114 protein-coding genes, 2 tRNA genes, 1 pseudogene and 1 other annotated feature (1 of these 118 only partly in view) are annotated in these 110142 nt (G+C 64.5%); of the genes and pseudogenes, 67 read left to right on the top strand and 50 right to left on the bottom strand.

Going from position 1 to position 110142, the window contains the following annotated elements:
* Positions 1-469, top strand: partial view of a TetR/AcrR family transcriptional regulator gene (locus BLQ71_RS19670; RefSeq protein ID WP_043145878.1) — the 3' portion only. The gene continues 128 nt to the left of window position 1, outside the view; only the last 469 of its 597 coding nucleotides appear in the window; its start codon lies beyond the left edge, outside the window; its stop codon occupies positions 467-469.
* On the top strand, positions 462-1550 hold the full coding sequence (locus BLQ71_RS19665) for an alcohol dehydrogenase family protein (RefSeq protein WP_308421261.1): 1089 nt from the start codon (positions 462-464) through the stop codon (positions 1548-1550). The genes BLQ71_RS19670 and BLQ71_RS19665 overlap by 8 nt, the downstream gene beginning before the upstream one ends.
* A 36-nt stretch (positions 1551-1586) precedes the next feature.
* Here the strand turns inward: BLQ71_RS19665 and BLQ71_RS19660 are convergent, their stop codons facing one another.
* The 12 genes from BLQ71_RS19660 to BLQ71_RS19605 form a co-directional block, all read right to left on the bottom strand.
* A complete protein-coding gene (locus BLQ71_RS19660) occupies positions 1587-2411 on the bottom strand; it encodes a 3-methyl-2-oxobutanoate hydroxymethyltransferase (RefSeq protein WP_074622942.1) in 825 nt (274 codons plus the stop codon).
* A 17-nt stretch (positions 2412-2428) separates the two neighbouring features.
* Positions 2429-3202: a TIM barrel protein gene (locus tag BLQ71_RS19655; protein ID WP_074622941.1), complete on the bottom strand. Its 774-nt coding sequence runs from the start codon at positions 3200-3202 to the stop codon at positions 2429-2431.
* Positions 3203-3295: 93 nt separating this feature from the next.
* Entirely contained in the window at positions 3296-3607 is a 312-nt protein-coding gene (locus BLQ71_RS19650) for a MocE family 2Fe-2S type ferredoxin (protein WP_043145873.1), read from the bottom strand.
* Positions 3608-3625: 18 nt separating this feature from the next.
* Positions 3626-4687 carry a fatty acid desaturase gene (locus BLQ71_RS19645; protein WP_074622940.1) on the bottom strand — a complete coding sequence of 354 codons (1062 nt, stop codon included), beginning with the start codon at positions 4685-4687 and terminating at the stop codon, positions 3626-3628.
* A 4-nt stretch (positions 4688-4691) separates the two neighbouring features.
* Positions 4692-5651 carry a sugar phosphate isomerase/epimerase family protein gene (locus BLQ71_RS19640; protein WP_069210264.1) on the bottom strand — a complete coding sequence of 320 codons (960 nt, stop codon included), beginning with the start codon at positions 5649-5651 and terminating at the stop codon, positions 4692-4694.
* The gene (locus BLQ71_RS19635) at positions 5648-6652 is read right to left on the bottom strand and encodes a Gfo/Idh/MocA family oxidoreductase (protein WP_074622968.1); all 1005 of its coding nucleotides are present in this window, start codon (positions 6650-6652) and stop codon (positions 5648-5650) included. Before BLQ71_RS19635 ends, BLQ71_RS19640 begins: the two co-directional genes overlap by 4 nt.
* 93 nt (positions 6653-6745) lie before the next feature.
* Complete coding sequence (locus tag BLQ71_RS19630) at positions 6746-7570, bottom strand: ATP-binding cassette domain-containing protein (RefSeq protein WP_043145866.1); 825 nt, start codon at positions 7568-7570, stop codon at positions 6746-6748.
* 17 nt (positions 7571-7587) lie between these two features.
* The gene (locus BLQ71_RS19625) at positions 7588-8586 is read right to left on the bottom strand and encodes an ABC transporter permease (protein ID WP_074622939.1); all 999 of its coding nucleotides are present in this window, start codon (positions 8584-8586) and stop codon (positions 7588-7590) included.
* Positions 8587-8596: 10 nt separating this feature from the next.
* On the bottom strand, positions 8597-9616 hold the full coding sequence (locus BLQ71_RS19620; RefSeq protein WP_074622938.1) for an ABC transporter permease: 1020 nt from the start codon (positions 9614-9616) through the stop codon (positions 8597-8599).
* Between the two features lie 97 nt (positions 9617-9713).
* Positions 9714-10682 carry a substrate-binding domain-containing protein gene (locus BLQ71_RS19615; protein WP_074622937.1) on the bottom strand — a complete coding sequence of 323 codons (969 nt, stop codon included), beginning with the start codon at positions 10680-10682 and terminating at the stop codon, positions 9714-9716.
* A 109-nt stretch (positions 10683-10791) separates the two neighbouring features.
* A complete protein-coding gene (locus tag BLQ71_RS19610; protein ID WP_043145862.1) occupies positions 10792-11817 on the bottom strand; it encodes a sterol desaturase family protein in 1026 nt (341 codons plus the stop codon).
* Between the two features lie 28 nt (positions 11818-11845).
* Entirely contained in the window at positions 11846-12874 is a 1029-nt protein-coding gene (locus tag BLQ71_RS19605; protein ID WP_074622936.1) for a sterol desaturase family protein, read from the bottom strand.
* Between the two features lie 174 nt (positions 12875-13048).
* Here BLQ71_RS19605 and BLQ71_RS19600 point away from each other — a divergent pair, with 174 nt between their 5' ends.
* From BLQ71_RS19600 to BLQ71_RS19590, 3 genes are all read left to right on the top strand, one after another.
* Positions 13049-14080 carry a LacI family DNA-binding transcriptional regulator gene (locus BLQ71_RS19600; protein WP_074622935.1) on the top strand — a complete coding sequence of 344 codons (1032 nt, stop codon included), beginning with the start codon at positions 13049-13051 and terminating at the stop codon, positions 14078-14080.
* Between the two features lie 89 nt (positions 14081-14169).
* The gene (locus BLQ71_RS19595) at positions 14170-14943 is read left to right on the top strand and encodes a FadR/GntR family transcriptional regulator (protein ID WP_052244812.1); all 774 of its coding nucleotides are present in this window, start codon (positions 14170-14172) and stop codon (positions 14941-14943) included.
* Positions 14944-14945: 2 nt separating this feature from the next.
* On the top strand, positions 14946-15863 hold the full coding sequence (locus tag BLQ71_RS19590; protein WP_074622967.1) for a glutaminase: 918 nt from the start codon (positions 14946-14948) through the stop codon (positions 15861-15863).
* Here the strand turns inward: BLQ71_RS19590 and BLQ71_RS19585 are convergent.
* Positions 15833-16522: a DUF1028 domain-containing protein gene (locus BLQ71_RS19585; protein ID WP_069210257.1), complete on the bottom strand. Its 690-nt coding sequence runs from the start codon at positions 16520-16522 to the stop codon at positions 15833-15835. The genes BLQ71_RS19590 and BLQ71_RS19585 overlap by 31 nt on opposite strands.
* Positions 16523-16639: 117 nt before the next feature.
* Here BLQ71_RS19585 and BLQ71_RS19580 point away from each other — a divergent pair, with 117 nt between their 5' ends.
* The 4 genes from BLQ71_RS19580 (at position 16640) to BLQ71_RS19565 (ending at position 22145) form a co-directional block, all read left to right on the top strand.
* Complete coding sequence (locus tag BLQ71_RS19580) at positions 16640-18217, top strand: ABC transporter substrate-binding protein (protein ID WP_074622934.1); 1578 nt, start codon at positions 16640-16642, stop codon at positions 18215-18217.
* A 147-nt stretch (positions 18218-18364) separates the two neighbouring features.
* Complete coding sequence (locus tag BLQ71_RS19575; RefSeq protein ID WP_069210292.1) at positions 18365-19312, top strand: ABC transporter permease; 948 nt, start codon at positions 18365-18367, stop codon at positions 19310-19312.
* Positions 19312-21192 (top strand): dipeptide/oligopeptide/nickel ABC transporter permease/ATP-binding protein, encoded by a 1881-nt coding sequence (locus BLQ71_RS19570; RefSeq protein WP_074622966.1) that lies wholly within the window; start codon positions 19312-19314, stop codon positions 21190-21192. The genes BLQ71_RS19575 and BLQ71_RS19570 overlap by 1 nt, the downstream gene beginning before the upstream one ends.
* Positions 21189-22145 (top strand): ABC transporter ATP-binding protein, encoded by a 957-nt coding sequence (locus BLQ71_RS19565; protein ID WP_074622933.1) that lies wholly within the window; start codon positions 21189-21191, stop codon positions 22143-22145. The genes BLQ71_RS19570 and BLQ71_RS19565 overlap by 4 nt, the downstream gene beginning before the upstream one ends.
* 9 nt (positions 22146-22154) lie before the next feature.
* Here BLQ71_RS19565 and BLQ71_RS19560 read toward each other — a convergent pair whose 3' ends face one another.
* Complete coding sequence (locus tag BLQ71_RS19560) at positions 22155-22622, bottom strand: Lrp/AsnC family transcriptional regulator (RefSeq protein ID WP_074622932.1); 468 nt, start codon at positions 22620-22622, stop codon at positions 22155-22157.
* Between the two features lie 126 nt (positions 22623-22748).
* On the opposite strand from BLQ71_RS19560, the gene BLQ71_RS27095 reads away from it, so the two are divergent.
* Both BLQ71_RS27095 and BLQ71_RS19555 read left to right on the top strand, forming a co-directional pair.
* Positions 22749-22943 (top strand): pyruvate dehydrogenase E1 component-related protein, encoded by a 195-nt coding sequence (locus BLQ71_RS27095; RefSeq protein WP_346223464.1) that lies wholly within the window; start codon positions 22749-22751, stop codon positions 22941-22943.
* A gap of 433 nt (positions 22944-23376) precedes the next feature.
* Complete coding sequence (locus BLQ71_RS19555; protein ID WP_346223463.1) at positions 23377-24576, top strand: transketolase-like TK C-terminal-containing protein; 1200 nt, start codon at positions 23377-23379, stop codon at positions 24574-24576.
* Here BLQ71_RS19555 and BLQ71_RS19550 read toward each other — a convergent pair.
* The 4 genes from BLQ71_RS19550 to BLQ71_RS19540 all read right to left on the bottom strand — a co-directional run bounded on the left by BLQ71_RS19550 (position 24573) and on the right by BLQ71_RS19540 (position 28590).
* On the bottom strand, positions 24573-25415 hold the full coding sequence (locus BLQ71_RS19550) for a GNAT family N-acetyltransferase (protein ID WP_133066181.1): 843 nt from the start codon (positions 25413-25415) through the stop codon (positions 24573-24575). The two genes, BLQ71_RS19555 and BLQ71_RS19550, sit on opposite strands and share 4 nt — an antisense overlap.
* Positions 25416-25446: 31 nt before the next feature.
* Entirely contained in the window at positions 25447-27447 is a 2001-nt protein-coding gene (locus tag BLQ71_RS19545; RefSeq protein WP_074622930.1) for a sigma-54-dependent Fis family transcriptional regulator, read from the bottom strand.
* A 55-nt stretch (positions 27448-27502) separates the two neighbouring features.
* Complete coding sequence (locus BLQ71_RS27000; protein ID WP_261394907.1) at positions 27503-27625, bottom strand: hypothetical protein; 123 nt, start codon at positions 27623-27625, stop codon at positions 27503-27505.
* Positions 27626-28317: 692 nt separating this feature from the next.
* Complete coding sequence (locus BLQ71_RS19540; RefSeq protein WP_043145843.1) at positions 28318-28590, bottom strand: hypothetical protein; 273 nt, start codon at positions 28588-28590, stop codon at positions 28318-28320.
* 50 nt (positions 28591-28640) lie between these two features.
* Between BLQ71_RS19540 and BLQ71_RS19535 the strand changes: the two genes are divergently transcribed.
* From BLQ71_RS19535 to BLQ71_RS19525, 3 genes are read left to right on the top strand one after another with little or no spacing between them, the layout of a single operon-like run.
* A complete protein-coding gene (locus BLQ71_RS19535; RefSeq protein ID WP_133065726.1) occupies positions 28641-28925 on the top strand; it encodes a hypothetical protein in 285 nt (94 codons plus the stop codon).
* Complete coding sequence (locus tag BLQ71_RS19530; RefSeq protein ID WP_074622929.1) at positions 28922-30052, top strand: WD40 repeat domain-containing protein; 1131 nt, start codon at positions 28922-28924, stop codon at positions 30050-30052. Before BLQ71_RS19535 ends, BLQ71_RS19530 begins: the two co-directional genes overlap by 4 nt.
* 29 nt (positions 30053-30081) lie before the next feature.
* Positions 30082-30261: a hypothetical protein gene (locus tag BLQ71_RS19525; protein WP_043145837.1), complete on the top strand. Its 180-nt coding sequence runs from the start codon at positions 30082-30084 to the stop codon at positions 30259-30261.
* Between the two features lie 106 nt (positions 30262-30367).
* Here the strand turns inward: BLQ71_RS19525 and BLQ71_RS19520 are convergent, their stop codons facing one another.
* Positions 30368-31324 carry a hypothetical protein gene (locus BLQ71_RS19520; protein ID WP_074622928.1) on the bottom strand — a complete coding sequence of 319 codons (957 nt, stop codon included), beginning with the start codon at positions 31322-31324 and terminating at the stop codon, positions 30368-30370.
* A 98-nt stretch (positions 31325-31422) separates the two neighbouring features.
* Here BLQ71_RS19520 and BLQ71_RS19515 point away from each other — a divergent pair, with 98 nt between their 5' ends.
* The 14 genes from BLQ71_RS19515 (at position 31423) to BLQ71_RS19450 (ending at position 47742) form a co-directional block, all read left to right on the top strand.
* On the top strand, positions 31423-32679 hold the full coding sequence (locus BLQ71_RS19515) for an RNA polymerase factor sigma-54 (protein WP_074622927.1): 1257 nt from the start codon (positions 31423-31425) through the stop codon (positions 32677-32679).
* 512 nt (positions 32680-33191) lie between these two features.
* On the top strand, positions 33192-34856 hold the full coding sequence (locus BLQ71_RS19510; protein ID WP_069210252.1) for an aromatic/alkene/methane monooxygenase hydroxylase/oxygenase subunit alpha: 1665 nt from the start codon (positions 33192-33194) through the stop codon (positions 34854-34856).
* An 88-nt stretch (positions 34857-34944) separates the two neighbouring features.
* Entirely contained in the window at positions 34945-36003 is a 1059-nt protein-coding gene (locus tag BLQ71_RS19505) for an NADH:ubiquinone reductase (Na(+)-transporting) subunit F (protein ID WP_043145827.1), read from the top strand.
* 53 nt (positions 36004-36056) lie between these two features.
* Positions 36057-37121, top strand: a complete 1065-nt coding sequence (locus BLQ71_RS19500; RefSeq protein ID WP_043145825.1) for an aromatic/alkene monooxygenase hydroxylase subunit beta — start codon at positions 36057-36059, stop codon at positions 37119-37121.
* Between the two features lie 25 nt (positions 37122-37146).
* Entirely contained in the window at positions 37147-37521 is a 375-nt protein-coding gene (locus BLQ71_RS19495) for an MmoB/DmpM family protein (protein WP_043145824.1), read from the top strand.
* A gap of 81 nt (positions 37522-37602) precedes the next feature.
* The gene (locus BLQ71_RS19490; RefSeq protein WP_043145821.1) at positions 37603-38625 is read left to right on the top strand and encodes an amidohydrolase family protein; all 1023 of its coding nucleotides are present in this window, start codon (positions 37603-37605) and stop codon (positions 38623-38625) included.
* A gap of 4 nt (positions 38626-38629) precedes the next feature.
* Complete coding sequence (locus BLQ71_RS19485) at positions 38630-39433, top strand: iron-sulfur cluster assembly protein (RefSeq protein ID WP_052244809.1); 804 nt, start codon at positions 38630-38632, stop codon at positions 39431-39433.
* 66 nt (positions 39434-39499) lie between these two features.
* Positions 39500-41131 carry a molecular chaperone GroEL gene (locus BLQ71_RS19480; protein WP_043145820.1) on the top strand — a complete coding sequence of 544 codons (1632 nt, stop codon included), beginning with the start codon at positions 39500-39502 and terminating at the stop codon, positions 41129-41131.
* Between the two features lie 68 nt (positions 41132-41199).
* On the top strand, positions 41200-42243 hold the full coding sequence (locus BLQ71_RS19475; protein ID WP_074622926.1) for an NAD(P)-dependent alcohol dehydrogenase: 1044 nt from the start codon (positions 41200-41202) through the stop codon (positions 42241-42243).
* Between the two features lie 120 nt (positions 42244-42363).
* Positions 42364-42759 (top strand): VOC family protein, encoded by a 396-nt coding sequence (locus BLQ71_RS19470; protein ID WP_074622925.1) that lies wholly within the window; start codon positions 42364-42366, stop codon positions 42757-42759.
* Between the two features lie 26 nt (positions 42760-42785).
* Complete coding sequence (locus BLQ71_RS19465; protein WP_074622924.1) at positions 42786-43310, top strand: twin-arginine translocation signal domain-containing protein; 525 nt, start codon at positions 42786-42788, stop codon at positions 43308-43310.
* A 13-nt stretch (positions 43311-43323) separates the two neighbouring features.
* A complete protein-coding gene (locus BLQ71_RS19460; protein ID WP_074622923.1) occupies positions 43324-44895 on the top strand; it encodes a GMC family oxidoreductase in 1572 nt (523 codons plus the stop codon).
* 96 nt (positions 44896-44991) lie between these two features.
* A complete protein-coding gene (gene katG, locus BLQ71_RS19455) occupies positions 44992-47193 on the top strand; it encodes a catalase/peroxidase HPI (protein WP_074622965.1) in 2202 nt (733 codons plus the stop codon).
* 60 nt (positions 47194-47253) lie between these two features.
* Positions 47254-47742 carry a hypothetical protein gene (locus BLQ71_RS19450; RefSeq protein WP_074622922.1) on the top strand — a complete coding sequence of 163 codons (489 nt, stop codon included), beginning with the start codon at positions 47254-47256 and terminating at the stop codon, positions 47740-47742.
* Between the two features lie 7 nt (positions 47743-47749).
* Here BLQ71_RS19450 and BLQ71_RS19445 read toward each other — a convergent pair whose 3' ends face one another.
* Together BLQ71_RS19445 and BLQ71_RS19440 are read right to left on the bottom strand one after the other, a co-directional pair.
* Positions 47750-48721, bottom strand: coding sequence for a formylglycine-generating enzyme family protein (locus BLQ71_RS19445; protein ID WP_083342310.1), 972 nt, complete (start codon positions 48719-48721; stop codon positions 47750-47752).
* A gap of 199 nt (positions 48722-48920) precedes the next feature.
* Positions 48921-48994, bottom strand: a tRNA-Cys gene (locus BLQ71_RS19440).
* 172 nt (positions 48995-49166) lie between these two features.
* Here BLQ71_RS19440 and BLQ71_RS19435 point away from each other — a divergent pair.
* The 3 genes from BLQ71_RS19435 to BLQ71_RS19425 all read left to right on the top strand — a co-directional run bounded on the left by BLQ71_RS19435 (position 49167) and on the right by BLQ71_RS19425 (position 52600).
* The gene (locus BLQ71_RS19435) at positions 49167-49820 is read left to right on the top strand and encodes a protein-L-isoaspartate O-methyltransferase family protein (protein WP_043146272.1); all 654 of its coding nucleotides are present in this window, start codon (positions 49167-49169) and stop codon (positions 49818-49820) included.
* 112 nt (positions 49821-49932) lie between these two features.
* Entirely contained in the window at positions 49933-51294 is a 1362-nt protein-coding gene (locus BLQ71_RS19430) for a TolC family outer membrane protein (RefSeq protein WP_223306312.1), read from the top strand.
* A 73-nt stretch (positions 51295-51367) separates the two neighbouring features.
* On the top strand, positions 51368-52600 hold the full coding sequence (locus tag BLQ71_RS19425) for a hypothetical protein (protein WP_074622921.1): 1233 nt from the start codon (positions 51368-51370) through the stop codon (positions 52598-52600).
* A gap of 117 nt (positions 52601-52717) precedes the next feature.
* On the opposite strand, the gene BLQ71_RS19420 is transcribed toward BLQ71_RS19425, so the two are convergent.
* Complete coding sequence (locus BLQ71_RS19420; RefSeq protein ID WP_043146277.1) at positions 52718-53038, bottom strand: DUF6280 family protein; 321 nt, start codon at positions 53036-53038, stop codon at positions 52718-52720.
* A 215-nt stretch (positions 53039-53253) separates the two neighbouring features.
* Between BLQ71_RS19420 and efp the strand changes: the two genes are divergently transcribed.
* Both efp and BLQ71_RS19410 read left to right on the top strand, forming a co-directional pair.
* Positions 53254-53817 carry an elongation factor P gene (efp, locus tag BLQ71_RS19415; protein ID WP_043146278.1) on the top strand — a complete coding sequence of 188 codons (564 nt, stop codon included), beginning with the start codon at positions 53254-53256 and terminating at the stop codon, positions 53815-53817.
* Positions 53818-53910: 93 nt separating this feature from the next.
* Complete coding sequence (locus tag BLQ71_RS19410) at positions 53911-54387, top strand: GNAT family N-acetyltransferase (protein ID WP_074622920.1); 477 nt, start codon at positions 53911-53913, stop codon at positions 54385-54387.
* Here the strand turns inward: BLQ71_RS19410 and BLQ71_RS19405 are convergent.
* Both BLQ71_RS19405 and ygfZ read right to left on the bottom strand, forming a co-directional pair.
* Positions 54372-55172 carry a fructosamine kinase family protein gene (locus BLQ71_RS19405; RefSeq protein ID WP_074622919.1) on the bottom strand — a complete coding sequence of 267 codons (801 nt, stop codon included), beginning with the start codon at positions 55170-55172 and terminating at the stop codon, positions 54372-54374. The two genes, BLQ71_RS19410 and BLQ71_RS19405, sit on opposite strands and share 16 nt — an antisense overlap.
* Positions 55169-55906 carry a CAF17-like 4Fe-4S cluster assembly/insertion protein YgfZ gene (gene ygfZ / locus BLQ71_RS19400; RefSeq protein WP_074622918.1) on the bottom strand — a complete coding sequence of 246 codons (738 nt, stop codon included), beginning with the start codon at positions 55904-55906 and terminating at the stop codon, positions 55169-55171. Before ygfZ ends, BLQ71_RS19405 begins: the two co-directional genes overlap by 4 nt.
* A 60-nt stretch (positions 55907-55966) precedes the next feature.
* Here ygfZ and BLQ71_RS19395 point away from each other — a divergent pair, with 60 nt between their 5' ends.
* A complete protein-coding gene (locus BLQ71_RS19395; RefSeq protein ID WP_074622917.1) occupies positions 55967-56644 on the top strand; it encodes a TIGR04283 family arsenosugar biosynthesis glycosyltransferase in 678 nt (225 codons plus the stop codon).
* Positions 56645-56675: 31 nt separating this feature from the next.
* Here BLQ71_RS19395 and BLQ71_RS19390 read toward each other — a convergent pair whose 3' ends face one another.
* Together BLQ71_RS19390 and BLQ71_RS19385 are read right to left on the bottom strand one after the other, a co-directional pair.
* The gene (locus tag BLQ71_RS19390) at positions 56676-58346 is read right to left on the bottom strand and encodes an ABC transporter ATP-binding protein (protein ID WP_083342311.1); all 1671 of its coding nucleotides are present in this window, start codon (positions 58344-58346) and stop codon (positions 56676-56678) included.
* Between the two features lie 76 nt (positions 58347-58422).
* A complete protein-coding gene (locus BLQ71_RS19385) occupies positions 58423-59136 on the bottom strand; it encodes a phosphatase domain-containing protein (RefSeq protein ID WP_074622915.1) in 714 nt (237 codons plus the stop codon).
* A 128-nt stretch (positions 59137-59264) separates the two neighbouring features.
* On the opposite strand from BLQ71_RS19385, the gene BLQ71_RS19380 reads away from it, so the two are divergent.
* Positions 59265-60458, top strand: a complete 1194-nt coding sequence (locus tag BLQ71_RS19380; RefSeq protein ID WP_074622914.1) for a pyridoxal-phosphate-dependent aminotransferase family protein — start codon at positions 59265-59267, stop codon at positions 60456-60458.
* 39 nt (positions 60459-60497) lie between these two features.
* On the opposite strand, the gene BLQ71_RS19375 is transcribed toward BLQ71_RS19380, so the two are convergent.
* Both BLQ71_RS19375 and BLQ71_RS19370 read right to left on the bottom strand, forming a co-directional pair.
* A complete protein-coding gene (locus BLQ71_RS19375) occupies positions 60498-61181 on the bottom strand; it encodes an ABC transporter ATP-binding protein (RefSeq protein ID WP_074622913.1) in 684 nt (227 codons plus the stop codon).
* A complete protein-coding gene (locus tag BLQ71_RS19370) occupies positions 61174-62460 on the bottom strand; it encodes a lipoprotein-releasing ABC transporter permease subunit (RefSeq protein WP_074622912.1) in 1287 nt (428 codons plus the stop codon). The genes BLQ71_RS19375 and BLQ71_RS19370 overlap by 8 nt, the downstream gene beginning before the upstream one ends.
* 129 nt (positions 62461-62589) lie before the next feature.
* Between BLQ71_RS19370 and BLQ71_RS19365 the strand changes: the two genes are divergently transcribed.
* The 4 genes from BLQ71_RS19365 to BLQ71_RS19350 all read left to right on the top strand — a co-directional run bounded on the left by BLQ71_RS19365 (position 62590) and on the right by BLQ71_RS19350 (position 65429).
* On the top strand, positions 62590-62919 hold the full coding sequence (locus BLQ71_RS19365; RefSeq protein ID WP_043146295.1) for a DnaJ family domain-containing protein: 330 nt from the start codon (positions 62590-62592) through the stop codon (positions 62917-62919).
* A gap of 30 nt (positions 62920-62949) precedes the next feature.
* Positions 62950-64068, top strand: coding sequence for a pyridoxal phosphate-dependent aminotransferase (locus BLQ71_RS19360; protein ID WP_074622911.1), 1119 nt, complete (start codon positions 62950-62952; stop codon positions 64066-64068).
* Between the two features lie 114 nt (positions 64069-64182).
* On the top strand, positions 64183-64389 hold the full coding sequence (locus tag BLQ71_RS19355) for a histidinol phosphate aminotransferase (protein WP_074622910.1): 207 nt from the start codon (positions 64183-64185) through the stop codon (positions 64387-64389).
* A 62-nt stretch (positions 64390-64451) separates the two neighbouring features.
* Entirely contained in the window at positions 64452-65429 is a 978-nt protein-coding gene (locus tag BLQ71_RS19350) for an Ldh family oxidoreductase (protein ID WP_074622909.1), read from the top strand.
* A 9-nt stretch (positions 65430-65438) separates the two neighbouring features.
* Here BLQ71_RS19350 and BLQ71_RS19345 read toward each other — a convergent pair whose 3' ends face one another.
* Together BLQ71_RS19345 and BLQ71_RS19340 are read right to left on the bottom strand one after the other, a co-directional pair.
* Entirely contained in the window at positions 65439-65873 is a 435-nt protein-coding gene (locus BLQ71_RS19345; protein ID WP_074622908.1) for a DMT family transporter, read from the bottom strand.
* An 11-nt stretch (positions 65874-65884) separates the two neighbouring features.
* The gene (locus BLQ71_RS19340) at positions 65885-66295 is read right to left on the bottom strand and encodes a PaaI family thioesterase (protein WP_043146309.1); all 411 of its coding nucleotides are present in this window, start codon (positions 66293-66295) and stop codon (positions 65885-65887) included.
* Positions 66296-66426: 131 nt separating this feature from the next.
* Here BLQ71_RS19340 and BLQ71_RS19335 point away from each other — a divergent pair, with 131 nt between their 5' ends.
* Together BLQ71_RS19335 and BLQ71_RS19330 are read left to right on the top strand one after the other, a co-directional pair.
* Complete coding sequence (locus BLQ71_RS19335; protein ID WP_157923330.1) at positions 66427-66879, top strand: c-type cytochrome; 453 nt, start codon at positions 66427-66429, stop codon at positions 66877-66879.
* Positions 66880-66944: 65 nt separating this feature from the next.
* Complete coding sequence (locus BLQ71_RS19330; protein WP_043146311.1) at positions 66945-67358, top strand: c-type cytochrome; 414 nt, start codon at positions 66945-66947, stop codon at positions 67356-67358.
* Between the two features lie 154 nt (positions 67359-67512).
* Here BLQ71_RS19330 and BLQ71_RS19325 read toward each other — a convergent pair whose 3' ends face one another.
* The gene (locus tag BLQ71_RS19325) at positions 67513-68100 is read right to left on the bottom strand and encodes a TetR/AcrR family transcriptional regulator (protein ID WP_074622963.1); all 588 of its coding nucleotides are present in this window, start codon (positions 68098-68100) and stop codon (positions 67513-67515) included.
* A gap of 40 nt (positions 68101-68140) precedes the next feature.
* On the opposite strand from BLQ71_RS19325, the gene BLQ71_RS19320 reads away from it, so the two are divergent.
* The 6 genes from BLQ71_RS19320 (at position 68141) to BLQ71_RS19295 (ending at position 75145) form a co-directional block, all read left to right on the top strand.
* Complete coding sequence (locus BLQ71_RS19320) at positions 68141-68500, top strand: hypothetical protein (RefSeq protein WP_223306313.1); 360 nt, start codon at positions 68141-68143, stop codon at positions 68498-68500.
* A 142-nt stretch (positions 68501-68642) separates the two neighbouring features.
* Positions 68643-69929: a homoserine dehydrogenase gene (locus BLQ71_RS19315; protein ID WP_074622907.1), complete on the top strand. Its 1287-nt coding sequence runs from the start codon at positions 68643-68645 to the stop codon at positions 69927-69929.
* A 185-nt stretch (positions 69930-70114) separates the two neighbouring features.
* A complete protein-coding gene (locus BLQ71_RS19310; protein ID WP_074622906.1) occupies positions 70115-71989 on the top strand; it encodes a VCBS domain-containing protein in 1875 nt (624 codons plus the stop codon).
* A 119-nt stretch (positions 71990-72108) separates the two neighbouring features.
* Entirely contained in the window at positions 72109-73083 is a 975-nt protein-coding gene (glpX, locus tag BLQ71_RS19305) for a class II fructose-bisphosphatase (protein WP_074622905.1), read from the top strand.
* Between the two features lie 95 nt (positions 73084-73178).
* Positions 73179-74933, top strand: a complete 1755-nt coding sequence (gene recJ, locus BLQ71_RS19300) for a single-stranded-DNA-specific exonuclease RecJ (RefSeq protein WP_074622904.1) — start codon at positions 73179-73181, stop codon at positions 74931-74933.
* 137 nt (positions 74934-75070) lie between these two features.
* Positions 75071-75145, top strand: a tRNA-Glu gene (locus BLQ71_RS19295).
* Between the two features lie 12 nt (positions 75146-75157).
* Here BLQ71_RS19295 and BLQ71_RS19290 read toward each other — a convergent pair.
* From BLQ71_RS19290 to BLQ71_RS19250, 9 genes are all read right to left on the bottom strand, one after another.
* Positions 75158-76207: a tyrosine-type recombinase/integrase gene (locus BLQ71_RS19290; protein WP_254780726.1), complete on the bottom strand. Its 1050-nt coding sequence runs from the start codon at positions 76205-76207 to the stop codon at positions 75158-75160.
* A 38-nt stretch (positions 76208-76245) separates the two neighbouring features.
* Complete coding sequence (locus BLQ71_RS19285) at positions 76246-76425, bottom strand: hypothetical protein (RefSeq protein WP_074622903.1); 180 nt, start codon at positions 76423-76425, stop codon at positions 76246-76248.
* Positions 76426-76434: 9 nt separating this feature from the next.
* Positions 76435-76875 carry a DUF2190 family protein gene (locus tag BLQ71_RS19280; protein ID WP_074622902.1) on the bottom strand — a complete coding sequence of 147 codons (441 nt, stop codon included), beginning with the start codon at positions 76873-76875 and terminating at the stop codon, positions 76435-76437.
* A 1-nt stretch (position 76876) separates the two neighbouring features.
* Positions 76877-77092 (bottom strand): phage head-tail joining protein, encoded by a 216-nt coding sequence (locus BLQ71_RS19275; RefSeq protein ID WP_074622901.1) that lies wholly within the window; start codon positions 77090-77092, stop codon positions 76877-76879.
* Positions 77092-78855, bottom strand: a complete 1764-nt coding sequence (locus BLQ71_RS19270; protein ID WP_074622900.1) for a prohead protease/major capsid protein fusion protein — start codon at positions 78853-78855, stop codon at positions 77092-77094. Before BLQ71_RS19270 ends, BLQ71_RS19275 begins: the two co-directional genes overlap by 1 nt.
* Positions 78852-80177: a phage portal protein gene (locus tag BLQ71_RS19265; RefSeq protein ID WP_229754921.1), complete on the bottom strand. Its 1326-nt coding sequence runs from the start codon at positions 80175-80177 to the stop codon at positions 78852-78854. The genes BLQ71_RS19270 and BLQ71_RS19265 overlap by 4 nt, the downstream gene beginning before the upstream one ends.
* A complete protein-coding gene (locus BLQ71_RS19260) occupies positions 80174-80737 on the bottom strand; it encodes a hypothetical protein (RefSeq protein ID WP_133066182.1) in 564 nt (187 codons plus the stop codon). Before BLQ71_RS19260 ends, BLQ71_RS19265 begins: the two co-directional genes overlap by 4 nt.
* Positions 80738-80815: 78 nt before the next feature.
* Entirely contained in the window at positions 80816-81025 is a 210-nt protein-coding gene (locus BLQ71_RS19255; RefSeq protein WP_074622898.1) for a hypothetical protein, read from the bottom strand.
* Complete coding sequence (locus BLQ71_RS19250; protein WP_074622897.1) at positions 81022-81270, bottom strand: hypothetical protein; 249 nt, start codon at positions 81268-81270, stop codon at positions 81022-81024. Before BLQ71_RS19250 ends, BLQ71_RS19255 begins: the two co-directional genes overlap by 4 nt.
* A gap of 57 nt (positions 81271-81327) precedes the next feature.
* Here BLQ71_RS19250 and BLQ71_RS19245 point away from each other — a divergent pair, with 57 nt between their 5' ends.
* The 3 genes from BLQ71_RS19245 to BLQ71_RS26495 are packed head-to-tail and all read left to right on the top strand — an operon-like array spanning position 81328 to position 82287.
* Positions 81328-81579, top strand: a complete 252-nt coding sequence (locus tag BLQ71_RS19245; RefSeq protein WP_074622896.1) for a helix-turn-helix domain-containing protein — start codon at positions 81328-81330, stop codon at positions 81577-81579.
* Between the two features lie 2 nt (positions 81580-81581).
* Positions 81582-82088 (top strand): hypothetical protein, encoded by a 507-nt coding sequence (locus BLQ71_RS19240; RefSeq protein ID WP_074622895.1) that lies wholly within the window; start codon positions 81582-81584, stop codon positions 82086-82088.
* Positions 82089-82143: 55 nt separating this feature from the next.
* On the top strand, positions 82144-82287 hold the full coding sequence (locus BLQ71_RS26495; RefSeq protein ID WP_157923331.1) for a hypothetical protein: 144 nt from the start codon (positions 82144-82146) through the stop codon (positions 82285-82287).
* Between the two features lie 155 nt (positions 82288-82442).
* Here the strand turns inward: BLQ71_RS26495 and BLQ71_RS19230 are convergent, their stop codons facing one another.
* From BLQ71_RS19230 to BLQ71_RS27090, 6 genes are all read right to left on the bottom strand, one after another.
* Positions 82443-84218, bottom strand: coding sequence for a phage terminase large subunit family protein (locus BLQ71_RS19230; RefSeq protein ID WP_074622893.1), 1776 nt, complete (start codon positions 84216-84218; stop codon positions 82443-82445).
* A complete protein-coding gene (locus BLQ71_RS19225; RefSeq protein ID WP_074622892.1) occupies positions 84208-84528 on the bottom strand; it encodes a head-tail joining protein in 321 nt (106 codons plus the stop codon). The genes BLQ71_RS19230 and BLQ71_RS19225 overlap by 11 nt, the downstream gene beginning before the upstream one ends.
* Positions 84518-85015, bottom strand: a complete 498-nt coding sequence (locus BLQ71_RS19220; protein ID WP_074622891.1) for a terminase small subunit — start codon at positions 85013-85015, stop codon at positions 84518-84520. Before BLQ71_RS19220 ends, BLQ71_RS19225 begins: the two co-directional genes overlap by 11 nt.
* Before the next feature lie 83 nt (positions 85016-85098).
* Positions 85099-85713 carry a DUF6441 family protein gene (locus BLQ71_RS19215; protein WP_074622890.1) on the bottom strand — a complete coding sequence of 205 codons (615 nt, stop codon included), beginning with the start codon at positions 85711-85713 and terminating at the stop codon, positions 85099-85101.
* Positions 85710-85895 (bottom strand): hypothetical protein, encoded by a 186-nt coding sequence (locus BLQ71_RS26105; protein WP_133066183.1) that lies wholly within the window; start codon positions 85893-85895, stop codon positions 85710-85712. Before BLQ71_RS26105 ends, BLQ71_RS19215 begins: the two co-directional genes overlap by 4 nt.
* A complete protein-coding gene (locus BLQ71_RS27090; RefSeq protein ID WP_074622889.1) occupies positions 85882-86643 on the bottom strand; it encodes a helix-turn-helix domain-containing protein in 762 nt (253 codons plus the stop codon). Before BLQ71_RS27090 ends, BLQ71_RS26105 begins: the two co-directional genes overlap by 14 nt.
* A 432-nt stretch (positions 86644-87075) precedes the next feature.
* Between BLQ71_RS27090 and BLQ71_RS26100 the strand changes: the two genes are divergently transcribed.
* Positions 87076-87213: a DUF6538 domain-containing protein gene (locus BLQ71_RS26100; RefSeq protein ID WP_107992237.1), complete on the top strand. Its 138-nt coding sequence runs from the start codon at positions 87076-87078 to the stop codon at positions 87211-87213.
* Positions 87214-87363: 150 nt separating this feature from the next.
* On the opposite strand, the pseudogene BLQ71_RS19205 reads toward BLQ71_RS26100, so the two are convergent.
* From BLQ71_RS19205 to cehH, 3 genes and pseudogenes are all read right to left on the bottom strand, one after another.
* Positions 87364-88597 (bottom strand): annotated as a pseudogene (locus BLQ71_RS19205) (IS3 family transposase).
* Positions 88194-88310: a sequence feature (AL1L pseudoknot), on the bottom strand. It overlaps the preceding pseudogene by 117 nt.
* Before the next feature lie 47 nt (positions 88598-88644).
* The gene (locus BLQ71_RS19195) at positions 88645-90270 is read right to left on the bottom strand and encodes a benzoate-CoA ligase family protein (protein ID WP_074622887.1); all 1626 of its coding nucleotides are present in this window, start codon (positions 90268-90270) and stop codon (positions 88645-88647) included.
* 113 nt (positions 90271-90383) lie between these two features.
* Entirely contained in the window at positions 90384-91526 is a 1143-nt protein-coding gene (gene cehH / locus BLQ71_RS19190) for a salicylyl-CoA hydroxylase (protein WP_074622886.1), read from the bottom strand.
* An 84-nt stretch (positions 91527-91610) separates the two neighbouring features.
* On the opposite strand from cehH, the gene BLQ71_RS19185 reads away from it, so the two are divergent.
* Positions 91611-92024, top strand: a complete 414-nt coding sequence (locus BLQ71_RS19185; protein ID WP_074622885.1) for an acyl-CoA thioesterase — start codon at positions 91611-91613, stop codon at positions 92022-92024.
* Positions 92014-92817: an IclR family transcriptional regulator gene (locus BLQ71_RS19180; protein ID WP_074622884.1), complete on the top strand. Its 804-nt coding sequence runs from the start codon at positions 92014-92016 to the stop codon at positions 92815-92817. Before BLQ71_RS19185 ends, BLQ71_RS19180 begins: the two co-directional genes overlap by 11 nt.
* Positions 92818-92906: 89 nt before the next feature.
* Here the strand turns inward: BLQ71_RS19180 and BLQ71_RS19175 are convergent, their stop codons facing one another.
* Positions 92907-93782, bottom strand: coding sequence for a LysR family transcriptional regulator (locus BLQ71_RS19175; RefSeq protein WP_043147169.1), 876 nt, complete (start codon positions 93780-93782; stop codon positions 92907-92909).
* A gap of 108 nt (positions 93783-93890) precedes the next feature.
* On the opposite strand from BLQ71_RS19175, the gene BLQ71_RS19170 reads away from it, so the two are divergent.
* From BLQ71_RS19170 to BLQ71_RS19105, 14 genes are all read left to right on the top strand, one after another.
* On the top strand, positions 93891-94865 hold the full coding sequence (locus BLQ71_RS19170; RefSeq protein WP_133065750.1) for a Bug family tripartite tricarboxylate transporter substrate binding protein: 975 nt from the start codon (positions 93891-93893) through the stop codon (positions 94863-94865).
* A gap of 6 nt (positions 94866-94871) precedes the next feature.
* Positions 94872-96461: a sulfatase family protein gene (locus BLQ71_RS19165; protein ID WP_043147167.1), complete on the top strand. Its 1590-nt coding sequence runs from the start codon at positions 94872-94874 to the stop codon at positions 96459-96461.
* 22 nt (positions 96462-96483) lie between these two features.
* Positions 96484-96951, top strand: coding sequence for a tripartite tricarboxylate transporter TctB family protein (locus BLQ71_RS19160; protein ID WP_074622883.1), 468 nt, complete (start codon positions 96484-96486; stop codon positions 96949-96951).
* Positions 96952-96963: 12 nt separating this feature from the next.
* The gene (locus BLQ71_RS19155) at positions 96964-98466 is read left to right on the top strand and encodes a tripartite tricarboxylate transporter permease (RefSeq protein WP_043147164.1); all 1503 of its coding nucleotides are present in this window, start codon (positions 96964-96966) and stop codon (positions 98464-98466) included.
* Positions 98467-98754: 288 nt separating this feature from the next.
* Positions 98755-99708, top strand: a complete 954-nt coding sequence (gene pcaQ, locus BLQ71_RS19150; protein ID WP_074622882.1) for a pca operon transcription factor PcaQ — start codon at positions 98755-98757, stop codon at positions 99706-99708.
* 53 nt (positions 99709-99761) lie between these two features.
* Positions 99762-100700 carry a TAXI family TRAP transporter solute-binding subunit gene (locus tag BLQ71_RS19145; protein ID WP_074622881.1) on the top strand — a complete coding sequence of 313 codons (939 nt, stop codon included), beginning with the start codon at positions 99762-99764 and terminating at the stop codon, positions 100698-100700.
* A 74-nt stretch (positions 100701-100774) separates the two neighbouring features.
* Positions 100775-102676: a TRAP transporter permease gene (locus BLQ71_RS19140; protein ID WP_157923334.1), complete on the top strand. Its 1902-nt coding sequence runs from the start codon at positions 100775-100777 to the stop codon at positions 102674-102676.
* Complete coding sequence (locus tag BLQ71_RS19135) at positions 102669-104231, top strand: sulfatase family protein (RefSeq protein WP_043147161.1); 1563 nt, start codon at positions 102669-102671, stop codon at positions 104229-104231. The genes BLQ71_RS19140 and BLQ71_RS19135 overlap by 8 nt, the downstream gene beginning before the upstream one ends.
* Positions 104232-104241: 10 nt before the next feature.
* On the top strand, positions 104242-105069 hold the full coding sequence (locus BLQ71_RS26865) for a universal stress protein (RefSeq protein ID WP_074622878.1): 828 nt from the start codon (positions 104242-104244) through the stop codon (positions 105067-105069).
* 27 nt (positions 105070-105096) lie between these two features.
* Positions 105097-106935, top strand: coding sequence for a SulP family inorganic anion transporter (locus BLQ71_RS19125; RefSeq protein ID WP_074622877.1), 1839 nt, complete (start codon positions 105097-105099; stop codon positions 106933-106935).
* 125 nt (positions 106936-107060) lie between these two features.
* Positions 107061-107756, top strand: coding sequence for a fumarylacetoacetate hydrolase family protein (locus tag BLQ71_RS19120; protein WP_043147157.1), 696 nt, complete (start codon positions 107061-107063; stop codon positions 107754-107756).
* Entirely contained in the window at positions 107753-108397 is a 645-nt protein-coding gene (gene maiA, locus BLQ71_RS19115) for a maleylacetoacetate isomerase (protein ID WP_074622735.1), read from the top strand. Before BLQ71_RS19120 ends, maiA begins: the two co-directional genes overlap by 4 nt.
* A gap of 25 nt (positions 108398-108422) precedes the next feature.
* Positions 108423-109496: a cupin domain-containing protein gene (locus BLQ71_RS19110; protein WP_074622734.1), complete on the top strand. Its 1074-nt coding sequence runs from the start codon at positions 108423-108425 to the stop codon at positions 109494-109496.
* Positions 109493-110077 (top strand): maleylpyruvate isomerase N-terminal domain-containing protein, encoded by a 585-nt coding sequence (locus BLQ71_RS19105; RefSeq protein ID WP_074622733.1) that lies wholly within the window; start codon positions 109493-109495, stop codon positions 110075-110077. Before BLQ71_RS19110 ends, BLQ71_RS19105 begins: the two co-directional genes overlap by 4 nt.
* Positions 110078-110142: the final 65 nt, after the last annotated feature.

The raw sequence follows: 110142 nt of genomic DNA, 5'->3' as shown, positions 1-110142 counted from the left end.
CTCGAAGGCCAATATCTACCACTACTACGCGGGCAAGGACGCGCTGCTGTTCGACCTGCTGGACAGCTACCTGTCGGCCCTGCACGCCCGTGTCTGCGTTGATCCCGCGCCGGGTGCCACCCCGCAGGATCGTCTGCTGGACACCGTGCGCGCGGTGCTGCGGGCCTACCAGGGCGCCGACGACCACCACAAGGTGCAGATTTCCGCGCTGGAGGCCCTGCCCGAGGACAAGCAGAAGGTGCTGCGCGCCTACCAGCGCGACATGGTCAACCATCTCTCGGCCATCCTGGCCGAGATCGCGCCAGATCCGCTGGCGGCGGATGCGCGCAAGCTGCGCTCTGTCACCATGTCCGTCTTTGGCATGTTGAACTGGTACTACATGTGGAACGGTGGTGCCGGCAGCGATGCCCGCGAGGAATACGCCCAGCTTGTCACCAACTTGACGCTGAAGGGGATTGAAGGTGTCTGAGACACCTTTGCCCGCGACCATGAAAGCGGTCGTCACCACGGGCAACGGTGGATACGACCGGCTGGAATATCGCGACGTCCCGGTGCCCGTCCCCGGCCCCGGCGAGGTACTGTTGAAAGTTCTGGCCGCTGGTGTGAACAACACCGAGATCAACACGCGCCTGGGCTGGTATTCCTCCGGGGTCACGACGGACACGGCGGCCACCTCCGATGGACCGCCCGAGGAGCGCGCCGATGGGGGCTGGAACGCGGCCACGCCCTTTCCGCTGATCCAGGGCACCGATTGCTGCGGACGGGTCGTGCAGGCGGCGCCGGATGCGGACCAGAAACTGATCGGTCGGCGGGTCCTGGTGCGGCCCTGCATGCGGACGCGCGGTTTCGATCATATGGACACGGTGTGGATGGCGTCGGATTTCGACGGTGCCTTTGCCCAATACGTCAAGGTGCCCGCGACCGAGGTCTTTTCCGTCGACTGCGACTGGAGCGATGCGGAGCTGGCCTCTGTGCCCTGCGCCTACGGCACGGCCGAGAACATGCTGCAGCGCGCGGGACTGCGCGCCGGAGAGCGTGTGCTGGTCAGCGGCGCCTCGGGCGGGGTGGGCTCGGCCACGGTGCAACTGGCCGCGCGGCGCGGTGCCGAGGTCATTGCCCAGACCAGCCCCGGCAAGATGGAGCTGCTGTACGAGCTGGGGGCATCCCGGTGCATCGCACGGGCGGATGACCCGGAAAAGGTTCTGGGCGCCGGCAGCATCGACCTGGTGGTCGACAATGCCGCCGGGGACGGGTTTCCGGGCAGGCTCGCGGTGCTGCGGCGGGGCGGGCGGCTGGTGAGCTCCGGGGCCATCGCCGGGCCGGTGGTGCCGCTGGACATGCGCGAGCTGTACCTGCACGACCGGCAGGTGATCGGCACCACGGCCTGGGATGAGACGGTCTTTCCCGACCTCATCGGCTATGTCGAACGGGGCGAGATCCGCCCGCTGGTGGCCCGGACCTATCCGCTGCACCAGATCGTGACGGCGCAGAGGGATTTCCTGGCCAAGACCCATGTCGGCAAGTTCGTCCTGATCCCGCCCGGGGTCTGATCCCCCGGGCCGGGTGTTTGGCGATCGAAGTGCGGGTCAGGCGCGGGCCGCGGCCATGAAGGCGTCGAACTCGGCGTCCTGGATCGTGACGCTGTGCTGATCCGCCGGATACCCGCCACTGTCCACGTCGGCCTTGTATTCCCTGAAGGCGGCGATGCGTTCGGCCTGCAGTCTTTCCAGCTCGGGCGCGAAGTTGCGGTAGGTCTTGCCGTGGCGCGGCTTGTGGGTCTTGCCATAGCCACAGACATCCTCGGTAAAGAGATACTGCGCATCGGCGTATTTACCCGCCCCCATGCCCAGCATGACCAGCGAGGAGTTTTCGGTCAGGTACCTGGCCACGCGGTCCGGCACGACTTCCAGCTCGGCGCCGAAGACGCCGATACGTTCCAGCATCTGCGTATGGTGCCACAGGGCCAGCGCCTCGTCGGCAGTCTTGCCCACCGCGCGCCAACCGGTCCAGGTGATGTAGGACGGGATCAGGCCGATGTGGCCCACCACCGCGATGTGATTGTCGCACAGCAGTTTCTGGATGTCGTAGGAGGCCGCGCAATAGACCGCGTCGCCGCCAAGCGCCGCGTAGTGGAAGGCGGCGCGCAAGTAGTCCTCTCCGGTGGCCAGCGGGCGGCCTTGGAAACTGCCCCAGCCGCCGTAGGGCAGGCCGACCTGGACGAAACAGTCGCCCGCCGCCTCGCGCATTTCAGCGTCGAAGAACCGGCCCTCGATCGACAGCATGTGGATGCCGGCTTCGGCGGCCGCGGCGGCCTCGTCTGGGGTGGTGACGAAAAGCATCGAGATCTTTTCGCCGCGTTTCTTCATGGCGCGGATGTCCGAGACAAGCGGACGGTTGTGGTAGATGCTCATGGGATCGTTCCTTGACGTCAGACCGTGAAGGCCGCGCGGAAGGCCTCCAGCGCGGTTTCGGGATCGGTCTTGGCATAGCCCTCGAAGGCGACCGGGCCATCATAGCCCATGTCGGCCAGCGCGCGGGCGATGACGGGATAGTTCATCTCTCCGGTCCCCGGCTCGAACCGGCCCGGGTTGTCGGCGACCTGGTATTCTCCGATCCAGGGCAGGCAGGCCTCGGCCCAGCGGATCACGTCACCCTCGCCGATCTGGGTGTGGTACAGATCGAGGTTGATGCGCAGCTGCGGCCGGTCCACCGCCGAGACCAGCGACAGCACGTCGGCGCTCGTGTTGAAGGGACAGCCCGGATGTTCGCGCAGGTTGAGGTTCTCCAGGGTGAAGGTCACGCCCTCTTCCTCGGCCATGTCGCAGATCCGGTGCAGCGTATCGCGCGCGCGCAGCCACATGCCGGGGGCATAGGCCGTGTGCTGCGGGATCGGCAGGCCGCCGTCGCCCAGGCCGGTGCCGTGCAGGTTCAGCCGCGCGACGCCCAGCCGCTTGCCGACCTGCGCGGTTTCACGGGCGGAGTTCACCAGCAGGTCGGCGCCTTCGGCATCCGACAGGCGGCCGCGCAGATAGCCGTTCATGATGGTGAAACTGGCGCCGGTTTTTTCCAGTGCATCCAGGTCCCATTCGGGCCAGTTCCAGAGACCGACGCCAAAGCCCATCTCGTGCAGGCGCGCGGCGCGCCAGGCGATGGGCTTGTCCAGCCAGAGCATTTCCGCGCAGGCGGCGAGTTGGAAGGTCATGCGCTTTCCTTTCGTGTGGGGGGCCGACGGATCGGACTGTCAGATTGGCCCGCGGCCCCAGGTCGGGTCCGGGGCCGGGGCCGGGTCGCCGCCTCACAGTTCGACGAAGACGCGGCCGTTCTCGACCTTGGTGGGATAGGTGTGCAGGTTCTCGCAGGCGGGCGGCGTTTCCACCTCTCCGGTGGAACAGTCGAAGATCGACGAATGCTTGGGGCATTCGATGGTCGCCTCGACCACCAGCCCGTCTTCAAGGTGCACGTCCTCGTGGGTGCACAGCCCGTCGGTGCAATAGTAGTTGTCCTGGTGGTCGCGCACGATCACGAAAGTCCGGCTGCCGTGATCGAAACGGATCACGTCCTCTTCGTCGATGTCGCTTGCGGCACAGGCGTCAATCCAGTCTGCCATTGGGGTCTCCTTGGTCTGTCAGCCGGCGCTGGCGCGCGGGCCGTCGTGGTAGGGGTGGGCGCTGTCGGGCAGGGGACGGCGCAGGTGGAAATCGGGGTCGTGCCGCTGGCGCCAGAGCACTGGCAGCATCTCGGCAAAGGCCTGCGGGATCGATCTGTTCGGCGCCGGGAAATCAAAGGCGCAGACCCGGTGCAGCTCCGGCAGGCGGTAATAGGGCACCAGCGGGAACATGTGGTGTTCGACGTGGTAGTTCATGTTCCAGTAGATGAAGCGGCTGACCGGGTTCATGTAGACCGTGCGGCTGTTGAGCCGGTGATCCAGCGCGTTGTCGTCCAGCCCGCCGTGTTGCAGCCAGCCGGTCAGGACCATGTGCCAGCAGCCGTACAGGCGCGGCAGGCCGATCAGCAGCAACGGGACCCAGGACAGGAACAGGACGGCGGTCAGGACGGTCAGCGCGTAGATCGCCAGCCAGATCCGCGCGGTGCGGAAGGTTTTCGGGTAAAAGACCGCTTCGACATAGGTCTCCTCGTCCGGCAGCATCCGGCCAGAGGCATGGACGACCATGCGGCGCAGCCCGTCGGGCACATCGACCAGCCCCAGAAGGTTCGAGGCGACCTTGAGCGCCACGACCGGCCGCATGATGGCGATTTCCGGATCGCGGCCCACGATGATCGTGTCGGAATGGTGCCGGGCGTGGCTGTATTTCCAGCACCACGGGTCGCGCATCATGCAGAAACAGGCGACCTGGTAGACAAGCTGGTTCATCCAGCGCGTCTTGAAGGCGGTGCCGTGCCCGCATTCGTGCCAGCGCGAGTCCATCGCCGACCCATAAAGCACGCCATAGGCAAGCCAGAAGGGCACGGACCACCATGAGGGCATCAGCGCGATGGCGATCCCTGCAAGGACCACCATCAGCCCGAACAGAAGGATCGTGTCGCGGATGGCGGGCTGATCGGCACGTTTCATCAGCGCCTTCATCTGCTTGCGGTCGATGGGCGTTCTGTACCAGTCCTCGGTCACCAGCCCCGCATCGACGGCGCGGCGGGCATCCGGCCCGGTCAGGCTGTAGTCGCGGGGCATTGGCTCAGATCTCCTGCGGTTTGAAATCGGCCGGGGCCGAGGGCATCACGTTCTGCAGGAGCGCCACGGATTTCTCCAACCCTTCGAGCGCGTTCAGCAGGACGTCCTCGTGTTCGATCGACAGCCAGCCGTCGTAACCCGCCATCCGCAGCCGGTAGCAGAACTGCCGCCACCATTCCTCGCCGTGGCCAAAACCCAGCGTGATGTAGGACCAGCTGCGCGCCGGGATATCCATGAGAGAGCCGTTTTCCAGCAGCGATGTCGTCGCCTGCACCGGCGCGTTCAGAAGCGTGTCCTTGGCGTGGACGTGGTAGATGGCCTCTCCCAGCGCCTCGGCGGCGACCAGCGGGTCGGCGCCCATCCACATCAGGTGGCTGGGGTCCAGGTTGGCGCCGATCACCGGGCCGATGGCCTCGCGCAGCTTGAACAGCGAGGGCACGTTGTAGACGCATTGGTTGCCGTGCAGCTCCAGCGCGATCCGTTTCACGCCGCTTTCGCGGGCGACGGCGGCGACGCCCTCCCAGAACGGCAAAAGCACATCGTCCCATTGAAAGCGCAGGATCTCCTGCGTCTCCGGCGGCCAGGAGGAGACCACCCAGTTCGGCATGGTGTCGCCGGGTGCGCCCGCGGGCAGGCCGGACATGGTGCAGACCGTCTCGATCCCCATTTCGCCGGCGGTGCGTATCGTGTCCAACAGGGCATCCCCCTGGGTCCGGTCGGTGGGATGCAGCGGGTTGCCGTTGGCATTCAGGCTGATGATCTCCAGCCCGTGATCCGCGAATTTCTGTCGATAGGCCTTTTGCGCGGCGCTATTGCCCAGCATCTTGGCCAGGTCGAAATGCGGTGCGGTGGTCCAGCCGCAGGTGTTCACCTCGATGCCGGATACACCCATGCGCCGGGCATGGGCCAGCATGTCGTCCAGCGACATGGCGCCGAGACTGTCGGAGACAAAGCCAAGTTTCATGCGTAGAACTCCGGTTTGGCGATCATCTGGACCGCGCATTTCCGACCTGTTTCCAGCGCGGTGACGCCGGTCTGCGCGACCTGCGCGGCGCAGTAGCCGTCCCAGCAATCCGCAGCCGTCGCCGGGAAGGCGCCGGTTTCGACAAAGCGCAGGAAGTCGCGGTTCTGGCGGACGTAGGCCTCGTGGTAGCGCCCGCGCCAGTCGGCCTCGTAGCGGGTGGCGGCGGCCAGTTTCATGTCGGTGCGGGTGTAGGCGACGTTGTTCGTGGCGATGCTGCCCTGCTCGCCCACCAGTTCCGCGCGCACGTCGTATCCGTAGGCGGCGTTGTTGTTGACCTCGATGGTCACAAGCTGGCCGTCATCGGTTTCCAGCACCATGACGACCGGGGCCACCACGGAGTCCGATCGCCGGGGCTGGTAGGCAGAGATCGCGGTGTAGTCGCAGTTCAGGACGTGGCGGACCACGTCGAACTCATGCGGCGCGGAATTGGTGATCGCCATCGCGCCGGTGAAATCGGCCGCCGGGGTTTCCACGTTGCGGTGAAAGTTGTGCATCATCAGCGCGCGGCCCAGCTGGCCGCCTGTCAGCGCCTCTTTCATCTCGACGTAGGACTGGTCGTAGCGGCGCATGAAGCCCAGCATGACGTGTTTGGCCCCCGCGGCCTCTTCGGCCTGCATGACCTCGATGCATTCTTGCGGCGATTGCGACAGGGGTTTCTCGCAGAGCACCCGCTTGCCCGCGCGGATAGAGGCCGTGCTGAGCGGCGCATGGGTGAAATCGGGGCTGGCAATGATGACCGCGTCGACATCGTCGCGGGCGATGGCGGCCTCTGGATCGGTCGAGACATCGGTGGCGCCCAGCCTGTCAGCCACCGCGCGCGCGCGGGCGGCGTCCATGTCGCAGACCAACTGAAGGGTGGCCCCGGGCAGGTCCTCTGCCACGATTGCGGCGTGATCGGCCCCCATCAGTCCCGCGCCGATCACGGCGATGCGAATGCTCATCTTGTGCTCCGTCATGATATTGGGTTCGCGAAGGATGCCCGCGAACGCGTTGCCGTCAAACGCCACGAGGGCGTTTGCATGATGTGAAAGACCTCAGTGCACCGGCGGCGGCACATGGCCGTCATGGCTTTCCATGTAGCCTTCGATGCTGGATTCCAGGTCGGCCATGCTTTCGCCACCGGCCATCAGGTCGGCGATTTCCTCGCGGGTCTTCTCGCCCTTGCGGAAGTCGGCGGCGATGGCGCCACGGATCAGGACGGCGAAATGATCGCCCACGGCCATCGCGTGCATGACCTGGTGGGTGATGAAGATCACCGCCAGCCCGCGCCGCTTGGCCTCGTTCACGATGCGCAGGACATGGGCGGCCTGTTTCACCCCCAGCGCGGCGGTCGGCTCGTCGAGGATCAGCACGCGGGCGCCGAAATGCACCGCGCGGGCGATGGCCAGCGACTGCCGTTCCCCGCCCGACAGGCCGCCGACCAGGCGGTCGCCGTCGTCGATGCGGGTGATGCCGAAGTTCTGCACCGCCTCGACGGCGATCCGGTTGGCGGTCTTGCGGTCGTAGACCTTGAACGGCCCCCAGCCCCGGGTCGGTTCGACTCCGGCGAAAAAGCTGCGCCCGATGGACATCAGGGGAAAGGTGCCGCCGAACTGGTGCACCGTGGCAATGCCCATTTCCTGTGCCTGCTTGGGCCGGGAAAAGCGCACCGGCTGGCCGTCCAGCAGGATCTCTCCGCGGGTGGGTTGATGCACGCCGGCCAGTGTCTTGATCAGCGTCGACTTGCCAGCGCCATTGTCGCCCAGCAGGCAGAGCACCTCGCCCTCGTTCACCTTGAGCGAGATTTCATGCAGCACGTCGATGGGGCCGAAACTCTTGTCGACATTGCGAAGTTCGATCACGGGGGTCTTGTCAGCCATTGGTCCGGGCCTCCCTCTCAAGCGGGTTTCTTCTTGCGGACGGCGGTCATCGCCAGGGTCCGGAAGTTTTCGTTCATGGCGACGGCCACCAGCAGCATCACCCCGATGATCAGGTTCGACCAGTTGCGGTCGATCTGGGTAAAGTAGATGCCCTGGTTGACCACCGCGAAGGTGAGCGTGCCAAAGAAGATCCCGGCCACAGAGCCAAAGCCGCCGGTCAGCAGGGTGCCGCCGACGACGACGCTGACGATCACGTTGAAGATGATGTTCATGCCGCCCGAGACCTGGGCCGAATTGAACAGGATCGCCTGGCACATGCCGGTAAAACTGGCGGCCGTGGCCGACAGGATGAAGAGCGCGACGGTCATCTGGCGGACGGGAATGCCGGCGTTGCGGGCGCTGTCCTTGTCGCCGCCCATCGCGAAGATCCAGTTGCCGTAGCGCGTGGCATGCATCACGAACCACAGGACCAGCGCCAGCGCGATCCACCACAGGATGATGACCTGGTGGCTGCCGCCGATCAGCTGGCCAAAGGTGAATTTGGCCCAGTCCGGGGCGGTCAGCGCGACGCTGGCCTTGCCGGTCAGGATCTTGGCGGCGGCCAGGACGACACCCTGCATGGCGACCAGCGTGCCCAGCGTGATGATCAGCGAGGGGACCGTGGTGCGGTTGGCCAGCACGCCGTTGATCGTGCCCACGATCACGCCCAGACCCAGCGCGCAGATCATGCCGACGGCGATGGGCAGTTCGTAATGGCCCGAGACGATGGCGGTGGTCATCGACCCCGCCGGGATCATCGCCCCGATCGAGATGTCCAGCTCGCCCGCGATCATCAGCATGCCCACCGGAATGGCCACGATCCCGAGGTTGGCTGCAAAGTTCACCCAGCTGGCGGCGCCCGCCAGTTTGCCCAGGTCCACGCCGCCGAAGATCACGAAGAAGGCGATCACGCCGACCAGGCTGAGGATGGCGCCCGCGGCGGGCTTGCGCAGGAAGGTTCCGAAGAGGTCTGTCATGGTCCCGGCCTCACTTCTTGGTCGCGTAGCTCAGGGCGAGCTTGCGGAAGGTGTCGTTGGACATCACCGCGATCAGCAGGAGCGCCCCGATGATGATGCTGCCGTAGTTCGGATCGAGTCCGCTGAAGAAGATGCCCTGGTTGACGATGGAAAAGGTCAGTGTGCCCAGCACGATGCCCACCACCGACCCGGCACCGCCGGTCAGCAGCACGCCGCCGATGACCACGCACATGATCGAGTTGAAGATGAAGGCCTGTCCCGCCGCGACCTGCGCGCTGCCGAAGGTCAGCACCTGGCTGACGCCGACAAAGGCCGCTGCAAAACCGCTGAGCATGTAGAGGCCGATGGTCACGCGGCGGATCGGGATGCCGGCATTGCGCGCGCTGTCGCGGTCGCCGCCCAGGGCAAAGACCCAGTTCCCCCAGGGCGCGACGTGCAGCAGGTAGTAGATCACCAGGGCAAAGCCCAGCCACCAGAAGATGGTGACGCGAAACATGAAGTTGATGGACTCGCCCAGCATCAGCTTGGCCACCGGGTCGGGCGTCATGAAGACCCCGGTCGATCCCGCGATCAGCACCGTCAGTCCCAGGGTCAGGCCCATCGTGCCGAACATCGTGCCGATGGTGATGATGAGCGAGGGGATCGCGGTGCGCGACACCAGGTAGCCGTTGATGAAACCGATCATCAGCCCGACCGCGAGCCCGGCAAGGACGCCGTACCAGGTGGGCAGATCGTAGTGGCCGGACACCAACGCGCAGGTCAGCGCGGCGGCGGGTACGACGGCGCCCACGGAAATGTCCAGCTCTCCGGCGATCATCAACAGGCCGACGGGGAGGGCGATGATGCCGACCTCGGCCGCCATCGTCAGGAAGGCGGACCAGCCGGGCGCGCCGAGAAACACCTTGCCGCCGAGGCTGGCGAAGAAGGCGTAGACGACGATCGTCCCGATCAGGGTTCCGAATTCGGGCCGGCGGATCAGGTTGCCGATGCTCGCGGCTGGGCCGCTGGTTCTTGGCGCGTCAGGTGACATGTCTCTCCCGTTCCGGTCGCGTCAAAGGCGCCCGGCCTCCCGTTTGTCGTGAAGGATGGGCCGCGCGCGGCGGCGCGGCCCGGTGCCCGTGGGGCGCTCAGCGCGTGCCCTTGCCCGCACCCAGCATGGTGGCGTCGATGTTCGACGCATCGACGACGCCGGGGCCGGTCAGGATCTCGCGAGTCGGGATCGACAGGCCGTAGTTGATGTGTCCGTTCAGGATCGACACGGCGTAGAAGCCCTGCTGATACCCTTGCTGGTCGATGGCGCAGGCCTGCTGACCGCTCTTGATGTTGGTCAGGATCGCCTCGTCGAAGTTGATGCCGCAGATCTGCACCTGGCCGGCCTTGCCCGCCTGCTGGATTCCCTGGACGATGCCGACGGCATCGAGGTTCGCGGTGGCGAAGACGGCGTTGATGTCCGGGTTCTGCAGCAGGTGCGCGCGCACGGCCTGGGCCACGGCGGTCACGTTGCCCTGGGCGGTCGCGGGCAGGGGCAGGGTGGTCGCGGTGTGGCCGGTGTTCTCCATGCCCTCGGCGAACCCGTTGCAGTAATCCTCGATATTGGCCGCGCCGGGCAGCGAGTTGACGCAGAGCCCGACGGTCCCGCCGTTGTTGCCCAGCCATTCGCCGCCGGCGACACCGGCCAGGTAATCGACCGCGCCGACGTAGTTCAGCGCGCCCAGCCGGTCGGCGGCCTCGAGGCCGCCGGCGTTGTAGATGACCAGCGGGATGCCCGCGTCCACGACCGCCTGAAAGGCCGGGTCCATCGCCTCGGGGACCCAGTTCGGGCCGATGACGCCATCGGCGCCCTGGTCGATGGCCTGGCGGATCAGTTCCGCCGCGTCCACGCCGAGGTTGTCGTAGTTCTGCGGGCCCAGCCAGGTGACGGAGCCGCCCTGTGCCTCGACCACGAGGGCCGCGTCTTCGGCGCCGCGCTTGACGATCGACCAGAACGGATCGTCGGGCTTGCCGCCGATGACGAAGATGTCCGCGCCTTCGGCGTAGACGGCCGATGCGCCGATGGCGAGGGCGGCGGTGGTCGCAAGGAACGTGCTCAGTTTCATTTAGGGTCTCCTCCCCTGTTTGCCGTCGTCGGTCGGACGGCATTGGTCAGTCGTGATGGGTTTTGCGGATCGCCCGGGTGCCTCCTCGCACGCCTGGGCGGGTCGCTCCTTATTCGGCGGGCATGCCGCCTTTCCGGGCGTTTGCGCGGGCCTTCTTGTCCCGGAAACGCGCCTTCATCTTTTCGTCGGCCTGCTTGGTGCCGTCGTGCCAGGTGCCGAACAGCGCATCGAAGGGCACGATGCCGTCGCCGTAGTTCACCTCGAAATACTTGTGGTGCAGGTAATGGGCGTAGGCGTGCATATCGATCGCCCGGTCGCCACCCAGTTCCATCTTGTCAAAGCCGACGTGCCCCGGGATCGCCCCGAATGCCGCGCGGTGCATCTGGAACAACATGATGAAGGGGTTGGACGGCAGGATCAGGTGCCACAGGCCGACACCGAAGTAGAGCAGGTGTTCCACCGGGTGCATGGCCAGCGACGACCAGGGCGAAGGGTTGACCGAGTTGTGGTGCACCGAATGCACGTGCTTGTAGAGAAAGGGCACATGGATCAGCCGGTGGATGCAGTAGAAATGCGCCTCCTGGATGAAAGGCACCAGGAAGACCATCAGTGCCAGCCAGACCGGGTGATCGGCCCAGGCCAGCCAGGGCGCATAGCCGTTGGCATAGGCCCAGAGCGCGCCGACCTCTAGCGCGGTCCAGATCGGCACGCCGTGCAGAAAGGTGCGCAGGGCGCCGTCGATCTGCTGGTCATTGAACCAGAACACGCCGGATTTCTGGTCGGCGGGGAACTTGGCGTTGTACTTGAACCGGGTGTGCTGTGCCCGCTGCATGTAGAGGCGCAGCTCGAAGGCGCCGTAGAACAGGGCGATGCCGAGCGCGTTGAGCGCAAGGAGTTTCAGCACCCAGCCCCAGGCCAGGGTCTGCATGACCGCCACCGGCGGGATCACCCAGGCCCAGTAGACCAGTGCCGAGATGAAAAAGAGCAGGTTCCAGGGAAAGAGGTAGCCCTTGAGCCAGGCCAGCAGCTCCATCGGTTTCGGCGGCAGGGCGTAGAAGGGGGCCACCCCGGCGACGGGGTCCCTGGGGGCCCAGTTGCCACGCTTGTCGCGGGTGCCGTGTTTCAGATCGTCCATCGCTTGGTCCTCCCTGGCGTCGGCTTGCTCACTCGGCGGCGGTGGCGCCGGTCTTCCGGGGCTTCATGCGCTCTTTCTTCTTGCGGAACCGCTCTTTCATGCGTTCGTCCGCTTCCTTGGTGCCGTCGTGCCAGTAGCCCAGCCACTTATCGAGCGGGACCAGCCCGTCGGCGCCATAGTTCACCTCGAAATACTTGTGGTGCAGGTAATGAGCGTAGGCGTGGCTATCGAGCGCGGTCTCGTCGGTGATCTCCAGCTTGTCAAAGCCGATGTGCCCGTTGATGGCGCCGTAGCCGACGGCATGACTGTTGAACATCATCACGATCGGGTTCGACGGGATCAGCAGGTGCCAGACGATCTCGCCGAAATAGAGCGTGTGTTCGATCCAGTGCATCGACAGCGACGACCAGGGCGACGGGTTGATCGAGTTGTGATGCACCGAATGGATGTGCTTGTAGAGAAACGGCGTGTGAATCAGGCGGTGGATGCAGAAGAAGTGGATCTCGTGGATGGCGGGCACCAGCAGCGTCAGCGCCACCAGCCACAGGCAGTTGTCCTGCCAGTCGACCCAGCCGAAGGCGTGGATGCCATTGCCGTAGCACCAGAGCATCAGCACCTCGACCGCGGTCCAGATCGGGATGCCGATGAGGAAACTGCGCAGGAAGTTGTCCAGGTTCTGGCTCTTGAACCAGAACACGTCAGAGGGCGTCTCGGCGGGGAACTTGGCGTTGTACTTGAACCGCGTGCCCTGCCTGCGCCGAACGTAGTAGAACAGCTCGATGGCGCCATACATCGCGAAGATGCCCGCCATGTTCACCACCAACAGGTAGAGCGGCCAGCCCCAGCTGAGCGTCGCCAGCGTCTGGGTGTCGGGGATCACGAAGACCCAGTAGAGCAGGGCCGTCGCCATGTGAAAGGCGTTCCAGGGCCAGAGGTAGTCGACCAGGAAAGCACCCATCTTGTTGAACTTGCCCAGCCAGAAGGGGGCGATTTCCAAAGGCGCGTTCGGGGCCCAGTTGCCGCGTTTGTCACGGGTGCCGTACTGCAGATCATCCATGAGTGCGCCCTCCCCAGCGTCTCATCGGCGCTGGCAGAAAACTGCGCCGACCGATGCATGTTTTCTTGACGAATTGACCTGCATCAAATCAAGCTTGCTGATGTGATGAGAGTGATTTCATATCATTTCAGTTCACGCGCCAACCAAGATGAAACGAAATGAAGTGACCCCGACATGGTGAAACGACCGACAATTCCTGACCTGGCAGAGGCTGCGGGCGTCTCGGTTTCGACGGTCAACAGGGTGATCAACAAGGCCGACAGCGTGCGCCAGCCGACCCGGGAAAGGGTGCTGCGGGCGGCGCAGGAGATCGGGTTCTATGGCCTTGGGGCAATTGAATATTCCGTCCACGCCGGCCGGGAGGTGCATCGCCCGGGCGTGTTGCTCTTGCAAGAGCGGCGCCCGTTCTACCGCGACCTTGGCGCGGCCTTTCGGCAGGCTGCCGAAGAGCACACCGATGGCCGGATCGAACTGACCCTGGAGTTTCTGGACGACCTTTCGCCCGAGGTCGTGGCAGACCGGCTGAGACAGCTTGGCGCGAATTGCGATTCGGTGGCACTGGTGGCCGCGGAACATCCTCTCATCACCGATGCGATCGATTCCCTGCTGCTGCGGGGCACCCCGGTCATGGGGCTGATCACCCCCCTGACCGCACGGGGGAATGTCGGCTACGTGGGGCTGGACAGTTTCAAGGTAGGGCGCACCGCCGCCTGGGCCTTTGACAAGATCTGCCACCAGAGGGGCGAAATCGGCATCCTTGTCGGCAACACGCGCTACCGCAACCAGGACCTGAACGAGAGCGGCTTTCGCTCTTATTTCCGCGAGAACGCCTCCGGTTTCACCCTGTTGGAGCCGCGCGCGACCTTTGAATCGGCAGATGTGGCGCGCGAGATGACCGAAGACCTGTTTGCCCAGCACCCCGAGATGTGCGGGATTTTCATCTCTGGCGGGGGGATCACCGGGTCATTGGCCGCCCTGCGCGAGGCGCCCCGGCGTCCCGGTTTTGTCGCGGTGGGCTATGAACTGATGGATGTCACGCGCAGGGCGCTTTTCGACGGTACGCTGACGATGGCGATATCGCACCCGATGGAGGCCCTGGCCCGCCAGACCCTGGCCGCGCTGGTCAAGTCCAAACGCGCCGGGCCGGACGCCGGGGCGCAGAACGTCATGCTGGATTTCGACATTCATACATCCGAAAATCTGTGACCCGTCCCGATGTGGCCCGAACTTATGCCTCTTGAATCTATCATGATGAATTGCTTGTCTCTGGCAATGTCGTCACGGACCCGTCCCAAATGACCGGCCTGCAAGGCCCCGGCCCCCTGACACGCGATGGCACGCGCCGGTCGCGCCCGGTGCGCGTGGCCGAGGCCATCAAGGACTGGGTGGTCGAACGCGGGCTGCAACCCGGCGACCGTCTGCCCGGCGAGGCAGAGCTGATCGCCGAATTCGGCATGTCCAAGGGCACGATCCGCGAGGCGATGCGCCTGTTGCAGGCGCAGGGCCTTGTGGTGACCAAGACCGGCCCGGGCGGTGGCAGTTTCGTGGGCGAGGTCGGCAAGGACCGGGCCCATGCGCTGCTGGGCAATTATTTCTATTTCCGCAATATCTCGATCGACGACATCTACCAGGTGCGCATCGCGCTGGAACCGGAGCTGGCGGCCTCTTTGGCCGGGCGGCTGACGCCGGAACAACTGGCAGAGCTGGGGCGGATCATGACCACCTATGCCGAACCCGCCGAAGATGCCGAGGGCGAACGCGCCCAGCATGTCGCCTCGCTGGTGTTCCACGCGCGCCTGGCTGAGTTTGCGGACAACGCCTTGCTGGGGTTCTTCATCGGCTTCATGGCGCAGATCCTGGCCGACCTGACCGTCTACAAACGCCTCTATTCCAAGCCGAACCACGAACTCTGGCGGCAGGGACGCGACCACCAGGCGGGACTGGTCGAGGCGCTGCGCAACGGCGATGCCGAGGCCGCCCGGGCCATCATGCGCGAACACATGGAAATGGCACGCCGCCTGATGGAGGACCAGGAGGCGGTGGTCATGAAACGATTCATGGCGGAATGAGCATGGACGGACTGGCGAAAGAGCTGGAACGCCTCGTGGCCGAGGCGCGGGGCGCGGGCGACTGGGGCCGTCCCGCAGATTACATCCCCGAACTGGCCAAGGTCGATCCGGCGCAGGTAGGGGTTGCCCTCTGTCTGGCCGACGGGACGGAGCTCGGGGCAGGGGAGGCGGACAGGCCCTTTTCGATCCAGAGCATCTCGAAGGTGTTTTCGCTGGCGGCCGTTCTGGGGCGGCTGGGGGATGACCTTTGGCGCAGGGTCGGGCGCGAACCCTCTGGCACCGCCTTCGACAGCATCTTTCTGCTGGAGCATGAGAACGGCCGCCCACGCAATCCTTTCATCAACGCGGGGGCCCTGGTGACGACGGACGCGCTCTTGGGCGGGCGTGAACCCCGGCAGGCGCTGTCCGAAATCATGCACCTTGTCCGCGCCGCGGCCGAGGATGACGACATCCACATCGACAAGGCGGTGGCGGAGTCGGAAAAGGCCACGGCCAGCCGCAATATGGCGCTGCTGTACTACCTGCAATCGCATGACAACCTGCTGAACCCGCCCGAGATGGTCATGGGCACCTATGCCCATCAATGCGCCATCGAGATGACCTGTCGCCAACTGGCGCGGGCGGGGCGGATGCTGGCGATGCTGCCCGGCGTGCCGGCGATGATCTCACCGCTCCGGGCGCGGCGGATCAATGCGCTGATGATGACCTGCGGGCAGTATGACGGCTCGGGCAATTTCGCCTTTCGCGTCGGCCTGCCGGGCAAGAGCGGGGTGGGCGGGGGGATTCTGCTGGTGGCGCCGGGCGTCGCCTCGATCGCGGTCTGGTCGCCGGGGCTGGACGGCTATGGCAACTCGCAGGTGGGCACCTGGCTGGCCGAACGGATCGCCGGTTACACCGGCTGGTCGGTCTTCGCACCGTAGGGGGTGGCGCGCTCGGGGTCGTCGAGCGTTGGCACCATGACGGCCCAGTCGGCATAGTCGCCGCTGGTGGCGCGCTGGTGCAGCGCCCGCAGATCGGCCAGAGGTGTCGCCGAATGATCCACGCGCAGGGTCAGCGGCGCCATGTCCCGCCCGACGATCAACAGCGCGGCAGAGAGCAGCCCCCGGCTGTCGCCCCCGGCGGCCGCGGCCGCATCCAGCGCGGCCAGCAGGCGCAGGTCGAATGCGCCCTCGGCGGCGAGGAACCCGTCCAGCATCGCTTGCAGCACCTCCTCGGAAGAGAGCAGGTTGCCGGTGACGATCACCTTGTCCGCACTGCGCGCGCCCGCCGCCTGGATGCTGTCGGCGCCGGTAAAGCTGGCGGTGCCGCCTGTCGGGTCCAGCGTCGCCAGCTGCCGCTGGCCGCGGCCGCTGTCGGCGCCGGTCACACGCTCCACGGCGTCCCGTGCGGAAAGCCCGGATTTCATCAGGGCGAGCGTCTCTGTCCCCCACATGGTCGAGGGCAGGGACCCCTGTGAGGCCGACATCCCCGATTCGGCATCCCCGCGCAGAACCCAGCCGCCGACACAGAGACTGCCCGTGGTGGCGGCACCTCCGTAGCGGCCTGTTTTTTCATCGTATGCAAGGATCGAAATCGTCATGCGGGAGCCTCCTCATCATGAGACTTGAATTTATCATGAAAATTTGGCCTCATGCAATTTATCATGAAAAATAAAAAATGAAGAACAAGACCCAAGGACAACAGCGGAGGTAACGCAATGTCGCTCTTCTCTTTCACCCGCCGAGGGCTGCTTGCCGCCGGGACGGCGCTTGCGCTGACAGTCGGCACACTGACCGGGGCCCAGGCGCAGACGCCTCCGGGCGTCCTGATCGTCGGCCAGATCGCCGAGCCCAAGGCGCTGGACCCGGCGGCGGTCACGGCGGTCAACGACTTCCGCATCCTGATGAACGTCTACGACGGGCTGGTGCGCTACAAGGATGGCACGCTGGAGGTCGAGCCGGCGCTGGCGACCGACTGGACCATCTCGGAGGACGGCACCGAATACACCTTTGACCTGCGCGAGGGTGTGAGCTTTCACGACGGCAGCCCGTTCAACGCCGATGCGGTGAAGTTCAACTTCGAGCGGATGCTGAACGAGGACCACCCCTATCACGACACGGGTCCCTTCCCGCTGGCCTTCTTCTTCTCGGCGGTGGAAACCATCGAGGTGGTGGATGACCTGACGGTGAAATTCACCCTGAACGCGCCCTATGCGCCGTTCCTGTCGAACCTTGCCTATCCCACGGGCCTGATCGTTTCGCCCGCCGCGGTCGAACAGCACGGATCGGATTTCGGGCGCAATCCCTCGGGCACCGGCCCGTTCACCTTTGCCGAATGGCGGTCGAACGAAGCGGTGGTGATCGAGGGCAACCCTGACTACTGGGGCGGGGCGCCGGATCTTCAGGCGGTGGTGTTCCGCCCGATCACCGATGCTAATACCCGCACGGCGGAAATGCTGGCCGGGGGGATCGACCTGATGGTCGAGGTGCCGCCCGTGGCCCTGTCCGAATTCCAGGGCGCGGAATACACGGTGCACGAGCAGGCCGGCCCGCATGTCTGGTTCCTGATCCTGAACGCCAAGGAAGGCCCCTTTGCCGACAAGTTGGTGCGCCAGGCGGCGAACTACGCGGTCAACAAGACCGCGCTGGTGGACGACGTGCTGGAAGGGACCGCTGCCGTGGCTGCGGGCCCAACGCCGCCGGCCTTCGCCTGGGCCTACAACGAGGACCTCGAGCCCTATCCCTATGACCCCGACAAGGCCCGCGCGCTGCTGGCCGAGGCCGGTGCCGAGGGGGCGGAACTGACATTCTTCGTGACCGAGGGCGGGTCCGGCATGCTGGACCCGATCGCGATGGGCACGGCGATCCAGGCGGACCTGGAAGCCGTCGGCTTTGACGTCACGATCGAGACCTACGAGTGGAACACCTTCCTGGGCGAGGTGAACCCGGGTCTGGCGGGCAAGGCGGACATGGCCGAGATGGCCTGGATGACCAACGACCCCGACACGCTGCCCTTCCTCGCGCTGCGCACCGATGCCTGGCCCGAGGCGGGCGGGTTCAACTCTGGCTATTATTCGAACCCGAAGGTGGATGAACTGCTGGAGGCGGCCCGCGTCGCCACCGACCAGGACGAGCGCGCGCGTCTTTACAAGGAGATGCAGACCATCGTGCAGGAAGATGCGCCCTGGGTCTTTGTCGCCAACTGGAAGCAGAACGCGGTGACGAGCGACCGGGTCGAGGGCTTTTCCTTGCAACCGTCCTTCTTCCTGCTGCTGGATGACGTGGTGAAGAACTGATTGCGAGTCGGGCGGGGCCGGGCATCGAGCCCGGCCCCGCCCGCCGGGGGCTCTGCCCCCGAAGTGCGCCTGCGGCGCACACCCCCGGAGGTATTTCTTGCCCAAAGAAGCCAGGGGTCGTTTTCCCGCCAGACAAAGGGGGTGCGCATGGGGCGTTATATCCTCGGACGATTGATTTCCGCCATTCCGGTGCTGCTGGGCATTACCGTGATCGTCTTCCTGATCATGGCGCTGATCCCGGGCGATCCGGCGACGGCGATCCTGGGCAGCTACGCGACGCCGGAGAACGTGGAAAAACTGAACCGCGACCTTGGCTTGGACAAGCCCCTGGTGGCGCAGTATTTCATCTGGCTCGGCAACATGCTGCAGGGCGATTTCGGCACCAGTTTCTCGCTCAACCGGCCTGTGATCGACGAGGTTCTGGAGCGGTTCAACGGGACGCTGATCCTGGCCGGGACGTCCTTTGTCATCTGTTCGGTGCTGGGCATCATGGCGGGCGTGATCTCGGCCGCCAACCAGTATGGCTGGGCGGACAAGGGCATCACCTTTGTCGTGCTGCTGGGGATCTCGATCCCGAGTTTCTTTCTCGGCATGATGATGATCCTGTTCTTCTCGGTGAACCTGAGGATATTCCCGGTTTCCGGCATGTGGCCGATCTATGGCACGCGGGATATCTGGGCGCTGCTCAATCACCTGGTCCTGCCGGCCAGTGCGCTGGCGGTGGTCGCCACCGGCGTGATCGCGCGCCTGTCGCGTTCTGCCATGCTGGAGGTGCTGCGACAGGATTTCATCCGCACCGCGCGGGCCAAGGGCGTGAATGAGCGCGGCGTGATCTGGCGTCATGCGTTGAAGGCGGCGATGGTCTCGATCATCCCTGTCCTTGGCATCCAGGCCGGGTTCGTCCTGTCGGGCGCGGTCTATATCGAGATCGTCTTTCAGTGGCCCGGCGTGGGCCGGATGCTGGTCGACGCGATCCTGAAGCGGGACATCCTGCTGGTGCAGGGGGGCGTGGTCTTTGTCGCCGCCTGTTACGTCCTGTTCAACATCGTGGTGGACGTGGCGCAGAGCCTGCTGGACCCGAGGATCAAGACATGATGGCCTTTCTCAAACTCCTCGCCCGCAACCGGCTGGCGCTGGCCGGGGGCATTGTCCTGAGCTTCGTCGTGCTGCTGGCGCTGATCACGCCGCTCCTGCCCTTGGCGGAACCGAACGTGACCAATACCGCCGCGCGGTTCCAGAAGCTCTTTACCGAGGGCGCGCTCCTGGGCACCGATCACCTAGGACGGGACCTGCTGTCGCGGCTGATGTGGGGCACGCGGTTGTCGCTGGCCGTGGGGTTCGCCGCAGCCGTGGTCGCCGCCACGCTGGGCGCGGCCATCGGCATCGTCGCAGGGTTCTACGGCGGGCGGACGGACAACCTGATCATGCGCGGCGTCGACATGTTGATGGCCTTTCCCTACATCCTGCTGGCGCTGGCCATCGTGGCCGCCCTTGGGCCGGGCCTGTTCAACGCGCTGATCGCCGTGGCCGCCGTGAACGTGCCCTTCTTTGCACGGAACATCCGGGGCATCACGGTGGGCATCGCGCACAAGGAATTCGTCGATGCGGCGCGCCTGGCGGGCCTGTCGAACACCCGCATCATCCTGACGGAAATCCTGCCCAACGTGATCCCGGTGATCGTGATCGCCATGTCCACCACCATCGGCTGGATGATCCTGGAAACCGCCGGCCTGTCCTTCCTCGGGCTGGGCTCGCAGCCGCCGCAGGCGGACCTGGGCTCGATGCTGGGCGAAGCGCGCTCGGCGCTGATCACCAACCCGCATACCTCGGTCGTCCCCGGCATCATGATCCTGATCATCGTCATGTCGATCAACCTCTTGGGCGACGGGGTGCGGGACGCGCTGGACCCGAGGCTGAAATCCGGCGCGCTGTCGCGCCCGATGGCCTCCACGATGGTCCGCCGCAAGGACCCGGTGCCCCAAGCCGAGGGCAAGGGCCTGCTGGAAGTGCAGGAGTTGCAGACCCAGTTCCACGTCAAGGATCGCGTCTATCGGGCGGTGGGCGGCGTGTCCCTGCATGTCAAGCCGGGGGAGTGCCTGGGCGTGATCGGTGAAAGCGGGTCGGGCAAATCCGTCACCGCGCTGTCGGTCATGGGGCTGGTGGCCTCGCCGCCCGGGGTCATCACCGGGGGCGCGGTGCGCTATGATGGCGAGGACCTGATCGGCGCGCCGTATCGCAAGCTGCGCGAGATGCGGGGCCGCAATGTCGCCTATATCTTCCAGGATCCGCTGGCCACGCTGCACCCGCTCTACAAGGTGGGTGACCAGTTGATCGAGGCAATCCGCGCGCATCGGCCCATCAGCAAGAGCGAGGGGCAGGCGCGGGCCATCGAACTGCTGAAGGCGGTGCGCATTCCCAACGCCGAAAAGCGGATCACCGATTATCCGCACGAGATGTCGGGCGGGATGCGCCAGCGCGTCGGCATCGCGATGGCGCTGGCCAACGATCCCGACATCATCATCGCGGATGAGCCGACAACCGCGCTGGACGTGACCGTTCAGGCGCAGATCCTGTCGCTGCTGGATGACCTGCGCCGCTCGCGCGGGCTGGCCATCGTCTTCATCACGCATGATTTCGGCGTGGTGGGGCAGCTGTGCGACCGGGTGGCCGTGATGTACGCGGGCCGCATCGTCGAGGAAGGCCCGACGCAATCGGTGCTGGAAACGCCGACGCATCCCTATACCGCCCGGCTGATGGCCTGTGTTCCGGAACTGGGCGAGGGCAAACGGCGGCTGGAGGCGATCCCGGGCCTGCCACCGGTGGTGGACAAGCTGCCCGCAGGCTGTGCCTTTGCCGACCGTTGCGACCGGGTGCAGGCGGACTGCAGACAGGGCGAAATCGACCTCGAGCGTGAAGGCGCGCGCGCGGTGCGCTGTATCCATCCCGTGACCCCGCTGAAGGAGGCCGCAGAATGACAGAGGCGCTGAAACTGACGGAGCTGTCCAAGAGTTTCCCGGTGGGAGGTGGCTTCCTTGCGGCGTCCAGGGGGACGGTCAAGGCGGTGCATCCGATTTCCCTGACGGTCCAGCAGGGAGAGACCCTGGGCATCGTGGGGGAATCCGGCTGTGGCAAGTCCACGCTGGCCCGGATGCTGGTGGGCCTGCTGGAACCGACGACCGGCACCATCGAGATCGACGGCGCGGCGCTGGACAACGCCGACCCGGCGGTTTTTGGCAAGCGCATCCAGTATGTCTTTCAGGACCCGATTTCCTCGCTCAACCCGCGTAAGACGATCCGGCAGATCATGGAGGCGCCGCTGAAACGCCTCTACGGCATGGACCGTTCGCAGCGCGATCTGCGGATTTCCGAGATATTCGCCAGCGTGAACCTGCGCGAGGAGTTCCTGGAGCGCTATCCGCATGAATTTTCGGGCGGGCAGGCGCAGCGGATCGGGATCGCCCGGGCGCTGGCCGCCAATGCGCGCATCCTGATCCTGGATGAGCCGGTGTCGGCGCTGGATGTCTCTGTGCAGGCGCAGGTGCTGAACCTGCTGGCGGATCTGAAAAAGGAATTCAGCCTCACCTACCTGTTCATCAGCCATGACCTTGCGGTGGTCGAGGCGGTCAGCGACCGGATCGCGGTGCTTTACTTTGGGTCCGTGGTCGAACTTGGCCCGGCCGAAGAGATTTTCCGTGCCCCGCGTCACCCCTACACCAAGCTGCTGGCCGACAGTGCGCCGGTGGTCGGGCGGCCGCTGACGGCGCCGGAATCGAAGGAGACCGAGCTGCCAGACCCGCTGAACCCGCCGCCCGGCTGCGCCTTTGCCGCGCGCTGCCCGCGCGCCAGCGACCGCTGCCGCAAGGAGGTGCCCCGGCTGGAAGGCGACCGCGTACAGGCGGCCTGTTTTCATCCGCTGGACGGCGACTGACGGTGCCGGTCAATCCAGCCGTGAAAACCCCTTCTTGACGCGCCGGATGGGGATCGAGGACTCGATGGAGGCCACGCCCGGCACCTTGGTCAGCCGGCGGGTCAGGAAGCCTTCGAACTCGACCAGGTCGGCGACCGCGACACGCAGCAGGTAATCCCGGGTGCCGGTCATCAGCCAGCAGTCGATCACCTCGGGATAGGCGTTGACTGCCTGTTCGAAGGCTTGCAGCCGGTCGTCGACCTGGTGAGCCAGCTTGACCGAGACAAAGACGCTGAAGGGATAGCCCAGTTTGGCCTCGTCCAGATGCGCGTGATAGCCGCTGATGTATCTACGCTCTTCAAGGATGCGAACCCGCCGGGCGCAGGGCGAGGGCGACAGGTTCACCCGCCCGCTCAACTCTTGCAGGGTCAGGCGGGCATCACGCTGGACCTCGCGCAGGATGGCGTGGTCGATGGAATCGAGGCTGTCGGCGCTCATGGTGAATCTTGCAAGGTTTTGCGAAATTATTGACGGATTCCTCCAAAGATCAACCTAACCAGTGATGGGTTTGACGCCAATTGCCCCGCGCGCCTGTCTGGGTCTGGCCTAAGGCAGGAGTGAATGATGACCCGGCACCAGACCCGTTTTGACCGTATCCCCCAGGATCCGGACACCGCAGAAACCGCTGAGTGGATCGAGGCGCTGGAAAGTCTCACCCACCATGATGGCCCTGAACGGGCGCATTTCGTGATGATCGCGGTGCTGGACCCGGCGCGCCGGCTGGGGGTGACGACCCGTGGCTTGCCCTATTCGGCCTAACGCAACACGATCCCGTTGGCCCGGCAGCCCGCCTATCCCGGTGACCTTGCGCTGGAAGAGCGCATCACCTCGATCATCCGCTGGAACGCTCTGGCGATGGTCGTGCGGGCGAACCGGGCCTATGGCGAACTGGGCGGACACATCGCCTCTTACGCCTCGGCAGCCGAGATCTTCGAGGTGGGTTTCAACCATTTCTTCCGGGTGCGGGACGGCGATTTCGGCGGCGACCTCGTCTATTTTCAGCCGCATTCGGCGCCGGGTGTCTACGCCCGGGCCTTCCTGGAGGGGCGGCTGACCGAGCAGGAGATCGCCAACTACCGGCAAGAGGTGCCGGGCAAGGGCCTGTGTTCCTACCCGCATCCCTGGTTGATGCCGGATTTCTGGCAGGTGCCGACGGGGTCGATGGGGATCGGGCCGCTCAGCGCGGTGGTTCATGCGCTATCTGCAGGCGCGTGGCCTGGCCCGGACCGAGGATCGCCATGTCTGGGGCGACTTTGGCGACGGCGAGATGGAAGAGCCGGAATCCATCGCCGGGCTGACACTGGCCGCGCGGGAACGGCTGGACAACCTGTTCCGCCAGATCGGCATCTACGCCCCCGACGGGCAGTTGTACGATCCCGAGGACAAGGGCGCGATGATGTTCTACAAGGAGGCGGCGAACGGCCAGTTGCTGGAAGAAGGCATCACCGAGGCCGGCGCGATCAGTTCCTGGACCGCTGCCGGGACGGCCTATTCCGTGCATGATACCGACCTGTTGCCGGTCTACATCTACTATTCGATGTTCGGTTTTCAGCGCGTGGGGGACCTGATATGGGCGGCGGCCGATCAGCGCACGCGGGGTTTCCTGCTGGGGGCGACGGCGGGGCGGACAACGCTGTCGGGTGAGGGGTTGCAGCACCAGGATGGCTCCAGCCACATGGCGGCGGCGGCGATCCCGAATTGCCGCGTCTGGGATCCCTGCTTTGCCTATGAACTGGCGGTTATCATGGATCACGGCATGGCGCGGATGCTGGACGAACAGCGTGACGAGTTCTTCTACATCACCGTGATGAACGAGATCTACGACCAGCCCTCGATGCCCGAGGGGGCGGAGACGGCCATCCTGAAGGGCCTCTACAAGCTGCGCTGCGTCGGGGAAACCGGCCCCCGCGTGCGGCTGGTGGGATCGGGGACGATTCTGGTCGAGGTTCTTGCCGCAGCGGAACTGTTGCAGGACTTCGGCGTCGTGGCAGAGGTTTTCTCGGCCACCTCTTATACCGAACTTGCCCGCGAGGCGATGGAGGTCGCGCGGCGCAACCGCTTCAAGGCGCCCGATCTGCGAGAGACCAGTCACGTCGAAACCCTGCTGGGAGGAGAGGTGCCCGTCGTGGCGGCCAGCGACTACGTCCGGGCCTTTCCGGGCCAGATCGCGCCCTATCTGCGTGCCCCGATGACCCTGCTGGGAACCGACGGCTTTGGACGTTCGGCCAATCGCCAGGCGTTGCGCCGGTTCTTCGAGGTCGACCGGCAGAATATCGCGCTTGCGGCGATCGAGGCGCTGGTGCGTGACGGCGACCTGCCGCCAGAGACCCTGCGCGCGGCGATCAAGGCATGGGACATCGACCCCGAAACACGGGCCCCGTGGAGCTGTTAGCGGGCGGGGGCGGGCAGCCCCTTGGCAAGCGCCAGCTCGACCATGTCGGCGTGGGCGTTGGCCTCATCGCTGGACAGGAAGGCCAGCGCGGGTGGATCGCCCGCGACCATCAGCGCCATGCCGATGCTCCGATCAAGCTTGTCTTCGATCACGAACAGGCCCGAAGCGGCGCCGCGAAAGCGGTGCCGTTCGACAAAGCCGGGCAGGGCCTCCGCCGTTGGCCAGGGCGGCGTGGCGCCTGGCAGCATCAGCGCAAGCGTCGGCACGTCCTTCTGGCGTGCCGGGCGCAGGCTCAGTCCGTCCAGGTCATAGCGGGGCGGGTTGAGCAGGTGCCATTGTTCCGGCGCCATCAGGAAGTCGTGGCAGGGATGAGACCGACCGCTGGCCTGAAAGAACATGCGCCGCGATCCCGGGCAGCGGGCAAAGCCAAGGCGCGCCAGCAGCGACAATGAGGCCGCATTGTCCGTGCGGCAGGTGGCCAGCAGGGGCGGCGCCGGACGAGAGAACCACTCGGCAAGGGTCAGGCGCAATGCCGCGCTCATGACCCCGCGTCCCTGAAAGGCAGGGTCCAGCCAGTACCACAGGCCCGCGCCAAGGCAGATACAGCCTGCGGCAGCCCCCTCGATCTCGATGATGCGCAGGTGCTCGCCGGGGTGCTGACCGTGTTCCAGCAGCGCCTGTGCCTCGGTGGGGCCGAATGGCTGGGCGACGGCTGCAAGCCAGGGCGCGACACGCTCGTCCGATAGCTGCCGAACAACCTCGGGGAGGTCGCCCTCGGACATCGGTCTGAGGCAGAACTCCTCTGCCACCAGTCGCGCCGGGAAGTCATGAACCGTCACCGCCCGTCACCCCTGGCCGCAGGCCGCCCGATCAGTCGCGCGGAATGCCATATTGCTTGATCTTGCGGTAAAGCGTCGGTCGAGAGATGCCTAGTTGCTCGGCCACGCGGGTCAGGTTGCCCTTTTCCGCCTGGATGGCGCGCCGGATGGTCATCGCCTCCATGTTTTCGAGGTTTATGGGGGCCTCTTCGACGTCGACGTAATGGCTGAACCCCAGCCCGTCCGCCGGTTCGATGATCTCTGGCGGCAGATCGTTCAGGCCGACCTCGGGGCCGGATTTCAGCAGGTAGAGCCGTTCCACGAGGTTGCGCAACTCGCGCACGTTGCCGGGCCAGCGGTATTCTTTCAGCCGGTCCATCACCGCCGGGGCAAAGACCAGCCGGGGGCGAGAGAACCGGTCTGAAAAGACGCCGTTGAAATGGTCGATCAGCAGGGCAACGTCACCGCTGCGCTGGCGCAGGGGCGGCACGTCGATCGCGACGATGCCGATCCGGTAGAAGAGGTCGCGGCGGAACCGCCCCTGTTCGACGTCGCTGCGCAGGTTGCGGTTGGTCATTGCCACAAGCTGGACATTGACCGGGCGGCGCTGGTCGTCGCCGATCCGGTAGACCGCGCGCTGTTCCAGTGCCCGCAGCAGGTAGGGCTGCAATTCCACCGGCATGTCGCCGATCTCGTCCAGGCAAAGCACTCCGCCGTCCGCCTGTTCGAACTTGCCCGGCTTGCCGCCGCGCAGGGCGCCGGTAAAGGCCCCTTCGACATGGCCGAACAGCTCTGCCCCGATCAGTTCCTTGGAGATCGCGGCGCAGTTGACCGTGACATAGGGCGCGTTCCTGCGGTCGATCCGGTTGTGGACCAGCCGCGCAAAGAGTTCCTTGCCGACGCCGGTTTCACCCTGGATCAGCACCGTCACCCCGGCAGAGGCGGCGCGTTCGGCCAGTTCGATGGCTTCCAGCATCTTGGGCGCGTTGCCTACGATCACGATCTCGTCCTCGTCGACATTTGCGCGCGGCTTTATGCGCACGGCGACCGTGTCCTGCGGCCGGATGGCGGTAGAGCGTTTCAGCGACAGGGCCGCACCGCGCAGGCTGCCGTCGAATTCCAGCCGGGTGATGCCGTCTGTTTCGATGTCTCGGGGCAGGGCGGCGCGGATGTCGCCCTCTGTCATGTTGGCGCTCAGCGGCAGCAACTGGTGGCCGACCGCGAAATCCGGGCGCGGCAGGTGGAGCCTGTCGTCCAGCCCGCGGCGGAACATGATGCGGCCGACCTTGTCCAGCAACAGGACGCTGGTGTCCGGGCGGCTGGCATCGGAGTTCAGGAAGGTTTCCAGCAGGCGGGTCCGTTCCTCGCGCTGCTGTTCGGCCAGGGCGATCTCGATTTCGCGGGCGGCGGCGACCACCAGCGCGATGTTGTGGCGGCGAAAGATGTCGGGCGGGCCGGACAGGTCCACCACCCCGATCACCGAACGGTCGAACGGGTCAAAGATCGGGACACCGGCGCAGGTCCAGGCCTGCACGCCCTGGCAGAAATGTTCGGCCGCGTGGACATATGTCGGCTTGCCGGTCTTCAGCGCGGTGCCGATGCCGTTGGTGCCGATCACGTCCTCATTCCAGACGCCGCCGATTTCCAGGTGGATGTTCTGCCCGGCGTCCAGCACATCGTGATCGCCAATGGCGTCGATGATCACGCCGTTGTTGTCGGTCAGGATCAGGATCACCTGCGCCCCGGCCAGGTGCGGTTCAAGCCGGGCAAAGGCGGCGCGGGCGGCCTGTCGCAGGCTGGCGTTGCGGCGGCGCAGCTTTCGCAGTTCCTCGTCGCGTTCGATCTTGCGCGACTGCAACCGCGTCGCATCGACGCCCAGGTTCATGCTGCGTTGCCAGGACTGGACGATCTCGCTGCGCACCTCGCCAGTCTCGGGCTGGCCGGTGACATAGTTTTCCCAGGCGCGCCGGGTTTCTCCTTCCGAGTACTCGGGGAAGAGGCCGGCATCGTCGTTGCCACCTTGCGTGGCCTTGAAATATCTAGGTCGCCCCATCGGTCACTCTGTCAGGGCCGCGCGCGGGTCTGCGGCGGCGGTGAAGGTTTGTCGGTCAGGCAAGCGGCGCCCCTGCGGGCCGGGCGCGAACCGGGCTGGCGATGGCATCGTCGAACATGGCTCCTTTGGCGTCATGTTGATAAGGGCGCCGACTGGCGCCCGTCGTAAAGATGTCCATTTCCACGTCTCCCCGCCCAAAAGATTATCATGTCATAAACATTTTGCATAGCGCCGCCCGGAGGCCCCGGAATGGCGCCCGGCTCGTGGGGGTCAAGTGACACCGAATTGCTGCCGTTGCGTCAAGTCCCCGGATGGTAGGTATCTTCTGTATCGGGGTGTGGGGCGGGCCGGGCGTGCCCTCTTGCAAGTGGTTCATGTCAAAGGCCTTGCCCATCGCGCGCGAGGGCCGTTCGCGCCGTGCCGGTCAGAGAGGGAACGGGTCATGGATAGCCATTGCCGGTCCGGCGTTGAGGCTGTCCGGCATGGGATTGCCGACAGGTCGGGAAACGCCGCCGGGCGACTGTGGGAAACCGGCGCAGATGCGGCCATCTCAGGTGCAACGATTCGCCGCATCGCGGCAGATTCGCCCCTGGGCGCGGATCGGTCGGAGCGGAGTCGAAACAGATTTTTACGATGCGTCCCGGACAGTGTAACGAAGCTTTACGACTTTTTGTCCACTCGTCCACTTGTGGCCTAATAACTTGAATTTTCAAAGGTTTTCGTTGCGTCGGAAGTCGCGAAAGGTAGCATGTCGCGACCATGACACGTCTCGCCCAACACCGCCCGACACTGACCGGCACGCCGCATTTGCCCGGCACCGGAACCTGCTTGACCCGCTCCGAGAGACCTCGTCGACGCGGGTGTCCCAGGTCAATTCATGCGCCCGCCCGAGGGGGCGCCGGGCATCTGGTCCCAGATCGCCGAAAGGTCCGTGGCCAGGCGCCTGTGCGTCTCTGCCATCAGCCTGTCACGCTTGTCCGCGGGCAGGTCGTCCAGCGCCTGACGGGCCGCGCGCAGGTCGTCCGGGGCGCCGGTCCGGGCGGCCTTGCGGGCGATCTCGATGGTGCTGTCCTGCGGGTCCAGCACCTGGGCCGCGACCTCTGCGAGGGTGGCGAAGAAACGTGTGTCGAAGGGGCTGAGCATTTGGAGGCGACCTCTCTGTTCCGGCTGGGCGGGCACTATAGGGGGCAGGCATGAGCGATCAACGGCGAACCGTCCAGGACATCCTGATGGAGCGTCTGGAGACGATCCAGGGGATCTCCGAGATCACGGCAGAGCACCTTCGGCTGACCCAGAAACAGAGCGGGATGCAGGTTCTGGACATGGCCGAAGACGACGAGAACCCGGGCGTTGCCCGCGAGATGGGGCGCACCGAGGGCGCGCTGGAAACCTGTGAGGAAAAGATCGACGCGCTCGAGCGGCGTCTGGCCGAGCTGGACGAAGAACTCGAGGCCAAGGTCGAAGGAGGAGAGACATGATCGAGACGAAACCACCCCAGGCGCTCAGCCTGTTCGACCTGATTGGCCGGGAATGGATGCTGTCCGCCCCGGTGCGGCAGGTCGGGTTCAACGCCAGCGGCTCTGCCGTGGCCTGCCGTATGGAAGGCGGCGGGCTGGCGCTCTTGCCGATGGCCGATGCGGAACATCCCGAAAAGCGGATCCGGATGGAATTCGACACCGGGCGGACAACCATCCGCCCGCGTGAAAATCCGGTGGCTCCGCCCGTCGGGGCCGAGGTGTCGCTGTCAGAGGCGCCGGGGTTTTGCGCGCTGGGCGAACAGGGGTTTGCCGTCGTCGATCAGGCCGGCGCTCTGACGCGGGTGACGGCGCGGGGACAGGTGGTCAAGCTGGCACAGGCTGGCGCCGGGCCGGTCACGGCCCTGTGCGCGGTCCCGAGGCAAGAGGCGATCTGCGTGGCCCGGGGTGGCGCGCTGACGCTCTTGCGGGCAGAGGATCTTGCGCCTTTGGCGGACTGCGACCTGGGCGAGCCGGTCACGCAACTGGCCGCCTCCGGCGACGGTGTCCTGATCGCTGCGCGATGCGGCGAGCGGATTGTCGTGCTCAAGGCCGAAACGCTGGAGACGCGGGCCGACATCCCCGCGAAAGGCACGCTGGACTGCCTCGCCTGGTCGCCGGACCGCAAGTGGATCGTCGCCGGGTGCCGGGAAACATCGCTGGTGGTCGTCAATGTCCTGCGCGGCGAGGCGGATGTGATCGAGGGGTTCCCGGCGCCGGTCGGCTCTGCCGCTTTCAGCGACAAGGCCAACGTGCTGGTGGCCTCCGGCGCCTTCCGCGTGGTCGGCTGGCGCTGTCCAGACTTGCCCTTCGGCAAGTACGAAGGCGACCCGATCCACACCGGAAAGCCGGGTCTGACCCTGGTGGACCGTGTCGCCCCCAACCCGACGCGGGACAGCTGTGCCGTGGGGTATGCCAACGGGTTGGTGACGCTTTGCCCGCTAGGCCAGCCGGATGAGCTGATGCTGGTCGAGGGCAAGGGCGCCTCGGTCACGGCGATGGAGTGGTCCGCCGACGGCCAGCACCTTGCGCTGGGCTTTGCCGATGGCCGCGCGGCCATCCTGACCTTTCCCAAGGTCATGTTCAAGTAACTGACACAAAACGAAAACGGGAGGAAATCATGAAACTCGAACTGTCCAAGGAAGAGCAGAGCAAGGACCGTTATTTCTCGGAGATCGCCAAGATGGCCGAGGAAATGATGGACGAGCATGGCAAGGATTTTGCGATGGGCGCCTTTGTCCTGGCGGCCCGCTGGATTGCCGAGGGCAAGCTCGGCAAGTCCGAGGAAAGCATGCACTGACGCATGCGGCCCCGATCGGGGCTTGGCCTCGCGCCCGAGGGGGGCGGGGCCGTGGCTGCCGCACCCGCCGTCATGGCGGCAGACCAGGCAGCCGCGCGGACCCGCCCTAGTGGCGGGTCGCGCCACCGGCCGAAGGGGCGGGGGCGGGTTGTGACAGGCTTTGTATCTGGTTGACGACGATCGCGCTCAGCGGCGCGGCGAGGCCGGCCTGCGGGTCGCTCTCGGGCGGCTCTGTCGCGGCGCGTGTCAGAGCGTCGACCAGGTCCGGCTTGATCAATTGGGCATAGGCACAGAGTTCATGGATCCGGAAGGTCGCGAAATGCAGGCTGTTGTCATTTCCCAGATGGACGCCGGGCTGGCGGTCCGTTCCGGGCATGGCCAGCGCATTGCTGTGAACGGCAGCCCCGAGATTGGCCAGAACGTCCTTGCGCCAGCGCCCGTAATCCGTGTCGGGCGAGTAATCCAGCCCGATTTCATAAAGTTTCTCGGTCAGCGCGCGAAAGGCCCGGCCACCCGCGATGTGGCGGCGCCAGAAGCTGCTGGCCTCCTCGACGGTGCGACAGGCGATGAAACGCGCCGCCAGTTTGCGCCGCACCAGCAGCACCAGCAACATGTCCACGTCTTCCGAGACAGAGCGCGCGATCTGCATCGCGGGCAGCGGCAGATCGGTCAGCGCCAGCATCCTGAGCGCGGTCATCTGTTCGGTCAGCCGCGCGGACAAGGCCGCCAGCCCGTGCCATTGCGCGGGATCGAGGCCCGGCACCCCATGGTCGTACCCACGGCGGGCGGCGGCATGGATCGCTTTCACCCAGATCAGCCCTTGATCGAACAGAAAGACCAGGTCGACTTGCGCGCTGGTCGCGGTGTCGTCGATGCGGGGCAGGGCGCGGAACCCGGGCATCTGCCGGATCGCACGGCGCCAGGCGTCATCGAAATCCAGCCCGCGCACAGACCACAGCTGGCGTGTGCGCGCCAGCAACTGCGGAGAGAGGCCGGGATAGGACATCTCGGGCGGGGCCGTGCCCAGGGTGGCGATGTCGCCGAAGGGGAATTTCTGGCTCATGTCCGGTGTTTCGCCATTGCGGTTTGGACCAGTCTAGGCGCGGGCAGGGCTTTGCGGCCAGAAAAAACCACGGATGCCATGCAAAAGACGGGGCGGGCGTGACCCCGGCGCTGGGACATGTCACGCGGCAGGCGCAGACATTTGTCCTGCATCAGTCGATGGCGCTCTTGCGTTTGACGGCGGCGGAAGTGACTGAGCTTCTGACCCAGGCGGCCGAGGTCAATCCGCACCTGCTGGTGCGCCGGCCAAGGCGGCGCTTTCTTGTCGGTATTGGCGCCAGTGAGGCGCTGGAGGCAACACTGGCAGACGGCGCGTGCAGCCTGATTGCTCATGTACAAACAGAGCTGTCCGACCTCATATCGCGCGGCGGGTTGATGGAGCGGATCATCACCCGGCTGATGGAAGACCTCGAACCCAGCGGATGGATCAATACGGACCTCGGACGGATCGCGCGGGACCTGGGCATTCGTGAAACACTGGTCGAGGCGACGCTGAGGCTGGTGCAGGAACGGGTTTCGCCCACCGGGCTGTTCGCGCGGGATCTGCGCGAGTGCCTGCACCTGCAGCTGGCGGAACGGGGCGAGGTTTCCCCCGAGATGGAGGCGGTCCTTTCGCATCTGGACCTGTTGCAGACCGGCGGTGCGGATGTGCTGGCGGACAAGGCGGGGCTGTCTCCCGGGACCGTGGCCGCCTGCCTGGCCCGGATCCGCACCTTGGACCCGAAACCTGGCGCCCGGTTCGATTCGGACCCGGCCCTGACACGCGAACCCGACGCGCGCGTGACGCGCGAGGGCGGGGCCTGGAAGGTCCGGTTCAACCGCGACACCGAACCCTCCGTCGAGATCGCCGCCATCCCGCGCGCCGGAGACAACCCCGATCTGGCCGAGGCGCTGAAACAGGCGCGCAGTCTGAAATTCGCGCTGCACCTGCGCCAGTCCGCGACGCGGCAGGTGATCGAGGCGTTGATCGCCCGCCAGACTGGCTTTCTGGACAGGGGCGACGCGGCTCTGCGCCCCCTGACACAGGCCGACCTGGCCGAGGCGACCGGTTTTCACACCAGCACGGTCAGCCGGGTGATGAACGGCTACCTGATCGAGACACCGCAGGGGGTGATCCCCGCGCGGACCCTTTGCCCCGGATCGGTTTCCCGGATCGGCGGGGCACATTGCAAGGCACAGGTCCAGGCCCGCATCCGGGCGCTTGTCCAGGCCGAAGACCCGGCCAACCCCCTGTCCGACGGGGATCTTGCCCAGCACCTGCGCCAAGAGGGCATCGCCGTCTCGCGCCGTGTGGCCGCGAAATACCGCCAGGAATGCGGTATCGCCCGTGCTGCGCTGCGGCGTAAATCGGCCTGAAAACACCCATCTTCCCAAGAGCTTGCGCGTCACTCGCCGGAGCGAGTGTAACGCCCCAGTACGGTCGTCCGTAATGTCCAGCGTCCACTGTAACGTCCGGGTGTAACACGACGTGACACTGCGGCGGGCTGACGCAGTTTCCCAGGAAACAGACCTGCGGTGCCGAAGAAAAAATCAAAAAATAAAAAGCAGGAAAAGCAGCACCTTGGAGTGAAATTTTGTCTTCTTTGGGCCTGCTGGATCCCGTCTGGAACGCGGCTTGCCTATTGGATTGGCACAACATGACGCCTCGCTCCGTTGGCAGGCGCACAAGAACGAAGGAGTGGAAGCCGCACCGCAGCATTTCCTCGCAGCCGGATACAGGCCGGAGGCGCTGACGGAGACCCGGACTTTCCAACCTTTGCCGTGATCCGTGCCGGGCGCTGTGTCGTCCGGCCAATGAACCGGCGACGCCTGTCGCCTGAAACAGCGGTCGGTCTACCGGCCGCAGAGCTTGAAAGGAGGCTCATGGCATGACTTTGACGTTGAACAAAATCACGTCTCAGCGTGGCATTTCGGTCGGGGAGGCCACCAAGAAGATCTCGGATCTCGGGTGGAACCCCACGTATGTCCAGGAGGCCAACACCTTCCCCACGGACTACAAGATCACCAAGGCCCCGCGTGACCCGATGAAACAGGTCCTGCGCTCCTACTTCCCGATGGAAGAGGAAAAGGACAACCGGGTTTACGGCGCGCTCGACGCCGCCCTGCGCGGCGACATGTTCCGCAACGTGGAACCGCGCTGGATCGAGTGGATGAAGCTCTTCCTGGCCATCATCCCCTTCCCGGAAATTTCGGCCGCGCGTTCGATGGCGATGGTTGCACGGCTGTCGCCGGGCGAAGACCTGCGCACCGGCTTTACCATGCAGATGGTCGATGAATTCCGTCACTCCACGATTCAGATGAACCTGAAGAAGTGGTACATGGAGAACTACATCGACCCGGCGGGCTTCGACATCACAGAAGAAGCCTTTGGCAAGTGCTACGCCACCACCATCGGTCGCCAGTTCGGCGAAGGGTTCATCACCGGCGACACCATGACCGCCGCCTGCATGTACCTGACCGTGGTTGCCGAAACCGCCTTCACCAACACGCTCTTCGTGGCCATGCCGTCGGAAGCCGCCCGCAACGGCGACTACGCGCTGCCCACGGTGTTCCTGTCGGTGCAGTCGGACGAAAGCCGCCACATCGGCAACGGCCACTCGCTGCTGATGGCCGCGCTGAAGGAGCCGGAAAACCACCTGCTGCTTGAGCGCGACCTGCGTTACGCCTTCTGGCAGAACCACGCCATCGTGGACGCCGCCATCGGTACCTTCATCGAATACGGCACCACCAACCGCGACAAGGAAAAGGAATCCTACGCGGAGATGTGGCACCGGTGGATCTTTGAAGACTACTACCGGACCTACATGCTGCCGCTCGAGAAGTACGGCGTGAAGGTGCACCACGACGACGTCCAGGAAGCCTGGAAGCGGATCACCGAAAAGAACTACGTCCACAAGGTCGCCCAGTTCTTTGCCGTCGGCTGGCCCGTCAACTTCTGGCGGATCGAAGCCCAGACCGAGAAGGACTTCGAGTGGTTCGAGCACAAGTACCCGGGCTGGTACGCCGAGTTCGGCGAATTCTGGAAGTGGTACGACAAGCTCAGCAAGCCGGGCGAGAAGATTGTCACCTTCAACGAGGACGTGGGCTACGTCTATCCGCACCGCTGCTGGTCGTGCCTGGTGCCTTGCCTGATCCGCGAGGACATGGTCGTCGACGAGATCGACGGGCAGCTGCACACCTTCGCCCACGAACTGGACCGCTGGACCGCCGTCGAGGCCTTCTCGGACGAGTACCAGGGCCGGCCGACCCCGGCGATGGGCAAGTTCTCGGGCAAGCGCGAGTGGGAGTCGATGTACGACGGCTGGGACCTGGCCGACGCCATCAAGGACCTCAACTTCGTCCGCGAAGACGGCGAGACGCTGGTGCCGCAGCCGCACCTGCGGTTCGACGACAAGGACATGTGGAAGCTGGAGCACGTCCGCGGCCACACCCTTGCCTCGCCGCTCAACGCCCTGCGCGGCATGAGCCCGGCAGAGCGTGAGGCCCACATCGCGGAATACCGCGCGGGCTTCACCATCAATCCCTGCAACTGACGCAGAAAAACCGGGAAGGCCGTGCGCGGCCTTCCCCACCAGACCCGGCGCCCGCACGGGGCGTGAGAAGGATCAGGGAGAAGAAAAGATGACGGACGTCCACACAGTCCGACTGGAACCGGTTGGCGTGGAATTCGAGGTCGAGGAGAACGAGACTATCCTCGACGCCGCCTTCCGCCAGGGCATTGCCCTGCCGCACGGTTGCAAGGAAGGACAATGTTCGGCCTGCAAATGCGTCCAGCTGGACGGCGAGACCGAGATGCTGAAATACTCGACCTTCGCGCTCAACGACATGGAAAAGGACAGCGGCCACGTCCTGATGTGCCGCACCCTGGCCTGGAGCGACGTCGAGATCGAACTGCTCAACTACGACGAGGAGGTGCTTTCGAAGTCCATCCCGGTCAAGACGTTCACCGGCAAGATCACCGACTTTGAAAAGCTGACCCACGACATCCGTGGCGTCCAGATCGAACTGGATGCGCCTTTGAAATTCTGGGCGGGCCAATATGTCGACATCACGGTCAGGACCGAAGCGGGGGAGGAGATTACACGTTCGTTCTCCATGGCAAATCCGCCGAGCGAAACCCAAAAACTCTCCTTCATCATCAAGAAATACCCCGACGGACGGTTCTCCAACGAACTCGACGACGGAGGAATCAAGGCCGGGGCCGAAGTCTCCGTCGAGGGACCCTACGGGATGTGCTTCCGACGCGAAGAACGGGAAGGACCGGTAGTGCTGGTGGGCGCGGGGTCCGGTATGTCGCCGGTCTGGTCGATCCTGAACGATCACCTGACCAGCGGCGAGGACCGCCCGGTCTACTTCTTCTACGGTGCGCGGTCGCAATCCGACCTGTTCAAACTGGACGAGATCGGCGCCCTGACCGACGCGCATCCCAGTGTCGAATTCATCCCCGTGCTCAGCCACGAGGAAGAGGGCAATGGCTGGGCCGGTGAGCGCGGCTTTGTCCATGAATGCGTCGACCGCCGGCTCAAGGAGCTGGGGATCGACGGCGAGGGCGACGTCTACGCCTGTGGTCCGCCGCCGATGATCGACGCGCTGACGCCGGTCCTGTTCATGCACGACTTCGATACGGACCGCATCTTCTACGACAAGTTCACGCCCACTTCCGGTTCTTCGGGCCACTGATACCGGCCCGAACGCAAGTGACGCGAACGTAAAACCAGACAAGGGAGGCTACTATGGTAGCAACATCAAGCTCGGTGGGATCCGGGGCAGCAGGCGCGGCCGTCTTCGTCGGCTCGAAAAGCCGCAAGTACAACTACTTTGAACCGCGCGGCAAACGGGCGACCCACTACGAGGACGTCACCGTCGACGTCCAGCCCGATCCCGAACGCTACCTGATCCAGAACTGGATCATCGAATTCGAAGGCGGCAAGGGCGGTGGCGCCTACCGCAAGGACAACACCGCGGCGCTGTCGTCGAACTGGCACGCCTTCCGCGCGCCCGACCAGGAATGGGAACGCACCCACTACCAGCGTCAGGCCAAGATCGAGACGATGGTGCAGAGCGTCATCTCGAACGCCCGCAAGGCCGGCGCGCCCGCGGCCTTCGACAAGGTCTGGACCAAGATCCTGCAAAAGCACCTCGGCGCATGGAAGCACGCCGAATTCGGCCTTGGCACCTCGCTCATGCAGGCGCAGCGCTACGGCTACACCCAGATGATCAACAACGCCACGTTGACCAACTCGTCCTACAAGATGCGCCTGACCCAGGACATCACCCTGTACCTGGCCGAGATCGGCATGGACATAGAGGGCTGGGACGACACGCTGGGCAAGCAGGCCTGGCTGGAAGATCCGATCTGGCAGCCCTGCCGCGAGGCGATCGAGACGATCATGGGCTGCGAGGACTACCTCGAGCAGTATTTCGCCATCAACATCGTCTTTGAACCGCTGGTGGGTGAGCTGTTCCGCTCGGGCTTCCTGATGCAGGCGGCGGCGGCGAACAACGACTTCATCACGCCCCCGGTGATTTCGGCGGCAGAGGCCGACTACGAGCGCAACCTCGCGAACACGATCGACCTGATCTACCTGCTGGTCAACGACGAACAGCACGCCGCCCACAACAAGGCGCTGTTCCAGTCCTGGCTGAAAAAGCACGGCGACCTGGCCGACAAGGCTGCCGCCGCACTGCAGCCGATCTGGTCGCAGCCGCATTCCAAACCCGTCTCCTTCGAGGATGTGAAGGCCGTCTCGCAGGAGCGCATTGGCCAGATCCTCGGGGAACTCGGCCTCAGCCGCTAATCGCAACACAAGAAGGAAAAGACTTATGTCAAACGTAGCGCGTGACGCGACAAAACAGAACATCTTCAAGTCGATGAAGGACATCGACCTGAGCTCGCGCGAGGTCTCGCACCAGTGCGGCGTCACCATGAACGACAGCGTCGAGGCCCGCGCCATCGCCGAGTTCATGGAAGAGCACGATCCCAATGTCACGATCACCTACAACCCGGCGACCATCCGGATCGACGGCGAAGGCAAGCTGGTCTTCAAGATGAGCGAGATCACCGAGTTCCTGGGCCGCGAGATGACCGCCGAGACTTTCGAGGTCAACACCTCGACCCACTACGGCCGCATGGTCCGGGTCGATGACGACACCGTCATCCTCTTCGGCGACATGAACGAGGTCATGGAATACATCTAAGGGCTTTGCCCTGATCGGGGGCCGGGCGCGGTCCGGCCCCCTGACACCCAGCCAATCCGACAGAATTCCAGGGAGGATCTCATGTACAAGACACCGGACGGCAAGGAAATCTTCGTTCTCGATGGCCACACCCATTTCTGGGACGGCAGCCCCGAGAACCAGGCCAACGTGCATGGCAAGCAGTTCATCGAGTGTTTCTACGCCTATCACACCAACCTCAGCCCGCAGGAAGAGCTGTGGGAAAAGTCGCGGTTCGAGAAGTACTCCGAGGACGACATCTATCGCGACCTCTTTGTCGACGGGCCGAACGATATGGCGGTCATCCAGACCACCGTGCTGAAGGACTTCTACAAGAACGGTTTCGGCTGCCTCGAACGCTCGACCGAGATGGCCAAGCGTCACCCCGAACGGTTCATCGTCAACGGCAGCTTCGACCCGCGCGATGGCGAGAAGGCGCTGGAATACATCCACTGGATGAAGGAAAACTTCGATATCCAGGGCGTGAAGATGTACACGGCGGAATGGAACGGCGACAGCAAGGGCTGGGCGCTGAATGATCCGTCCGCCTACAAGTGCTTCGAGCTGTGCGAGAAACTGGGCATCAAGAACATCCACGTCCACAAGGGCCCGACCATCATCCCGCTGTCCAAGGACGCGTTCAACGTCGACGACGTCGATTATGCGGCCACCGACTTCCAGAACCTGAACTGGATCGTCGAACACTGCGGTTTGCCGCGCCTGGACGATTTCTGCTGGATCGCCGTGCAGGAAACCAACGTCTACGCCGGCCTTGCCGTTGCGCTGCCCTTCATCCATGCCCGCCCGCGCTATTTCGCCGAGGTCATGGCGGAACTGCTGTTCTGGGTCGGCGAGGACAAGATCCTGTTCGGTTCGGACTACGCGATCTGGACGCCGAAATGGCTGGTCGAGAAGTTCTGGAACTTCCAGATCCCCGACGACATCGCCGAGGAACGCGGCGTGCAGCTGACCGACGAGATCAAGGAAAAGATCCTGGGCCTGAACGCGGCGCGGCTTTACGGCATCGACGTCGAGGCCAAGAAGCGGCAGCTGGCCGGCGCCCCGGTGCAGATCGCGGCGGAGTGAGACCATGCTGACGGACATCATCAAGGCCGACCTCGAGTGCGAGCTCTGGGAAAGCCTTGAGGCGGTGACCGATCCGGAGCTCGACGAACCCATCACCGACATGGGTTTCGTCGAGCGTGCCGAGGTCATCGGCTCCAAGCGCGTCGAGGTCGAGTTTCGCCTGCCGACCTACTGGTGCTCGCCCAACTTTGCCTTCCTCATGGCCTTCGGCATCCGCGCAGAGGTCTGCGCGCTGCCCTGGGTTCAGGAGGTGCAGGTCACGCTGAACGACCATTGTTTTGGCGACGAGGTCAACGAAGGCGTGAACAGCGGCAAGCCGTTCGAAGAGGTCTTTGCGCAGTACTGCGACGGGGCCAACCTGGCCGAGGTGGTCGACACTTTCCGCGCCAAGGCCTTTGACCGGCGGCAGGAAGTCATGCTGCTGGCGCTGCAGGCCCAGGGGATGACCGAGGCGGAGATCGTCTCGCTGACGCTGGCTGGCTTCGACCGGATCACCATGCACGGTGAAGAGGAAGAGCGGCAGAAGCCGCGTTATCGTGACCTGCTGCTTGACCAGGGATTGGCGGAAAACCCGGAGGATCTGGCTTTTCCGACCTGGGAAGGGCAGGCCATCGAGGCGCAGGAACTGGCGACGCATCTGGTGCGGCTGAAAGGCACGCGGATCAACATGGAATTCAACGGCGCGTTGTGCCGTGGACTGGCATCGACCCGGTACAAGGAGGTCGAGATCGGCCCCGAGGGACCGACGCTGGTGGATTTCATCGCGGGCCGCGTACCGCCGCGAGAGGATCACGCCACCCGGCGCTGACCAACTGAAGAACCAAGAGAAATCAGGGAGACGCCCACGGACCCCCGTGCGGCGAAGGAGGAAGACATGGCCAAATTGCTTGTACACGGAAAATTCGCCCGCAAGGCGCTGGCACGCGGTGTCGCACGGTTGGCGGCGGCGGTGGAACCGACATTGGGACCCAAGGGCCTGAACGCGATGGTGGATCGCCCCGTGGGCACCCCGCTGATCACCCGTGACGGCGTGTCGATCGCGTCCGAGATCGAGCTGACCGACCGTTTCGAGAACATGGGCGCGCAGGTGGTGCGCGAGGTCTCGATGCAGACAAACGAGGTTGCCGGTGACGGCACTACCACCGCCATCGTGCTGGCCAACGCGCTGATCCAGAAGGGCGTTGCGCTGACGGACAACGGCGTCAAGCCGGTCGATCTGTGCAAGGGCATCGACATGGCGGTCAGCCGCATCGTGGCAGAGATCGACGAGACCTCGCGCGATTGCGAGGACCACCCCGAGTACCTGGAGGCCGTGGCGCGCGTGTCCGCCACCGATCCCGAGCTTGGCAACCTGGTGGCCGAAGCCTGGCGCCGGGTGGGCCGCGAAGGTGTCATCTCGGCCGATTTCGGCGTCACCATCGACACCACGATGGAAGTCATGGAAGGCATGTCCTTCGAGCGCGGCTACATCTCGCACCACATGGTCACCGACCGTGAACACATGGAGGCGGTGCTGCGCAACCCGCTGATCCTGATGACGGATCAGAAGATCCTGCAGCCTTCGGTGCTGGACAAGGCAATCGAGATCGCCGAGGGCGAAGGCCGCCCGCTGGCCATCATCGCCGAGGAGATCGCGCCCGAGGTGGTCATCCGCCTGCTGGAAAACGGCGGCGCGGGCAAGTTTCTGATCGTGCACCCGCCGGAATACGGCCATTGGCGCACCGCCATGATGGACGACCTGGCCATCATCACCGGCGGCGAGGTGCTGTCGCGCGACCTGGGCAAGAAGCTGGAGAACGTGACCCTGGCGCAGCTGGGCGGGGCAGAGATGGTGCGCTCGACCTCCTCGTCGACGAGTGTCCTTCGGGGCGAAGGCGATCACGACGCCGTTGTCGCCCGCCGCAACCAGGTGCAGCGCATGTACGAGGTGGCCCCGCCCAACATCGAGCAGGACAAGCTGCGCGAGCGGCTGGCCAAGCTCTCGGGCGGCAGCGCGATCATCTACGCGGGCGGCTTCACCCCGGTCGAGCAGAAACGCAAGATCCAGCTGATCGAGGACGCGCTCTGTGCCGTGCGCGCGGCGGCCGAGGACGGCGTTGTTGCCGGGGGCGGCACGGCCCTGGCGCAGGCGGCGCCGGTTCTGGAAAACCTCTCGGCCATCGGGGACATCGGCAAGGGGATCGAGCTGGTCCGGTCCGTCCTGACGCAACCCGTTCGGCGCATTGCGGCGAACGCGGGGGCCGATCCCGAAACCGTGGCCGATACGGTGACCGGCGGCGCGAAGGGCCACGGCTACAACGCGGCCACCGGAGCCTTCGGCGACATGTACGAAGACGGGATCATCGACCCTGCGCGCGTGCCGGCCTCGGCGCTGGTTAACGCGGCCTCCGTCGCGACCCTGATCCTGACCACCGAGACCCTGGTGGGCGATCTGGACGAAGGCGAGGCCGACCCGACCGAGGGCCCGGCCCTGGGCGGCGGTGCCGAACTGCTGGGCCGTCCGTAACCCCGTCACGCGGCGCGACGGGCCGGGCCCGCCGCGCCGCCTCATCCCTCAGATCAGGAGACAAGACCATGAAGGCTGCAAGACTGTACGAATACGACCCCGCGATGAACGTGGAGCTGAAGATTGAAGACGTTCCTCCCCCCACAATCACAGCCCCCAACGAGGTGGTCGTCAAGGTCGGTGCGGCGGGTCTCTGCCGGACCGACCTCCATATCATCGAAGGTGTCTGGAAGGACATCATGGACACCCAGGGCAGCCTGTTGCCCTATGTCATGGGCCACGAAAACGCTGGCTGGGTCGAAGACGTGGGCAGCGCCGTGACCTCGGTCAAACCGGGCGATGCGGTGATCTGCCACCCCTTCCAGAGCTGCGGCATCTGCCTGAACTGCCGTTACGGTCATGACATGTACTGCGATCACGGCACCTTTCCGGGGCTGGGGATCGACGGCGGGTTTGCCGAGTACTTCAAGACCTCGGAAAAATCGCTGATCAAGCTGAACACCGGCATCACGCCCTTGTCCGTCGCGCCGATGGCCGATGCGGGCATTACCGCCTATCGGGCGGCGAAAAAGGCCGCGCGCCTGTCCTATCCCGGATCGTGGACAGTGCTGCTGGGCATCGGCGGACTGGGCCATATCGCGCTGCAATGCCTCAAGCACATCAGTGGTGGTCGTGTGATCGCGGTGGACCGCGAACCGGCGGCTCAGAAACTGGCCAAGGACCTGGGCGCCGATGTGGTGCTGGACGGCGGTCCCGACCTGATCGAACAGGTCAAGGACATCACCGGCGGCGGCGCCCATGTGGTGATCGACTTTGTCGGCGAGCTGGGCGTCGAGAACATCTGCTGGAAGCTGCTCCGCCAGGGCGGCGAGCTGATCATGGTCGGCTATGGCGGCAAGATCGAGATCCCGACGCTGGATCTGGTAGCCAACGAAATCAAGATCGGCGGCAGCCTGGTGGGTGACTACATCGAGCTGGTCGAACTGATGGAGTTGAACGCCGACGGCAAGGTGATGATGCACCAGACCGAATACAAGCTGGCGAACATCAACCAGGCCATCGACGACTTCAAGAACCGCCGCTTTACCGGGCGCGGTGTGATCGTTCCCTGAGGTTACTCCCCGACCGCCTTTCCCGGCGCCGCAAGGCGCGGGGTGGGGCGGTCCTGCCCTGCGGCGTCCTCCCCACGGCCACGCCGCAGGGCCCCTTATATCCAAATACCGAGGACAGACATGGCCAAGGCAATTCATTCCATGATCCGCGTGCTGGACGCGGACCGCTCTATCGCCTTTTACCGCGAGGCATTCGGGCTGGAGGTGGCACAGCGCGTCGATTTCGAGGGGTTCTCGCTGATCTACCTGTCCAACGACGAGTCCGGTTTCGAACTGGAACTGACCGTCAACGCGGGCGCAACCGACCCCTATGACCTGGGCAATGGCTATGGCCACCTGGCTTTCAGCGTCGAGGACGTCGATGCCGAGCACGCACGGTTCACGGCGGCCGGTCTTTCGCCGCGCAAGCTGGTCAGCTTCGATTACGACGGCAAGCCCTTCGCCCGCTTCTTTTTCGTGGCCGATCCGGACGGCTACCAGATCGAAGTGCTTCAGCGCGGCGGCCGTTTCCAGTGACCCGCATCCAAGGAGGAGGAGAGACGATGTCCAACACAATGAAAACCCTGACACGCCGCCAGTTGCTGTCGCAAAGCGCGGCGCTCGGCGCCAGCTTTGCCATCGGCGCGGGCTTTGTCGCCGGTCGGGCAGAGGCCGAGAACTGGGCGATGGAGGTGGACCACCTAGCGCCCGGGACAATGGCGGTGCTGATCCAGATGGCGCGGGACATCTACCCGCACGATCAGGTGGCGGATCGGTTCTACGCCTTGGCGGTCAAGGGCTACGACACCGCCGAGGCCGCCCCGGCCATCGAGGCCGGTGTCGCCATGCTGAATGAGGCGGCGCGCGAAACCGGGCATGCCGGCTACCTCGACATGGGTTGGGAACGCGACCGCGTCGCGGTGCTGCGCGGCATCGAGGACAGCGCCTTTTTCCAGCAGGTCCGGGGCGGCCTGGTGACCGGGCTTTATAACCAGAAGGCCGTCTGGCCGATCTTCGGCTACGAGGGCGAGAGCTACTCCGAAGGCGGTTACCTGTATCGCGGTTTCGACGACATCAACTGGCTTTGAGGGGGCAAGAGCAATGACTGCACCATTTGACCTGACCGACGACGGGGTCGTCGTCATCATCGGGACCGGCGCGGGCGGCGGTGTCCTGGCCAACGAACTGGCCAAGAAGGGCGTGTCCGTCGTGGCGCTGGAAGCGGGCGGGCGCTACCTGCCGGACGATTACATCAACGACGAGTGGGACAGCTTTGGCCAGCTGGCCTGGACCGATCCGCGCACGACTTCCGGTGACTGGCGGGTGGCCAAGGATTTCAGCGGCTTGCCCGCATGGATCGTCAAGGCGGTCGGCGGCACCACGACCCATTGGGCGGGGGCCAGCCTGCGGTTCCAGGATCATGAGTGGAAGGCAAAAACCACCTATGGCGAGGTCGCGGGCGCCAACCTGCTGGACTGGCCGATCGACCCGCGCGAGATGGACGACTATTACACCAAGGCCGAGGACAAGCTGGGCGTGACCCGCACCAATGGTCGCGCGGGCCTGCCGGGCAACAACAACTTCAAGGTCTTCGAAAAGGGCGCGCGGGCGCTGGGCTACGAAGAGGTCCACACCGGGCGCATGGCGATCAACTCGGCCGACAACGACGGCCGCATGGCCTGCCAGCAGACTGGGTTCTGTTTCCAGGGCTGCAAGTGGGGTGCCAAGTGGTCGGCGGCCTATACCGACATCCCGCGCGGCGAGGCGACCGGCAACCTCGAAGTGCGCGAGAATTGCCACGCCGCGCGCATCCTGCACGATGCCGACGGCAAGGTGACAGGGGTCGAGTATTTCGACGCTGATGGCAACCTTCAGCTGCAGAAGGCGCGGGTGGTCTGCGTCGCGGGCAACTCCTTCGAGAGCCCGCGGCTGCTGCTGAACTCGGCCTCTTCGATGTTCCCGGACGGGCTGGCCAACAGCTCGGGCCAGGTGGGGCGCAACTACATGCGCCACACCACCGGGTCGGTCTACGCCGTCTTCGACCAGCCGGTGCGCATGTGGCGGGGCACAACGATGGCGGGGATCATCCAGGATGAGGCCCGGAACGATCCCTCGCGCGGTTTCGTTGGCGGGTACGAGCTGGAGACGCTGGCGCTGGGCCTGCCCTTCATGGCGGCCTTCCTCGATCCGGGCGCCTGGGGGCGAGAGTTCACCACCGCGCTGGACCACTACGAGAACATGGCCGGCATGTGGATCGTGGGCGAGGACATGCCGCAGGAAACCAACCGCGTGACCCTGAACAGCGATGTGAAGGACGCGCATGGCCTGCCGGTGGTCAACGTGCATTTCGACGACCACCCCAACGACATCGCCATGCGCGACCATGCCTACAAGCAGGGCATGGCGATCTATGATGCGGTGGGCGCGACGCGGGTCTTCCCGACGCCGCCCTATCCGTCGACGCACAACCTGGGCACCAACCGCATGTCGGCAAATGCGCAGGACGGGGTCGTGAACGCGCACGGCCAGTCGCATGACATCGCCAATCTCTTTGTCTCTGACGGCAGCCAGTTCACCACCGGCGCGGCGGAAAACCCGACCCTGACCATCGTGGCGCTGGCGATCCGACAGGCGGATTTCATCGCCGCAGAGATGAGCCGACAGAACATCTGATCACGCTTTCGGCGGCCCGCCGCGTGTGGGCCGCCCCCAGGTCCCCCGGATCGCGGGGGCAAGAAACCAACAGAATTCCGAACGAGGGAGACAATGATGGACGGAAACGACATGCGTCAGGCGGGGCAGTGCCCCGTGATGCACGGGGCAACCAACGTGGCGGGGACCGGAAACAGGGAATGGTGGCCAAACCAGCTCAACCTGGCGATCCTGCACCAGCATCAGCCCGTGGCCGATCCGGCGCCCGAGGGCTTTGACTATGCCGAGGCGTTCAAGGCCCTGGATCTGGACGCGGTCAAGGCGGACCTGACCGCGCTGATGACCGACAGCAAGGACTGGTGGCCCGCCGACTACGGTCACTACGGTCCGTTCTTCATCCGCATGGCCTGGCACAGCGCGGGCACCTATCGCACCGCGGACGGGCGCGGCGGCGCCTCGACCGGGACACAGCGATTTGCGCCGCTGAACTCCTGGCCCGACAACGGCAACCTGGACAAGGCACGCCGCCTGCTGTGGCCGATCAAGGAGAAATACGGCAACGCGATTTCCTGGGCCGACCTGATGATCCTGGCCGGAAACGTCGCCATCGAAAGCATGGGCGGCCGCACCTTCGGGTTCGCCGGCGGGCGCGAGGACGTCTGGGCGCCCGAAGAGGACATTTTCTGGGGTACGGAAACGGAATGGCTGGGCGACCGGCGCTATTCCGGCGACCGCGACCTGGCCAACCCGCTGGCCGCCGTGCAGATGGGCCTGATCTACGTCAACCCCGAAGGGCCGAACGGCAACCCCGATCCGCTCGCCTCGGGCCGCGACATCCGCGAGACATTCGGCCGGATGGCGATGAACGACGAGGAAACCGTGGCGCTGGTCGCGGGCGGGCATACGTTTGGCAAGGCTCATGGCGCGGGGGATCCGGCACTTGTGGGCGCCGAGCCGGAGGCCGCCGCCCTGCAGGAAATGGGCTTTGGCTGGAAGAACGCGCACAAGAGCGGCAAGGGCGTGGACACCACGACCTCGGGCATCGAGGGACCCTGGACGGCGAACCCGACGCAATGGGACAATGGCTATTTCGACGTGCTCTTCGGCTACGACTGGGAGCTGACGAAAAGCCCGGCAGGTGCCCATATCTGGCACGCCAAGGGGCTGGCGGACGAGGATCACGCTCCGCAGGTCGATGCCTCTGTCGCCAAGGTGCCGGTCATGATGACCACCGCCGACATGGCCATGCGCATGGACCCGATCTATGGCCCGATCTCGAAGCGATTCCACGAGAACCCGGATGAATTCGCCGAGGCCTTTGCCCGGGCCTGGTTCAAGCTGACCCACCGCGACATGGGGCCGAAGGCCTGCTACCTGGGCAAGGAGGTGCCCGACGAAGAACTGATCTGGCAGGACCCGGTGCCGCCGGTCGATCACGCGCTGATCGATTGCGACGACACCGCGCGCCTCAAGGAACAGATCCTGGGGGCCGGCCTGTCGGTGGCCGATCTGGTCTGGACGGCCTGGGCCTCGGCCTCGACCTTCCGGCGCTCGGACAAGCGCGGCGGCGCCAATGGTGCCCGCATCCGCCTTGCCCCGCAAAAGGATTGGGAGGCGAACGAGCCGGCGCGGCTGGCCCATGTGCTGGAGGTGCTCGAGGGCATTCGCAGCGCCTTCAATCGCGATGCTTCGGGGGGCAAGAGGGTTTCGCTCGCTGATCTGATCGTGCTGGGCGGGTCCGCCGCCATCGAAAAGGCAGCCCGTGACGGCGGCCGCGATGTTCGGGTGCCCTTTACCCCGGGGCGCACAGATGCCAGCGCAGACCAGACCGACGCCGCGTCCTTTGAGCCGATGGAACCGGCCACGGACGGGTTCCGCAACTACGAGAAGACCGCCTTTACCTACCCGGCGGAGGCGCTTCTGGTGGACAAGGCGCAATTGTTGGGCCTGAGCGCGCCGGAAATGACGGTGCTTGTCGGGGGCTTGCGCGTCCTTGGCGCGACCTATCAATCCTCGGCTACCGGCGTGTTGACCGACCGCCCGGGCGTTCTGGGTAACGATTTCTTCCGCAACATCCTGGACATGAACACCGAGTGGCTGCCCGTGGATGCATCCGAGCGGCTGTTCGAGGGCTGCGACCGGACAAACGGCGCGAAGAAATGGACCGGATCGCGCGTGGATCTTGTCTTTGGCTCGAACTCGCAGTTGCGGGCGCTCAGCGAATACTACGCCAGTGGCCGCAACGAGGATCATTTCGTCAGCGATTTCATCGCCGCCTGGGTCAAGGTCATGAACGCGGATCGCTTCGACCTGGTCTGAGGCAGCGCAACAGGGGGATCCGCAAGTCGCGGGTTCCCCATTCTCAAGGGAGGAACAGGGATGGACATCTTTTCAAAGCGCGACGGCCCACGCCCCGAGGACGTCAAGGCCCGGAAGCTGTTGCAGGACAACGCCGGCACCATCCGGCGGTTGGCCGATACGATCAGCAACGGCGGCTTTACCAAGATGAAGCAGGACCAGGCGCGCCGGCGTGAAGAGCCAAAGCCCGAGGGCTTGATGATCCACGATCTCAAGGCACCCTCGAAAAGCGAGCTGCCAGAGCCCTACGTCAAGGTCAGTCTCAACAACCGCGTCGTCCTCGCGGACAAGTCCAACGGGCGCCAATTGCAGATGCTGGGAGAGATCCGGGGCAATTCCTTTGCGCGCCGCTTTGTCCTGGCGACCTCAGAAAACGGGTTTTTCTCACCCATCGACGATGAGATGCGTGCCGCAATCGGGGCCTTGGACAACCAGGAAATCGGCGGGACCATGACCGAAAAGGATCTTGCCCGGCGGTTGACGGAACTCCTGGGACTGGAACAGAGCTAGTCGCGCATCACAGGTCCGCCGCCACGCGGAACCCGCAATTCCCAGTCGTGCTGTCGGGATCGTTCCGCGTGCGGGAATGGACGTGGTAGCGGTCACAATAGCTTTCGTGGCAGAGGTAAGAGCCGCCGCGCTGAACCCGGGCAAGGCCCGTTTCAGCCCCGATCGGGTCGCGCGCCGGAATCCTACCGGGTTCAGGCAAGGGGCCAAACCGGTCTGCCACCCATTCCCAGACATTTCCGCACATGTTGAAAAGGCCGTAGCCGTTCGGCCTGTAGGCGGTGACGGGGGCCGTGGCGACATATCCGTCATCGGCAGTGTTCTCATCCGGAAACCGCCCCTGCCATGTGTTCATGGCAAACCCCTCTGGTGGAATGAGCGCATTGCCCCAGGGGAATTTCATCCGGGCCAGCCCACCGCGGGCGGCCCGTTCCCATTCCGCCTCACGCGGCAGGCGCAACCCGGCCCAGCGGGCGTAGGCCTGCGCATCATACCAGGCGATATGCACGACCGGGTGATCCTCAAGCCCGTCGAGGCCGGATCCCGGTCCTGTTGGGGCCGCCCAGGAAGCACCATCGACCTTGCGCCACCAGGACAGACCGGGGGGATGATCGGGATGACGGGCCGGGTCTTCCAGTAAGCTGTGAAAGACGTATGTCCATCCTTCCTGCTCGGCCACGGTGCGATAGCCCGTCGCGACGACAAAGCGACCAAACTCCGCGTTTGTCACCGTCGTGGGCGACAGCAGAAAGCCCGAGACCCGCACCTTGCGGCGGGGGCTGTCCCGGTCATCGGGAAAGCGTGACTTTCGCGCCCCCATCTCGAAGATGCCGCCCGGGACGGACACGAGGTTGGACCGCAGCTCGGCCCGGATGCCGGGCGGGGCAGGGGGGATTGCCTCAGCCTGTTCCAGGAAAACCCGATCCGCCTCTGGCAGGTCGGCGCTGGAGGGCACAGAGCAGCAGGTCTTGGCGTCAGGCATCACGATCCCACAGCGAAGGTCTGGATGATTGACCCTCTACTACGGCAACGCGGAGGGGCGCGCCACACGGGCCGTTTGGGAATCGCGCGAGGGCCAAGGTGCAGATAGGGATTGTCGAGGTGCCCGGCGGGGGGCTGGCCCAGAAGAGGCGACCCACTCGGCAAGGTGAGGTCGTGGTGTTCCGAGGTTTCAGGGAATTTGGAGGCGAGTACCGGAATCGAACCGGTGTACACGGATTTGCAATCCGCTGCGTCACCACTCCGCCAACTCGCCAGAGTGACCGCCTGATTAGGCGGAACGCGCGTGGCCGTCAAGCAGATATCTCGATCTATCGTGCGGCGGGTCATGCGGTCACATTCGCAAAGTTTGGTGGCTTGGGTCATTGCCGCTTCAGGGCAGTTGTGGCACAACCTGTATCAAGCTTCTGAACGAAAGAGTTTAGTGCATGACTGACTTCGCCACCCGCCGCCGGATGATGGTCGACACACAGGTACGCCCGTCGGACGTCACGGAATTTCCGATCATCGACGCGATGCTGAGCGTTCCGCGTGAGGCCTTCGTGCCCAGTGACCGCATCGAGGCCGCCTATGCCAGCGAGCATGTGGACCTCGGAGAAGGGCGCGTCCTGCTGGATCCGCGGGTTTTCGCCAAGATCCTGGATGCGCTGAATCTGACCAACGCGGACCTCGTTCTGGATATCGGTGCAGGCTATGGATATTCCTCTGCGGTCATCGCCCATATCGCCGAGGCCGTGGTCGCGGTCGAAGAGGATGAAAGCCTGGTGGACGAGGCGCAGGCGCTGCTGACGGAACATCACGCGGACAACGTCGTGCTGCAGGCCGGCGCCCTGACTGAAGGCGCGGCGGAACACGGGCCCTACGACGCCATCGTGATCGAAGGCGGTGTCGAAGTCCTGCCCGAAGGGTTGGAGGCGCAACTCAAGGATGGTGGGCGCATCGCGGTCATCTTCATGGAAAACGCCTTGGGCACGGTGAAGATCGGGCACAAGCTGGACGGTCACATCAACTGGCGCTTTGCTTTCAACGGCACGGCGCCGGTCATTCAGGGTTTTGAGAAAAAGGCCGAATTCGCTCTCTAGTTCGGGGCGGATGAAACAGGCCGGGGTAGTCGGGACAGTGGGGATAGCGGTGCTGGGCAGGATTCGCAGAACATGCATTCGGGGGGCTGCCGGCATCGCGCTTGTCGCGGCAATGGCGGCACCCTCCTGGTCGGAAACCCTCGCCGAGGCTCTGACCGCGGCCTACATGAACAGTGGATTGTTGGACCAGAACCGCGCCACGCTGCGCGCCGCGGACGAGGATGTGGCCCAGGCGCTGGCCGAGCTGCGCCCGGTGCTGCGCTGGACCGGGAACATCCGTCGCGAATACGGCTATAGCGGCGGCACCAATACCTTCGGGATCTTCGTGGAAAGCGGGCGGGTCAACCAGACCGCCAGCATCAACCTGATCGCCGAGATCGTGCTTTATGCCGGCGGCCGCAACAAGCTGGGGCTCGACGCGGCCAAGGAGCAGGTGCTGGCCACGCGGGCGCAACTGGTCGCGATCGAGCAGCAGGTGCTCTTGCGTGCTGCCGCTGCCTTCATGAACATCCGCCGCTTTGCCGAAACCACGGCGCTGCGCGAAAACAACGTGCGGGTCATCCAGCAGGAATTGCGCGCCGCGCGCGACCGGTTCGAAGTTGGGGAAGTGACGCGGACCGATGTCGCCCTGGCCGAGGCGCGCCTGGCCCAGGCGCGCGCCGCGCTGGCGGCCGCGCAGGGTGACCTGATCGTCGCGGGTGAGGAATACCTCGCAGCCGTCGGGGTCAAGCCGCGCAACCTGGTGAACCCGCGTTCCCTGCCAAAGCTGCCCGCCAGTGTGGCAGAGGCGAAGAAGCAGGCGCTTTACCAGCATCCGGAACTGATTTCCCAACAGCACGCGGTCACTGCGGCGGAACTGGCCATCCTGATTGCCAAGGGCGCCAAGAAACCGACCGTGAGCCTTGAAGGCAGCTACGGGGTGACCGAAAATTTCGACAACTCCGCCTATTCGCGCGGTGGGTCGATCACGCTGGGCGCCAGCGGTCCGATCTATTCCGGCGGTGCGCTTGATTCTTCGGAACGCCAGGCCGTGGCAAACCGCGATGCACAGCGGGGGCGGCTGCATGTCGTGCTGGCGGAAATCGAGCAGAACGTCGGTCAGGCCTATGCCAACCTGCGCGTCGCCCGTGCCAACCGGACCTCGTTCGAGGAACAGGTGCGTGCGGCAACCGTTGCCTTCCGGGGCGTTCGGGAAGAGGCCAAGCTGGGCGCGCGGACCACGCTGGACGTGCTGGACGCCGAACAGGAATTGCTCGATGCCCGCGCCAGCCTTGTCGGCGCACAGGTGGACGAGGCCATCGCCTCGTACCAGGTGCTGTCTTCTCTGGGTCTCCTGACCGCCGAGGCGCTGCACCTGGATGTGCCTTCGTTCGATCCATCGGCTTATTACAACCTGGTCAAGAAAGCGCCGCGCAATCGGTCGAAACAGGGGGCCGAGCTGGACCGTGTCCTGAAGGCTCTGGGAAAAGAGTAGTTTTTTTCGCATCTGTTGTGCGCGATCCCGCTTTGCAGGTACACTCTGGCCCGAGGCAAGAGTGGCAGGAAAAATGTCGAATTCCGTAACGAACGTCGAAATAGAGGACGTGCTGTCCTCGATCCGCCGCTTGGTGTCCGAAGAAGGGCGCCCGCGCCGGGACGCCCCGCCGCAGGCGGCAGAGCGGCTGGTTTTGTCGCCGGCGCTGCGCGTGCCGGAGGATGAAGAAGATCATCAGCCAGATGCGCCGATGATGCTGACGGATGTCACGGATCTGCCTGAAGCCCAGGATGAACCGCCCGCGCCCGTGGCGACCCTTGTCCTTGGGCAGGGTGATGCCGTCCGGGACCTGCCGGAAGTTGCCGACTGGACAGAGACCCGCATTGCAGAGCCGGTCGATACCGCGCCTGCGTCTGACGACGACCCGCTGCCGGACGATGATGTCGCGGAAGGCCCGGTCGATCTGCCAGAGGATCCGGTGCCCGAAGACTTGGCAGAGGCCGAACAGATCGCCGCGTTGCGGTCCAGCCTGACCGATCTTCTCGATCACGACGACCCCGTCGAGACAGGGGAGGCGCCCGGCCTTGCCGCCGATTACGCCGACTGGACGGAAGACGGCGAACCGCTGGACCTGGACGAGGTCCTTGCCGGCGAAGAGGCGGAAGTCGTCGAGGATACGCTTGAAACCAAGATCGCCACGCTGGAAGCGATGCTTCAGCGCCAGTCGCAGGACTGGACACCGGCATCCGGTGACGATCCGTCCGATGAGGACGTCGCGATCGAGGATGGCATTTTCGCCCCCGGGTCCGACGAGGGAGAGCCGCCGGACAGCGATGATGTGATCGAAGAGCTGGTGGCTGCCGCCGCGCTGGAGACCGTCACGGAACAGCTTGGCGAAACGATCGAGAGAGAAATGCAGGAGCCGGAACCCGATGACGGGCCTGTATCGGCTGATCCGTCAGAGACGGCGTCCGACACGCCGGAACCGGAGGCCCTGCATGCAAAACCCGCCTTTGTCCGCCATGCGGAAACGGCAGAGACGCTGGACTGGGAAGATCATCAACCGGAAGAACCGTCGGCAGCGCCTGTGAGTGAGACCGACGCGCCCCGCGCCGACAGTCCGCTGGCCGAGGCGCCGGAACACGCCGCCGTGGCGGAGTTGAGCGAAGAGGCACTGCAAGGCATGGTCGCGGATATCGTTCGGCGGGAATTGCAGGGCGCACTTGGAGAGCGGATCACCCGCAACGTGCGCAAACTGGTGAGGCGCGAAATTCACCGCGTCATGATGAACCAGGACTTCGACTGAGCCCGACCCAAGGGCCGCTGACGCTTTCGCAGGTTCACGCAACGTCATCCATGATGCCATGAAAAAACGCGCCCTTTGAAGGGCGCGTCAGTTCATAGGTCTTCGAATGGTCTTGGATCAGGCGGCTTCGGCCTGCTGCGCCGCATGGCGGCGCTCGCTTTCTTCACGCGACAGGGCAACCGAGGTGCGTACCCCCTTGCCCACGAATTCCATCAGTCCCGAAACCACGCGCTCATTGGGGTCGATCCCGGCGCAGGACAGCACTTCGCGACCATCGCGCGAGCGCGCCCAGCGGGCGATCTGTTCGGGGCCATTGCCGTACTTCTTGTCGTCGGCGATTGCATCGTCCAGGGCAGCCAGCACCACGGCGGCGAACAGCTTGCGGGCGCGGTTGCCTTGCTCAGCGTTGAACGCGGTGCTGTCAACGAAATCCTTCATGTTTCGACCTTTGATTATTGCTCTTGTGTTTTCTGGCGTAACGGGGGTTATGGACCATTCGTTCCGATTCGGATACCCCGATTTAGCATAGCTACCATGCGCTTGATGCATGGCTTTCTGCGTGTGCAGCACGACATACGTTGCCTTGCCAGACGCTAACAGGCCAGATATAGGAACCGTCAACTTATCATCAACCTTTTGCCACGGTTCTGACCATGCCCAAGATCAACGGTAACGAAATCCGCCCCGGCAACGTGCTGGAACACAACGACGGTCTCTGGGTCGCGGTCAAGGTCGACCACGTCAAGCCCGGCAAGGGCGGCGCCTTTGCCCAGGTCGAGATGAAGAACCTGCGCAACGGGTCCAAGCTGAACGAACGCTTCCGCAGCGCCGACAAGGTCGAACGCGTGCGCCTGGAACAGAAGGACATGCAGTTCCTCTACGAGAGCGACGGCATGCTGACCTTCATGGACACCGAGACATTCGACCAGGTCGAACTGCCCGCGGACATCCTCGGCGAACGCCGTCCCTTCCTGCAGGACGGCATGACCATCGTCGTGGAATTCTACGACACCGAGGCGCTGAACGCGACGCTGCCACAAAAGGTGGTCTGCAAGATCGCCGAGACAGAGCCGGTGGTCAAAGGTCAGACTGCGGCCAACAGCTTCAAGCCCGCCGTGCTGGACAACGGCGTGCGCATCACGGTGCCGCCCTTCGTGGCGCAGGACGAGGACATCGTCGTGAACACCGAAACGATGGAATATTCCGAGCGCGCCTGACCTCGGGGCCCGCGCGCACATACCCCCGTAATTGCCGGGGGTGAAAAATCATTGACGAAAGGGCCTCCGGCGCAACGCCAGGAGGCCTTTTTCATGATCGACACCGCAACTGACCGCGACATTCCCGCATTGGCGGAGATGCTGTTTGCGCTCAACGCCCACCACGCCGACGATGTGCCGGAGCGATTCCACACCGAGGGACCGCAGGAGGACCTGCAGGGCTTTCTGGCGGAGAAGATGGCCGAAGGTGCCCGCGCGCTGGTCTATCGGACCGAAGGCGTGGCGCGGGCCTACCTGCTGTGGCAGGTGATCGACCAGCCGGCGACGGCACTGGAAAAGGCCCGCAAGATGGCTGTCTTGGACCATATCTACGTTGCGCCGATCTGGCGGCATCGCGGGTTGGCCCGTCGCCTGATTGCCCGGTTCGAGGCTGAAAGCTCGGCGCTGGGCTGTACCTCGTGGATGACGCGCGTGCATGCCTTCAACCAGGCCAGTGCCGCGATGATGCAGGGTACCGGGGCGCGGTTGGCGGTGCAGGTCTTCGAAAAACCGCTTCAGGCCCCAAGCTGATCCAGCAAGCCTTCGACCAGGCCGCGATAGCCCACGCCGAACAGGGACAGGTGAACCAGTGCTGGCCACAACTGGTAGACGGGGCGGCGTGCCTCGCGTCCCGGGTCGCAAGCGTGGTATCCGGCCCAGAAACCCGCGTCGGGCCGGCCGAAAAGTTCCAGCATGGCGAGGTCGACCTCGTCGTGCCCGTGATAGCAGGCGGGGTCGATCAGGTAGGCCTGATCGCCCGAGAAAAGCGCGTTGCCGGTCCATAGATCGCCATGCAAAAGCGCCGGGGCAGGGGATGCGGGCAGATGTTCGGGCAGGCGCAGCGCCAGCGCCTCGATACGTCGCGCCAGCGGGGCGGGCAGATCGGGGACGAAGGGCATCAGCCGACGGTCGGCCCAGAAATCCGGCCAGCTGTCGCAGGGCGCATTCGCGATCCGCACCCGGCCAAAGGCATAGTCCGCGTCCCAGCCATAGCGAGGCCCCCGGACCGCGTGGAGCCGGGCCAGCGTTTCGCCCAGGGCTTGCCACCCGTCTGGCGAGGGTCGCGTTTCGTCCAGCCATTCAAGGCACAGCAGACCGTCCTCGGCCCAGATCGCGCGCGGGACTGCTGCCCCGGTGGCCTGCATGGCGGCCAGCATCCGCTCTTCTGCTCCCACCAGCGCGCCCAGCTTGACCGCCACCCGGCGCCCATCCGCCAGATCGACCCGGAAAACCCGCGAGAGTTCGCCGCCCTGCAAGGGGCGGGCGTCGGAAACGGGGGCCCCCAGCGCCTTGGCGATGCGGACCTGCCAGGTCATGACACCATGCGCACCACGGCATCCCCGGCCCGCATGTCCTCCTTGGCCCGGTCGAACCGCAGATAGGCGATGCCGCGCCCCTCGGCCTGGGTGTAGAGCGTCCCCGCCGGTTTTTCACCGGCCATGATCTCGGTGCCCACGGGCGCGTTGCCCTCGACCTCGACCGTGACCAGCCCCTTGCGCAGCTCGGTCTTGTGTTTCATCCGCGCGGTCACTTCCTGGCCCACGAAACAGCCCTTGCGGAAATCGACCCCGTGCAGCCGTTCGAACCCGGCCTCGAGGATGAAGGTGTCGGGCGTCAGTTCGACCCCGGTTTCCGGGACACAGGCGGCCACGCGCAGGGCCTCCCAGTCCGCCGACTCGCCCGTCTGCCCGGCGTAGCCGCGCCAACCCAGAGAGGCGTGGCGGGGATCGGCAAAGGCGCCCTCCGGCGGCTCTCCGATGCCCCGGCTGACGGCCAGGTCGGTTTCCTCGATCTCCAGCGGGCGGCGCAGCTTGTACATGGTCAGCCGTTGCAGCACCGATGGCGCCAGTTCCGCGTCGAGGTCCAGCAGCACGTTCTCGCCCTCGGGCACCATGAAGAAATCGGCCAGGTACTTGCCCTGCGGCGTCAGCAGGGCGGTATAAACCAGCCCCCGGTCCAGCCCGGAGACGTCATTTGTCACCAAGCCCTGAAGGAAGTCGCGTGCCTCGGCGCCGCGTACCCGCAGGACCTTTCGCTTTTCGTCTGCCATTCGCTTTTCCTTTTGCCTTTGGGTCGCATATAGGCGCCTAGGCAACAAGCGAACAGGCCAATGCGTGCACCGATTTCCATTGTGATCCCCACCCTCGACGCCGAGGGCGGCCTGCCGGCCTGTCTGGGCAGCCTCGGAGAGGGGCTGCAGGCGGGGCTGATCCGCGAACTGGTCATCAGCGATGGCGGCTCGCGCGATGCGACGTTGCAGATCGCGGGGCAGGCGGGTGCGCGGGTGGTGACCGGCCCGCCCTCGCGCGGGGGGCAGGTCAGGCGCGGAATCGCCGCGACAGAGGGCGACTGGCTGCTTGTGCTTCATGCCGATACCCACCTGGCCGATGGTTGGACGCAAGCGGTTCTGCCTGTCCTGACCCAACCAGGCGCCTGGCACTTCCGGTTGCGCTTTGATGCTCGGGGGGTGATGCCGTTCTGGGTGGCGGGCTGGGCCAACCTACGGTCGCGGCTGTTTCACCTGCCCTACGGCGACCAGGGGTTGCTGATCCACCGCGAGGTGCTGGAGGATGTCGGCGGTTATCCGGATCTGGCCCTGATGGAGGACGTGGCGCTGGCACGGCGTCTGAAAACCCGCCTGCGCGGCCTGCCGGCGACCGCCGTGACCTCGGCGGACAAGTACCGCCGCCAGGGCTGGCTGCGGCGCGGGGCGCGTAACCTTGGCACGCTGGCGCGCTATTTCGCAGGGGCGGACGTGTCCGCCCTGGCCCGCCGCTACCGGCGCTGAGCGCCGGATCCCTCGGTCAAGACAGCCAGGATCACTCGGCTTCGTCGAACTGCAAACGGTATAGATCGGCATAGGCCCCGCCCCGGACGATCAACTCATCATGGGTACCGGTCTCGACGACCTTGCCGGCGTCCATGACGACGATCCGGTCGGCATTCCGCACGGTTGACAGGCGGTGCGCGATCACCAGCGTCGTCCTGCCCTGGGACAGGCGTTCCAGGGCCGCCTGCACCACCGCCTCGGACTGGGCGTCCAGCGCGCTGGTCGCCTCGTCCAGAAGCAGCACGGGCGTGTCACGCAACAGGGCCCGGGCAATGGCGACACGCTGCCGTTGACCACCGGACAGGCGAGAGCCACGCGTGCCGACCTGCGTGTCCAAGCCTGCCTCCAGCCGGGGCAGGAAGTCCGAGACATGGGCTGCGTCCAGCGCCTGTTGCAGCTCTGCCTCGGGCACCTCGCGGTCCAGCACGATGTTGTCGCGCAGGCTCTCGTCAAAGAGCAGCGCCTCCTGGCTGACGACAGAGATCATGCCGCGCAGATCGTCCAGCCGCAGCGCGGACACCGGCACGCCCCCGATGTCCACCGTGCCCGCCTGCGGGTCGGCCATGCGGGTCAGCAGGTTGAAGACCGTCGATTTCCCTGCGCCGGAAGCACCGACCAGCGCCGTGGTCTGTCCCGGTGCCGCTTCAAGCGTCAGGCCGCGCAGGACCTGTGCCTCGCCATAGCTGAGGTCGACGTCCCGCAGGCTGATCCCGGGGACGCCCTCGGGCGGGGGCAGGGGGCTGTCCGGATCACGCATGGCGGGCCGCGTTTCCAGCATCTCGATGATCCGCTCGATCGAGGCCGCGGCCACCTGCCAGACGCCGGACACGGCGCCCAGCCGGCGCAGCGGTTCAAAAGCCAGGCCGATCGCGGTGAAGAAGGCCATGAAATCGCCCACGGTCTTTTCGCCGGCCAGGATCTCTCCGCCGCCGAACCACAGCACGCCGACAAAGCCGATCCCCGACATCAGGTCGATCAACCCGGGCAGCGAGGCCTGGCCTGCCGCGCTGCGCGTCTCGGCCCGGATGCGTTTCCGCGTCAGGCCGCGGTATTTCCCGGCCATCCAGCCTTCCAGCCGGTTGAGCTTGACCGGGGTGATGCCGTGAAAGACCTCGTTCAGGCGGGTCGACAGGCGCGCGGCGATATCGCGGACCTCGCGCGCGTTGCCGCGCACGAAACGCTGCAACAGCACCGAGGGAAAGACCAGCAGCGGCGCGCCGATCAAGGCCACAAGCGTCCAGCGCCAGTCGATCGCCAGCGCCACGCCGAAAAGAGAGATCAGCGCGACGACGTCACGCCCGGCGCCGGTGACAAGCGTGTTCCAGACCTTGGCAATCGCGTTCACGTCGCCTTCGACCCGCTGGATCAGGTAGCCGGGGCCGTGGTCCTGGTGAAACCCGGGGTCCAGTCGCATCAGGTGTTCCAGCAGGTCCTGCCGAATGTCGCCCATCGACATCTGCGAGACCCGCGTCAGCAGCACCTTCTGCACCACGCTGGCCACGGCCCGCACGAAAAAGATCGCCATGACCGCCAGCCCGACCCAGACCAGCGCATCCGAATTGCCGCCGACAAAGACATCGTCGAACATCGGCTTCATCATGTAGCTGAGCAGGCCGAACATGCTGCCCTCGATGGACATGAAGACCATCGCCAGCGCCATCAGCCCGGCATAGCGTTTCAGGTAGCGCCGCCAGAGCCAGAGAAACAGGCCCTTTCGGTTGGGTTCGCCCTTTGGCCTAGCCACCCATCAACTCCCGCGCGCAGTCAATTTCGGGGCGGCGTGCCTCCCACGCGGACTGGATCGCCTTGGCCTGGTACTCGGTCCTGATCCAGTCCTCGAAGCCGATTTCGCCGAGCTCCTGACGTGCCTCGAAGACCCGGAGAACATAGTCCTGCACCCCGGTCTTGGTGAAATCCAGATGCATGTAACGGAGGCCAAGCTGTTTCTTGGCGTCGGAGATGGGGGCGTTCTCGAAGACCAGCAAGTACATGGCGGCCACGAACCCGGCCCGGTCGGCGCCGGACTTGCAGTGGAACATCATCGGCCGTTCTGCCGCCCGCAGGGCGTCGATGACGCCGATGATCCTCTTGCGGGGGGCCGCTTCGCGCGCCCAGAGCTTGGCATTGACCAGGGTCATGCCAAGGGCTTCGACGCTTTCCTTTTCAAAAAGGTAATGTGCGTGCTTGTCCTCTCCGCGCAGGTTGACCACCGTGCGGATCCCCAGCGCGGCATAGCGTTCGAACCGCCGGTGCGTTGGCTGGTTCGAGCGATAGACCCCCGGCGCGATCTGGAAGAAGTTGGTCCAGAGCACGCGCAGAAAGGCATGGTCGAAAAGATTATAATGCAGGGAAGACCAGCGCCGCGCCGAGGGGGTCGAAATGTCCCGCCCGAAGGAATGGCGCAGGCGGCGTTCGGCCGCGTCCAGTCTGCTCCAGAGTTTTGCCAGCATACGCGATAGGATCCCCGACGTTCAGGCGCGCGGTTTACGCGGCATTCTGCGGCCTGTCCAGCAAGGGCAGATATTGACGGCAGGGCGCCGCCCGTTAACGTCGCGCCGCACAGATACAGGAGTCGCCCATGCCCTTGTCCAACGGCCGTCCCCACATGGCCCTGCCGGGGCCGTCGATGATGCCCGACCGCGTCTTGCAGGCGATGCACCGTCCGGCGCCCGACATCTATTCGCCGGAGCTGCATCAGATGGTCGCCGGTATCGTGCCGGACCTCGCCTATGTGGCGCAGACGGACGGACAGGTGGCGATGTACATCTGCAACGGCCACGGCGCCTGGGAGGCGGCCCTGTCGAACACCGTGGCCCCGGGCGAGGCGGTGCTTGCGCCCACCACCGGTGCCTTCGGTCACGGTTGGGCCGAGATGGCCCAGGGGCTGGGCGCCGAGGTCGAGATCATTGACCACGGTCGCACGGCACCGATTGACCCGGAGCGGGTCCGCGCCGCCCTGCTGGCGGACAAGGGCCAGCGCATCAAGGCGGTGCTGGCGGTGCATGTCGATACCTCGTCTTCCGTGCGGTCGGACATCGCCGCGTTGCGCGCCGTACTGGACGAAACCGGGCACCCGGCGCTCTTGATGGTCGATTGTATCGCCTCGCTGGGCTGTGACGCGTTTCGCATGGATGCCTGGGGCGCCGACGTGATGGTGACCGGCTCTCAAAAAGGGCTGATGGTGCCGCCCGGGCTGGGCTTTGTCTTTTTCAACGCCCGCGCGGCAGAGGTGCGGCGTGCCATGCCGCGTGTCTCGCGCTATTGGGATTGGGGACCGCGCGCGGACCCGGCGATGTTCTACCAGTATTTTGGCGGCACCGCGCCCACCCATCACCTCTATGGCCTGCGCGCCGCGCTGGACATGATCCGCGACGAGGGAATCGAGGCGGTCTGGGCGCGTCATGCCCGGCTGGCGCAGGCGATCTGGGCGGCGGGCGAGGCCTGGGCGGAGGACGGGCCGTTCCGGTTGAACGTGCCCGAGCGCGCGCATCGTTCGCATGCGGTAACGGCGGCACAACTGGGCGCCCCTCTGGGTGACCGTTTGCGGGAGTGGTGCCGCGAGGAGGCGGGGCTGGTTCTGGGCGTCGGGCTGCGGGTGGGGGATCCCGAAGATCCCACCGGCTCGGGCTATTTCCGTTTCGGGCACATGGGGCATGTGAACGCGCACGGCATCCTCGGCCTGATCGGCACGGTCGAGGCGGGGCTGACGGCGCTGGACATCCCGCACGGTGCCGGGGCGGTCGAGGCCGCGGTCAAGGTCGTCACGGAGTAAACAGCGCGACCTGTCCCTGATATTCCCGGGGCAGGCGGATCACTCCGCCTGCAACCCGCCGGCGTCTAGCCGCAACAGCCGGTCCATCCTGGCCGCCAGGTCCAGGTTGTGGGTGGCGATGAGGCAGGACAGGCCGGTTTCGCGCACCAGCGTCATCAGCGCACCGAACACGCGGTCCGAGGTCGAGGGATCAAGGTTGCCCGTCGGTTCGTCCGCCAGCAACAGGCGCGGTTCATTGGCCATCGCCCGGCAAAAGGCCACCCGTTGCTGTTCGCCGCCCGACAAGGCCGCAGGTCGGTGGGTGGCGCGGTCCTTGACGCCGACGCTGTCCAGGAGGGCCAGTGCCCGCTCCTCGGCGGCACCGCGGGCCACGCCGTTGGCCAGTTGCGGCAGCACGATGTTTTCCAGCGCCGTGAACTCGGGCAGCAGGTGGTGGAACTGGTAGACAAAGCCCACATCCGCGCGCCGGACCGCCGTGCGGCGCCGGTCGCTGCGGTCCTGCATCTCTTCCCCCCCGATCTCGACGGTGCCGGCGTCCGGCGTGTCCAGCAGTCCGGCGATATGCAGAAGCGTTGACTTGCCCGCACCAGAGGGGGCCACCAATGCCACGACCTCGCCACGGGTGACTTCCAGGTCGATGCCGCGCAGGACCTGCACCTCGTTGGGCAGCCCCTTGTTGTAACTCTTCTTGATGCCCGTCAGGCGCAGGACCGTGTCACTCATAGCGCAGCGCCTCCACCGGGTTCATCCGGGCCGCGCGTCGGGCCGGAAAGATCGTGACGATGAAACTCAGCCCCAGCGACAGGCCTACGGCAGACAGTACATCCTTCAGGTGCAGTTCCGCGGGCAGGGCATAGATGCCCCGGATCGACGGATCCCAGACCCCGCCCCCCGACAGGTAGTTCACGGCGGCAAAGATCGGGTCGATGTAGATGGCGAAGAGGCAGCCCAGAAGCACCCCCAGCGCCGTCCCGATCAGCCCGGTGAAGGAGCCGCAAATGAAGAAGACCCGCATGACCGACCCCTCGGTCAGTCCCATCGTGCGCAGGATGCCGATGTCGCGGCCCTTGTTCTTGACCAGCATGATCAGGCCCGAAACGATGTTCATCGTCGCGATCAGAACCAGCACCGAGAGGATCACGAACATCACGTTGTCTTCGATGTCCAGCGCCCGCAGGAAACCGCCAGAGGCATCCTGCCATGTCCAGACCAGCGCGCCGGTGCCCGCCGCCTGGCCGATGGCGCGGGTGTACCTTTCGACCTGTTCGGGGTCCTCGACGGTGACTTCCAGTTCGTCCGCCACGCCCTCGCGGTTGAAATACAGCTGCGCCTCTTCGAAGGGCATGTAGACCCGCGTCCGGTCGATGTCATAGCGCCCGGCGGTAAAGATATAGGTGACCTGGTAGCTCTTGACCCTGGGGCTGACCCCGAACGGCGTCTTGACCCCGTTGGGAGAGATCAGGTCGATCGTGTCGCCCAGTCCCACGCCCAGCATCTGCGCCACGCCCGACCCGATGGCAATCCCCGTGTCGAAATCCACGATATTGCCGATGCCGGTTTCCATGTCGGCGATGCGCGGGATCTCGATCAGGTCGGCCTCTGCGATGCCGAAGACCTCGACACCCGCGTTTCGGCCCTTGCCTGTGGCCATGACCTGGCCCTTGACCAGCGGGGCCACGCGGGTCACGCCGGGAACCTCGCGCACGCGCTCGGCCATTGCCTCGTGGTCGGGCAGGGTGCGGGTCGGTTGCCCGTCCTCGCCGGTGCGCTGGATGTGGTAGACGGTGACATGGGCGTTGGCGCCCACGATGGTGTCGACGAATTCCGCCCGGAACCCCGACCGGACCGCCAGTGTCGCGATCAGCGCAAAGACCGCAAGCGTGATGCCGATGAGGGAAATCCAGGTCATGACAGAGACGCCCCCTTCGGCGCGCTTGGCGCGCAGATAGCGCCAGGCGATCATCCATTCGAAAGGGGCGAAGGGCGGCGGCTGGCGCGTCATCGGCGATCTTTCTTGTCCTGCTCGCGGCGGAAACTGGCCTTTTGCCCCGCCGGGGTCAAGCTGTGGCGGCACTTGTGAGCGGGGCGCCGCAGGTCTATCCTGGCTTTGTGACAAGGGGGAAGCTGCCCGATGCCAAACTTTGATCGTCTGACAGAGGCGCAGATCCGCAAGGCCGAGGCGGAAGGCAAGCTGAAGAACCTCGAAGGCGAGGGCAGGCCGCTGCCACATCGCCCCGGCGATGCGCTGATCGACCCGGGTGAGGCGGTGGGCTATCGCATCATGGCGGAGGCCGGAGCCTTGCCAGAGGAAGTGGGCCTGAAGGCACAGATGGACGCCGCCCGTGCCGACTGGCAGGCCGCAACCGATCCTGACGAGAAGAAGCGCCTCATGGCCCGTATCGCGGACTTGCAGATGCGCTATGAAATCGCCCGTGACGCGCGGCGCAAATTCATGCGTTGACGCGGGCCACGCGGGGTTCATAAATGCGCCATGACCGGACCTCGTTACCCTGACCTGATCGCCGCCCTGCCTGAAACCGTGCCCTTCGTCGGGCCCGAGGTACAGGAGCGCGCCCGCGGTGCCCTGTTCAAGGCCCGCCTTGGTGCCAACGAAAGCGTTTTCGGCCCGTCCCCCTTTGCCATTGCCGCGATCCAGGACGAGGCCGCCGAGGTCTGGAAATATGCCGATCCCTCACACCTGGATCTCAAGGGCGCGCTGGCTGCGAAAATGGCCTGTGCTCCGGAAAACATCCTGATCGGCGAGGGGATCGACGGGCTGCTGGGCTATCTCGTCCGGCTGCTGGTGGCGCCGGGCGACGCGGTCGTGACCTCCGACGGGGCTTATCCGACCTTCAACTACCATGTGAACGGCTATGGCGGCGTGCTGCACAAGATCCCCTATGCCGGCGATCACGAGAACCTGGGCGGGCTGATCGAGAAGGCGGCGGAGGTCGACGCCAAGCTGATCTACCTTGCCAATCCCGACAACCCGATGGGCAGCTGGCATTCAGGCGCTGCGATCGAGGCGGCATTGGATACGCTCCCCGATGGCTGCGTGCTGGCCCTGGACGAGGCCTATATCGAGTTCGCGCCCGAGGGCACCGCGCCCCGGATCGACCCCGAAGACGACCGAGTCGTGCGCCTGCGCACCTTTTCCAAGGCCTATGGCATGGCGGGTGCGCGCATCGGCTATGCTATCTCGGCCGCGCCGGTGATCCGTGCCTTTGACAAGATCCGCAACCATTTCGGCATGAACCGGATGGCGCTGGCCGGGGCGCTGGCGGCCCTGCAGGACACCGAGTGGCTCGAAGAGGTCTTGCGCCTGACCGAGGACGCGCGGGGTGAGATCGCCCGCATCGCCGAGGCGAACGGGCTGACCACGTTGCCGTCGGCCACGAATTTCGTCGCCGTGGATTGCGGGCGCGACGGGGATTTTGCCCGCGCGGTGCTGGCTGGACTGATCGACCGCGGGGTCTTTGTCCGCATGCCCTTTGTGGCGCCGCAGGACCGCTGTATCCGCATCAGCGCCGGTCGGTCCGAGGACCTGGCGGTTCTGGAAGAGACCTTGCCGGCCGCGCTGGCCGCTGCGCGAGAAACCGTCTCCGCCTAGGCGAAACGGCGCGCATTAACCGGAAATTCAACGGATCGCGGAATCCTGACCTGACTTGCAGGCCGGATGCGCTAAACTCTTGCCTGCATGCAGCCGCAGGCAGGAGGCACCGCGATGGAGAACCGTCACCCGCAACCGGTCGAGGATTACACCTCCGCCAACTTGGTCTTGATCTTCGTCAACTTGCTTTGGGTCTTTGTTCTGCTGTGGTCGTGGTGGGGCCTGGGGCCGGTCCTGATCGTCGCGGTTCTTCTCAACCACCTGATCACCCGGCTGGAGCTGGCGCGACGCCGCCATGAACAGCGCTTTGACCGCTTCTGACCCCTCTCTTTTCGTTTCGGTCAACGCGGATTAGGGTCCTGCCAAACACGCAGGAGTCCTTCATGCCCGAAATTTCCGTTGCCGAAATCCAGCGCCTTTCAGAAACCGCCCTGGCCATGCATGGCGCCGGTCCGGCCATCGCCGCGGAAATGGCCCGCGCCATCGCCTGGGCCGAGGCGCGCGGGAACCGTATCTGTGGCCTTTACTACCTGGAAAGCTATTGCCAGCAGCTGACTTCGGGGCGGGTCGATGGCCGCGCGGTGCCGGGTATCAGCCGTCCGCGTGCCTCGGAAATCCGTGTCGATGCCGCGCATGGCTTTGCCCAACCCGCCTTTGCCGCGGCCCTGCCGCTGGCGCTGGAGGCAGCGCATGAGACGGGGGTGGTCAGCCTTGCCCTGCATCACGCACATACATGTACCGCGCTGGGCTATTTCACCGAACAGATCGCTCGGGGTGGTGCGCTTGGGCTGGGGCTGACCAATGCCTCGCCCATCGTGGCCGCGCCGGGGGGCAAGACCCGCGTGATCGGCACCAATCCCATCGCCTTTGCCGTGCCCGACGGCCAGGGCGGCGTGGCGATGATGTTCGACCAGAGCACCACGACCGTGGCGTTGGGCCATATCACGATGGCCAAGGCGGCGGGCCGTCCCATCCCCGAGGGCTGGGCCGTCGATGCCGAGGGTCGGCCAACAACCGACCCCGAGGCGGCGCTGACCGGGTCGCTGACCAGTGCCGGAGGCTACAAGGGCTGGGGCTTTGGCCTGATGGCGGAGATCCTCGCCGCCTGTCTGGGCGGCGGAGTGCTGAGCTCGGAGGTCGCCCCGCTCAAGGCGCCAGAAGGCGCGCCGCATGATCTTGGCCAGTACTTCCTGCTGATCGATCCGGGGCAGGGGGCGTTCTACGACCGGCTGGCAGAGCTGGGCCGGGTGGTCACGCAGGACGAGGGCGCGAGAATGCCCGGCGCGGGCCGGGCCGTGCAGGAGGCAATCGACGTCCCCGATGCCCTCTGGCACCAGCTGCAGTCGCTCGCCGGGGCCTGAGATCTGCGGTCAGGCGCGCTGGGTGATCCAGACCCCCAGCGCCATGACCGCGATACCCGTCGCCCGGGTCAGGGTCAGGGGAGAGACCCGTGCGCCGAACAGCCCGAAATGGTCGATCGCCGCCGCGCTGATGAGCTGCCCGATCAGCACGAAGAAGACCGCGTTGCCGACACCGAAATGCGGCGCGATATAGGTGACGGACAGAACGTAGAAGGCCACGAGGCAGCCGCCAAGAAGCAGGTGCCGGGGCGCCGAGGCCAGCCCGCCAAAGCCCTTGGCGCCCAGCAGTGCCCAGACCGCCCCGGTCGACAGCAGCGCAACGCAGAACAGGACCACAGCCGCCGCCGCCGGAGACCCGAGCCGCTGCCCCAGCGCCGCATTGAGCGCGGCCAGCGTGGGAATGCCGATTCCCGCCAGCAGCATGATCACCGCGTATTGTGTCATCCCGGATCCCTTCATGATGGCAGGTAGAAGGTGGCGCTGGCGGCGGCCACCGTGGCCGCGTCCGGCAGCCGGATCAGCAGCGCCTCGGCAAAGATCATCGCCCGCCCGGCCTTGATCACCCGGGCGGTGCAGCGCACGGCATCGCCGCGGGCCGCGCTGAGGAAACGCGTCTCGAGGTTGGTGGTGGCCACCGGCTCGAACCGGCCCAGCCGCCCGGCACAGGCAAAGACCATCGCCGTATCCGCCAGCGTCGCCAGTGCCTGGCCGCAGACGATGCCGCCCATGCGGGCGATCTCGGGGCGCACGGGGATTTCCAGCACCGCCTGATCGGGGCCGATCTCGGTGATCTCCGGCTGCAGGGCCTGGACCCAGGGTGCGAAATTCTCTTTCAACAGGTGCTGCGCGGTGGCAGGATCGAGCATGTGGACCTCCCGTCTTTCCGGCGCGACTATGACCGGAGGCGCGGGCACTGTCACGCGCCCTTGGGGGGGGCGGTTCGCCGGGCGGACTTGCAGTCCATGAACCGGACAGGAAGATGGAGCGGGACATGCACATGAGGGTACTCGCCGGGGTTGCGCTGATGACGCTGTCCGGCTGCGCGGTTTTCTGGCCGGGACAGGGGGGAACGAGCCGGAGCTGGTTCAGCCCGTCCCAGGACAGGGTCGACGTGGTGGACCCGGGGGCACGGATCTATGCGGCCAATTGCGCAGGGTGCCACGGGGCAAGGGGGCTTGGCGATGGCGCATTGGGCGCAGACCTGCCCGTGACCCCGCCGGATCTGACCGGATTGACCCTGGCCAACGGCGGCATCTTTCCCGCCGAACAGGTGATGGAAACCATCCACGGCTACCCGGGCAAGTTCCACCGCGGTTCGATGCCCGAGTTCGCGTCCGAACTGGGTGGCCCGGTGGTCGAATGGCGCGCGCCGTCGGGCGAGGTGATCATGACCCCCAGGGGGCTGCTGGACGTGGTGGCCCATGTCGAGGGGCTGCAGGCCGACGGCTGAACGGGCTTGCCGAGGCGCTGGCGCTTTGGCAGGAAGCGGGGAGAGCAGGCATGAAAGGGGCAGGAATGGTCAGAATGACTCTCGGGCTGGTGGCGGCACTGGCGCTGGCGGGCTGCGTCGAGGAAACCGCGATGCCGGGTCCTTCGGATGGACGGTCGTTGTTCATGGAAAATTGCGCGGTTTGTCATGGCGCGGATGGCAAGGGCGATGGACAGATGGCGCGGGCCATGAGTGTCGCGCCGAAGAACCTGACGCTGATCAAGGTGCGCCACGGCAACGTCTTTCCACGGGCCAAGGTGATGTCGATCATCGACGGCTATGCACGGTCGGACCGGTCTGCATCATGGATGCCGGAGTTCGGTGCGCTGCTGGAGGGAGACCTGGTGCCCTATGACAGTGGCGACGGCAAACCGACACCGACGCCGCGCAAGCTGGTGGCGCTGGCGGAATACCTGGAATCGATTCAAGCGGAGCGCTGAGGGCCGCCGGAACGGGACTGTTTGCGGCTTTGCCGCAAAGACGCCCGCCCGCCGACCCTTTGGACAGGCTGTGCCTGTTTGTTGCTTCCGGAGTCACCAAGGAACAGGCTGAGCCCGGGTCCGGGTCCGGGACGGGGGGCCGGACGGCGCGCCGTCAGGCGGAGACCGACTTGCGCACCATGTCCCAGTAGAGATCCTGCACCTCGGGGACACTCAGGCGGCCGTCCGGGCGATACCAGGTGGTGACGCCGGTCAGCATGGCGATCACGGCCAGCGTCGCGAGCTTGGTATCGGCGACCTCGAAACTGCCCTCGGCGACGCCGTCGCTCAGGATCCGTTCCAGCGCGTCTTCGTAGTCGCGGCGCAGGCCTTCGATCACCCGGAAATTCTCGGGCGTGAGGTTGCGCAGTTCCATGTAGGCGATGAAGACCAGTTCCGGACGGTCCAGGTGAAAGGCGATGTGGAACCGGACGAATGATTCAAGACGGGCCTGCGGCGCGTCCTGCGACGGCAGGCGGGAGAGATCGCCCAGCAGGTCGTCCATGTGTTCCTTCATCAGGGAGAACAGCAGCGCCTGCTTGTCGGGTGTGTAGTTGTAGAGAGCGCCTGCCTGCAGCCCCACCGCCGAGGCGATCTGGCGCATCGAGACGGCGGCAAATCCGTGTTCGGCAAAGAGGCGCAGTGCCGCTTCGCGGATGCGAGGGCCGGTGATCCCGGCGTGGCTTCCCTGGGTGCGTGCCATGATGTCATCAATATCTGAACAGGCGTTCAGATCAACCCGGATGCTTGCCAGCCCGCGCGGGCTGGGGCATGACTGGCACATGGCGGTTCGGTTCCATCATCCCCTGCTTTGCGCTGCTGTCATTGCGGCACTGACCGGCTGCACCCAGTTCCCGGAACTGGATGCGCGGCAGACGCCGGGCGTGGCGGACGCCCCCTATCCCGACCTCTTGCCGCTGGATGCTCTGCTGAACGGCGCCGTGCCGAGGGCCACCCCCGGCGAGGCCGCCGTGGTCGAGGGGCGCGTGGCAGCGCTGAAGGCACGGGCCAGCCGGCTGCAACGGGTGGATATCGCGCCGCGCGGTGTCGATGGCCGCCTGGCAAGGCTGCGGCAGAAAGCGGCGGCGCTGCGCGCCGAGTAGGCCCCGGCTGCGGTGTCTTTGCGCATCACTCGGGCGGATGACACGGTCGAAAGCCCGCGCGACGCCGGACGCCCTTGTCCCCGGCGAGGCTTGGCGATAACCCCGACCCGGAACTGACCCCGAGGGAAAAAGGAGCCCGCCCATGTCCCAGCCACTCCGTCTAGGTATTGCCGGTCTGGGGACCGTGGGCACGGGTGTCGTCAAGATCGTGCGCCAGAAGGCACCGCTCTTGACCGAACGCTCGGGCCGCAGCATCGGGATCAGCGCCGTCTCCGCCCGCACCCGCGACAAGGATCGCGGCGTGAACCTGTCCAGCTATGCCTGGGAGGATGACCCGGTGGCACTGGCCACGCGCGAGGACGTGGATGTCTTTGTCGAACTCATGGGCGGCAGCGACGGACCGGCCAAGGCCGCTGTCGAGGCCGCGCTGAAGGCGGGCAAGGACGTGGTCACCGCCAACAAGGCGATGCTGGCGCATCACGGCCAGGCGCTGGCGGCGCTGGCCGAGGCACATGGCGCGGTGCTGCGCTTCGAGGCGGCGGTGGCGGGCGGCATTCCCGTCATCAAGGCGCTGACCGAGGGCCTGGCCGGCAATGACATCGAGCGCGTCATGGGGGTGATGAACGGCACCTGCAACTACATCCTGACCCGGATGGAGGACGGCGGCCTGACCTATGACGAGGCCTTTGCCGAGGCTGACGCCCTGGGCTTCCTCGAGGCCGATCCGCAATTGGACGTGGGCGGGATCGACGCCGGGCACAAGCTGTCGCTGTTGTCCTCCATCGCCTTCGGCACCCAGGTCAATTTCGACGCGGTCGAGCTGGAAGGCATCGGCAGCGTCACCATCGAGGACATTCGCCAGGCCGCCGACATGGGGTTCCGGATCAAGCTGCTGGGCGTCGCGCGGATGACCGGGCGGGGACTGGAACAGAGCATGGCGCCCTGCCTGGTGCCGGCGAACTCTCCGCTGGGGCAGTTGCAGGGCGGCACCAACATGGTGGTGATCGAGGGCGACCAGGTGGGCCAGATCGTCATGCGCGGCGCCGGCGCCGGTGAAGGCCCGACGGCCAGCGCCGTCATGGGCGATGTCATGGACGTGGCACGGGGTCTGCGGGTGTCGACCTTTGGCCGTCCGGCCGCAAGCCTGATCGAGGCCGTCCCGGCCCGCGCCTCGACGCCAGCGCCCTACTACCTGCGCATGACCCTGGCGGACAAGCCCGGGGCGCTGGCCAAGGTAGCCACCGCGCTGGGCGAGGCGGGCGTTTCCATCAATCGCATGCGCCAGTATGGGCACAACGATGATAGCGCCCCGGTGCTGATCGTCACGCACAAGACGACGCGCAATGCGCTGGATCAGGCGCTGGCCGCGATGGAGGCGACAGGCGTCGTCATCACCGCACCCGTGGCGCTGCGGATCGAGGAAGTCTGACCGGCCGGCCCGCCTGCCAAATTGACGTTGCGTAATCAAAGTGTTTTGAAGAAACGCTTTCCTGGGTTAACCTTTCTTCACGATTTTTTGGCTGGCGCCTTTCTTGCCGACGCGGACAGCACGTGTCCGCGTCGGGCCCATGGTCGTGAGGCATGGACTGACGCCAAGGCCCGGGGGGGAAAGCGATGGCCAGGGATACATTTGGCAAGCCGGTCAATGGCACGGACGAAGACGATATCCTGACACCGCCGGACCGGACCGAAGCGACGAAATTCAACGGGGGTGATGGCAACGACCGGATTACCGGATCCGATGAAGACGACGAAATCAACGCCGGTGACGGAGATGACACCGTCGAAGGCGGTGGCGGAAATGACCTGATCCGGGGCAATGACGGCGACGATACGGCGGTCTACCAGGGATCGGTGCTGGATTTCCTGTTTTCGGACGGGCAGGGGAACACCACGATCGTCGAGGATACCCGGCCTGACGATGGCGACGAGGGCATCGATACGCTCAAGCATATCGGCACGCTCGAATTCCCGGATTTCATCTACCATGTCGGGGTCAACAACCCGCCGCTGGTGCGGTTGACCGACCAGACCGCGAACGAGGACGATCCGCTCGACATCACTTTCGACGCTTTCGACCTGGATGGCGGCACGGTGGTGCTGGACAGCATGTCGGTGACCGGCGGCAGCCTGTCCGTGCCGGTCGCGACCCCGGTCACAGTGGGCAATTACACCGGCGTCTCTTTCGATGTGACCTTCGATCCGGGAACCTCCTACCAGGGACTGGCGGTGAACGAATTCGCGCTTGAAACGCTGAGTGTGCAGGTGTCGGATGGTCAGGGCGGCGTGACGATGCTGACCCGGGAGCTGGTGATAGAGGGGCGCAACGACCCGGTTTTGATCGACCTGGCGGTCTCGGATTTCAGCGCGGCGGTGACTGAGGACGACAGCACGCCCTATCTGACCGACACCGGAGAGATCGCCTTCGGGGATGTCGATCTTTTGGACACCCATAGCGTCGAGGTGGTGCTGACCGGCATGGACGGGCCGGTTCAGGGATTCAACGAAGAGGATGCTCTCGGCTTTCTCGGCGTGGTCCTTTCGGACACTGCGGGTGTGGCTCTGGGTACCGCAACCTGGACTTTCTCGGTTCAGAACGATGAATTCCAGTATCTCGGCGCGACTGACGTTCTGACCTTCACTTATGACGTGACCATCAGTGACGGCAACGGCAGCTTCGCGACCGAAACCGTCACCGCGACGATCACGGGTCTCAACGACGCTCCTGAAATCACCGGGGACATCACGGGGAGGGTGACCGAGGACACGATCCTGACTGTTTTTGGCAAGCTTCTGGGCGAGGATGTGGACATCGGCACCGGGCGGCTTGAATGGTCCATCGAAGGGGGCGGTATCGGCGACTACGGCACCATCGAGGTGGACCTCTTCGGCGGCTGGACCTACAGGCTGGAGAACACCAATCCCGAAGTGCAGGACCTGAACCTCGGCGATATGCTGAGCGATATCTTCATCTTCGCGGTCGAGGATGGCGAGGGCGGCCGCACAACGCAGCCCGTCACGATAAATATCTTCGGGCTCGACGACGGCGAAAATGCCATCAACCCGCTGCTGCAGACCTTTGAGAACGGCGTCTCGGGCGGGCCGGGCGGGCTGCGCTTCGCAGGGTCATGGGGGACGGTCAATGCCCTAGATTACCTCAGCGACGGGCGCGCCAACAATCCCTACAATCCCGCGCTGCAATCGGGCATGTTCGTGGCCAACAACAACGCTGGGGACGTCTCGGTCCTGCGCGAAACCAACTTCGATCTCGAAAGCGCCTATTTCACCTCGCCTTTCGCCAGCAGTTTGACGCTGGAGGTCTCGGCCTATGACGATGGTGCGCTGCTAGGCACCCAGACGGTTTCGCTGGTCAGGGGGGACACGACATTCGTCGAGTTCGACGATGCGCTTTTCGACAGCGTGGACGAGGTGCGCTTTGCGGCATCGGGCAATTTCTTCGCCATGGATGACCTTCTGATCATCGGATGACTCCGCCCCTTTCGGCGAATGGGCACAGCCGTCGGTGCAGGCGGTTCTATCCCCTTGCGGCCCTTGCCTGCGGCGGGGTACTCACGAGGTGACGCGGCACTCACGAAGGATTACCGGCGATGTCCACCCCGATCGATTTCAATGACCGAATGTTGTCCCTGGGCCTGGCCCGCGTGGCCGAGCAGGCCGCCATCGCCAGCGCCGACTGGATCGGTCGTGGCGACGAGAAGGCCGCCGACCAGGCCGCCGTCAACGCCATGCGCGAACAGCTCAACAAACTGGACATCAAGGGTGTCGTCGTCATCGGCGAGGGCGAGCGCGACGAGGCGCCGATGCTGTACATCGGCGAGGAGGTCGGCAATGGCGAAGGCCCCGGCGTGGACATCGCGCTTGACCCGCTCGAAGGCACCACGCTGACTGCCAAGGACATGCCCAATGCCCTGACCGTGATTGCGATGGGACCGCGCGGCAGCATGCTGCACGCGCCGGATGTCTACATGGACAAGCTGGCCATCGGCCCGGGTTACCCTGAGGGGATCGTGACGCTGGACATGCCGCCCGCGACCCGCGTGTCGGCCCTGGCCACGGAAAAGGGCTGTGGCCCCAGCGACATCACCGTCTGCATCCTTGAACGGCCCCGCCACGAGGACATGATCGCAGAGGTCCGCGCCACCGGCGCCTCGATCCGCCTGATCACCGACGGCGACGTGGCCGGTGTCATGCATTGCGCCGAACCGCATATGACCGGCATCGACATGTACATGGGGTCCGGCGGCGCACCCGAGGGCGTTCTGGCGGCAGCGGCACTGAAATGCATGGGTGGCCAGATCTATGGCCGTCTGCTGTTCCGCAACGACGACGAACGGGGCCGTGCGGCCAAGGCGGGGATCACCGACCTGGACAAGATCTATGCCCGGGACGAGATGGTGACCGCCGATGTGATCTTTGCGGCCACCGGCGTGACCGGGGGATCGCTCTTGCCCGGGATCAAGCGCGAGATCGGCTGGATCACCACCGAAACGCTGCTGATGCGGTCCAAGACCGGCTCCGTCCGGCGCATGAGCTATCGCAACCCGGTCAAGCACAAGGGGTGAGCGGGGCGGGAGCGGTTGCAGGTTGGGGGCGCTGCCCCCGTCTCCCTGCGGTCGACTCCCCGGGTATTTTTACCAAGAAGAAGCCGGGAGAGGGTTTGTCTTATCTGGGGGTCGAAAGCAGTCTGACCGGGCGGCGCTGGGTCGGTCCCGGCCCCGAGGAGACCCGGCAGGCCGAGGCGCTGGTGCAGCGCACCGGGTTGAATCACGCGCTTTGCGCCGTGCTGGCCCGGTTGGGCGTCGGCGCCGAGGAGGCCGAGTCCTACCTGGCGCCCAAACTGCGCGAACTACTGCCGGATCCGCGATCGCTCAAGGACATGAAGCGCGCTTCGGAGCGGTTCCTGCAGGCTGTGCGAGATCGCGAACGGATCGCCGTCTTTGCCGATTACGACGTGGACGGGGGCAGTTCCGCGGCACTGCTGCTGGACTGGCTGCGGCAGATGGGCCGGCAGGCGACGCTTTATGTCCCTGACCGGATCGACGAGGGCTATGGCCCCAATGTGCCTGCCATGCAGGCGTTGGCCGCCGAACATGACCTGATCATCTGCGTCGATTGCGGCACGCTTTCGCATGAACCCATTGCCGCGGCCAAGGGCGCGGCGGATGTCGTGGTACTGGACCACCACCTGGGGGGTGAGACGCTGCCCGATTGCGTGGCCGTGGTGAACCCCAACCGCCAGGACGAGGATGGCGCGCTGGCGCATCTCTGCGCGGCGGCGGTGGTCTTCCTGATGCTGGTCGAGGCCGGGCGCCAGTTGCGCGAGGCCGGGGCCAAGGGGCCCGATCTCATGGCGGCGCTGGACCTGGTGGCGCTGGCCACGGTGGCCGACGTGGCGCCCCTGAAAGGTGTCAACCGGGCCTTCGTGCACCAAGGGCTGAGGGTCATGGCGGGCCGGGCCCGTCCGGGCCTTGTGGCACTGTCGGACGTGGCGCGGCTGGAACGGGCGCCCGCCGCTTATCACCTGGGCTATGTCATGGGGCCGCGCGTGAACGCGGGCGGGCGGATCGGCAAGGCGGATCTCGGGGCGCGGCTGCTGGCCTGTGACAACCCGTCGGAGGCACAGGCGATGGCCGAACGCCTGGACCAGCTCAACACCGAACGGCGCGAGATCGAGGCCAGTGTCCGCGAGGCCGCGCTGGCGCAGGCCGAAGCGCGCGGGCTGGAGGCGCCGCTGGTCTGGGCGGCGGAGGACGGCTGGCATCCCGGCGTCGTCGGCATCGTCGCCTCGCGCCTCAAGGAACAGACCAACAGGCCCTCCATCGTGATCGGTTTCGAAGGGGACGAGGGCAAGGGATCTGGCCGGTCGGTGCCCGGTGTCGATCTTGGCGCGGCGATCCAGAAGCTGGCCGCCGAGGGGCTGCTGCTCAAGGGCGGCGGGCACAAGATGGCCGCCGGACTGACGGTGCTGCGCGACCAGCTGGAACCGGCGATGGCACGCCTCTCCGAGCTGTTGGAGCAGCAGGGGGCGGGGCAGGGCGGTGCCGCCGACCTGCGCGTTGACGGTCTGCTGATGCCGGGCGCGGCCAGCGTGGAGCTGGTCGAACAACTGGAACGCGCCGGGCCCTTTGGCGCGGCGGTGCCGGGGCCGCGATTCGTGCTGCCCGACATGCAGATCCGCTACGCGCGCCGGGTCGGGAAGGGACACCTGAAGCTGACGGTCTCTGACGGGTTGGGGGCCTCTCTGGACGCGATTCTCTTCTCGGCCTTCGACGGGCCGCTGGGGCCGGCGCTGGAGGGCCATAAGGGGGGCCGATTCCACCTTGCGGGCAAGCTGGACGTGAATTTCTGGCAGGGACGGTCGACGGTACAGATGCGCCTCGACGACGCTGCGCCGGCCTCTTTTCAGGGCTGAAAAGGGGGGCTTTTCGACTTTGTTTCGGGGCCGCGAAAATTTCTGAATTTTGTGCTTGCAAGCACCGCGCGCTTTTCATAGAACCCGGCTCACGCCGCAGCGATGGTCACACAGACAGCGCCGCAGCAGACCAGAGTGGCCCGTTCGTCTATCGGTTAGGACGCCAGGTTTTCAACCTGGAAAGAGGGGTTCGATTCCCCTACGGGCTGCCACTTCCTTCTCTATCATTTTGATTTCCTTCCGTTTTTCGGGGTTGATTGTCCAACCTTTCCGATAGGTTGGACAATTGGGGCGCCTGTCAGGCGGGATAGACCGCTATCAGCCAGCCGCCCTCGATCTGCCTTTTTCGTGTAGGTTGCGCCCTCGGCATTGGTCTTGTGCGCAAGGTAGGCCATGACTTCATCGGGCGAGCCGCCTTCATTGACGATCCGAGTCGCTTGGCCCTTGCGGATGCCGTGAAGGCTGCAATGGGAAAGGCCCGCCGCCTTGCATTGGTCTTTGAACCAGTTTCCCAGAGTCTCGGGTTTATAGGGTAGGCCCTTGCCGTGATGAATCAGCACCAGCACGTCGCCCGGAAGGCGCGCAAGTTCTTCGGCCAGTTCCGGCAAGATCGTGTATTCACCGCCGACACCTGTTTTCCCGCGCTTGTAGGCGATCTTCCCGCCCCGGATGTTGCCCCATGTCATGCGGGACAGATCGGCACGCGCAGCACCTGTGTTGAGCGCCAGAAGGAACACAAGGCGCGCCTTGGTGCCTGGCCCGTGGTGATCTAGGAACCGTGCCATTTCCGCTTCGGTCCAGGTGTGAAAGCCATCTTCCCCTTCGGTCATGCGGTCAGCGGCGCGCGCGGGATTTGTAGTCACGCCTTCGACCTCCTGCTTGATCGCGTAGGTAAAGAGCATGGAAAGGTTCTTGCGGACTTTGTTCGCCGCTGCCGGGCCGGGCTTCTTTGCCATCAGCGCCTCGATGTGGCGGACGCGAAAACAGGCGACTGGCAGATCGCCCGCAGTAGAGCGCAGCCAGTCCAATTCGCGATGCAGGACGCGCCGCGTCGCTTCGGATTTGTTCATGTGTTTAGGGGAGCGAAGGTAGTGCTCAATCAGCCATGCCAGCGAGCCATGCGGCGCGGTTGAATAGCTGGCGGGTGTCCTCACCTCGTCAACTGCTGCCTCGTAGGCAGCGCGAAATTCGGCAGAGCCATAAGGGCCGGTCAAGTAGCAGGAAAAGCCCTTTCGGCGGAAGCGCCACCTCACCTTGCCGTGCCGGTCGGTCACGCGGGAAACGCCGGGATATGGGTTCTTGCGTCGTGTCATCAATCAAGCAAACGGTCACAAGGGTTGGCGGAATCGTCGCTTGGAGAGCCAGCCGGGACAATGGTAATTGTCCCGTTTGGCGCGATGCTGATTTTGCCGATGGTGACACCGGCCTTGACCACCCCAGCGACGTAGCGTGTCAGTTCTGCTTGTTTGATCTTGGCCGGTTGGTTTGCCATCGTCCCGCCTCAGCTTGCGGCCATCAGGCCGGCGTTGACAAGGGCATCGCGAAGCGCGTTGATTTCGGCCGCGCTGCCGGCCGATGCGTCCGCCACGTTCGCCGCCTGCAAAAGCTGCGTGCCTGTCAGGCGCAGGGTTCCGGTGGTCGCGTCCGCGCCGCTGCCCACGGCTTCGGTGGCGGTGCCGATCAGCTGGTCGCCGTCTGCGGCGGTGCTGGTGCAGCGGTCGTTGCCATCGTCCCAGTAAACCTTGTCGCCTACGCTCCACGCCTGGGAACCGATCTTGGGCAGCGTCACCACGCCCGTGGTGCGGATCGCCACATCGGCGCCGTTCGCGGCATCGGTGATCGCCACGCCAAAGATGGAACCGACCAGCACGCCGTCGCCAGAGGATTTCGCCGCGGGCGCCGCCACGGTCACGTTGATGCCGTCAGAAAGAAACGTCTTCATGTCACAGCCCTTTCGAGGTGGAGAAACTGATTGTGCCGGGGCGGGACGATCCCGCCGCAGCGATCCGCCGGTCGAGGTCCGCAATCGCAGCGGCGATTTCGGAGTCGGATCGGTATTCGACGGACTGGTCGCCAAGCTCCGTCTTTCGGACGCCACGGGCGCGGGCCATGACCAGCTTGTCCCGCAGCGTTTCCAGTTCGGTCACATCGACGGCCATCAGGCGCCCGCGTTCTTGTACCAGCCGCGATAGTCGACCCAGCCACATCCGAAATCGAGGCGGACTTTCATTTGTACGCCGTCGACCTCGAAGCCCTGCTTGGTCTCGATCTGCGGGCCGGGGGAGCCTTCGAGGTAGGCGTATTCCAGCCCGTCGATGCTGGCCGGGTCCGCTGCGACGTACCAGGCGGCGGTGTCTGTCAGGCGCACGTCCGTGACCAGCGTCAGGTTCTCGAACGGGTTGACGTCCGCCGTCTTGGTGGCGGCAATCTGTGCCAGGACCTTTTCGGCGGTGGTTTCCTCATCCGGCGGGACCAGGACAAAACGCGGGGTCACGTCGATTGCTTCGTCTCCGATGCCGGTTTGCTTGCGCATAGCTAGGCGCGCCGCTGCAAGCGTCGTCTCCGAGATCGCGGCGCCCGACCCGGCAAGGTTGGCGTGGTCCGCGTGGAAAACAGCGGTGCTGTCCGCCATCGCGGGGTTGGCCTCGATCTTCGCGGCGAGCTGGGCCACCTCGAAGGCGCGCGCGGCCCGGCCCAGCTTGGCGGGGATCTGCGAGAAGGCGCCCAGGTCGTCGTTGATGAGCGCCTGCCGGGAAATGGCGAAGATACGCCCGAAGGTTTCGACGCTGTAGGTCTCCTGCGATTCCTCGATGGTGCCATGCTGGAATTCGCCGCCCTCCAAGACCTTCTGCAGCTCGGGGCCCTCACCGAATTGCAGGGCCCGCTTGGCGCGGAAGTCGCGGGCCGTGGTCTGGCGAGCCAGTTGGCGAACGCCTTCCGGCGCGGCCATGTAGGCGCGGCGCAACTCCCGCCCGGTCGCATCGCCCAGGATCAGCGAGAAGTCCGAGGTGCTGTGCAACGCGCGGGTGATGACGGTATCCGCCGCCATGCCCGTGGTGCGCATCCCGGAGCGGTGCAGGCAGTCGCGGGCAAGGTCGAGGGTCGTCATGCCCGCCCAGGCGCGAGCCGGTTCCGAGATTTCGTGATCCGGGTGCGACCGCGCAAAAAGCGCCTCACCGGCCCGCGTGGCGATCACGGCGGGGTCGGTGTTGTCGGTGCCGATCTGCGCCCGCGTGGTGCGCGTCTGCGTCTGTGTGCTGCGCTGGCGCATGGCCTCGAAGGCGGCGGTGCGGGCATCCTCTGCGGTGGCCTCCGCGTCGATCTGCGCGTCGGCCCAGGCGCGGGTCAGGCCCGCCGTCTCGGCCATCTGGCGGATTTCCGCGTTGACCTCGGCGCGGGTTGCCGTGGTGGTGGCGGTGGTCTCCGCCGTCTGCTCGTCTGCTTCCATGCCTGTATCTCCTGCTCGGAAGTGGGCGCCCGGATCAGCGGGCACGGGCACAATGGACACCTCTAGCGGTGTCCACCGCGTTGCGATGCGGATGCGCTGTCCGCCTTCGGTCTGGTCCTTCCAGGCGCCGACCGTGTAGCCCATCGACAGGCCCCGCAGGGTCCCGTCTGCGATGTCGGTCAAGACTGAGGCCGCAGCGTCATTGCTGCGGAACCGGATGCGGACCCAAAGGCCCTCTGGCCGCTGTTCTGCGGCTTCGATCACGCCCAGTTGGTCGCGGGTCGAATTCGCGCGGTGCGCGTCCAGGACGGGGGCGCCGACCAGGCGGGACAGATCGGCGCCGCCCAGCGGCAGGCGCTCGATGAATCCCCGCCGCTGGACGTCCGCGCCGGTCGAGACAATGGCTTCGACGGTGCGTGTTTCCTGACTTACGGTCGAGGGGGCAGGGGCCAGGGATCGAATATGGATGGTCATGCGGCTTGGCCTCCTTCGGCCCGGTCGCGGGCGCGTTCTTCGTCCAGTTCGTCAATGTCGCGGCCACGGCCCGCGACCACCTCTTCGCGGGATTTCAAGCCCGCCTCGATTGCGGCCACGTCCGCAGACACTTCCTTGGCGGGGTCCACCCATTGCCATCCGGGGGCGACGAAGCGCACCGGCAGATAGTCGGGCAGGGGGGCGTCAATTTCACCGGACAGCGCCCGAATCTCGATCCAGCGCCGCCAGAGCGGGGCAAGGAATTGCCCTTCGATGAGCTGGCGTTGCAGCATTTCGGCGCGGCGGCGGAATTCCAGCAGGCCCACGCGGGCGCTCGAATAGTTGGCGTCGGACAGATCGCCGGTCAGTTGCTCGAAGGTCAGGCCCGCGCCCGCCGCGACTTCGCGGTCCTGGCTGCGCATGAATTCGACAGCCTGGGACAGGCCGCTGCCGGGGTTCGAAAAGGTCACGTCCGCGCCGGGGGGCAGGATGCGCATGGCGCCGGGTTCCAGCGCCACGTTCAAGGTGCTGCCGTCCTGCGTGCCGTCGAAACCGGCAAATGTGCCGTCAGGGTCGCGGACGTAGCCGGTCAGCAGCGAAGCCGTCTTGAGCTGCATCAGCAGGGCGTCGGATGCCTCGTCCCGGTCGCGCAGTTTCAGCAGGACGGGGGAGAGCCACGACAGGCCGCGCACCTGGCCGGGGAAGAGCGGGTCGAAGACGTGCAGCATGTCGCGCGCAGGGACGCGCACCGGGGCGTCATAGGTGACAAAGGGCGTGCCCGGTGCCTCGGGCAGGACGTGATAGGCGACAACCTCGTCCTGGGCGTCGAATTCGATGCCCGCGACGATCCGGCCACCGCCGCCCAGGTCGCGGTTGACGGAGGGGTCGATCTGCTCGACCGGCAGGAGCTGCAGCCGCAGGGCGCCGTCCTCGGTCAGGCGCAGGCGGACAAAGGCTTCGCCGTCGCGGACCAGGGATCGGCAGAGGGGGACCAGAACCGGGCCTGTAAGGGCCTCGAAGCTGGCATTCAGCGGGCGCGCGACCTCGGGGTCGGGGTGCCGCGACCGGGCCTGCCATCCCTTGCCGATCAGGGCGGCGGTCCAGGTCTCGACAATGCGGGCGCCGTGCGGCGTGTTGACCGATGCGGCACCCGCGCGCTGCGCGGTCAGGCCGCGCGCGGCCAGCGTGGAATTCTGCGGCGCTCCCAGGACTGGCGATCCCTGCCAGCGCCGCCCACCGCCGCCGGACTCGATGCCGGAACGGCGGAGAAAGCGCGTCAGCTGACGACCGACTGAGCGCTTTATTCCGATGAGTGGTTTCAATCGGGCCACTCCTCGTAGAGGTCGTAGGCCTCAGAAATGCCTAGGGCGACGGCCTTTTGGCGGACGAAATTTGCGGCGCGCGTGGCGTTGGCCAGAACAACACGCACGGCGCGTGTCGAGCGGCCCGTGTGGCTGATTACTTGCCCAACTTTCTTATGGACGTCCGGAAGAGCGCCCCCGTACCATTGCGAGAAGCGAAGAATTTCGCCTTGGTCGAGGAAGTGGCCTTCCTCGAAAACGACAACGCCAGCCCAGAGTTCTTCCTTAACCAGCATGTCAAGCGGGTGAGGCTGGCCTTTGCTGCGTTCCATCATCATGACGTTAACGACAATATTGCAGGCATCGGTCGGGGTGATCGAGGCATTTTCAGTTTCGCCCTGCCCGATCAGATCGAGAAACAAGCGCAGGCGGAACGCGTCATCCAGCGAATAGTTGGACTGGCGAGAATCGGCATCGTCGGCAGAGCCTTTGATGATCGGCAGTTGTTCGCGGCGACGTAGCGTATTGAACCGATGCCGATCCAAGTCCGTGCAGTAAAGGAGGGCCGCAAGTTTCATCATTGTCTCCTGACAAGTTGTGTGTTCACTTGACCACATCTTGCCGGATGGTCCGTTTGTGGTCAAGTGAACACTTTTGGTCTACTCCACATCCCGCGCCAGTTCCTCGCAAAGCTGCGCGATCACCTCGAAGACGCTGCCCAGGGTGCCGGGCACGTCCTGAAGGTTGACCAGGCTGTCAGAGGCGGCCAGCCCGGCCTTGGCGAGGTTGGCAATCTGGTAGGCCTTGTTTTCCGGGCCGATCTGGTTGGGGCCGTAGATGGTGCGAAAGCCCTCTTGCACGCTGGTCATTGGCATAGCTTGATCCGTCCATGCTTGGTGCGGCGTTCCAGTTCGGACAGTTCGTCGCTCAAGTTGCGGAGCGCACAGCGGGCTTCGTTCAACAGGAACAGCACGGGCGGCGTGTTCTTCAAGGTCAAGGCGTCCAGCGCTCCTCCCAGGAGGTAGGCGGAATAGATGAGGCTTTCGGCGTTCGAGCAGAGATCGTAGAGATCGGATATAGCGGGGCCGGTCCCGCAGGCGGGGTCATTGGGCATTGTCAGGGTCTCCTGAATTGATATGATGCCAAAAGTATCAACACAGGGGCTTGATGGGTGTCAATACCAAAAGTATCAATTGAGCAAGTGAAGGCGGCTCGCGCGCTGCTGCGCTGGTCTCAAAACGATCTTGCCGATGCATCAGGAGTATCCATCCCGACGATCAAGCGTCTGGAGTCTGCGACCGGACCTCTCGGAGGTCGAGTCGATACCGCTGAGGCGATCCGTGCCGCTCTCGAAACCGCCGGAGTGGAGTTCATCGCGGAGAACGGTGGCGGTGCTGGCGTAAGGTTGAAGTACAGGAGCTAGATTTGCTTGAACGAATAACTGGAGAAGGCTGGGACAAACTGGTCTTGGAGTGGGAAGAAGAGTGCAGCTCGTTTGAAGAGGACTTCGGTGATTATGCCGTAGCCTCCTTGCCTGTTCTTGCGGAATTGGCCCGCGCAGCGCCGCGGCGTGACGCTGCGGTTTACGGTCTCATGAGTGACGGCAAGGTGGACGTGGTATGTCAGGCCAATTCGACGCTGCTGCCGGGGTACACGGGGAAAGTACTTCGGGTGCGTCATATTGTCCTCGCTCCGCGCTTCGACTTTTCTGAGGACATTACGATTGAGGCTTACACTGAGACCCTTGCAAATGTTTTTGCAGGAGTGCTGGGGCTTGCGGACGACGTAATGCCTTCGGACCACATCAAATTTCACCTAAAAAGTCCTGCGGAAAAATCCTTCGGTGGCGCCTTCACAGATGCCTTGAGCGGGCACCCCGCGTTCTCCCTTGTTGCCATGAAAGGGTCTTGGATTTACCTTTCCAAAGTATAATTGACCTATGAGAATTCTTGTGATGACACTGCAACCAAGCTTTTGGGAGGCAACCATGACCAAGCTCGAACAACAGCAAGCTGCTGTATCTATGGCTGTGAGGGCCGCAATGCACAAAATAGGCTTCGATTTCGTGAAGCGCTCCGAGTTCTTCGGAACGAATCAAGGGCGGCAGAACGCTGTGAAGCAGGCGGCATAGCTTTCCTTCGAAGCACGCTTGAAGTGATTACCCCGCTTTCTGCGGGGTAATTTTTTTTGTGTTCAACACCAAGCTCAAGCGAGCACGTACGCTGGAACCGCAAACCTTGATGCGTCTCAGCTCTTTGAAACCGGGCTGCCAAGGTGTTTCTGCTCTCACCTCTTCATCCATTCCGATTGCAGCACCGGGGCCGTTCGGCGCGGCTGCACCTTGGCCTGAGCCAGCTCGGCCCGCCTGCGTTCCCAATCGGGGTTGATGATCTGCCGCGCAGCAAAGCCGTAGACGGTGCAATCCAGCGCCTCGGCCCGGCGTCCTGGGATACGTTCGAACCGCCGCACCGGCTGGCCCCGGAGATAGCTCATAACCACCCGTTCGCTTGCCAGTTGCTCGTGCCAGACGCGGGGCAGATCGCCGGACAGGCGGATGGTGTTGCCGCGTGTCAACCGGCCAAAGATCAGCGTCTTGCCGGTGTCCACGCCGACGATCCACAGCCGGGCGCCGGTCTTGGTCTTCGATCCCGCGCGCTCGATCAGCGGACGGTTGCCCGGTGCCCCCTTGATCGCCAGCACCTTGCGCCGGGTTCTGGGCATGGCAAAGCCCGTGACCGCGTGCATGGTGGTGCCGTCGCCCGCGTCGATCGCGGCGGCGTCCAGCGTGATCCGCCCGCCCAGGGCGTGCGGGAAGGACTGTTTCAGCAGTTGGTCCAGCTCTGACCAGGTGCCCTCATCGTCCCAGGCGCCCCAGACGATCCGATGCCCCAGGACAAAAGCGGTGCCGTCCTCGGCCCAGCCGATGAACGTGGCCTCGATCCGGTCATGCTGGACGTCGCAGCCCGCCGTCAGGGCCAGAACCTCGGGCGGCACCGCCTCAAGGCCCCAGTCCTCGGCCCGCTCTGCCAGCGCCTCGTCGTCCAGCTCGTCGCCTTCGCCGCGCCAGCCCTGGCCCAGGATCGTGTTGACAAAGGTCTGCAAGGTGGTGGGATCGTCCTTGGCCCCGATGAATTCCCGCGCCAGCCGCGCCCAGGAGGCGTTCGTGTGAAGGCTAACCAGGGCATTGAGGCGAAACCCCGCGTGCCCCTGCACATGCGGCTGTGTGGCCCGCCACGCGCCGCCCGCGACCATTGCCGGCTTGTGCCGTTCCTCAATCTCAGCGCGGCAATGCGGGCAGCACCATCGCGCCGACTCGGGTTTGCCTTCGTCCCAGATGATCGCGTCCCAGAGGATCTCTGAAAAGGTGCCGCAGGCCGGGCAGGGGACCTCGAAGATCCGCGCGTCGGACTGGGCGTAGGCCCGCAGGACATGGCTAGTCTCTTGATGTACGGGCGTGCTGCCCAGGACGATCTTGCGGTCCGGGAAGGACAGGGTGCGGCGTTCGGCCAGCAGGATCGGAGAGCCTTCGGCGGTGGCTTCCATGCCGTCCGCCTCGTCGATGAACAGGACGCGGACGTTATGGCGGCGCAGGTTGCGGGGCGCCCTGGCCGCGACCACTTTCAGCGAACCGCCGGGGAAGCGCCGGGACAGCAGCGTGTTGCGTTCGCCTTCCTCGCGGTCTTCGCCCAGGGCGTCGGCAACGGCGGTCGAGGCTGAGAAGATCGGTTCAACGTCGCTGACCATGTAGTCGCGGCAATCGGCCTCGGCGGGCAGCAGGCAGAGAATGGGCGCCGGGTCGTTGGCGACATAGGCCGCGGCGGCAGAGGTCAGCAGCGTTGTGAAGCCCACGCGCACCGGCTTGACCAGCGTCACACGCTCGACCTCCGGGGCGCCGATGGTGTCGGCAATCTCGCGCTGGAAGGGCCAGAGGCGGACGGGGCCGGGCTGGGCGCTGACGCCTTCGGGCAGGATCACGTTGCCCTCGATCCAGTCGGACAGGCGCAGGCGCGGCGGCGGGATCAGGGCGCGCAGGGCGCGTGCGCGGACGGTCTCAATCTCCATCGGGTCGCGCCTCGATTGCCCAGGTGTTGCGCCTGGCGTCCCGCATGGGCTGGCCCTGCACCGTGTAGGTGTTCCCGTCCAGCGTCAGCACATCGCCTGCGGCAGGGTCTGCGACGTCAGAGACCAGCAGGAGGAACCGGCCAGCCGTCGAATGGAAGTCGGCAAAGCCGATGCTGGCATTCACATCGGAGAGGTCGGGAATGACGCGCAGGGAAACGGGTGATCCCCACGCGGGTGTGTAGGTTGCATCAAGTCCAAGGGGGCCGTCGAAGAGGTCGGCGGACATAGTGGTGAAATGGTCAGTCGGCATTGTCGGCCAGCTCCGTGAGTGTGTCGCGCAGCGCCCGGTCCAGCGCGGTCAGGGCGTCGGGGTCGAGGCTGGGCAGGTCGGCCCGCAGGCGCGACGGGATCGCCATGAGGCGGGCGCGCATCTGGCGCAGCGTGTCCGACCAGGTACGCTCGACCTCGGATGCCTCCACCAGCTCGCCGCGCAGCTTGGCGTTCTTCAGCGCCTGGGCGTCGGCCTGCTCGCGGGCCAGCCGCGCGCGTTCGCCGGTGAGGGTCAGGACCTGGCCTTCGTCGCCGCGCCCGGATGCCACGCCGCGCAGGTGTTCGACGTAGCGGCCCACGGTCTCGGTGAGGTCGTAGGCGTCATGTCCCAGCTTGACGGCGAGGTCGCGCTTGACCAGGCCGGTCAGGGCAGCGGGGGAGATACGCAGGAGGTCGCAGAGGTCGGACCCTCCGATCCGGTACGTCCCATCGTCACCCAAAAGGGGCAGCTCTTTTAGCAGTCTCATTCTTTATCCCCTTGATTTTATTTGCAAAGGCTAAAACTGCGGGCCTCGACCACCCGTATACGCTTGGCGTCGGAAGGACCCGCTCACCGCCACAGCACGTCGATGCGATGGGGGATGGTGTCGGCAATGGCGTTCGCCCGGTCGAAGAGACTGAGGCGCTTGCGCAGCTTCACCTGTGGCAGCAGGACGAAGACGGGAACGCTGGCCCGGTTGCGCCCCGTCTTTGACCGGGACTTGACGGCCAGCCCGCTCTTGCTGAGCCGCTCATCGGCGACCAGCAGGGCAGGCATTCCGGGGCGGTGGACATAGCGCAGTTTCGTGCCAAGGCGCCGCTCGATGAATTCGGGCGTGACTCGGCCACCACCTCGCCGATTGCCTGCCGCTGGCAACGGAATGGCGAGAAAGAAACCGTGCTGCGAGCGGATGAGCGCGCCCTCTTCGAAGGATGCCAGGATATCGTCGGCGTTGGTCCAGATCAGCGCCGCCGGGTCCGAGCTATGCGTGTGTGTCGGGTAGCGTCTCGACCGGACGGTATTGGCAAGTCGGTTCCCCAATCCTGCGGATCGGATATCGTCGCGCCAGTCCTCTTTGATTTCCTTGGCGATATCATCCATGACCGCCATGTGCGTGCGATCCAGCATCTCGATATCGCGCTTGACGATCTCCCCCAGGTCGGTGGCCGTGATGGTCAGTTTCATCGTGCTTTCCTTGCGAGTTGCGCCAGCTCATTGGCGATTTCCGATTTCTCTTCGTGGAAGCGGTGAGGGTCGCGGTGATCCGGGCAAAGCCGGTGAACCCGTCCGGCCAGTGAGGCCAGCGCTTCGCGGGTGTCCGTCTCCAGAATTTGGAGGCGGCGCGTGGCGGCGTTACTGCGCTGCATGGCGTGCCGCCTCCCCGTCCAGGAGCGAATTGAAGTATTCGCGGGCCTCGCGCTCGGTCTCCGGGCACGAAGGGGGGAGGTTAGACGGCAGGTGAAAGAACGTGCCTTTTCTTTCGTCGCTCACGATCGGGAAGTTTCGCAACGGCGGGTAGCCGTTGGCCTGAAGCCACCGTCCCCATGCGCTTGTCGCCTGCCAGTTGTCTTCTCTGACCAGGGAAGGGCCGGGATAGTTCCTTCCGAGGAAGGTATGCGAGCGCCAAGCGCGCACCTGCGCGCCTATGGTTCTTACAAGGTTCCTATCATTATTATAGGAGGGGGCAGATTTGCACCCTTTTCCACGCAGATTTGCCCCCTTTTTCGCTGTGCAATCGGGTGCAGATTTGCCCCCTTTTTCGGGGGAGGCATGTGGCCTTGGAACGGGGCGTTCGGCGGCTTGCGTCTGGGCCGCTACCGGCATTCGCACAACCTTTCCGGGCGAGAGGAAAGTGAAGCTCGATTTCTTGCCCCTGCCACGGCCTGCCACCTTGGCAAGCCAGCCCTCACGCTCCAATTCCGCCAGACTGCGCTTGATCGTGTCCAGGGACATGCCAAGGTGATCGGCCAAGGTCGAGCGGGATGGGTTGCATTGCCCTGTGTCCCCGTTGGCAAAGTCCAGGGCCAGCACCTGGGCGACTAGCCTTGCGGTCGAAGATAGGGCGCGACACGCGCGAACGTGCGCCGCCCATTCATAGCGCCAAGCCTTAGCCATGATGCACCTCATGGCTTGCGCTAGAGCGGGGTTTGGGGGTATGAATCGGCCACGACTTGACGCTTTCGACAACGTCTTTAGCCCCGGTTGCGCCCGCCAGCGCGCCGGGGTTTTCGTTTGCGTCGGATACGGTTTTGAGGTTGGTCAGACCTGAAATTTCGCCAATGATTTCAATGCCCGCAGCTATGTGGGTTGGGCAGTCCAAGCCTTTGACTTTGTTGCGCTCTTGGCTGCCCCTACGGGCTGCCACTTCTCCCAAAATGAAAATAGCGCAAGTCCTTGGAAACAAGGTGGCTTCTCCGGAAGCGTGTCGGCCCTGGCGCCTAGCGGTGCTGATTTTGCACTACGTTTTGCACCACATTTCGCATCACTGGCAGGCGGCATAGCGCGCCATGTCTTTTCGTGGCATCTCCTTCCAAAAGGAGCCCAAGCATGCCCGGCTATCTCCGGGGGGCGACCTATCATCTCAAGCGGCGCGTCCCGACTCGCTATGCGAAAGTCGAACGACGCACCTTCATCAAGATGTCTCTCAAGACGGACAGCCTCGGTGTCGCGCGGCACAAGGCCTAAGAGGTGTGGGATCAACTGCTGGCCTAGTGGGAGGCCCTGCTCAAGGGCGATATGAACCTGGCCAAGGTTCGTTACGAAGCGGCACAGGTTCTCGCCAAGGCCCGAAAGCTGAACCGCCCCGGGTTTACCTTAGATTTTCTGGTTCAATGACTAGGCAGCTTTTTCGGGAGCGTTCAAGCTTTCGTAGAATGGCTCCTCTGCTTCTCGCGGGGTGAGGTATCCGATGGCGCTGTGCAGGCGCCGGTTGTTGTACCAGTCGACCCATTTCAGGGTTTCCCATTCGACCTGCGTCATGGATTTCCACGGGCCGAGGAAGTCGATGACCTCGGTCTTGAGCAGGCCGATGGTGCTTTCGGCGAGAGCGTTGTCGTAGCTGTCGCCAACGCTGCCCACAGAGGTGTCGATGACGGCTTTGGCCAGACGCTCGGTATACTTGATCGGCAGGCATTGGGATCCCCTGCCGGAATGATGGATCAACGCGTCGGCGTCTGACGGCGTTCTCTGGCAGATCGCCTGGTTCAGGGCATCAAGCACGAACCCCGTGGTCATCGAGGTGGAGACGCGCCAGCCCACGATCCGGCGGGCGAAGATGTCGATCACGAAGGCGACATAGACCTTCCCCTGCCAGGTCGAGACATAGGTGAAATCGCTGACCCAGAGCTGGTTCGGCGTCCGGGCCTCGAAGACGCGGGTCACCTTGTCGTCGGACAGGGCTGTGAGGTATCCGGATTGGTCGTCAGCACCGTCTTTCCGCGCACAACACCCTGTAACCCCAACACTTTCATCAGTCTTTCCACGATGCTGCGCGCGATGTCGTATCCTTCCCGGCGCAGCGCATGCCAAACCTTGCGCGCCCCGAAACGGCCGCCGCTTTCGCTGAGTGCACGCCGGATTTCCCGGCTGTCGCGTTCATCCTGCCGCGCCCGTTTCGATGCCCTGGAGGGATCGCGTCGGACGGCCAGCTGCGCGTAATAGGACGATGGCGCGATCGGCAGCACGCTGCAGATCGACCCGACGCTGAACTCGTCCCGGCATTCCTCAATGAATGCGATCATGTCCTGACCGGTCGGTCGAGTTCCGCCTGGGCGAAATACGCGCGCGCCTTCTTCAGGATCTCGTTGGCGGTCCGCAACCCCCGGACCACGCGCTCCAACGCCTTGATCCGATCTCTCTCAGCCCTGGTCAGGCCGGGCCGTTCGCCGGCATCGCGTTCGGCGCGCTGGCACCAGACGCGCAGGCTGTCCGGCGAGCAGCCGAGCTTCGGCACACTCGCCCGATTGGCCGCGTTGTCACTGGCATACTCGGCGCCGTGTTCCTTGAAAAGCCGGACGCCGCGCTCACGGAGCTCGACCGGGTAGGACGGGGTGTGGGGGCTCTTGCTCATCACGGCTATCTTTCGAGCCTGTTACTCTCCGGTAAACCCGGGGCGGTTCAGGCGGCGGCGGGCCTGCTTTGACGCAGAGCGTTTCGATCGATCTTGCCGGTGCCGGTCTTGGGAAGTTCCGCCACATATTCGATGAGGCGAGGGGACTTGTACGGAGTCAGCTGTGTTTTCACGAATGTGCGCAATTTTGTGGTTTGCGCCTCGTCCATCGACACACCGTCTACGAGCTTGATGACAGCCCTCAATGCCATCCGCTTGTCTTCCAACTGATGCGCAAGCACCGCACATTCGTGGACGTCGGGATGTTCGTTCAGGCAGCGTTCGACTTCCAGCGGCCAGACCCATTGTCCGGACACCTTGATCAACTCGTCCGCGCGTCCCTGGAAATAATAGTAGCCATCGCGTTCGACAAATCGGTCACCTGTATAGATCCAGTCGCCGCGCATGGTTTCGGCGGTCTTGTCAGGCCGGTTCCAATACGTCGGCGCTGAAGAGTGTCCCCGAACGTACATGACACCTTCCTCTCCCGGCGCCGCAGGCGCGCCATCGGGTGTCTCGAGGCGGATCTCGTAACCCGGTACTCGGGCCCCCGCGGCGCCGATCCGATGATCGTCCTGCCTGTTGGACAAATAGACGTGCAGCATCTCTGTCGAGCCCAAACCTTCTGTCGGGCCATGCCCGGTCATACTCTTCCAAGCGTTGTAGATGTCCTCTGACAGGATTTCGGCCGCGGACATGGACTGGCGCAGCGATGACAGATCGCATGCGCTGATCTTTTCAGACCGCGCCAGCGCGGTGTAGAGCGTCGGCAAACCGAACAGTACGGTCGGTCGGTAGGTCTCGATTGCATCGAGGACCACCTCTGGACGCGGTTGGCCCGGAATCCAGACCGAGCCCGCGCCGACGGAAAAGGGAAAGATGACCGAGTTTCCGAACCCATAGGCGAAATAGGCTTTCGGCACCGAATAACAGATGTCGTCGGGTGTCAGCTTGAGGACATGCTTTCCGAAACTGGCCTGCGCATAGGCCATATCGTGGTGCAGGTGGACGATACCCTTCGGGCGTCCCGTAGACCCAGAGGAATACATCCAGAATGCCATATCGTCGGGGCCGGTTCCCGTGGCTTGCAGGCTGACCGGCTGGTCTTTCAGGAACTCCATGGCGCTGATCTGGCCTGCGGACAGGGAAGGTCCGTTCGCAATCACGCTGGTCTCAAGCTGGGTTCCCTTCAGCGTCTCTTCGGAGAAGATCGTTGAGAGATCCCCATCGACCACGGCGTAGCGGGCGCCGCTGTCCTGCAGGAAATAATTCAGCACGTCGGGTTTCGTCTGGATGTTGAGCAGGACCGGGACGAACCCCGCCCGCACGGCGCCGAAGAAGGCGGCCGGGAATGTCGGTGTGTCGTCGAGGAAAAAGACGATCCGTTCGCCGCGTTCCAGCCCCGCCGCCGAAAAGGCGTTGCCCCAGCGAGACGCTTCAGCGATCAATTCGGCGTAGGTCAACTGGCCCTGTGGGCTGATGACCGCGACGCTGTCCGGGTTGCGCTCCAGGTTTTGCCAGAGGATTTCAGAGCAATTCCGATGTTCTGATTTGACAAAGCCAATCTCTTTGGATCCGGGGGCCGTGTCGGTGACATGGTCGATAATCTGAAGGCCGATGTTCCGTTTTGTCATGTCGCTCATTGTTTGTGCCACAAATAGCTCGCTGTTTTGGACAGGGCGCCTAGCGCGCAATTGTCCGTTCCAATTTCGGGTTTCCTAAAGGCGGCGGCCGTTCTTGTCGGCTGTCAGACGCCGGTCGCCTGGGCGTTCGCGTATTCGGCCGCAAAGCGCGGAGCGATCTTGCGCAGGCGTTCTTCAGTGATCCGACCGGACCGCATCAGGTAGTCATGGGCAAATGCCAATGGCGGTAGACGCATCTTCACGCCGAAGCTTTCGTACCATGTCGCAGAGGTATTGGCCGCATCCACGATCTTGCGGGCGATGGGGGGGCGACCCGCTTGATAGGCGGCAAGGGCGTCATCCAAGTCCGGATGATCTTTGAGGGCATGGACCAGCGCGATCGCGTCCTCCATGGCCAACCGCGTTCCGGACCCGATCGAGAAATGCGCGGTGTGAACGGCATCACCAAGCAGCACCTTGCGTCCGGCGACCCAGTTTTCGCACCATAGACGCGGGAACTGACGCCACATGGACTTGTTGGTGATCAACTCGGTGCCCTGCAGCACGTCTCCGAACAATTGGCTGCAGAGTTTCGCGCTCTCGTCTTCGGGCATCCTGTCAAAACCGTAGTTTTTGTAGGTCTCGTGCTCGCACTCGACGATGAAGGTCGAGCGGCCCGGCGCGAACCGGTAGTGGTGCGCGTTCAGTGGTCCCTTGTCGGTTTCAATGAAGGTCTGGGTCAGCGTATCGAAGGGGACCGTTGCTCCGAACCACGCGAAATGATTGTCGAAATATTCAAGGGTTGGTTTGAACTGGCCTTCGAAGGAGCGCCGGACAAGGGAGTTCAATCCATCGGCGCCGACCACCAGATTAGCTCCGAGCTCCTCAACCGTCCGGACCGTCGTGCCGAACCGAATCTCCACGTCTAGATCACGGGCACGTCCCTTGAGGATCTCGATCAATTCGAGACGGCCCACTGCGGTGAAGCCGACACCGTCGAGCGTCACGGAGCCATTGGGCAGGTTCAGTGTCATGTCACGCCAACATTCCATGTGCGGAACGATCAATTCGTGTGTCTCGGGGTCGTCGGCTTTGAGAAAGTCGAGAGCGCGATCCGAAAAAACGACTCCGAATCCGAAGGTTGCGCCCTCGGGGTTTTGCTCAGTGACGCGCACTTTCACGTCGGGCAGCAGCCGGCGAACAAGTATCGCCGTATACAGCCCTCCCGGCCCTCCGCCCAGGATCTCGATGGTTTTCAACTCAGACATGGCTCCTCCCAAAGTCTCTGGACCTGCGGAAGGGGTTAAGCTACATTTCTGAAATATGCAATTAATTGTACAATTCGGAAATCTATGATGCGCGCTACGAACCCTGTCCAAGTCGTCTTCGGAGATTGTGATCCAGCGGCTATTGTCTTCTATCCAAACATTTTTCGCTGGATGGATGGGGCGTTCCACCACATGCTGCGCCCGCTGGGCGGACATCAGTATATTTGCGATGCTCTCGGCATTGTTGGCATCGGCCTTGTCGAAGTGGGCGCCAGGTTTCGCAGCCCGATTCGGGATGGCGACACGCTCTTGATTGAGGGACATGTCTCTGAATGGGCGAGGCGCACCCTGACTCTGAGCTATACCGGGCGCGTCGGTGACAACCTTGCCTTCGAGGGCACGGAGGTTCGTTGCCTTTTCACGCGTGGCGAAAACGGTATTGTCGCTGGCGACACCACTGACTTCAGGGAAATGTTGAGTAGGCATTATGGCGGATGAGGCAAGCCAGGGCTTGAAATCCCTGGACACGGCGCTGGGTGTCCTGGATTTCCTTTCGCGGCAGGATGGCGCCATGACGCTATCGGACATTGCCCGCGGTTGCGGGATGCCCCTCAGCAAGACGCATCGTTATCTCGCCTCTTTCGTTTTGGCCGGGCTGGTCAAGCAGGAGGGGCGTTCGGGCCGATACGATCTTGGCGCCGCAGCTATGCGGATTGGCCTCGCGGCTCTGGCCCGGCACGACTTTGTCAACACTGCTGCGGACGGTTTGTCGGACCTGGCCGCCGAGACTGGCATGACGGTGCTTCTGGCCGTTTGGGCAAATGAAGGTGCAACGGTCGTGCGTTGGCAAAGGGGGTTGTCGCCGACGGTGACCTCGATCGGCCTTGGGACGACTTTGCCCCTTCTGACGTCGGCAACGGGCCGGATATTCTTGGCTTACGCGCCCCGGCCTGCGACCCAGAAGGCGCGTGAGACTGAGTTGCGCCGCGCGGTCCGAAATCCGGCCTTCCTGCCCGACGCGGTTCCGAGCAACAAAGGTCTCGAGGCGCTTGCCGCCTCGATCCGTAGGACCGGATATGCGAGCGTGGATGGCCGGTTCATTCCAGGCTTGGTCGCTGCTGCTGCGCCGATCCTCGACTGGCAGGAGGAAGTGCAGGCTGCGGTGACGCTTGTCGGCGTGGATCCGGCAGCCGTCCGCCCGGACGCGGCGCAGGTCGCCTGTCTGATGCGCTATTGCCAGAAGCTTTCGCTGGCCTCCCCGGTCGGGACGGGGCGCGCGGATGCCGACTGAAGAGGCTGCCGGCATTTGCCGCAAGGGCGAATGGTCGAACCGCGACCGATGTTTGCCGGGTTTCCGAATTGTGGATTGGGCGTTTCGGCTTAGAGTTTTTTCATCGCCGAGATCAGGAGCCGGGCTGCCGGCGGTAGGACGCCATCGCCCCGATAGACGGCGCCCACTCTGCGCTCCCACTCCAGTCCCGGAACAAAGCGCTGGCAGAGGTTCGGCAAAACGCCCGGTGCGGGTAGGAATGACAGTAAATCGGTGCGCTCGACCAGGTGCTGGGCAAAGCGGTGGGCTGCGGTTTCGACGCGTATGCGCGGTGGTGGCAGGTCAAGGGTGGCGAATTTGTTCTCCAGCCATTTTCGAGTGAGATAGCTCGATTCCTGCATGACCCATTCATACTCTGTCAGGTCTCTGGGCTGGAGTGTTTCGCGGTCTTCCAGCGGGTGGCCTTTTCGGAACAGGATTACCATCGCATTGATGTCCAGGTCTTCGCTGCACAGTTGCGGCAGCTTGGGAACCTCGAATGTCGTGCAGAAGACCAAGTCCAGATCGCCCTCTTGCAGTCGGTCCAGCAGTTTGGTGTTCAGGTCTGCGATCACCGAGAACGACAGGTCGGGAAAGCGCTCGACCAGATCTGCGATTGCGGTGGGCAGGTATTCATCCGCAAAGATCGGTCCGGCGCCAACCCGAAGATTGCCGCGGGCTTGACCGCTCTGCATCGTCGCCTCGGCCACGGCGGCATCTATGTCGCCGAGAATGATGCGGGCGCGACTCGCAAAGACCTGACCGGCCTCGGTGAGTTCCACCGACCTGCGGTTGGACGACACGACCAGCTTGGCGCGTATCGTTTCCTCCAGTCTGCGGATGCCCTTACTGAGCGCGGGCTGCGTGATGCCAAGTTCTTCTGCGGCGCGGGTAAAATGCCGCGTCCGGCTGAGCATCACGAAATATCTCAGGTCCCGAGCGAGCATATTATTCCATTTGGTTATGGGTCATGACGGTAAGTGATTTGACTTTGAGAGGGCCCTTCGCAACTTTCCCTCATGTGAACGCGAACATCAAGGGAGGACGATGAAGTGTTGGCTCGTTATTTTCTGAAATATGCAAAATATTCATCACTGGCGCTTGTGGCGCTGGCCGGTTCGGCCACGGCGGAAGGCTATCCGGAGCGGGTGGTCCGAATGGTCGTGCCGTTCGCGGCGGGTGGCGGTACGGACGTTCTGGGCCGGGCGTTTGCCAAGGAACTGACTGAAGCATTCGGGCAGAATGTGATTGTTGAAAACATCGGCGGAGCAGCCGGCTTCATCGGGACGCAGGATGTTGTCCGGTCGGATGCGGACGGCTACACCCTGCTTTTTGCTCCTACGGCGCCCTACACGATGGCCGAACATGCGACCCCGCCGGCAACCTACGATCCCGCCGAAGATCTGATCCCGGTGGCGCGTATCGCAGCCCAGCCCATCCTGTTCTCGGTGCGCAGTGACTCCGGTTTCGACACGCTTGCGGATTTTCTTGCCGTGGCCAAGGATGATCCGGGCTACCTGAGTTTCTCATCTTCCGGCGCGGGGGGCGAGATGCATTTGACTGGAGAAAAACTCAAACAGGCCAGTGGCGTTGATCTCTTGCATGTCGGCTATCGCGGTGGCGGTCCGGCGATCTTGGCGCTGGTCAGTGGCGAGGTCGACATGATGCCTGTCGTGACCGGTTCGATTATGGCCTACATACAGGATGGGTCGGTCAAGGCGCTGGCCACGACGGCTCCCGAGCGGCTGGAAAAACTGCCCGATGTGCCGACGATGACAGAACTGGGCTACCCGGAGGTCGATCACATCCCGTCGTGGGGGGTATTCGTCCCGGCTGGCACGCCCGACGAGGTGGTCGCAGTCCTTCAAGAGGTCAGTGAAAAGACCGCCACATCGGTCGCATTCGTGGAATACTTGGACACTCTGTCGATCAGTCCTGCCTATCTGCCCGGAGCGGACTTCTTGGAGGTGCTGAAAGTGCAGGCGGATGGGTTTGGCGAACTCATGTCCACACTCGACCTGGGCCAGTGACCCGACATGATCGATCGTCCAAATTTCATTCTGATCAGCACGGATCAGCAAAGAGCCGACCACGTCGGCTCTTACGGAAACCCGGTCCTTCGCACGCCTTCGATTGACCGGATCGCAGAAAACGGGGTCAGCTTTGACCGTTTCCATGTGGCGACGCCGATCTGCATGCCCAACCGTGCCACGATCATGACGGGGCGCATGCCGTCCCTGCACGGCGTGAAGCGGAATGGCGTTCCGCTCCGGCTCGACTCGACGACCATGTGCGATCTGTTGTCTGCAGGGGGATACCGCACCGCGCTGATCGGTAAATCGCATCTTCAGACCATGACCGACCTGCCACCTCAGATGGAGCGCGAGGCCGTTGATGGGACACCGCCGCCAATCGACTTGCGCGAAGAACGGCACAAGGCCTGGTCCGAGGGGCCCTATGATCAGGAGGCCCTGGATCGTTGGCGCGACGACCCAGCGCATGTGATCAAACTGCCGTTCTACGGCTTTGATCACGTGGAACTCTGCACGATGCATGGCGACATGGTGCACGGCGACTATCACCGCTGGCTCGCCGAGCGCACCGAGGACCCCGACAGCTTGCGCGGTCCAGCCAACGCCTTGCCGGATGACCGATACACAATCCCGCAAGCCTATCGGACGAAGGTCCCAGAAGAACTCTACCCCACCCGCTACATCGAGGAGCGCAGTCTGGCTTGGCTGGACGAGGCCGCAGAGTCGGATCAGCCGTTCATGTTGCATTGTTCCTTTCCGGATCCGCATCACCCCTTCACACCGCCGGGCCACTACTGGGATCTCTACGATCCCGATGACATGCCCGTGCCCGAAAGCCTGCTCAAACTGGACGAGTCCAAGATGACACCGCCTGTCCGACAGATGCACCAGGCGTCGGGGGTCAATCGACAGAGCACCGTGGCCTTTACCGTGAACGAGCGCGAGGCCCGCGAGGCGATTGCCCTGACCTACGGCATGATCGCCATGATCGACGATGCCGTTGGCCGGCTTCTTGATCGGCTGGATTCACTTGGTCTGCGTGAAAATACCGTGGTGATTTTCACATCGGATCATGGTGACTTCATGGGCGACCACGGGCTGATGCTGAAGGCCGCGCTGCATTACCAGGGGTTGGTCCGGGTGCCGTTCATCTGGTCAGAACCGGATCACGCGGGCGGGCCGCGTCGCACCGAGGCGTTGAGCGGATCGCTCGATATCGCTCGTACGATCCTTGATCGGGCGGGTTTGGCCCCGAGCTACGGGATGCAGGGCCAGAGCTTGATGCCAGTAATCCGGGGAGAGCGACAAACCGCACATGAGGCCGTGCTGATCGAGGAAGACGGGCACGCGCCTGCCTTTGGGATGACGGTTCCCATTCGTGCACGCTCGGTGATCAGTGACCGATACCGGCTTTCGATCTACGATCCAGAGGATTGGGTCGAATTGTATGATCTGAAAGAGGACCCGCTGGAGATGCGAAACCTCGCTGACGACCCTGACTACCAGGATTTGCGTGCCCGAATGTTCGAGCTTCTGTCGCGAAAGATGATGACGACGGTTGATGAAGCGCCATTCCCACTGGCACGTGCCTGAAAACAAGCTTTGGGAGGAGGCTATGGACATCAAGGACATTTTGGGGCGGGCCGGACAGGGCCGCGTTGGGCAACGGCTGATCGGCAGCATCGCGATCACCGGTCTCGGCCTTTTGGCGATTGCCGAGGCAACGGGGTATCCGCTGGGCAGTCTCCGGCGGATCGGGCCCGGCGCTGTGCCGATGGGGCTAGGCATTCTGCTGACCTGTCTCGGCCTCGCCTTCTTCTGGGATGTGCCGAAGTACGAGGATCGCGTGCCCGGCTTTCTTTGGCGTCCGTTGATCGCCATTTCGGCCGCGATGGCGTCATTTGCCTTCCTGGTCGAATATTCGGGCATGTTCGCCGCGATTTTCGGACTGATCGGCATCAGTGAATTTGCTGAACGCGAATATTCCTGGAAGAAAGTCCTGCTCACCTCTGTCGGATTGTGTCTGTTTATCGCTGGCTTGAAGACCTTGCTGAGCGACAGCCTGATCCTGGACCTGTACTGAGGGGAACCGACTATGCTGGCCAATCTTCTTCAGGGTTTTGACGTCGTCCTGACGGTTTCGACCCTTTTCGCCTGTTTCATCGGTGCGCTGATGGGAACCTTTATAGGTGTGCTGCCCGGGATCGGTACGCTTGCGGGCATGTCCCTGCTGTTGCCGCTGACCTTCACCCAGACACCGGTCGACGCCATTGTAATGCTGTCCGGAATCTATTTCGGAACGATGTATGGCGGATCGACGGCGGCGATCCTGTTGAACTTGCCCGGCAGCGAGCCCTCAGCGGTGGTTTGCCTCGACGGTTATCCGATGTCGCAACAAGGGCGGGCCGGTGTTGCGCTTACCCTGACCACTTTGGCGTCCTTCGTTGGCGGCTGTTCGGCAATCCTGTTGGTGATGGCCTTCGCCAAGCCGCTGGTCTCAGTAGCGCTGTCGTTCAGTTCGGTCGAGTATTTCTCGCTGATCCTGCTAGCTCTGATCGCGTCCAGCACGATCGCTGCGAGTTCGATCACCCGCAGCCTCGTCATGATCATTTTCGGACTGTTGATCGGCCTTGTGGGCATCGAGGTTCAGACGGGCTACCCCAGGTTTACATTCGGCAGCGAAAGCCTGCTGGACGGGGTGAGCATGGTCGTGGTTGCCTTGGGGTTGTTCGGCGTGACAGAGATCCTGTGGAAATTCGCCGATGGGGGAGACACTCGGCGTTCTCCCTCGATCGACGTCTCATGGCGGTCGATGATTCCAACCCGTCAGGATTGGCGCGAGGCCGCACGCCCGATCGGCCGCGGGACCGGGCTGGGGTCACTCATCGGCATCCTGCCGGGTGCCGGAGCTGCGATCTCCTCCTTCGTCGCCTATGCTGTGGAAAAAAAGATCTCAAAGAACCCGTCGAAATTTGGCAAGGGCGCGGTCGAGGGCATATCCTCGGCCGAGGCTGCCAACAACGCTGCTGCGCAGGCGGCTTTCATTCCGACGCTTGCGCTCGGCATCCCCGGAAGTGCGACCATGGCGCTTATCCTCGGAACGTTGATGATCCACGGGATCCAGCCGGGTCCGCGCGTGATCTCGAACAACCCGGATCTTTTCTGGGGCGTAATTGCAGGGTTTTGGGTGGGCAACGTGATTCTCATCTTCCTGAACCTGCCGCTGATCGGACTCTGGATCCGCCTTTTGAAGGTGCCCTACACGATCCTCTACCAGATCATCCTGTTCTTTATTTGTTTCGGGGCCTATTCGGTGTCGCGCAATGTCTTCGACGTCCTCCTTTGCATCGGGTTCGGCTTTGTCGGCTATTGCGCAAGGCGCATGGACCTGCCGGCCGCTCCGGTGCTTCTGGGCATGGTGTTGGGGCCGATGGCCGAAGAACACCTGAGGCGCGCGCTATTGCTGGGGCGTGGAGATTATACCATCTTCCTGACCAGCCCGGTCAGCCTTGTCTGCCTTGTCCTGGCGCTGGGAACGGTGGCCTTGAGTATCTACCAGGCGCACAAGCACCGCAGGATGCAACTGAAGACCCAGTAATCGCCCAAGGATCTCGCTCTCGCCATCGCCGTGCTTGAGGTTGGTAGTGGACCAAACAATGGTCGTCGGCGCAGCGGGGGCGGGGTCATCGTCTTGGCCAAACCTCGACCTTGATCGTGGACCATCGAGGCAAAGCGACGTCGCCTTTTGACCGGAAGGGCCGAGCACCTGATCCGTCGCTGATCGTACTGGTTTCACGTTCTATCGCGGGGAGAAGCAGGGGGCGGTCCGGCCTCGTGGCGGAAACCTGTATTCGCTTCGATTGCGTCTTATTGCAAAGGATGAAGGATGGACAACCGGATCAAACAGCGGCATCTCACCTGCTTCCTGGAGATCGTTCGAAGTGGGTCCATCATCGCAGCGGCCCATCAGCTCAACATCACACAGTCGGCCGCCTCCAGAACGCTGGGTGAACTAGAGGAAATCATCAATGCACGGTTGATGGAGAGAAACCGGGCGGGCATCGTGCTGACCTCGGCGGGTGAGACGTTCTATCGCCACGTTTCTGCCAGCGTGACGGCCCTGAAACAGGGGCTCGAACAAATTGCGCGAACCCGCAAGGATGCGCGCCAATCGGTGATCGTCGGCGTTCTGCCCAATGCCGCTGAACGCGTTCTTCCAACCGCGGTGGCACGGTTCAAGGCGCGAAATCCCGGCTGTCCGGTCTCCGTCGTGACTGGGACCAATCCTGTTCTGATGCAGGCGCTGAGGGTCGGTGAACTGGATTTCGTGATCGGTCGGCTTGCTGCGCCGGACGACATGGCCGGTATCGACTTCCAGATCCTCTACCAGGAACAACTTGCCGCAGTGGTTCGTCCGGGCCACCCGCTGCTCGTTCTCGAACTGCACGAAGAGTTCATGGCGTCTTTGGCAGAGCAAACCTTTGTCATCCCTCTTGCCGACACGATCATCCGCCGGGATGCCGAGCAAATGCTGATCGCGGCGGGTGTAAAAAAGGTGGCTGACGTGGTCGAGACCGTCTCATCGCCGTTTGCACGCGCCTATTGCCTGCAGACGGACGCGGTGTGGATTGCGCCATGGGGAGCCGTCGAAGGGGATCTACGCTCCGGCGTACTTAGTGCGTTGGCTGTGGACACGGCAGCCACGCAGGGAAACGTGGGCATCTCGACACGTAGTGAATCGGGGTTGACGCCGTTGGCGCGGTCCCTTGCAGCAGAACTCCAGGATGTCGCATCAGATACCGTGCAAAAATCTCAAGTAAGTGGCCGAAATCAACTTTGAGTCAATTTTCTGCGCAAGCGATATTGCCGCAGCGTTAACAGGGAGGAATCATCATGCGTATCTTCGCAGCTATTGCGGCGTTGTCCGGCGCCCTTTGGGCCGGGCAGGTTTCGGCACAGGCTCCAGTCGCTATCGGGACCAATCCACAGGGATCCTTGGCCTATGTGTCGGGGTCGGCAATCGCCAACATCGTTGGCAAGAGCATCGGCCGATCGTTCATCGTCGTTCCTTTGGGCGGACCCAGCGCTATCATCCCTGCGATGGCCGACCGGGAGTTCGACTTCTCGTTTGCCAATATCACGGCCGCTGCCCAGGCCTACGCAGGAGTAGGGTCCTTCGAGGGGCGGCCCTATCCCGGACTGCGGATTGCGACGGTCGTCTACCCGCTCGAACTCGGCATCATTTCCCGGCAAGGCGATGGGATTGAAAAAATCGAAGACCTCGCAGGCAAACGCGTTGCCTCCGAGTACACCTCGCAGCGCAATTTGGACGTGTTCATGAACGCAGCCTTCATGGTTTCCGGCATGAGCTTCGACGACGTGCAGCCCATTCCCGTCCAGAACGGCGTTCAGGCCATCGACGAACTGATCGACGGATCGCTGGATGCATCAATCTTCTCGATTTCGGCCGGCGCGGTCGCCAAGGCGGATGCCTCAGTCGGTGTGACGTTTGTAAACCTCCCCGACGGCGAAGCTGAACAGGCTGCCCTGGCCGATCTCGCGCCGGGCGCTTCGATCGGCAGAACAACTGCCCGCACCGGGCAGGACGCGACTGTGATCACCGCCCCCTTCGTTATTCTCGTCACTGACGCAGTCGATGACGAGACCGTGTATCAGGTGGTCGCCGGTATCGCCAGGAATGCCGAACACCTGGCCAAGGCGGATCCGCAGTTTGGCAAGATGTCTCTCGACATGATGGCGGACCCCAAGCTTCCGATCCCCTACCACCCCGGCGCCATCCGCTTTTTCGAAGAACAAGGCGTCTGGGAATAAAGCCCGGCGGAACCCTGCGGGTCACCGCCCGCGGGGGCGCAGGCAGCACTCAAATGAGAATAGGAGGATCGAACATGACGACGGCTCGTCTCGTGAACGTCCTGGGTTTCTTGATGGTTGCGGCAGCGATCCTTTGGGCGCTCAGCGTCCAAAGGATGCTTGGCTTCAACTTCTTTGGCGGCCAGTACCTGTATTTTCTGATGGCACTGGCCACGGTTGTGATCTTTTTCACCCATCCGTTCCTCCGGTCCCGCCCGAGATTGTCTCGTTTCATCGACGTTCCGCTGGCTCTGATCGGTGCTGGAGCGATGATCACGACAATCGTCATGTTTCCCGAGCTCATCGACCAGGCCAATTTTCGCGACTACGGGACGCTGGGGCTGTCGCTGGCTGCCATCACCATCCTGGTTCTGATCGAAGGGATGCGGCGCACCGCGGGACCTGCGTTGACCATCATCGTGATCGGCGCGCTGTTGATTGCCATCTTTGCGCAATACCTGCCGTCGCCGCTGACCGGGCGCCCGTTCCGACCGGAAAGCTTCCTCTACAAGATGGCCTACATGGACGGCAACATCCTTGGCGCGCCCCTGTCCATCGTCGGAGCCGTGGTGATCGCCTTCATCTTCATGGGGTCGATGCTGCAGGCCACGGGTGGCGGTGAGTTTTTCTCCGATTTTGCTGCTGCCCTGATGGGCAGATCCCGCGGTGGCTCTGCAAAGATCGCGGTGACCGCCTCCGGGTTCTTCGGAGCAATCTCCGGATCGGCCGTCTCCAACGTGGTGTCCACGGGAATGGTCACCATCCCGCTGATGAAGAAGGCGGGCTACAAGGCCCAGGTTGCCGGGGCCATCGAGGCCGTTGCATCCACTGGCGGCCAATTGGTTCCACCAGTCATGGGCGCCGCCGCCTTTCTTATGGCGGTGACGACGCAAACTGACTACTCCGTCATCGTCGTTGCCTCGCTGATCCCCGCGTTCCTCTACTATCTCGCACTCTTCCTCCAGATCGACCTGATGGCCGGACGGGATGGTATCAAGGGCGTTGAAGGGAAGGACCTGCCATCCGCGAGCGAGGCTCTGCGCCAGGGCTGGGTCTTCATCTTGCCCTTCGCGGTGCTGATCTTCGGCCTCTTCTTCCTGGCATGGCGACCGGAATACGCGGCACTGGCGTCCACTGCTGCAATGTTCCTCGCCCTCGTGGTTTTTGGATACAGGGGCGCGCGGCCCGGTCTGGCGCAGATCGTGCAGGCGTTCCGCGACACCGCCGAAGCCTCAGTTGGCATCATCTTCATCGCCGCAGCGGCAGGGATCGTGATCGGGGCCTTGAACGACTCCGGCGTCCTCTTCGCGATCACCGGAGCAATCCTCGCCATCGGTGACTCTAGCTTGCCGCTACTGCTCATCCTCGCTGCGATCCTCTGCATCATTCTGGGAATGGGCATGCCGACCGTGGGAGTGTACGCCCTGCTTTCGACATTGGTCGCGGCGCCACTGGTCGAACTCGGGGTCAACCTGATCTCGGCGCATCTCTTCGTTCTCTACTTCGGCATGATGTCGATGATCACGCCGCCTGTCGCGGTCGCGTCTTTTGCTGCGGCGGCCATATCGCGGACCGGCGCAATGCGGACGGGCTGGTCGGCGGTTCAGTTAGGATGGGCGGCCTATGTCATTCCCTTCGTCTTTGTCGTGAACCCTGCTCTTATCATGGACGGCTCGGTGATCGAGATCGTCTTTGCCGTCGCCCGCGCGACCATCGGTGTCTGGCTCGTCTCTGCCTGCATCATCGGGTATCTCAACCACCCGCTCTCGGCGCCGCTTCGTCTCAGCTACCTGGCTCTCGGCATCTTGCTGCTGGTGCCGGGACTTGTCCTCCCGGGCGGTCTGTGGGCCGGCGGCGGGCTGACCCTCGCGGCCGGGCTTGCGGTGCTCTCCTATGAATTCCTCATCGCACGACGGAAGGAGTTGGACTTTGTCTGACCGCCCCAGCTTTATCCTCTTCATCACCGACCAGCATCGCGCGGACTTCCTCGGGTGTTATGGACATCCGCTGGTGAAGACGCCGAACATCGACGCCATGGCGGCTCAGGGGGTCAGCTTTGACCGCTTCTATGTATCGAGCCCGGTCTGCATGCCGAACCGTGCCAGCCTCATGACCGCACGCATGCCGTCGAGCCACGGTGTAAGGTCAAACGGCATTCCCCTGTCCAAGCAGAACGTAACCTTCGTCGAACTTCTGAAAGACGCGGGTTATAAGACAGCCCTGATCGGCAAAAGCCACCTGCAGAACTTTACCGGAAAGCCCGCAATCCTGCCGCGGAGCGAGACGAGACCCGGTTTTTACCGTGCGTCAGGCGCGCTCGCCGAGGCCGTGCGCCACGATCTTTTGAGTCCGGTCTATTCCCAGGAAGAACCCGATTTCTGGGCCGGGCCGCAGCCGCGGGTAGAAACGCCATTCTACGGTTTCGATCATGTCGAGCTGGTGACCGGTCACGGTGACGAGGTCGGCGGCGACTATACCGCCTGGCTTCTGGAACGCTGTCCGGAGGCCGCCTCACTGGTTGGCCCTACCAACCAGTTGGACCACGACTACGTTTGTCCGCAAGCCGTGCGTACGGCGGTCCCCGAGGAACTCTATTCGACAAGCTACATTGCCGAACGGGCAATGGCCTGGCTTGAGGAAAATGGAGACCAAGAACAGCCCTTTTTCCTAATGGTCTCCTTCCCCGATCCGCATCATCCCTTCAACCCGCCTGGCCGGTTCTGGGACATGTATGCCCCAGAGAATTTTCCTGTCCCCGAGGCATTCCAGAGGAACGACTGGACGCCGCCGCCGCATGTGGCCGGGATCATGGAAGAACGTGAGGCAGGGCGAGCCGCGCTGAAAGGTATGGGAACCATTGGCTGCAGTCCGCGCGAGGCGCAGGAAGCCCAGGCGCTGACCTGCGGGATGATCTCGATGATCGATGAGGCGGTGGGCCGCGTGCGGTCTCTTCCGGCGGCGCAGGAGGCGATCGGGATATTCACCTCGGATCACGGCGACCATTTGGGCGACCATCGCATGCTGCTGAAGGGCGCTGAACACTATGAACAGTTGATCCGGGTTCCCTTCATCTGGTCCGAGCCGGGGGATGGAAAGGCCGGCACGCGGGCAGACCAGATCGGGCAGACACATGACATTGGTCCGACCATTCTGGAACGCGCAAGGATCGAAAGTGCCATCGGGATGCAGGGGCGCCCCCTGTTGGAAGGCGGCCGCGACGCCGCGTTGGTCCAATATGACCACCAGAAGGAAAACCCCAACATCGGCATTGGCCCCCGCGTGCATACGCTGCGAACGGAGCGCTGGCGGCTCAGCCTGATTTGCGGTGTCGAATGGGGCGAACTCTACGATCTCGAAGCCGATCCCGGTGAGTTCGTGAACCTGTGGGACTGCCCCGATCATGCCGGTGTCCGCGCGCACCTGACCGAGCGGCTTGCGCGCGCCGAGATGGACGCCGTGGACCGGGCGCCATTTCCCACCGGTCTGGCATGAGGAGTACACGATGACGATCCGAAACATTCTCTGCGCCTATAGCGGCGAAGACGGCCAGGCCAGCGGCCTGGACCATGCCATCCGCATGGCCCGTCATCACGACGCATGGCTCACCGGCGTTCTTTGTCACGGCAGGCATGCACTGGAGCGCAGTTCGAGTGCAAGAATCCCTGAAGCGGTCCGCAGTATACTTCGCGAGGCAGACAATGCGCGCATCGCCGAGGCGCGGGCCCGGTTCCAAGCCGCAGTCGCCGAAGGATACAAACCGGACCGCGCCGAGTTCGTCGATCTCGATCCTGACAGTGCCGGGCCTCTGAGCGCGTTCGCGCGCTGTTTCGATATGGTCGTGACCGGCGCGCATTCCGCCCGACCGGACGAAGACCATCTGTCCGCCCACCCGGACACCTTGGCGCTGCAAAGCGGCCGGCCCGTTCTTGTCGTGCCTGACGATTACGAAGCCGACGCGCTTGCCGACCATGCCGTGGTCGCCTGGGATGGCGGTCGTGCTGCGGCGCGGGCCATTGGCGATGCCGTGGACATTCTTGCCGAGAAGGCCCGGGTGACGATCCTCACAGTCGGTCGAAAATCAACCGCGCCGGACCATGTCGATGCTTTGCTCCGTCACCTGAAACGCCACGGCATCGAAGCGGTTTCCGAACACCGGGCTCAAGGCCATGCCTCGATTGCCCAGACGATCGAGATGTCGGCGAAGGAACTCGGCGCCCGGCTGATCGTCATGGGGGCCTTCGAGCATTCGAAGTTCCGCCACGATCTCTTTGGTGGAGTGACGACCGAAGTGATCGGTACCGCCACCGTCCCTGTCTTCATGTCCCACTGAAGGCAACAGGAGATTGGGGCATTTGGAATGACGACCACCCGAAAATGGATCGCCGCACTGGCGCCGGACTGGCGGTACAAAGTGTCGCCCAGCTCGGTTCGCTCGGACGTCATCGCAGGCCTGACTGGGGCCACCCTGGTCTTGCCGCAAGGCGTGGCCTTCGCGGCCATCGCCGGTCTGCCGCCGGAAACGGGCTTTTACACCGCGATGGTACCCACGGTGATCGCAGCGCTGGTCGGCTCCAGCTGGCAAGCCGTTTCCGGGCCTGCGACGGCGATCTCGGTCTTGGTCTTTGGCGCGCTCTCGGGCAGCTTCGAGCCCGGCAGCCCGGAGTTCGTGTCGGCGGCCATTGCGCTGGCCTTCATGGTCGGTATTCTGCAACTGATCATGGGGTTGGCGCGCCTCGGCGAGGCCGTCGAGTTCGTCTCGCATTCGGTCATGACCGGTTTCGTGACAGGGGCTGCCATCCTGATCGCCTTCAGCCAAGCCAAACATGTCCTGGGAGTCGATCTCCCCAAGACTGCCAGCGTGGCCGATCTCGCAACCGAACTTTTTCGCGCGATCCCACAGGCGGACCCCCGGTCCGCGGTGATCGCCGCTGTTGCGATCATGACGGCCGTTGTCATTCGCTATTTCCGCGCCTCCTGGCCCAATTACCTTATCGCGCTTTGCGCCTCGACCGTCGCCAGCATCTTGTTGGGCGGTGCAGATGCCGGCATCGCCACGGTCGGCGCGATCGACAGCGTGATACCCCTGTTGGCCGCCCCGGCTCTTTCTTTCGGGTTTATCCGTGATTTCGGTGGTTCGGCCGCCGCCATTGCCATCGTCGGTCTGCTTGAGGCCATCTCTGTCGCGCGGGCCATGGCGCTCCGTTCCGGTCAGTTGGTCGATGCAAACCGGGAGTTCCTGGGGCAGGGGGCGTCGAACGTCGTTGGCGGGCTCTTCCAGTGCTACCCGTCCACCGTCTCTTTCACACGGTCCGGGGTCAACCTCGACAGCGGCGCGGTCACACCGATGTCTGCCATCTTCTCGGCGTGCTTCCTGTTCCTGATACTTTTGCTCGTCGCGCCCCTGTTCGCCTATGTGCCGGTCCCCGGCATGGCCGGGGTTATCCTGCTCGTTGCATGGCGGCTGATCGACATGCGCGAGATTCGCCACATCGTGGCGGGTTCCTCGTCGGAAACCGCCATCGCGCTGGTGACCTTCGTGGTGGCGATGCTGGTGGATCTCGATATGGCGATCTTTGCCGGTGTCCTCTTGTCGCTCGCGCTGTTCCTGCGCGGGACATCCAGGCCTTTCCTCGGTGTCGGCGCCCCTGATCCGAGCACACCCGGCCGCACTTTCCGGCTGGCCGCCAGCCACCACTTGGCCGAGTGCCCGCAACTCATGGTGACACGCCTCGAAGGATCGCTCTATTTCGGGTCGGTCGAGTACCTCCGTCGGCAGTTTCGCCGGTTCGAGGTCGACAGGCCGCAGCAGAAGCACATGATCTTCATTCTGAAAGGGGTAGGTGAGGTGGACCTTCCAGGTGCCGATCTGATCCTCGAAGAGGCGGCTCGGCGGACAAGTCGAGATGGCACGTTCCACTTGCAGATCAAGGCACCTCGCACGATTGCGAAACTTGCCCGCATGAAGGTTCTTTCAGTTCTGGGGCGGGACCGTATCCATCTCAGCAAGCACGATGCCATCGCCAAAGTGGTGCCTGCACTCGACCCTTCGGTGTGCGCGGGCTGCAGAGCACGCATCTTCCGGGAATGCGCCTCGATGCCCGGCCATCCTCCCGGTGGGTTGGACGACTGTGCATCACGATCCAGATCCGCAGAGATCGGTTCGGGCGCAAGGGATGCAGGCAAGGATGCGGTATGAACTCTGTATGTTGTCGGTGGCCAGACCCGCGGTCTTGTGCGGTCAATCATCAACTCCGAAAACAATCACGGACGGGAGCGGAAAGGCTCTACATCTCAAATGATCAAATTAGGAAAGGAAACTCAATGACTTATGTTTTCCCTCCCGCGCAGCAGGCTTCGATCGCCGTTGCAGGCAGCGAGGACCGTATTCCGGTGCGGCGCATCTTCTGCATCGGGCGCAACTATGCCGCCCACGCGCGCGAGATGGGCAAGGACCCGGACCGCGATCCGCCGTTCTTCTTTCTCAAACCCGCCGATGCGGTGGTCGAGGACGGCGCGACGATCCCCTATCCGCCGCAGACCGAGAACTTTCACTATGAGGCCGAACTCGTCGCCGTGATCGGCACCGGCGGTGTGAACATTCCCGAGGACAAGGCTCTGGATCACGTCTGGGGCTATGGCGTCGGCAATGACCTGACCCGCCGTGACCTGCAGCTGAAGGCGCGCGAGCAGGGCCGCCCCTGGGATCTTGGCAAGGGGTTCGACAACTCGGCCCCCATCGCGCCGATCCACCCGGTCTCTGCCGTGGGTCATCCCTCCAAGGGGGCGATCAAGCTGACCGTCAACGGCGAGGTCAAGCAGGAGGCCGACCTCAGCGAACTGATCTGGTCCATCCCCGAGATGATCTCGATCCTGTCGCAGTCCTTCGCGCTGAAGCCGGGCGACCTGATCATGACCGGCACGCCTGCCGGCGTCGGCCCCTTGCAGCCCGGCGATACCTGCGTCGTCGAGGTCGAGGGCCTGGGCACCTGCACCACCCATATCGGCCCCCGCGCATGAGCCTGACGCTGCACAACTTCTTTCGTTCGTCGACCTCGACGCGGCTGCGCGCCGCGTTGAACCTCAAGGGGCTGGAATACGACTACCTGGCCTACGCCCTGCGCAAGGGAGAGACGCGGACGCCGGAGTACCTGGCCAAGAACCCGCAAGGCCTGGTGCCGTCGCTGGAGCTGGAGGACGGAACGACCCTGATCCAGTCGCTGGCCATCATCGAATGGCTGGAAGAGACCCACCCGGAGCCCGCGCTTTTGCCCGCCGATCCGCTGGGCCGGGCCCGGGTGCGCGGCCTGGCCTGCATGATCGCCTGCGAGATCCATCCGCTGAACAACCTGCGGGTCCTGTTCCGCCTGCGCGACCAGTTCGGCGCCGATGAAGCGGCGCAGAAGGCCTGGTTCACGCATTGGGTTGCCACCACTTTCGACGCTCTAGAAGAGGCGTTGCAGGACGCGCGGACCGGTCGCTACTGTCACGGAGATACGCCGGGGCTGGCCGATCTGTGCCTTTACGCGCAGGTCTGGAACAACCGGCGCTTTGACATCCCGGTCGCGGACTGGCCGACCATCGCGCGGATCTTCGCGGAGCTCGACGCGCTGCCCGCCTTCCGCGACGCGTCCCCGCCCAACCAGCCCGACGCGGCCTGACAACGCGTTTCCAAGGAGGAGAGTTATGGACAACGCCATGCAACCCGAGGACACGCCGGAGCTGCGCGCGCTATACCAGGGGTTCAAGGACAATCACCTGAACCCGCTGTGGACGCAGACCGGCGACCTGATGCCGCTGCACCCCAGGCCCAAGGCCGTGCCCCATGTCTGGCGCTGGGCCGATCTTTTGCCACTGGCCGAGCGGTCTGGCGAACTGGTGCCGGTGGGCCGGGGCGGCGAACGTCGCGCCATCGGCCTCGCCAACCCCGGGCTTGGCGGGCGGGCCTATGTCTCGCCCACGCTCTGGGCCGCGATCCAGTACCTCTGCCCCGGCGAAAACGCACCCGAGCATCGCCACGCCCAGAACGCCTTTCGCTTCGTCGTCGAGGGCGAGGGGGTCTGGACGGTGGTCGACGGCGACCCGGTGCGGATGTCGCGCGGCGATCTGCTGTTGACGCCGGGCTGGCGGTTCCACGGGCACCACAATGTCGCGACCGAGCCGATGGCCTGGATCGACGGGCTGGACATTCCCTTCAGCCAGCAGATGGACGTTGGCTTCTTCGAGTTCGGCGCGGAACGGGTCACCGACAATGCCACGCCGAACTATTCCCAGGGCGAACGCCTGTGGTGCCACCCGGGCCTGCGGCCCCTGTCGCACCTGCAGGACACCGTCGCCTCGCCCATCGGCGCCTATCGCTGGGAGTTCACCGACCAGGCGCTGACCCAGCAATTGCTGCTGGAGGATGAGGGCATGCCGGCCACCGTCGAACAGGGCCACGCGGCGATCCGCTACGTCAACCCGACCACCGGCGGCGACGTGATGCCGACGATCCGCTGCGAGTTCCACCGCCTGCGCGCCGGGGCCGAGACGCCCGAGCGGCGCGAAGTCGGGTCGACCGTGTTCCAGGTCTTCGAGGGGCAAGGGGCGGTTGTCATGGGGGGCGAGACGCACAGGCTGGAAAAGGGCGACATGTTCGTGATCCCGTCCTGGGTGCCGTGGTCCTTGCAGGCGGAAACCCAGTTCGACCTGTTCCGCTTTTCCGATGCGCCGATCATGGAGCGTCTGAATTTCATGCGGACGGCGGTCGAAGGGCAATGAGCCTGACGGCCGAGGAACAGGCCGCGCGCGAGGCCTTGCGCGCGCGTCAGGGGGCAGGGGCGCGCTATGATGCGGCCTCGGCCCCGGCAGGGGATCTGCTGCTGGCCCGGCGCGGCGCGGCCTATTTCGCCCGCAAGCTGGCCGAGCTGTCGGATGCCGACCTGGACGCGCCGTCCCTGCGCGAGGGCGTCCGGCGTCGGGCGCTGATTGCCGAGGTCGGCTATCACGCGCGGGCTCTCGCGCAGCAGGTGGGCGCCGTGCGGGCCGGGGACAGCGTTCAGCCGATAGCGCCAGAGGCCCATCGCGCGGAGATCGCCCAGGGGGCCACGCTGCCGCCGCGCGCGTTGCGCAGCCTGGTGCACCATGCGGCGATCCACCTGGACGTCGAATGGCGCGACCTGACCGACGAGGGATGGACCCTGTCGGCGCCTCTGGAGGGCCAGGCCGTCACCCCGCTGCGCCAGACGCCCCGCCTGCGTGCGCGGGTGGTGTGGCAAGGCGCTCTGGACCTGGGCAATGGCGGTCGGCTCGCCGATGTGCCCGCCGACCTGCGTAAGAACATCACGTTCGGGCAAGTCTGATCCGGGGCTGCACAAGTCAATACGGCCGGCGAAGGCAGACAGGCCGTCCGGGTCTCTCTGCCTTC

The sequence above is a fragment of the Antarctobacter albus genome, assembly GCF_900101505.1.
Classification (GTDB): domain Bacteria; phylum Pseudomonadota; class Alphaproteobacteria; order Rhodobacterales; family Rhodobacteraceae; genus Antarctobacter; species Antarctobacter albus.
This window is presented reverse-complemented; position numbering and strand designations above follow the sequence as displayed.

Bases quoted from the DNA above. Each gene is read 5' to 3' on its own strand.
- BLQ71_RS19430 (WP_223306312.1), top strand. From the start codon at position 49,933: ATGGCGGCACCCTCCTGGTCGGAAACCCTCGCCGAGGCTCTGACCGCG.
- BLQ71_RS19120 (WP_043147157.1), top strand. From the start codon at position 107,061: ATGACTTATGTTTTCCCTCCCGCGCAGCAGGCTTCGATCGCCGTTGCA.
- BLQ71_RS19580 (WP_074622934.1), top strand. From the start codon at position 16,640: ATGTCGCTCTTCTCTTTCACCCGCCGAGGGCTGCTTGCCGCCGGGACG.
- BLQ71_RS26100 (WP_107992237.1), top strand. From the start codon at position 87,076: ATGCCCGGCTATCTCCGGGGGGCGACCTATCATCTCAAGCGGCGCGTC.
- BLQ71_RS19590 (WP_074622967.1), top strand. From the start codon at position 14,946: ATGGACGGACTGGCGAAAGAGCTGGAACGCCTCGTGGCCGAGGCGCGG.
- BLQ71_RS26865 (WP_074622878.1), top strand. From the start codon at position 104,242: ATGACGATCCGAAACATTCTCTGCGCCTATAGCGGCGAAGACGGCCAG.
- BLQ71_RS19645 (WP_074622940.1), bottom strand. From the start codon at position 4,687: ATGCCCCGCGACTACAGCCTGACCGGGCCGGATGCCCGCCGCGCCGTC.
- BLQ71_RS19660 (WP_074622942.1), bottom strand. From the start codon at position 2,411: ATGAGCATCTACCACAACCGTCCGCTTGTCTCGGACATCCGCGCCATG.
- BLQ71_RS19355 (WP_074622910.1), top strand. From the start codon at position 64,183: ATGGAGAACCGTCACCCGCAACCGGTCGAGGATTACACCTCCGCCAAC.
- BLQ71_RS19525 (WP_043145837.1), top strand. From the start codon at position 30,082: ATGAAACTCGAACTGTCCAAGGAAGAGCAGAGCAAGGACCGTTATTTC.
- BLQ71_RS19625 (WP_074622939.1), bottom strand. From the start codon at position 8,586: ATGACAGACCTCTTCGGAACCTTCCTGCGCAAGCCCGCCGCGGGCGCC.
- BLQ71_RS19545 (WP_074622930.1), bottom strand. From the start codon at position 27,447: ATGGGGCGACCTAGATATTTCAAGGCCACGCAAGGTGGCAACGACGAT.
- BLQ71_RS26495 (WP_157923331.1), top strand. From the start codon at position 82,144: ATGACCAAGCTCGAACAACAGCAAGCTGCTGTATCTATGGCTGTGAGG.
- BLQ71_RS19375 (WP_074622913.1), bottom strand. From the start codon at position 61,181: ATGAGTGACACGGTCCTGCGCCTGACGGGCATCAAGAAGAGTTACAAC.
- BLQ71_RS19380 (WP_074622914.1), top strand. From the start codon at position 59,265: ATGCCCTTGTCCAACGGCCGTCCCCACATGGCCCTGCCGGGGCCGTCG.
- BLQ71_RS19540 (WP_043145843.1), bottom strand. From the start codon at position 28,590: ATGCTCAGCCCCTTCGACACACGTTTCTTCGCCACCCTCGCAGAGGTC.
- BLQ71_RS19230 (WP_074622893.1), bottom strand. From the start codon at position 84,218: ATGGAGATTGAGACCGTCCGCGCACGCGCCCTGCGCGCCCTGATCCCG.
- BLQ71_RS19530 (WP_074622929.1), top strand. From the start codon at position 28,922: ATGATCGAGACGAAACCACCCCAGGCGCTCAGCCTGTTCGACCTGATT.
- BLQ71_RS19330 (WP_043146311.1), top strand. From the start codon at position 66,945: ATGGTCAGAATGACTCTCGGGCTGGTGGCGGCACTGGCGCTGGCGGGC.
- BLQ71_RS19435 (WP_043146272.1), top strand. From the start codon at position 49,167: ATGACTGACTTCGCCACCCGCCGCCGGATGATGGTCGACACACAGGTA.
- BLQ71_RS19220 (WP_074622891.1), bottom strand. From the start codon at position 85,015: ATGAGACTGCTAAAAGAGCTGCCCCTTTTGGGTGACGATGGGACGTAC.
- BLQ71_RS19285 (WP_074622903.1), bottom strand. From the start codon at position 76,425: ATGGCAAACCAACCGGCCAAGATCAAACAAGCAGAACTGACACGCTAC.
- BLQ71_RS19485 (WP_052244809.1), top strand. From the start codon at position 38,630: ATGCTGACGGACATCATCAAGGCCGACCTCGAGTGCGAGCTCTGGGAA.
- efp (WP_043146278.1), top strand. From the start codon at position 53,254: ATGCCCAAGATCAACGGTAACGAAATCCGCCCCGGCAACGTGCTGGAA.
- BLQ71_RS26105 (WP_133066183.1), bottom strand. From the start codon at position 85,895: ATGCAGCGCAGTAACGCCGCCACGCGCCGCCTCCAAATTCTGGAGACG.
- BLQ71_RS19320 (WP_223306313.1), top strand. From the start codon at position 68,141: ATGCTTGCCAGCCCGCGCGGGCTGGGGCATGACTGGCACATGGCGGTT.
- ygfZ (WP_074622918.1), bottom strand. From the start codon at position 55,906: ATGGCAGACGAAAAGCGAAAGGTCCTGCGGGTACGCGGCGCCGAGGCA.
- BLQ71_RS19185 (WP_074622885.1), top strand. From the start codon at position 91,611: ATGATGCGCGCTACGAACCCTGTCCAAGTCGTCTTCGGAGATTGTGAT.
- BLQ71_RS19460 (WP_074622923.1), top strand. From the start codon at position 43,324: ATGACTGCACCATTTGACCTGACCGACGACGGGGTCGTCGTCATCATC.
- BLQ71_RS27095 (WP_346223464.1), top strand. From the start codon at position 22,749: ATGACCCGGCACCAGACCCGTTTTGACCGTATCCCCCAGGATCCGGAC.
- BLQ71_RS19575 (WP_069210292.1), top strand. From the start codon at position 18,365: ATGGGGCGTTATATCCTCGGACGATTGATTTCCGCCATTCCGGTGCTG.
- BLQ71_RS19145 (WP_074622881.1), top strand. From the start codon at position 99,762: ATGCGTATCTTCGCAGCTATTGCGGCGTTGTCCGGCGCCCTTTGGGCC.
- BLQ71_RS19260 (WP_133066182.1), bottom strand. From the start codon at position 80,737: ATGATGAAACTTGCGGCCCTCCTTTACTGCACGGACTTGGATCGGCAT.
- BLQ71_RS19395 (WP_074622917.1), top strand. From the start codon at position 55,967: ATGCGTGCACCGATTTCCATTGTGATCCCCACCCTCGACGCCGAGGGC.
- BLQ71_RS19275 (WP_074622901.1), bottom strand. From the start codon at position 77,092: ATGGCCGTCGATGTGACCGAACTGGAAACGCTGCGGGACAAGCTGGTC.
- BLQ71_RS19445 (WP_083342310.1), bottom strand. From the start codon at position 48,721: ATGCCTGACGCCAAGACCTGCTGCTCTGTGCCCTCCAGCGCCGACCTG.
- BLQ71_RS19465 (WP_074622924.1), top strand. From the start codon at position 42,786: ATGTCCAACACAATGAAAACCCTGACACGCCGCCAGTTGCTGTCGCAA.
- BLQ71_RS19410 (WP_074622920.1), top strand. From the start codon at position 53,911: ATGATCGACACCGCAACTGACCGCGACATTCCCGCATTGGCGGAGATG.
- BLQ71_RS19610 (WP_043145862.1), bottom strand. From the start codon at position 11,817: ATGGACGATCTGAAACACGGCACCCGCGACAAGCGTGGCAACTGGGCC.
- BLQ71_RS19565 (WP_074622933.1), top strand. From the start codon at position 21,189: ATGACAGAGGCGCTGAAACTGACGGAGCTGTCCAAGAGTTTCCCGGTG.
- BLQ71_RS19325 (WP_074622963.1), bottom strand. From the start codon at position 68,100: ATGGCACGCACCCAGGGAAGCCACGCCGGGATCACCGGCCCTCGCATC.
- BLQ71_RS19195 (WP_074622887.1), bottom strand. From the start codon at position 90,270: ATGACAAAACGGAACATCGGCCTTCAGATTATCGACCATGTCACCGAC.
- BLQ71_RS19650 (WP_043145873.1), bottom strand. From the start codon at position 3,607: ATGGCAGACTGGATTGACGCCTGTGCCGCAAGCGACATCGACGAAGAG.
- BLQ71_RS19360 (WP_074622911.1), top strand. From the start codon at position 62,950: ATGACCGGACCTCGTTACCCTGACCTGATCGCCGCCCTGCCTGAAACC.
- BLQ71_RS19110 (WP_074622734.1), top strand. From the start codon at position 108,423: ATGGACAACGCCATGCAACCCGAGGACACGCCGGAGCTGCGCGCGCTA.
- BLQ71_RS19165 (WP_043147167.1), top strand. From the start codon at position 94,872: ATGATCGATCGTCCAAATTTCATTCTGATCAGCACGGATCAGCAAAGA.
- BLQ71_RS19215 (WP_074622890.1), bottom strand. From the start codon at position 85,713: ATGAAACTGACCATCACGGCCACCGACCTGGGGGAGATCGTCAAGCGC.
- BLQ71_RS19370 (WP_074622912.1), bottom strand. From the start codon at position 62,460: ATGACGCGCCAGCCGCCGCCCTTCGCCCCTTTCGAATGGATGATCGCC.
- BLQ71_RS19160 (WP_074622883.1), top strand. From the start codon at position 96,484: ATGGACATCAAGGACATTTTGGGGCGGGCCGGACAGGGCCGCGTTGGG.
- BLQ71_RS19420 (WP_043146277.1), bottom strand. From the start codon at position 53,038: ATGAAGGATTTCGTTGACAGCACCGCGTTCAACGCTGAGCAAGGCAAC.
- glpX (WP_074622905.1), top strand. From the start codon at position 72,109: ATGTCCACCCCGATCGATTTCAATGACCGAATGTTGTCCCTGGGCCTG.
- BLQ71_RS19450 (WP_074622922.1), top strand. From the start codon at position 47,254: ATGGACATCTTTTCAAAGCGCGACGGCCCACGCCCCGAGGACGTCAAG.
- BLQ71_RS19655 (WP_074622941.1), bottom strand. From the start codon at position 3,202: ATGACCTTCCAACTCGCCGCCTGCGCGGAAATGCTCTGGCTGGACAAG.
- BLQ71_RS19125 (WP_074622877.1), top strand. From the start codon at position 105,097: ATGACGACCACCCGAAAATGGATCGCCGCACTGGCGCCGGACTGGCGG.
- katG (WP_074622965.1), top strand. From the start codon at position 44,992: ATGGACGGAAACGACATGCGTCAGGCGGGGCAGTGCCCCGTGATGCAC.
- BLQ71_RS19600 (WP_074622935.1), top strand. From the start codon at position 13,049: ATGGTGAAACGACCGACAATTCCTGACCTGGCAGAGGCTGCGGGCGTC.
- BLQ71_RS19620 (WP_074622938.1), bottom strand. From the start codon at position 9,616: ATGTCACCTGACGCGCCAAGAACCAGCGGCCCAGCCGCGAGCATCGGC.
- BLQ71_RS19180 (WP_074622884.1), top strand. From the start codon at position 92,014: ATGGCGGATGAGGCAAGCCAGGGCTTGAAATCCCTGGACACGGCGCTG.
- BLQ71_RS19615 (WP_074622937.1), bottom strand. From the start codon at position 10,682: ATGAAACTGAGCACGTTCCTTGCGACCACCGCCGCCCTCGCCATCGGC.
- BLQ71_RS19385 (WP_074622915.1), bottom strand. From the start codon at position 59,136: ATGCTGGCAAAACTCTGGAGCAGACTGGACGCGGCCGAACGCCGCCTG.
- BLQ71_RS27000 (WP_261394907.1), bottom strand. From the start codon at position 27,625: ATGGACATCTTTACGACGGGCGCCAGTCGGCGCCCTTATCAACATGAC.
- BLQ71_RS19425 (WP_074622921.1), top strand. From the start codon at position 51,368: ATGTCGAATTCCGTAACGAACGTCGAAATAGAGGACGTGCTGTCCTCG.
- BLQ71_RS19640 (WP_069210264.1), bottom strand. From the start codon at position 5,651: ATGAAACTTGGCTTTGTCTCCGACAGTCTCGGCGCCATGTCGCTGGAC.
- cehH (WP_074622886.1), bottom strand. From the start codon at position 91,526: ATGTCTGAGTTGAAAACCATCGAGATCCTGGGCGGAGGGCCGGGAGGG.
- BLQ71_RS19310 (WP_074622906.1), top strand. From the start codon at position 70,115: ATGGCCAGGGATACATTTGGCAAGCCGGTCAATGGCACGGACGAAGAC.
- BLQ71_RS19595 (WP_052244812.1), top strand. From the start codon at position 14,170: ATGACCGGCCTGCAAGGCCCCGGCCCCCTGACACGCGATGGCACGCGC.
- BLQ71_RS19105 (WP_074622733.1), top strand. From the start codon at position 109,493: ATGAGCCTGACGGCCGAGGAACAGGCCGCGCGCGAGGCCTTGCGCGCG.
- BLQ71_RS19270 (WP_074622900.1), bottom strand. From the start codon at position 78,855: ATGACCATCCATATTCGATCCCTGGCCCCTGCCCCCTCGACCGTAAGT.
- BLQ71_RS19405 (WP_074622919.1), bottom strand. From the start codon at position 55,172: ATGACCTGGCAGGTCCGCATCGCCAAGGCGCTGGGGGCCCCCGTTTCC.
- BLQ71_RS19390 (WP_083342311.1), bottom strand. From the start codon at position 58,346: ATGGCGCTGGCGATGGTCTTCATGTCCATCGAGGGCAGCATGTTCGGC.
- BLQ71_RS19250 (WP_074622897.1), bottom strand. From the start codon at position 81,270: ATGCCCAATGACCCCGCCTGCGGGACCGGCCCCGCTATATCCGATCTC.
- BLQ71_RS19500 (WP_043145825.1), top strand. From the start codon at position 36,057: ATGGTAGCAACATCAAGCTCGGTGGGATCCGGGGCAGCAGGCGCGGCC.
- BLQ71_RS19585 (WP_069210257.1), bottom strand. From the start codon at position 16,522: ATGACGATTTCGATCCTTGCATACGATGAAAAAACAGGCCGCTACGGA.
- BLQ71_RS19520 (WP_074622928.1), bottom strand. From the start codon at position 31,324: ATGAGCCAGAAATTCCCCTTCGGCGACATCGCCACCCTGGGCACGGCC.
- BLQ71_RS19630 (WP_043145866.1), bottom strand. From the start codon at position 7,570: ATGGCTGACAAGACCCCCGTGATCGAACTTCGCAATGTCGACAAGAGT.
- BLQ71_RS19510 (WP_069210252.1), top strand. From the start codon at position 33,192: ATGACTTTGACGTTGAACAAAATCACGTCTCAGCGTGGCATTTCGGTC.
- BLQ71_RS19345 (WP_074622908.1), bottom strand. From the start codon at position 65,873: ATGACACAATACGCGGTGATCATGCTGCTGGCGGGAATCGGCATTCCC.
- BLQ71_RS19475 (WP_074622926.1), top strand. From the start codon at position 41,200: ATGAAGGCTGCAAGACTGTACGAATACGACCCCGCGATGAACGTGGAG.
- BLQ71_RS19560 (WP_074622932.1), bottom strand. From the start codon at position 22,622: ATGAGCGCCGACAGCCTCGATTCCATCGACCACGCCATCCTGCGCGAG.
- BLQ71_RS19255 (WP_074622898.1), bottom strand. From the start codon at position 81,025: ATGACCAGCGTGCAAGAGGGCTTTCGCACCATCTACGGCCCCAACCAG.
- maiA (WP_074622735.1), top strand. From the start codon at position 107,753: ATGAGCCTGACGCTGCACAACTTCTTTCGTTCGTCGACCTCGACGCGG.
- BLQ71_RS19155 (WP_043147164.1), top strand. From the start codon at position 96,964: ATGCTGGCCAATCTTCTTCAGGGTTTTGACGTCGTCCTGACGGTTTCG.
- BLQ71_RS19570 (WP_074622966.1), top strand. From the start codon at position 19,312: ATGGCCTTTCTCAAACTCCTCGCCCGCAACCGGCTGGCGCTGGCCGGG.
- BLQ71_RS19535 (WP_133065726.1), top strand. From the start codon at position 28,641: ATGAGCGATCAACGGCGAACCGTCCAGGACATCCTGATGGAGCGTCTG.
- BLQ71_RS19335 (WP_157923330.1), top strand. From the start codon at position 66,427: ATGAGGGTACTCGCCGGGGTTGCGCTGATGACGCTGTCCGGCTGCGCG.
- BLQ71_RS27090 (WP_074622889.1), bottom strand. From the start codon at position 86,643: ATGGCTAAGGCTTGGCGCTATGAATGGGCGGCGCACGTTCGCGCGTGT.
- pcaQ (WP_074622882.1), top strand. From the start codon at position 98,755: ATGGACAACCGGATCAAACAGCGGCATCTCACCTGCTTCCTGGAGATC.
- BLQ71_RS19495 (WP_043145824.1), top strand. From the start codon at position 37,147: ATGTCAAACGTAGCGCGTGACGCGACAAAACAGAACATCTTCAAGTCG.
- BLQ71_RS19490 (WP_043145821.1), top strand. From the start codon at position 37,603: ATGTACAAGACACCGGACGGCAAGGAAATCTTCGTTCTCGATGGCCAC.
- BLQ71_RS19140 (WP_157923334.1), top strand. From the start codon at position 100,775: ATGACGACGGCTCGTCTCGTGAACGTCCTGGGTTTCTTGATGGTTGCG.
- BLQ71_RS19505 (WP_043145827.1), top strand. From the start codon at position 34,945: ATGACGGACGTCCACACAGTCCGACTGGAACCGGTTGGCGTGGAATTC.
- BLQ71_RS19555 (WP_346223463.1), top strand. From the start codon at position 23,377: ATGCGCTATCTGCAGGCGCGTGGCCTGGCCCGGACCGAGGATCGCCAT.
- BLQ71_RS19365 (WP_043146295.1), top strand. From the start codon at position 62,590: ATGCCAAACTTTGATCGTCTGACAGAGGCGCAGATCCGCAAGGCCGAG.
- BLQ71_RS19470 (WP_074622925.1), top strand. From the start codon at position 42,364: ATGGCCAAGGCAATTCATTCCATGATCCGCGTGCTGGACGCGGACCGC.
- BLQ71_RS19350 (WP_074622909.1), top strand. From the start codon at position 64,452: ATGCCCGAAATTTCCGTTGCCGAAATCCAGCGCCTTTCAGAAACCGCC.
- BLQ71_RS19480 (WP_043145820.1), top strand. From the start codon at position 39,500: ATGGCCAAATTGCTTGTACACGGAAAATTCGCCCGCAAGGCGCTGGCA.
- BLQ71_RS19225 (WP_074622892.1), bottom strand. From the start codon at position 84,528: ATGCCGACTGACCATTTCACCACTATGTCCGCCGACCTCTTCGACGGC.
- BLQ71_RS19605 (WP_074622936.1), bottom strand. From the start codon at position 12,874: ATGGATGATCTGCAGTACGGCACCCGTGACAAACGCGGCAACTGGGCC.
- BLQ71_RS19175 (WP_043147169.1), bottom strand. From the start codon at position 93,782: ATGCTCGCTCGGGACCTGAGATATTTCGTGATGCTCAGCCGGACGCGG.
- BLQ71_RS19315 (WP_074622907.1), top strand. From the start codon at position 68,643: ATGTCCCAGCCACTCCGTCTAGGTATTGCCGGTCTGGGGACCGTGGGC.
- BLQ71_RS19280 (WP_074622902.1), bottom strand. From the start codon at position 76,875: ATGAAGACGTTTCTTTCTGACGGCATCAACGTGACCGTGGCGGCGCCC.
- BLQ71_RS19635 (WP_074622968.1), bottom strand. From the start codon at position 6,652: ATGAGCATTCGCATCGCCGTGATCGGCGCGGGACTGATGGGGGCCGAT.
- BLQ71_RS19340 (WP_043146309.1), bottom strand. From the start codon at position 66,295: ATGCTCGATCCTGCCACCGCGCAGCACCTGTTGAAAGAGAATTTCGCA.